This window comes from Sphaerisporangium cinnabarinum (assembly GCF_055567015.1).
This window is the reverse complement of the sequence record NZ_JBVHRG010000010.1, coordinates 57,090-172,432: the sequence shown is the minus strand read 5'-3', so window position 1 is coordinate 172,432 and position 115,343 is coordinate 57,090. Positions and strand designations below refer to the sequence as shown.

Here is a 115,343-nt window from a genome sequence, read left to right as displayed (position 1 = left end):
TCCCCGTCGCGCACGGGGAAGGACTTGACGTCCTTCGCGAGGTTCGGGAAACGGTCGCGCACGGCCGAACGGGCCGCGGTGGTGAGCTTGGTCATGTCGCCCCTCCAAGTTCGAGTCACGCGAGAGTAGACGCAGCGGCCGGCACGCACAACACACCACGCCGGTCCGCCGAGGCGGGAGAGAGGCGCAGGTGCGAGGCGTACCGGCCGCTGCCGGACTGTCGACGCAGGTGCTAGATGCCGGGAGCGAGGTCGCTCGTGCGGCTCGCCCCGCCGACGTTGCTGCGCGGCGGGAGGGCGCTGCCCCGGTTGTCCAGGTCACCCAGCAGGTTCTGCAGGTAGCTCTTGAGACGCGTGCGGTAGTCGCGCTCGAAGATCCGCAGCTCGTCGATCTTGCGCTCGAGGAGCGAACGCTCCTGCTCGAGCTGCGAGAGCGTGCGGTGCGAGGTCTCCTCGGCCTCGCGCACGATGCGCGAGCCCTCCTCCTTGGCCTCCGCGATGAGGCGGTCGCCCTCCTCCTGGCCGGAGCGCACGTAGTCGTCGTGCAGCTTCTGGGCCAGCTGGAGCATGCCGGTCGCCGACTCGGGCTCCGCCGCGTTCTTCGTGACGACGGCCTGCGAGATCGGGGCCGCGCGCACGGGCTCCGGCTCGGGCTCGGGCGCCTTCGGCGTCTCGACGACGGGGGGCTGCACCGCAGCGCTGGACGCGTCGGCCCGGCTGAGCTCGGCGAGACGACGCTCCGCCGCAGCGAGCTTCGACTTGAGGTCCTCGTTCTCCTCCTGCACGGAGTTGAGGGTCCTCACCACCTCGTCCAAGAAGTCGTCGACCTCTTCGACGTCGTAGCCCTCGCGGAACTTCGTCGCCGAGAACTTCTTGTTCAGGATGTCCTCTGCAGTGAGCAGTGCCATCGGTTCACCTCATAGCGTTTGCGTGTCGGTCCGGGCGACCTCGCGATCACCAGACTCCAAAGTAGCGGACATTGCCCTCAGGGGCGGGGGCAGCCGCGCCGTCGCGCGCCGTCGGAACCGTGCCGACGACGTGCAGCGTGCGCGGGCGTGCGGTGGGGGTCGGGGCGAACCGGACGTAGCGGCCCGGTCCGGGCCGTCCAGACACCCCGATCGGGTGACGTGCGTCTCAGAGCGAGGACACGATCTGCGCCGCGATCGTCACCGCGAAGAACAGGATGATGAACGCGAGGTCGAGGCGCACCTGCCCCAGGGAGAGCGGCGGGATGAGCCGGCGCAGGGCGCGCAGGGGCGGGTCCGTCGCCGAGTAGATCACCTCGGCGAGCACCAGCAGGACCCCCCGGGGCCTCCAGTCGCGCGCGAAGAACTGCACCCAGTCGAACACGAGCCGACCGATGAGCAGCAGCAGGTAGAGCCAGAGCAGGAATCCGACGATGCCTGTGATGAGGTCCCAGATCACGGGTCAACTGTGCCAGACGCACCGCACCCGGCCCCGCCGGGGACACGCGCTACGCCCAGGGCGGACGCGCAGGAGGGACGGGCGCGTCACCGCGTCCGTCCCTCCGTGCGTGCGGCGCGTGCTCGGCGGGTGCACCGCGCCGCGCGCACGCTCAGCTCTGGTTGTAGAAGCCCGCGCGACCGGGGGCCGGCGCGGCGGCCTGCTCCTCGCCGGTGATCTCGACGTGCTCGGGCGAGAGCAGGAACACCTTGTTGGTGACGCGCTCGATGGCCCCGTGCAGCCCGAAGATGAGGCCTGCGGAGAAGTCGACGAGGCGCTTCGCGTCCGCGTCGTCCATGTCCGAGAGGTTCATGATCACCGGGGTGCCGCCGCGGAACGCCTCGCCGATCACGCGCGCGTCGTTGTACGACCGCGGGTGCACCGTCGTGATCCGCCGCAGCTCGGCCGCCGACATGCTCGTCTGCGGCACCTCGCGCGGCCCGAGCGCGCGGTGCAGCGGCGTCACCGGTGCCTGGTAGTCGTGCGCCACGTCCGCCCCCGTCTCGTCGAGCTCGTCGACGTACTCGTCCTGCTCGTCCTCGCCGCGATCATCAGCGAGGCCCAGATACAGCATGGTCTTGCGCAGCGCTCCCGCCATGGGCCTTGCTCCGTCCTCGATCGATCCTCGGTCCACCGGCCGTCGGACCGGTGCGTTCACGCTAACCGAGGGTGCGCGGCGAGCCCCGGACGACACGCCCGGCGTGCGCAACCTCGTGCGGAGGTCGGACCGAGCCCGCTCAGGTACCGGTGAGCGCCACGAGACCGGCGAACCGGCCGGTCGTCGTCCCGTGGCGCGTGGCGCGACGGTGCGAGAAGAACCGCTCGTCCTCGATCGTGCACGCCGGGACGCGGACGACGTCCGCCACGCCCGCGGCGACCAGGTCGGCGACCACCCCGGCCGGCAGGTCCAGCGCGGGCGTCCCCCAGGACGTCGTCGACCACGTGGCCGGACGCGCGAGCGCGACGTCGTCCCGCATCGTCGCGGGGACCTCGTAGCAGCGCCCGCACGCGCTCGGCCCGACGGCGGCCCGCACCCGGTCGATCCGCGCGCCGGCGGCGACCAGGGCGTCCAGTGCCGCCGCGACCACCCCGTGCGCGAGCCCGCGGCGTCCCGCGTGCGCGACGCCGACCACGCCGGCCTCGGCGTCCGCGAGGAGGACGGGCACGCAGTCGGCCACGAGGACGCCCAGGCCTGCGCCGCGGGACGCGGCGACGAGGGCGTCCGCCTCCCCCACCGTGTCGGCCGGGTCCGCACCGCGCGGCGCAGGCTCCACCGTCGCGACGCGGGTGCCGTGCACCTGCGTCGCGAAGGACGCCGGGACGCCGAGCCACGCGGCCGCGCACACACGGTTCGCGCGCACCCGGTCGGCGTCGTCGGTCACGTTCAGCCCGAGGTTGAGCGTGTCCCACGGCGCCGGCGAGACGCCGCCGGCGCGGGTCGTGAAGCCGGCGCGCACGCCCGGCCCGAGGTCCACCTCGAGCACGACGGGAGGGGCGGCGCCGTCGGCGCCGCCCCTCCCGTCCTGCACGGGCACGGCGCTCACGGCGTCCCGCGCCGCGTCGCGCGGCCGCGCCGCGTCACTTGAGGAAGTCGGGCACGTCGAGCTCCTCGACCTTGCGGCGCGGAGGCTCCTCGTCGAAGATCCGCGGCGGCACGTCGACGCCCTCGTTCTGCCCGCCCGGGACGGCCTCCGCGTTGTGGTTCCCGGCGTCGCCGGAACCGACCACCGTGAAGGGCGCGGGCGCCACGGGCTGCACCGGCACCGGGCCGTGCCCGCCGTCGAGCGTGACGGGGACGTCGTCGGCCTCCGGCTGGATCGGGACGACCGGGCGCGGCAGCGTGTGCGCGCCCGTCGTCGGTGCCGGCGGCACGGCGCGCGCGGCGGGCACGACCGGGATCGCGCTCGTCGCGGGACGCTGGGCACCGGCCACCTGGCCGAGCGCGCGCGCGTCGCCCCGCGCCTGCGGGGCACCGCCGTCGAAGCCGGCCGCGATGACGGTGACGCGGACCTCGTCGCCCAGCGCGTCGTCGATCACGGCACCGAAGATGATGTTCGCCTCGGTGTGCGCGGCCTCGTGGACGAGGCGGGCGGCCTCGTTGATCTCGAACAGGCCGAGGTCGGAGCCACCCTGGATGGAGAGCAGCACGCCGTGGGCGCCGTCGATGCTCGCCTCGAGGAGCGGCGACGAGATCGCCATCTCGGCCGCCTGCACCGCGCGGTCGTCGCCCCGCGCGTTGCCGATGCCCATGAGTGCGCTGCCCGCGCCCTGCATGACGGACTTGACGTCCGCGAAGTCGAGGTTGATCAGACCGGGGGTGGTGATGAGGTCGGTGATGCCCTGGACACCGGACAGCAGCACCTGGTCGGCCTGGTGGAAAGCCTGGAGCGCGCTGACGTTGCGGTCCGACATCGACAGGAGGCGGTCGTTCGGGATGACGATGAGGGTGTCGACCTCGTTGCGGAGGTTCTCGATGCCCTGGTCCGCCTGGACCGAGCGACGGCGACCCTCGAACGTGAAGGGCCGGGTCACGACGCCCACGGTCAGCGCGCCGAGCGAGCGTGCGATGCGCGCCACGACCGGGGCACCGCCCGTGCCGGTGCCGCCACCCTCGCCCGCCGTGACGAAGACCATGTCCGCGCCGCGCAGCACGTCCTCGATCTCCTCGGCGTGGTCCTCGGCCGCCTTCTTGCCGACCTCCGGGTCGGCCCCGGCGCCGAGGCCGCGCGTGAGCTCACGACCGACGTCGAGCTTGACGTCCGCGTCGGACATGAGGAGCGCCTGCGCGTCCGTGTTGATGGCGATGAACTCGACACCCTTGAGGCCGACCTCGATCATCCGGTTGACGGCGTTCACGCCCCCACCGCCGATGCCGACCACCTTGATCACTGCTAGGTAGTTCTGCGGAGTTGCCACGTCAATGCCTCTCGATCGGTCAGCCCTGAACCTTCACCCTCAAGTAGAGGGTTATAGTTATGTCAGGTCGTTCATGGGTCGACCGTAGGTGTCGACGTGCCCATCATCAACGACCGTCTCGCGCGTGTCGGAGATCGCCACGCGCCCTTTCATCGCGTCACCGGGAGCCGCGGGGCCGAGACGTCGTACACGGTGACCCCCGCGTTCTCCGGGACGGCCCGGAGCGTCTGCAGGACGCGCACCTTCAGGGCCGCCTCCTCGGAGCTCCCCCACTCGACGACGACCCCGTCCCGCAGCGTCATGCTGACCGCGTCGCGCGTGGGCGCCGAGACCTCCGCGACCTGCGCGTGGAGGTCTGCCGGGAGCGCGTTGAGCAGCACGAGCGCGGCGTCGAGCGCGCGCGCCCCCTGGTCGTCGAGCGGCGCGTCGATCTCCGGCAGCCCCTCGGGCACCGCCGGGTCGGTGCGCACGTGGACGCCGTCCGCGTCCAGCAGCGCGAAGCCGTCGTCCACGGGCACCGCCACGACGGGCTCGCGCGACTCGAGGAGCACGGCCAGCCCCGTAGGCCACGCACGCCGGATCTCGACGTCGCGCACGCCGTTGAGGTCGAGCACCTGCTCGCGCAGCGCGACCGTGTCGAGCCGCGGCAGCGGCACGCCGTCCGCCGCGGCGACCACGTCGCGGACCTGCTGCGGGTCGATCACGGTGCCCTCGCCGGAGACGGTGACCCTGTCGAGGTCGAGGCCGAGCACGGGCGAGAAGAACGCGACCCAGGCCAGGCCGGCCACGACGAGGAGCCCCGCGACCCAGCCGAGGATGCGCGTGCGCACGCGGTGGCGGCGCATCGCGTCGCGCTCGGCGAGCCGCTCGGCCATGCCGTGCGAGACGACCCCGATCGGGGCGGCCGAAGCGCCGCGCGGGACCGACGTCGTCGTGCCCGCGCCGCGGCCCCCGCTGCGCGCAGCAGGAGGACGCCCGGCGGCGGGGCGGCCGCCCGACGAGCGCACGAGGTCGGAGCCCGGCGCCGCGACGCGGCGCACCGGCCGCGTCGGCGTGTCCTCGACCGGCGCGCGGCGCGCGCTCGCGGACGGGGCCGGCTTCGCGGGGCCCGGGTCCGCGGGCCGTCCGGCCCGCTCGCCCGCGCCCGACCGGCCCGACCGCGGCGCGGCGGGACGAGGCTTGGGCGGCGGACGCATCAGGCCTCGCCCCCTCCGGGCGCCGGGGCGCCGTCGCGACGCGCGCGGATGCGCTCGAGGACGACGGTGCCCAGCTCCGTGACGTCCCCCGCCCCGACGGTGAGCACGAGGTCTCCCGGGCGGGCGGCGTCCGCGACGCGGTGCGCGGCCTCGACGCGGTCCTCGACCGCCGCGACGACCACGCCGGGGGCGTCGACCAGGTCGGTGATCGTGCGCGCGCTCACCGCCGGGTCCGGCTCCTCGCGCGCCGCGTAGACGCCCGTGACCACGACCTCGTCCGCACCGGCGAGCGCCTGCGCGAACTCGCGGGCGAACGTCGCGGTGCGCGAGAACAGGTGCGGCTGGAACAGCACGAGCACCCGGCCGCCGGCCGCGACGGGTCGGGCGGCGGCGAGCAGCGCGGCCACCTCGGTCGGGTGGTGCGCGTAGTCGTCGACGACGCGTACGCCGCCCGCCTCGCCGCGGGCCTCGAAGCGCCGGCCGGTGCCGAGGAAGCCGTGCGCGGCGGCGACCGCCGCCGCCGGGTCGACGCCGAGCACGACCGCCGTCACGACGGCCGCGGTCGCGTTGAGCGCGTTGTGGTGGCCCGGCACGCGCAGCCGCAGCTCGAGCTCGTCGACGCGCGCCGCACCGACCGTGCCCGTGAGCGACGCCCGCACCCCGGGTCGGCCCGCGTCCTCGGTGGGCGCCACGCCCGCGACACGCACGTCCGCGTCCGCGGACGTGCCGTACGTGACCACCGCTCCCCCGTCGCGCGCGTGCGCCACGGCGAGCGCACGCGCCCCCGCGTCGTCGGCGCACGCGACGAGCGTCCCGCCCGGGACGATCCGCGCGGCGAAGTCGACGAACGCCTGCTCGAACGCGGCCCGCGACCCGTAGTGGTCGAGGTGGTCGGGCTCGACGTTGGTGACGACGGCGACGTCCGGGGCGTAGTTGAGGAACGACCCGTCCGACTCGTCGGCCTCGGCGACCAGGACGTCCGACCCGAGATGGCCGCCCGCGACGGGGCCGTCCTCGGTGAGCACCGTGCCGCCGATCGCGAACGACGGGTCGAGGCCCGCACCGCGCAGGACGGTCGCGATCATCGCGGACGTGGTCGTCTTGCCGTGCGCGCCCGCCACCGCGACGGACCGGCCGCGCGCCATGAGCGCGGCCAGCGCCTGCGAGCGGTGCAGCACGCGCAGCCCGGCCGCCCGCGCCGCGGCGAGCTCGGGGTTCGTCTCGCGCACCGCGCTCGACACGACGACGGTGTCCGCGCCGGCGACGTGCGCGGCGTCGTGCCCCACCCACACCCGGACGCCGTCGGCGCGCAGGGCGGCGAGCGCGTCGCCGTCGCGCGCGTCGGAACCCTGGACCGGGACGCCGTGCGCGGCGAGGAGGCGGGCTACGACGGACATCCCCGCGCCGCCGACGCCGACGAGGTGGACCGTGCCGAGGGCCTCGAGCACGAACGGGATCCCGCCCGACGGCGCGGTCACGGTCGCGCCCCCGGAGCACCGGCGACCGCCTCGGCGACGAGGTCCGCGACGCGCGCGGCGCCGTCGCGCACACCCGCCCCCGCGGCGGCCGCGGCCATCGCGTCGAGCCGGCCCGTGTCGCCGAGCAGCGCCGGGACCTCGCGCGCGACCCACGCCGCGTCGAGCTGCGCGTCGTCGACGAGCAGGCCACCGCCCGCGGCGACGACGGGACCGGCGTTGAGCCGCTGCTCCCCGTTGCCGATGGGCAGCGGCACGTAGACGGCCGGGATGCCCAGCGCGGCGAGCTCGCCCACCGTGCCCGCGCCCGCGCGGCACACGACGAGGTCCGCGACCGCGAGCGCGAGCTGCATCTCGGCGAGGTACTCGCGCACGTCGTAGCGCGCCCCAGGACGGGCCGCGACGGCCGCGTGCGCGGCCTCGCGCACCGCGCCGTCCTTGCCCTTGCCGGTCAGGTGGAGGATCTGCGTGCCCGTCCCGAGGAGCGCGCCGGCGGCCCCCGAGACCGCCTCGTTGAGGCTCTGCGCCCCGAGCGAGCCGCCGGTGACGACGAGCGTGCGCGCGCGGGGGTCGAGGCCGAGGCGCGCCGCGGCGTCCGCGCGCACCGCCGCGGCGTCCGCCGTCCGCGCGGCCACGAGGTCCTGGATCTCGCGGCGCAGCGGCAGCCCGGTGACGACGCCGCCCTTGAGCGGCGTGCCCTCGAACGTCACGCCGACGCGCGCGGCCCAGCGGGCGCCGAGGCGGTTCGCCAGGCCGGGGCGCGCGTTCTGCTCGTGGATCACGACGGGGACGTCGCGACGGCGCGCGGCGAGGTACGCGGGCGTCGAGACGTAGCCCCCGAAGCCGACGACGACGCGCGCGCCGGTCTCGTCGATGACGGCGCCCGCCGCGTCCACGGCGGACTTGAGGCGTCCCGGGAGGTTGACCCACTCCGCGCTCGGACGGCGCGGGAGCGGGACGCGCGGCACGTGCCGCAAGGGGTATCCCCGGGCGGGGACGAGGTCGTCCTCCAGACCGCCCGCGACCCCGAGCGCGGTCACCACCACTCCGGGCTCACGCGCCCGCAGCTCGTCCGCCACCGCGAGGAGCGGGTTCACGTGCCCCGCCGTCCCGCCGCCTGCGAGCACCACCGAACCGATCGTCGTCACGTACCTCGTCGTCCTTCCCTGCGGCGGGTGCCGCGTCCTGTCCGTCGTGCGGAGGTCTGTCGTGCGGAGCGCGGGGCGCCCCACGGGTCCGGGGTCACGGCCCGAGCGGCCACGACCTCCGGGGAGGTCATCGCGCGGCCCGACGCCCCGGGCGAGCGGCCCGGCCGACGACGGCGAGCGAGCGCCGCACGACGCTCCCCCGCGCGGCGAGCGCCTCGGCAGCGCCCGGTTCCGAGCGCGCGAACGAGATGAGCACGCCGAGCGCCGCCATCGTCATGATGAGCGCGGAGCCGCCCGCGGAGACGAGCGGCAGCGGGACGCCGATCACGGGCAGGAGCCCGATGACGACGCCGATGTTGATGAAGGCCTGGCCGACGATCCAGCACGCGATCCCGGCCGTCGTGATCTTCACGAAGGGGTCGGGGTGACGGCGCACGATCCGGCTCGTGGCGACGCCGACGATGACGAACAGCCCCAGCACCAGGAGCGTGCCGAGCAGCCCGAGCTCTTCGCCGATCACGGCGAAGATGAAGTCGTTGTGCGCCTCCGGCAGGTACGACCACTTCTCGCGGCTCGCCCCGAGGCCGACGCCCGTGAGCCCGCCCGTGCCGAGCGCGTAGAGGCCGTGCATCGACTGGTAGCACTCGCCGAGGGTGTCGGTGCACTCGCGGTACGTCGCCATGATGCGCGAGAGCCGGTCGCCGCCCGACTGGTTGAGGATGAAGACGTACCCGACGACGAACGCGGCGCCGCCCGCCCCGAGCGCGAGCAGGCGCCCGTCGGCGCCCGAGACGAAGAACGCCCCGGCGATGATCGCCATGACGACGAGCGCCGTGCCGAGGTCGTGCCCCGCGAGGACGAGCCCGACGACCGCGACCGCGACCGGCACGGCAGGGATCAGGACGTGGCGCCACTGCCCGAGCATCCGCTGCTTGCGCCCCAGGACGACGCCGAGCCACAGCGCGAGCGCGAGCTTCGCGACCTCGGCCGGCTGGAACGTGAAGAGCCCCAGGTCGATCCAGCCGGTGTTGCCGTTGACGTTCTTCGCGAGCGGCGTGAACACGAGCATCTGCAGCCCGAGCGCCACGAAGAGCGCGGGCCACGCGAGCCGCTTGTACCACTCGACCGGCACGCGCGTGGCGACGAGCAGGACGGGCAGGCCCATGAGGGCGAACTTCGCCTGCTCGAAGAACGCCCCGAACGGCGACTGGCCCGCGGCGATCTGCGTGACCGCCGAGCTGGAGAACACCATGACCAGACCGATGATCGCGAGCAGCGCCGTCGCACCGACGAGGAGGTAGTAGCTCGTCACCGTGCTGTTCCACTGGCCGAGCCACGGCCGCTCGGCGGGCGCGGGCCGCGGGCGTCGCGGCTCGCGCGTCGTCGTGCGGCCCCGCGGCACCGTCCGGCTCGTGCCGGCGCGGGGGACGGTGCGCGTCGAGGGCGCGCCTCGTCCGTTCGCGGTCTGGGTCATGGGCGGCCCGGCCTACCCGTGGTCGGGGCGCAGGGCGCGCGCCGCCTCGGCGAACGCCTCGCCGCGCGCGGCGTACGAGCGGAACTGGTCCATCGACGCGCCGGCGGGCGCGAGCAGCACCGTGTCGCCGGCCTGTGCGAGGCGGCGGGCGGAGTCGACGGCGCGGGGCATCACGGTCCCAGTGTCGCCAGGATCCACGCGCACGACGGGGATATCGGGCGCGTGTCGGGCGAGCGCACCGGCGAACGGCTCCGCGTCGAGGCCGATGAGCACGACGGCGCGCAGCCGGTCGGCGCGCGCGGCGACGAGCTCGTCGAACGACGCCCCCTTCGCGAGGCCCCCCGCGACCCACACGACCGTCCCCGGTGCGAACGCCGCGAGCGACGCGGACGCGGCGTGCGCGTTCGTCGCCTTGGAGTCGTCGACGTAGGCCACCCCGTCGACCGACGCGACCTGCTCGATGCGGTGCGACCCCGTGCGGAACGCGCGCAGCCCGTCTCTCACCGCGACGGCCGGGACGCCGTGCGCCCGCGCGAGGGCGGCCGCGGCGAGCGCGTTCGCCACGACGTGGGCGGGCACGACGCCGTCGGCGCCCGCGAGGTGCGACAGGTCGCCGAGCGTCGCGAGCTCGGCGGCGTGCGTGTGCCGGTCCGGCGCGTCCGCGGGCGCGTGGAACGCGCGGTCGACGAGCACGTCCTCGATGACGCCGAGCTGTCCGCGCGCCGGGGCGCCGAGCGTGAAGCCGACGGCACGCGCCCCCTCGACGACGTCCGCCTCGCGCACGAGCGCCTCGGTGCGGGGGTCCGCGACGTTGTAGACGCACGCGACCCGGGCGCCTTCGAAGACACGGCCCTTGTCGGCCGCGTAGGCGTCGATCCCGCCGTGCCAGTCGAGGTGGTCCGGGGCGACGTTGAGGACCGCCCCCGCCTCGGGGGACGTCGTGTGCGTGAAGTGGAGCTGGAAGCTCGAGAGCTCGACCGCGAGCACCTCGAGCGTCGGGTCGAGCACGGCCTCGACGACGGGCGTCCCCACGTTGCCGACCGCCGCCGTCCGCAGGCCCGCGGTGCGCAGGATCGTCTCGAGCATCTCGACGGTCGTCGTCTTGCCGTTCGTCCCGGTGACGGCGAGCCAGGGCGCGGGCCGCCCCGACGGCCCGGCGACGCGCAGGCGCCACGCGAGCTCGACCTCGCTCCACACGGGCACGCCCCGCTCCGCGGCGGCGACGAGCAGCGGGTGGCTCGGGCGCCAGCCCGGCGAGACGACGACGAGGTCCGTCGCCGTGAGGTCCACGTCCGCCGCGTCGTGCAGGTCGGCGTCGGCGGCCCCGTCGTCGAGCGTGACGACCGACGCCGCGCGCGGGCGGAGCGCCGCCGCGGCGGCGCGCCCGGACACCCCGAGGCCGGCGACGACGACGCGCGCACGCTCGAGCGGGACGGCGAGGTCGTGGGGGTCGCGTGCCACTAGCCGACCACCCACTCGGCGTAGAAGATCCCGATGCCCAGGGCCGCGAACAGTCCGGCGATGAGCCAGAAGCGGATGACGATCGTGACCTCGCCCCACCCCGACAGCTCGAAGTGGTGGTGCAGCGGCGCCATCTTGAACACGCGCCGCCCGGTCATCTTGAAGAACCCGATCTGGATGACGTCGGAGAGCACGATGATGACGAAGAGCCCGCCGATGATGAGCGCGAGGAACTCGGTGCGCGTGAGGATCGACAGGCCCGCGAGCGCGCCGCCGAGCGCGAGGGAGCCCGTGTCGCCCATGAAGATCTTCGCAGGGCTCGCGTTCCACCACAGGAACCCGAAGCACGCCCCCACGATCGCGGCGGCCACGATCGCGAGGTCCTGCGGGTCGCGCGTCTCGTAGCAGCTCGGCCCCGCCGACGCGAGGCGCTGGCAGGTCTGGTTGAGCTGCCAGATGCCCACGAGCACGTACGAGCCGAACACGATGAGCGAGACGCCCGTCGCGAGGCCGTCGAGACCGTCGGTGAGGTTGACCGCGTTCGACCACGCGGTGATGAGGAAGTTGGCCCAGAGCACGAACAGGATCAGCCCGACGGTGACCCCCGCGAACGCGAGGTCGAGGTTCGTGTCGCGCAGGAACGAGATGCGCGTGGACGCGGGCGTGCGGCCGTGCTCGTTCGGGAACTGCAGCGCCAGCACCGCGAACGCGATGCCGACCGCACCCTGGCCGATGATCTTCGCGCGGGCCGTGAGCCCGAGGCTGCGCTGCTTGCGGATCTTCGTGAAGTCGTCGAGGAAGCCGACGATCCCGAGACCCGTCATGAGGAAGAGGACGAGCAGCGCGGACACGCTCGGGAACCGCCCCGAGACGACGTACGACATCGCCCAGCCGAGCAGCGTCGCGCCGATGATGACGACCCCGCCCATGGTGGGCGTGCCGCGCTTGGTGAAGTGCGCCGTCGGGCCGTCCTGGCGGACGAACTGCCCGTAGTTGCGGTGCACGAGGAACCGGATGAACAGCGGCGTCCCGAAGAGCGCGACGAGCAGGGAGACGCCCGCCGCGACGATGATCGCGATCACGCGCGTTCACCCCCCGCCGCATCGGCGCCCGCGGCCGCCAGCTCGTCGCCGAGCCGCCACAGCCCGGACCCGTTCGAGGCCTTCACGAGCACGACGTCCCCCTCCTGCAGCTCGTCGCGCAGCAGCGCCGACGCCGTCTCCACGTCGGGGACGAAGCGCGTCTCGTCGCCCCACGACCCTTCCTGGGTCGCGCCGTCGTGGATCCCGCCGGCACCCTCACCGACCACGACGAGCAGCTTGACGTTCAATCGGACCACGAGCCGGCCGATGTCGTCGTGCGCGACGCGCGAGTCCTCGCCGAGCTCCAGCATCTCGCCGAGCACGGCCACGGACCGCCGGTCGCGCCCGGCCATGACGGCGAGCGCCTTGAGCGCGGCGCGCATCGAGTCGGGGTTGGCGTTGTAGGAGTCGTCGATCACCGTGATGCCGTCGGGCCGCTCGGTGACCTGCATCCGGTGCGGGCTCAGGGCGCGCGCGTCGGACAGCCGCGCGACGACGTCGGGCAGCGCGACGCCGAGGCGCAGCGCCGCCGTCGCGGCGGCGAGGGCGTTGGTCACGTGGTGCTCGCCGACGAGGCCGAGCGTCGCTCGCGCGCTCGTGGCGGCGTCGCCCGCCGCGCCGAGGCGCACGCGCAGCGTGAAGGACGCCCGGCCCGTGCGGTCGATGCCCAGGTCCTCCGCGCGCACGTCGGCGGCGGGGATCGTCCCGAACGTCACGACCTCTCCCGGCGCGACGTCGGCCATCGCGGCGACCCGCAGGTCGTCCGCGTTGAGCACCGCGACGCCGCCGGGCGCGAGGCCCGTGACGATCTCGGACTTGGCGCGCGCCACGGCCTCGATCCCGCCGAACTCGCCCAGGTGGGCGCTGCCCACGACGAGCACGACCGAGACGTCCGGGGGCGCGATGCGCGTGAGGTAGGTGAGGTGACCGACGCCGCTCGCGCCCATCTCCAGCACGAGGAAGCGCGTGGACTCGTCGGCCTCGAGGACCGTGAGCGGCAGGCCGATCTCGTTGTTGAACGAGCCGCGCGGCACCACGGTGGGGCCCTCGGGGCGCAGGAGCTGGCCGAGCAGGTCCTTCGTCGTGGTCTTGCCGACGGAGCCGGTGACGCCGACCACGCGCAGGTCGCCGCGCTCGCGCAGCGTCGCGAGCACGTGGCGGGCCAGCTCGCCCAGCGCGGCCTGGACGTCGTCCACGACGACGCACGGCACGTCGAGCTCGCGCGCGGCGAGGACGAGCGTCGCGCCCGCGGCGACCGCGCCGGCGGCGTAGTCGTGGCCGTCGACGTGCTCGCCCGGCAGCGCCACGAAGAGCGACCCCGGTGCGACCCTGCGCGAGTCGACGACCACGGGCCCCCCGACCCGTACCTCCGGGTCGGCGGACAGGCGTCCGCCGGTCGCTGCGGCCACCTGCGCCGCAGTGAGCTCGATCATGCGTGGTGCTCCTTCAGGTCGGGGGTGTCGTGAGGCGTCGGCGTCGCGGGGCGCTCCTCGAGCGCGGCCCGCGCCTCGACGCGGTCGTCCAGGGGGTGGTCGACGCCGGCGATCTCCTGCCACACCTCGTGGCCGCGACCGGCGACCAGCACCGTGTCGTCCGGGCCCGCGGCGAGGATCGCCTCGCGGATCGCCCGGGCGCGCGGTGCGACCTCGAGCACGACGACGTCGCGCGGCTCGGGCGCGGCGGCCGCCGCCTCGCGCGCGGCCTGGGCGCCCGGGAGCACCTCCGCGCGGATCGCGGCCGGGTCCTCGCCGTGCGGGTCGTCGTCGGTCACGACGACGACGTCGGCGCCCTCGACCGCGACGCCGCCCATCGTGGGGCGCTTGCCGCGGTCGCGGTCGCCGGTCGCGCCGAACACGACGACGAGCCGGCCGGGGGTCGTGGGGCGCAGCGCGTCGAGCGCGAGCGCGAGCGCGTCCGGGTTGTGCGCGAAGTCGACGACGACGCGTGGGCGGTGCGGCGGCTCGGAGACGACCTCCATGCGGCCCGGGACCGCAGGGGCGAGCCCGCCCGCCGCCGCGAGCGCCGTCTCGAGGTCGCGCGCGTCCGTGCCCGCCTCGAGCACGAGGGCGAGGGCGAGGGCCGCGTTGGCGACGTTGAAGTGACCGGGCAGGGACGTCGTCGTGCGCACGCTCCGGCCGTCGCGGTGGCGCAGCGTGAACGCCGAGCCACCCGCCTCCGACGGCTCGACGTCGTGCACGGTCCAGTCCGCCGCGAGCTGCTCGGCGCCCACGGCGGCCGGGCTCACGCGCAGCGTCGCGACCGGGACGCGCGCGGCGGAGACCATGCGCTCGCCCCACGCGTCGTCGACCACGACGACACCGCGGCGCGCGTGCTCGGGCGTGAAGAGCAGGGCCTTGGCCTCGAAGTACTCCTGGAGGTCGCCGTGGAAGTCCAGGTGGTCCTGGCTGAGGTTCGTGAACCCGACGACGTCGTACACGAGCCCGTCCACGCGGTGGAGCGCGAGCGCGTGCGACGAGACCTCCATCGCGAGCGTGCGGACGCCGTCCTCGCGCATCGCCGCGAGCAGCGCCTGGAGGTCGGCGGCCTCGGGCGTCGTGAGGCGGCTCGGCAGGACGCGGTCGCCCGAGCGCATCTCCACCGTCCCGATGAGGCCGCCCGTCCAGCCGAGCGCGCGCAGCGCGTGGTCGACGAGGTAGGTCGTCGTGGTCTTGCCGTTCGTGCCCGTCACACCGAACGTCGTGAGGTCCTGCGCGGGGGCGCCGTACACCCACGCCGCGACGGGACCGAGCAGCGCGCGGGGGTCCGGGGCGACGAGCACCGGCACGTCGAGGCCGGCGTCCGCGAGCAGGTCGGCGCCCTGCTCGTCCGTGAGGACGGCGCAGGCGCCGCGGCTCACCGCGGCGGGCGCGAACCGCGCACCGTGCGCCCGGGCGCCGGGCAGCGCGACGAAGAGGTCGCCCGCGTCGGCGGTGCGGTCGTCCGACGCCACCGACCACACCTCGACGGAGCCCGGTGCGGCGGGCGCGCCACCTGCGCGGACGTCGAGCCCGAACCGTGCCGCCAGGTCCGCCACCGACCGACGGGTGGTCGTGGCAGGGCGAAGACGGTCGATCGGGGATGTCACGTGTAGAACCTACCGTGCCGGGACGGGCGGCCCCGCAAGCCCGCGGGCCGCTGCGCCCGCCCGGGGGCGCGCTTCACGGGACCTTCACCGGCGACCGGGAGAGGGGCGGTGAGGTTCACCACGTCGTCGGGAGCGGCACATAGGGCTCGGTGCTCGGCTGGACGCCCTCGTGCTCGAGGGTGAAGCCCATGATCTCGCTGAACACCGGGGCCGCGACGACGCCGCCGAAGATGGACGAGTGCGGGTTCTTGAGGAACACCGACACGGTGTACCGGGGGTCGTCCGCGGGCGCGACACCGATGAACGACGCCATGATCCCGGACAGGCGCCCGTCCTCGCCGGCCGCCTCCGCGGTGCCGGTCTTGCCCGCGACGCGGTAGCCCGGCACCGACGCGCTCGAGCCGGTGCCCTCCTCCACGACGGACTCCATCATGTGCAGCACCGTGTCCGCGGTCTCCTGGGAGACGACGCGCTCCGGTGCCGGCCGCTCCGCGGGCACGAGCTCGCCGCGCTCGTCCGTCGTCCCGGCGACGATGCTCGGCGTCGTCCGGACCCCGCCGTTCGCGATCGTCGAGAAGACGCTCGTCGCCTGGATCGCGTTCACCGACACGCTCTGGCCGAAGAGCACGGCGTACTCGGTGCGGCCGTCCCACGAGTCCGCCGGGTGCAGGATGCCCGCCGACTCGCCCGGCAGCCCGAGACCCGACTTCTGGCCGAAGCCGAACTTCCGCAGGTAGTCGTAGCGGACCTGCTTGGGGATCTTCTCGCCGACCTGGACCGTGCCCGTGTTCGACGACTGCGCGAGGATGCCCGCGAGCGTGAGGCGCTCGACCGGGTGGTCGTGCGAGTCCTGGAAGGTCTGGCCGTTCGGCGTCGTGTAGCGGTCGGGCACCTCGAACCGCGACCCGGCGTCCGCGTGGCCGCCCTCGATGGCCGCGGCCATCGTGATGACCTTGCCCGTCGACCCGGGGTCGAACACGTTCGCGACGGCACGGCTCGGGCGCGCGACCGCGTCCGTCGAGCGGTCGTTCGGGTTCACCGTGCCCGAGTCCGCGAGCGCGAGCACCTCGCCCGTCCGGACGTCCTGCACGACGGCGATCGCGTACTCCGCGCCCGTCTCGCTCACGGCCCGGTCGATCGAGTCCTGCGCCTTCCACTGCACGTCGCGCACGGTCGTGAGCCGGACGTTCCGGCCCGGCACCGCGTCGACGACGTCGCACCGGCCGGTGGGGATGAGCTGTCCGCCGAGGCCTGCCTCGCACCGGCGCGAACCGGGCGTGCCGGCGAGCACGTCGTCGTACGACGCCTCGATCCCTCCCCCACCGGTCTGCTCGTCGTTGACGAAGCCCACGAGGTTGCCGGCGACAGTGCCCGCCGGGTAGGTGCGCTCGCTCGTCATGGTCGTGCTCACGTACGCGGACAGCCGCAGGTCGGCGATCTGGCGCTGCACCTCGGGCGTGACGTCCTTCTCGAGGATGAGGTACCGCGAGGTGCCGACGAGGTCGGCCGCCAGCTCGACCGCGGACCGGTCGAGGATCGGCGCGAGCAGCTTCGCGACGCCGACCGCGCCGCCCTCCTCGAGCGGCTCGCCGGAGACGAGGTCGCCGGAGCGGGGTTCGAAGCGTGCGATCGCCTGGAGGTCGGCCGCGACGGTGTACCGGTCCACCGACGTCGCGAGCACCACGCCGTCGGCGTCCGTGATGTCGCCGCGGTGCGCAAGCGTCGTCGAGCTGCGCGTGCGGTCGTTCTGGGCCTCGGCCGCGAGCGCGGGCCCGCGGAGCACCTGGACGTTCACGAGCTGCGCGACGAACACCGCCGTGATCACGCCCGCCACGACGATGAGCCAGCGCTGCCGCCGCTCGGGTCGACCTGGCTCGCGCGTGCCCCGGGCCGGACGGGTCGGCGGACCGCCTGCGCCGCGCGGCGCGCGCGACGCCGGGGCACGCCCCGACGTGCTGCGCGTCGTCGACGTACGACCCGACGTCGTGCGCGCCGAGGTGGTGCGCGCGGTGACGGGTCGGCCCGCCGACGCCGGACCGTCGGGTGCCCGCCGGGCACCGGACGCAGGACGGCCCCCCGAGGAGGCCCGGGAGGCCGTGGTGGCGGGACGGGGGCGCGGGGTGCCCGCGGCCGGTCGTGACCGGCCGGTGCGCCCGGCGCCCGTACCCTGCGTCACTCCCCCGCCCCCTCCTGCGCGACGCCGAGGACGGTGCCGTCGGACAGCCGGACCATCGCCGGGTCCTGCGCATCGACCATGCCGAGGCCGCGCGCGGTCTCGGGCAGCGCCGTCGTCCGCTCGGCGACCTGCAGCTGCAGGCTCTGCGTGTCCTGGGCCACGCGGCTCACCTCCCGGCGCAGCTCCGACATCTCGTAGGAGTTGCGCGCCATCGTCGTGTTCACCAGGAGAGCACACAGGAGCGCGGCACCGAGGATCGACATGCAGACCACGAGGAACGGGACCTTGGAGCGCGCCTGCAGCGGCGCCCGGACGAGCTCGAGGCGCGAGCGCAGCGCCCGCTCGGACGCGCCGCCCGGCAGGGCGGTCAGCGACGGGCGCGGTGCGGGCGCCGGCCGGGCCGGGCGCGGGAGCGGGCGGGCGGCGGTCGACCTCTGTGCGCTCATCGTGTCGTCTCCCCCGGGTCGTGCGGTCGGTCGGTCGGTCGGTGGCCGGGCGCCGGCGAGCGGCGGCCGGCGGACGGGCGGCGGTGCGGCGGTGTCGGGCGGGTGCGCTCGGCGGCTCGCAGGCGCACGGACGCGGACCGCGGGTTCGTCTCGCGCTCCCCGGCCGGCGCTTCCTCGGCCCCCCGGGTCAGCAGGCGCAGGTAGGGCTCGTCCTGCTCGGGTACGACCGGCAGCCCGGCGGGCGCGCTGATCGTCGCGCCGGCGGCGAGCACGCGCTTGACGATGCGGTCCTCGAGCGAGTGGTACGACTCGACGACGATCCGCCCGCCCACGGCGAGCACGTCGACCGCGGCGGGGACCGCGCGCTCGAGCACCTCGAGCTCGCCGTTCACCTCGATGCGCAGCGCCTGGAACGTGCGCTTGGCAGGGTTGCCGCCCGTCGTGCGGGTGGCCGCCGGGATCGACGCGCGGACCAGGTCGACGAGGTCCGCGCTGCGCTCCCACGGCTGCTCATCGCGCCGGCGCACCACGGCCCGCGCGATCCGCTGGGCGAACCGCTCCTCGCCGTAGTCGCGCAGGATCCGGGTGAGCGCGCGCTCGTCGTACGTGTTGAGGACGTCCGCGGCCGTGAGGCCGACGGTGGGGTCCATGCGCATGTCGAGCGGGGCGTCGTGGGCGTAGGAGAACCCGCGCTCCGTCTCGTCGATCTGGAGCGAGGAGACGCCGAGGTCCATGAGCACGCCCTGGACCGGTGCCCCGACCACGTCCGCCACGACGGCGTCGATCTCGTCGTACACGGCGTGCACGGCGCGGAAGCGGTCGCCGAAGCGCGCGAGGCGGCGCGACGCGCGGTCGATCGCCTCGGGGTCGCGGTCGATGCCGACCACGCGCGCCGTCGGCACCTGCTCCAGGACGGCCTCCGTGTGGCCACCCATGCCGAGCGTGCAGTCGACGAGCACGGAGCCCGGCTCGCCGAGCGCGGGCGCGAGCAGGTCGACGCAGCGCTGGAGGAGGACCGGGACGTGCCGCTCGGCGGCGTCGTCGGGGGTGCTCGTCACGTCCTCCTCCTCTCTCTGCTGGTCGTCGTGCCGGTCGCCGGCTGGTCGTCGTGCTCGGGTGCTGCTGGTCGTGCCGCGCTGGGGACCCGTACGGTCAGGTCTCCCTCCGCGTCCTTTCTGGCGCCGGGGAAGTGCGCCAGACCGGGCGGGAGGAGGCCTCACCGTGCGGAGCCGGGGGTGCTCGGCCCTAGAAGCGCAGGTCCGGGAACACCTCCTCCGCGGTGTCGGAGTACGCCGACTCCTGCTCCGCGAGGTACGTCTCCCACGCCTGCGCGTCCCAGATCTCGACGCGCGTACCGGCGCCGATCACGGCGACGTCGCGGTCGAGCCCCGCGTACGCCCGCAGGGGCGCGGGGATCGAGACACGTCCCTGCTTGTCCGGGATCTCGTCGCTCGCCCCCGAGAGGAAGACGCGCAGGTAGTCCCGGGCCTGCTTGCTCGTCACCGGCGCCTGCCGGATCTGGTCGTACATGCGCCGGAACTCGTCCATCGGCAGCAGGAACAGACAGCGCTCCTGCCCCCGCGTCATGACGAGACCCGGAGCGAGCCGTGACCGGAACTTCGCGGGGAGGATGAGCCTCCCCTTGTCGTCCAGACGCGGCGTGAAGGTGCCCAGGAGCAGGCCGGAGGAACCACCGAGCACGTCGTCCACGAAGCCGGACATGCACCAGGCACCTCCCCTCCTTCTCCCTTCTGCTCCACGGTACTCCACTTCCCTCCACCGCTCTCGGTGAAACTCGCGAGTTTCACCCGTCTTCGCAGGATCTCCGCAGGTCAGCAGGGGTGGAGAACGGTGGAGGGGAGCACTCCCCAGGGCGCGTCGCGGACGCCGCCCCGAGGCTCCGCCGTCGTGCGGCGGGCGGATCCCGGGCGCGCCGGACGTTCGCAGGCGGGCCGAGGGCGGGCGCGCTCGGCTGCCGTGGAGGGAGAGGGAGGGCCCGGGGCGGGACAGCCCGGCGCGACGGCCCCCGGGCACGGGTCGGCGGACCCTCCCCCGTCAACTAGGCTCTTCCCACCCGCGGTCTCGCCGGTCCGCGGCCCCTGCGCCACCGACGACGGAGGTCCCCGTGCTCCCCGACATCGCCCCTGTCGCGCCCTCCGACGAGCCCGGCGCAGGACACCTCGCCGGTCTCGACGAGCTGGTCGAGACGACCGGACGGATCCGCTCCGGCATCGAGTCCGTGGTCACCGGGCGGCCCGACCTCGTGACCGTCACCGTCGCCGTCCTCCTGGCGCAGGGGCACCTCCTCGTCGAGGACGTCCCCGGTGTCGGCAAGACCACGCTCGCCAAGGCCCTGGCTCGCACGATCGACTGCAAGGTCGGCCGCATCCAGTTCACGCCCGACCTCCTGCCGAGCGACCTCACCGGCGTCAACATCTACCGCGCGGCGAACCACGAGTTCGAGTTCCGCCCGGGCCCCGTCTTCTCCAACATCGTCATCGGCGACGAGATCAACCGCGCCTCCCCCAAGACCCAGTCGGCGCTCCTGGAGTGCATGGAGGAGGGCCAGACGACGGTCGACGGCACGACCCACATGCTCCCGAGCCCGTTCCTCGTCGTCGCGACCCAGAACCCGGTCGAGATGGAGGGCACCTACCCCCTCCCGGAGGCCCAGCGCGACCGCTTCATGGCACGCCTCACCGTGGGGTACCCGGACGTCGACGCCGAGCTGCGCATGCTCGACCGCCAGGAGACGGACAACCCGCTCGCGCACCTGCGGCCCGTGACCACCGGTGCGGACGTGCTGCGGTTCGCCCAGGTCGCGCGCTCGGTCCACGCGTCCACGGCCGTCAAGCGCTACGTCCTCGCGCTCGTCACCGCGACGCGCGAGCACCCGGGCCTGCGCCTCGGCGCCTCCCCCCGCACGACGCTCCAGCTCCTGCGCGCGGCGAAGTCGCTGGCCGCGATGGCAGGGCGCGACCACGTGCTCCCCGACGACGTGCAGTACCTCGCGGTGCCCGTGCTCGCGCACCGGCTCGTCGTCACCACCGAGGCACGACTCTCGGGCCAGGACGCCGAGGCCGTCGTCGCGTCCCTCGTGGCGCAGACGCCGATCCCCGCGCTGGACGCGACCGAGCGACGCTGACGTGCGCGGCCCGTCGTTCCTCGCGCGGCTCCGGCGCAGGACCCGGAGCCTCGCCAGCGCCCGCCCCACGCGACGGGGCACCGTGGTGCTCGGCGCGGGCGCGGCGCTCGTGGTGCTCGGCGTCACGCTCGGCCTGCCGGACCTCGTCGGGCTCGGTGCCGCCGGGATCCTCACCGTCGGCGCCGCGTGGTGCTGGATGGCGGTCCGACGCATCGACCGGGGACGCGGCGCGCTGCACGTGACGCGCCGCGTCCAGCCCAACCCGGCCGTGCGCGGCCAGTTCACGACCGCGCGCCTGGCCGTCGCGGCGGCGCGCACGACGTCGTCGACGGCGTCCACGCTCGCGCGCCTGCGGATCAGCGAGCAGGCCGCGCACGAGCTGTGCGACCAGGGCTCGCTGCGCGCGCAGGTCGCCACGGTCGGCGACCACATCGCCGTGCGGTACCGGCTGCGACCGCTGCGGCGCGGCCGGTGGCCGCTCGGTCCGCTCCTCACGACGCGGACCGACCTCTTCGGGCTCGTCAGCGCGACGCAGGAGCTCGGCGACCCGACCGCGGTGGCCGTCTGGCCGCGCACCGTCGAGCTGCCCGTGCGCGGGACGCGGGCGTTCGGCGAGCACGAGCGCTCGGCCTCCGGCGCGAGGCTCGCGTCGAGCGACGACTCGATCCTGCGCGACTACGTCACCGGTGACGACCCCCGCCGCGTGCACTGGGTCAGCGCCGCGCGCCGCGGCCAGCTCATGGTGCGCTCCGACGAGAGCGCGGGGCTGCCGCCCGTCACGGTGCTCCTCGACCGGGGCCTCCTGCCGCACCCCGAGCTCGCCGCGTCGAGCCCGCGTGCGCTGGCCGACGGCGAGTGGGCCGTCGAGTGCGCGGCGTCGATCGGGGTCTCGCTGCTCCAGGCGGGGCACCCCGTCCGCCTCGTCCCTACGTCGCTCGCCGCGGTGGTCTCCGGCACGGGCTTCCGGGTCAACCGGTCCGGCGAGGGCCCGGCCGACCTGCTCGACGCCACGGTCGACCTGCACGGGCACCAGGTCGTCGCGGACGCCGACCGCTCGGTCGTCACGACGTCCGAGGCGCTGCGCCGCGACCGTCGTCCCGGCGAGATCACCGTCGCCGTCCTCGGGCCGCTCGGCTCCGTCGCCCGGCACACCGTCGCCGCGATGGCCGGCGACGGCGTCCACCGCGCCCTCGTGGTGAGCACCCGGCCGTGGGCGCCCGAGCACGCCGACGCCGTCGAGACCGTCGCCGCGCTCCGCTCGACGGGGTGGCACGCTGCTCTCGTCGACCCGTCCGTGTCGATCGAGCACGCCTGGACCCTGCTCGTGGAGGGCTCACGATGACCGCACCCCGACGACCGGACACCTCGGCCTCCGCGGGCCTGCGCGTGCTCGCGACGAGCGCGCTCGTCGCCACCGCGGTCGTCGCGTCGGCGTACGCGCTGGGGAGCGTCGTCGGACCCGGGGGCTGGACGGGCACGGCGGTCCGCGTGGTCGCCGTGCTCGCCCTCGTCACCGGCCTCAGCCGGTGGGCGCTCGAACGGAGCCACGCGGCGCGCGGCGAGGTGCTCGCCCCGCCGGCGGCGCTCCTCCCCTCGCTCGCGGGGCTCGTCGTGGGGCTGTGGGCCCTGCTCGGGCTGTACGGCGGGCCGACGGACCGGTTCTCGCTCCTCATCGGCCTGTCCAACGTGGACCGCGTGCTGTCCCGCCTCGCCACCGCGCGCGACCTCACGCTCGCGGAGGTCGCCCCGATCGACCCCAGCCTGCCGATCGCCCTCCTGGCGGTCGGCGGCGCGGTCGTGGTGTTCGTCGTCGCCGACCTCATGGCCGGCGGGCTGCGGCTCGGCGCGGGCGTCGCACTGCCGCTCCTCGCCCTGTGGGTGCCCGGGCTCGTCATCGTCGGCGAGATCCCACCGCTCGCGTTCGTCGTGACGGTGGCCGCCCTCGTGCTCCTCCTCGCCGTGGACAACCCGCACCGCGCAGTGCGGCGCGGGGCGACCGCGCGGCGCCCGGAGGACCGCGCCGCCGGCGGCCTGCGCGCCGCGGGCGCGCTCGTCGTCGCCGTCGCCGTGGCGGTCACCGCGCTCGGGCTCGGGGCCGCGAGCGCCTCGCTCCCCGCGGTCGCGTCGGCGTCGTGGTCGCGCCTCTTCTCCTCGACCGGCCAGACCGTCCGGCTCTCCGACGACCTGGACATGCGGCGCGACCTCGCCGAGCGGTCCGGCGAGGTCGTCCTGCGCTACCGGACCGACGGCGAGAACGTCGGTCCCCTGCGCGTCTTCACGCTCACCGGGTTCGACGGCACGAACTGGCGACGCGGCGCCGACCGCGACGGCACGCCCGTGGACGGCGGCGACCAGCTCCTGTGGCCCGACGACCCGGGCGCCGTCGAGGACCCCACGTCGTTGCGCGTCACGCTCGAGTCGCTGCGCGACACCAAGCTGCCCGTCCCGACCGAGCCGCGCACCGTCGGGATCGACGGCGACTGGGCGTACGACGACGTGCGTGACGAGGTCCTGGGCGAGCAGCCGACGAGTGCGGGCACGTCCTACGAGCTCACGGTCTTCCCGCGGCCGCTCGACGCCGACGCGTTGCGCGGCGCCAGCGGCGCGGACCCGGACGACCCGAACTACCTCGACGTGCCCGCGACGGAGCACGAGCAGGACATCCGCGACCTCGCGACGACCGTCGTCGACGGCGCGACGACACGCTACGACCAGGCGCTCGCGCTGCAGACCTACTTCCGCGACATCTCGCAGTTCACGTACTCCACGGAGGTCCCGCCGGGCGACTCCGGCGACGCCGTCTGGGACTTCCTCCAGGACCGGACGGGCTATTGCGTCCAGTTCGCGACGTCGATGACGATGATGGCCCGCACGCTCGGCATCCCGGCGCGCCTGGGCGTCGGCTTCCTCCCCGGGGAGCGCGTCGACGACTCGAGCTGGCAGGTCACGGGGCGGGACTCCCACGCGTGGCCCGAGCTGTACTTCCCGGGCCAGGGCTGGGTGCGGTTCGAGCCGACGCCCGCACAGCAGACCGGCCCGACGCCGCGGTGGGCGACCCCGGTCGCCGTCACCCCCGGCGGTCCGGCCGACCCGGGGAACGTCCCGACGCCCGGCGCCACCACCGCCGCGCCGTCGGCGGCGCCGACGCCGGCACCCACCGACCCCGGGAGCGGCGGCACGACGGGTGGTTCGCGGGAGGACTCCACCTCGTGGCCGCTCGTCGGGGGTGTGGCGCTGCTCGTCGCGGCCGTGCTCGCCGCGGGACTCTGGTTCGTGCTGCGCCGACGCAGCGAGACGGAGACCCTGCGGGACGCGGAGGACGCGTGGGACGAGCTCGTGGCACGGCTCGGTGCGCTGGACGTGCGGTGGCCGTCGTCCACGACGCCGCGCCGCGTGCCCGTCGTCGTCGTCGCGACCCTGCAGGAGCGGCGTGGGGTCGACGCCGGGGACGAGGACGTCGCCGAGGCGCTCACGGCCCTCGCGTCGGCGCTCGAGTCGGAGCGCTACGCCCCGCGCCCGCGCGAGACGGTCGCCCCGGAGCGCCTCCAGGCGCTCGTCGACGTCGCCGTCGAGGGGATCGAGAGGTCGCTCAGCGACCGTCCTGCTCGCGCCGACGGTCCCAGCGCTCTTCGAGTCGGCTGAGGAACGGCTTCCGCGACGACCTGCTCGCCGTCGCCGGACGGACGGTGCCGTCGGGGTCGACGGTGCCGACCGGTCCCTTGCGGGACGCGCGGGGTGCCTGGAAGACCAGCACGACGCCGGCGAACATCAGGACGAAGCCGATGACGCCGAGCCAGGTCTGCGAGAGCGCGGCGCCCAGCACCAGCAGGAGCAGCCCTCCCACGACGCCGACACCGGCCAGGACGTAGCGCAGCGCAGAGCGACGTCGAGGGGCCTGGAGCGTGTTCGCCAACCGCGGATCGTCCGAGGTGAGCGCGCGCTCCATCTGCTCCAAGACCCGCTGCTCGTACTCAGACAGAGGCATGAGCACCCCGATTCTCCACGGTGGTCGTGTGACACCCTCAGGATAGATCGACATCCGCGGGGGTGGTAGTCGAGCGGGCCCGGGCAGGCCCCATCGCGATGGATCTCACCCCGAAACGGCCGCGGACCGCGTCGACGGCCTCCTCCGCGCGCCGTCGGACGGCGTTCGTCTCCACCACGGCCTCCTCGAGCGTGGGCTGGACGACGGCCTCCGCGCGCGGCTCGAGACCTTCCGCGCGCACCCCCACGAGCCGGACCGCGAGCCCGCGCAGGTCCACCCCCGCGACGAGCTCGCGCGCGACGAGGTAGATCTCGCGCGCGACGTCCGTCGGGGCGCCGAGCGTGCGGGCCCGCGTGACGGTCCGGAAGTCGCTCGTGCGGACCTTGACGCTCACCGTGCGGGCCACGAGGCCCTGGTGCCGGAGCCGGCCGGCGCACCGGTCGGCGAGCTCGAGCACGCGCGCCTGCACGGCGGTGAGGTCGCGCAGGTCGTGCTCGAAGGTCGTCTCCGCCCCGATGCTCCGCTCCGAGCGCTCGGGCTGGACGGGCCGCGGGTCACGACCCCATGCGAGGTCGTGCAGGTGGGCGCCCGAGACCTTGCCGACGGCCGTCTGCAGGGACGCCACGTCGGTGTCGGCGAGCTCGGCGACCGTCCGGATGCCCCACTGCGCGAGGACGGCCTCCGTGCGCTCCCCCACGCCCCACAGCGCCCCGACCGGCAGGGTGCGCAGGAACGGCACCGTCGCCGCAGCGGGCACGAGCAGCATGCCGTCGGGCTTGGCGTGCGTGGACGCGAGCTTCGCGACGAACTTCGTCGTCGCGATCCCGACCGAGCACGTGATCCCGTGGTCCGCCTGGACCCGCCGCCGCAGCGCGGCGGCGATCCGCGTGGGCGGACCGAGACGGCGCCGGGCACCGCTGACGTCGAGGAACGCCTCGTCGACGCTCACCTGCTCCACGAGCGCGGTGATCTCGCCGAGCGCGGCCATGACCGACCGCGAGACCTCGTGGTAGCGCGCGTGGTCCGGCGGCACGACGACGGCCTGCGGGCACAGCCGGCGCGCGGTGGTCATGGGCATCGCCGAGTGGACGCCGAGCGCGCGCGCCTCGTAGGTGGCGGCGAGGACGACGCCCCGCTCGGCGCCGCCGACGATCACCGGTCGACCCACCAGCTGGGGACGCCGCGCGAGCTCGACCGAGGCGAAGAACGCGTCCATGTCGACGTGGAGGATCGAGCAACCGCTCTCGTCGTCCCCCCAGTCCCGGCGGACGACCGCGCGCGGGCCCCGGCTCATCGCGTGCTCACCGAGCCCGCGGACCGGACGGCCGGGCCGTCACGACGCCACCGTCCGCAGCCCGGGCAGCCGCACGAAGCCGGCGTCCGGGTCGACGAGCATCGCGACCTCGTCGCGGAAGTCCTCGGCGCACGCCACGAGCTCGTCGGCGCGGCGGGGGTCGACCTCGTCGAACCGCCCCGCGTCCACGGCGGCACGCACGCGCGCGCCGCTCGCGAAGTACACGGACCACGCGGCGAGCGCGGGCTCGGCGTCCGCGAGCTGCTCCCAGACCGTGCGGGCGCGCCCACGGCGCGGGGGGCGCGCACGGAGCGCGACGACCGCGGCCGCGGCCCGCAGCGCACCGAGGTGGGCGTGGACGAACCGCTCCCCCGCGTCCTGCGCGAGCGCCGCGGCGACGAGCTCCGCGTCGGCGCGGGCGAGCAGCCGCCGCACCTCGGCGGGAACCACGACCTGCGCCCTCGCGCCTGCTTCGTTCGACATCGCGCACCTCCTGCTCCACTATCGAACACCTGTTCGATCCTGTCAACGTGCCGGGTGCCCGCGGCCCGTACGGTGAGCACATGGCTCGCCGCACCTCCCGACGTCCTCCAGCGTCCTCCGCACCACCCACACCGCCCCGGCGACGAGGATCCGCACGCGGCGGTCCCGCGGCGTCCGACCTCCCGGACGAGCCGGTCGCGACCACGACGGGCACCGCCCGCGTCGAGCGCGACCCCGACCGCCCGTCCGCGGTCACCCTCTACGTCAACGGCGTCCCGAGCTCGTACCTCGACCTGGACGACCCGGGGATGCTCGCGTTCGAGTACATGCAGCAGATGGCCGCCGTCGTCGACGCGCTGCACCCCGGACCCGTACGGGCGCTGCACCTCGGGGCCGCGGGGTGCAGCCTGCCGCGCTGGGTGGAGCACACCCGCCCCGGCTCGACGCAGCTCGGGGTCGACCTCGACGCGCGCCTCCTCGAGCTCGTCCGCGCCTGGTTCGACCTGCCGCGCTCCCCGCGGCTGCGGCTGCGGCCCGACGACGCCCGGCACGCGGTCGAGGGGCTCTCCGACGCGTCGTTCGACGTCGCGGTCCGGGACGTCTTCCACGGCGACCGCACGCCCGACCACCTCGTGACCCGCGGCATGGCCGACGAGGTACGGCGCGTCCTGCGGCCGGGGGGCGTCTACCTGGTCAACTGCGCGGACCGGCCGCCGCTCGCCGCGGTGCGGCGCGAGCTCGCGACGCTCGTCGCCGCCTTCGGCGAGGACGCCTGGGACGACGGCCGCGTCGCGGCGATCGCCGAGCCGGCGCAGCTCAAGGGGCGCCGGTACGGCAACGTCGTCCTCGCTGCGGTCGCGCCGGGCGGCGGCGCACCCGGCCTCGCCGGCCCGGGGCTCGCACGCGCGGTGCGGTCGCTCGCCGTACCGGCGCGCGTCCTCGTGGGCGGCGAGCTGCGGACCTTCGTCGGCCCCGCGACGCCGCTCGTCGACCCCGCACCCGAGCGCCCTTCCCCCGAGGCTCCCGCGCCTGCGCGGTCGACACCCGACGCGCAGGCCGGCGAGCAGGCCGACCACCAGGCCGGTCGACGGGCCGATGAACGGGCCGCCGAACGGGCCGACGAACGGGCCGACGAACGGGCACGGCCGACGAGCGAGGGCTGACATGCCAGGAGCCGCGCCCCCGGGCGGGGACGCGGCTCCTGCGCTGCTGCTACGACCGGGCGACCCGACCGCAGGACGTCGTGGACGTCAGAGCGGGCGGACCTTCTCCGCCTGCGGGCCCTTCGGCCCCTGGGTGATCTCGAACTCGACCCGCTGCGCCTCGTCGAGCGTGCGGTACCCGTTCGACTCGATCGCCGAGTAGTGCACGAAGACGTCGGCACCGCCGCCGTCCTGCGCGATGAAGCCGTAGCCCTTCTCGGCGTTGAACCACTTCACAGAACCCTGCGCCATGCTGTTCCTCTGACCTTCTGTCCATCCGGGGACATCAGCAGGCGGACCCTTCGTCCACCCCCGTGCGCCGCAATGCCATGTCCCACGTCCTTCGCCGGCGCCCGGCCGTGTGCGGCCGGCAGGACCGACGCCGGACCACCCCGCCGGGCGGACCCACGTACCGGCCCTGCACCGGGTCGTGCGCAAGTACGTCACTGCAACGGGTCACAGTGTGGCATGGACCACGTCAGGTCCGCCACGGAGAACAGACCCTCTCGTGCCGATTTTTCGGCACATACTCCCCGACGGGAGCGAGCGCGCCGTCACTCCCCCGACTGCTGCGCGAGGAAGCGCTCGAACTCGGCTCCGAGCTCCTCGGCCGTGGGGATCGGTGCCGACTCGGCGAGCAGGCTCGTGCGCCCGACCGAACGGGCGAACGCGTCGTACTGCTCCTCGAGGGCCCGGACCACCGCCGCGACCTCCTCGGAGTCGCGCACCTGACGCTCGACCTCGGTCTTCGCGTCCTGGACCGCCTCCGCGAGGCCGCTCGTGGCGAGGTCGAGTCCCGTCACGCGCTGGACGTGCTCGAGCGCGACGACCGCCGCCGGCGGGTACGACGACTGGGCGAGGTAGTGGGGCACGTGCACGGTGTAGCCGACGGCGTCGTGGCCGGCGCGGCCGAGCCGCAGCTCGAGGAGCGCCGCGAGGCTCGCCGGGACCTTGACCGTCCCGAACCACGACGTGTGCTCACCGAGCAGCTCGGGGCGCGTCGCGTGCGCCGTCACGGAGAGCGGCCGCGTGTGCGGGATGCCCATCGGGATGCCGTGGAAGCCCACGACGAGCGAGACGCCCAGGCGCTCGACGACGTCGCGCACCGCGGCGACCACGCGCTCCCACTGGACGTCGGGCTCGGCGCCGTGCAGGAGCAGGAAGCCCGTGCCCTCGGCGTCGCGCACGTGGTCGACGACGAGGTACGGCTCGTCGTAGTCGGACCAGCGGTCCGTGCTGAAGGTCATCGTGGCCCGCTTCGAGCGGTAGTCGATGAGCTGGTCGGCGTCGAACGTCACCAGGCGGGTGACCTCACCGATCTCCAGCAGGTGGTCGACGGCCACCTCTCCCGCGCTGCCCGCGTCGACGAACCCCGCCACCGCGTGCAGCAGCACCGGCCCGGAGCCCGCCTCGGGCGGCGTGGGCCACAGGCGCGCCACGGCCTGCTCGTCGAGCTCGTAGATCCCGCGAGGGTCCAGCATGCATCCTCCTCGTCACGTCCTTCGCCCGTGCGCCGCCGGTGGCGCGCTGCGGGCCTGACGAGGTAACGCGACCCGGGCCGGGGATCATTCCCGGCCGGTCGGTGCCGGCGGTCAGCGACCGGGGAGCCGCACCACGGAGACGAAGAAGTCGTCGATCTGCCGCACCACGTCGATGAACCGGTCGAAGTCGACCGGCTTGGTGACGTAGGCGTTGGCGTGCAGCGAGTAGCTGCGCACCACGTCCTCCTCGGCCTCCGACGTCGTGAGCACCACGACGGGGATCTTGCGCAGCGCGTCGTCGGCCTTGAGCTCGGCCAGGACCTCCCGCCCGTCCATCCGGGGCAGGTTGAGGTCGAGGAGGATGAGGTCCGGCGTCGGCGCGCCCGCGTGCTCGCCCTCCTTGCGCAGGAACTGCAGCGCGCTCACGCCGTCGGACACCACCGAGAGGCGGTTGGTGACCTTGTGGTCCTCGAACGCCTCGCGCGTCATGAGCACGTCGCCCGGGTCGTCCTCCACCAGGAGGACGTCGATCGGCTTGCTGCCGTGGCTCATGCGGTGCTCTCCTCGTCGTCGGGGCGCGCGGGGGCCGGAGCGTCCGGACCGGCGCCGCCGGGGTCGGAGCGAGCGTAGCCGACCTGCGCCTGCACGTAGGCGTGGGCGAGCGTGAAGCGGATGGTCGTCCCGCCCTCGCGCGGCTCGATCCAGATGCGCCCGCCGTGGTACTCGACGATGCGCTTGCACAGCGCGAGGCCGATGCCCGTGCCCTCGTAGACGTCCTTGGCGTGCAGCCGCTGGAAGATGACGAACACGCGGTCGGCGTACTGCGGGTCGATGCCGATCCCGTTGTCCTCGACCGACAGCTCCCAGTGGGTGTCGCGCGCGAGCACGCCCACGTGCACGACGGGCGGCCGGTCGGGGTGACGGAACTTCAGCGCGTTGCCGACCAGGTTCGCGAGCAGCTGGTGCAGGAGCGCCTGCTCCCCCACGACGACGGGGAGGGGGTCGTGCGTGACGCGCGCCCCGGACTCCGCGATCTTCTCGGAGAAGTCCTCGAGCACGCCCCGGAGCTCGTGCTCGAGGTCGACGTCGACCCGCTCGGTGCCCGTCCGGCCGACGCGGGAGAACCCGAGCAGGTCCTGGATGAGGCGCTGCATGCGCTTCGCGCCGTCGACCGCGAAGTCGATGTACTGGTCGGCGCGGTCGTCGAGCTCGCCCCCGTAGCGCTTCTTGAGGAGCTGCGTGAAGCTCGCGACCTTGCGCAACGGCTCCTGGAGGTCGTGCGAGGCGACGTACGCGAACTGCTCCAGGTCCCGGTTCGAGCGCTCCAGCTCGCGCGCCTGCTCGGCGAGGAGCTCGTGCGAGCGCGCCGCGTCCTCGTGCGACGCCTTGATCTCCGCGACCTGGTTCACGAGCTCGACGCGCATGTGCTCGACGTCCTGCGCGAGGTCCGCGATCTCGGCGGGCCCGGACGTGACGACCGGCTCGTCGAGGCTCCCGGAGCTCACGAGCCGCACGCGGTGCGCGAGCTCCGCCATCGGCTCGGTCACCCAGCGCTTGAGGCAGACCCACAGGATGATGCCCACCGCGAGCGCCGAGCCGACGAGGACGAGCACGCTCCCGAACAGGGCGCGGCTCCACCGGTCGAGCGCGTCGAGACGCTCGACGCGCTCGGCGCGGAGCGCGTCGTCGTAGCGCGCGGTGTCCGCGCGCGCCGCCCCGAAGAGCTCGCTCCCGCGCGCCTGGTCGACGGCGCGGACCCGCCCCGGGCCGTCCTGCTCGGTCGTCGCGATCGCCCGCTCGGCGTACTCGGAGACCCAGGCGCGCACGGAGGACTCGGCCTGCGCCCGTGCGGCGGCGAGCTCGTCGTCGAGGTCGAGGCGGTCGACCGGCCCGGCGTCCGGGACGACGCCGGCGGCGTCGACCTCCACGGCGCGCGTGTAGGCCTCGAGCGCCGTGTCGTCGCCCGTGGCGACGTACGCGCGCACGGCGACCTCGGCGTCGAGCAGGCCCACGTACGCGCCGTCCGCCTGCGTGACGGCGTCGAAGAAGGGCCCCGTCACGTCCGTCTGGATCGTCAGGACGCGCGAGAGGGCGATCGCGGACGTCGCGAGGACACCCAGGAGGATCACGCCGGCGACGACGAGCGCCCAGCCGAGCCGCCGCCGCAGCGTCGGGGCACGACGCTCGCCCGCGCGCCTGCGGTCTCCTGCCGCGCTCACCGGGACCACTCGTCGGAGTCCGCGAGGGTCGCCGACCGCTCGCCCGGGGAGGTGCCGTCGCCGCCCCACCCGAGGACGAGGAGGGCCGCGTCGTCGGCGAGCGGGCCGCCGTGGAGGTCGCGCACGCGACGGAAGACCCGCTCGACGACGCCCTCGACGCCCTGCTCCAGGGCGCTGTCCACGGCGCGGCGCAGGCCGTCGACGCCGACGCGCTCGGGGCGGGTGCGCGCGTCGCCCGTCCCGGCGCCCGCGACGGTCGCCTCGACGAGGCCGTCGGTGTAGAGCATGAGCGCCCAGCGCTCGCCGAGCTCGACCGGCTGCGACGTCCACCCGCCCGCGACCGGGATCCCCAGGGCGCGGCCGCGGGCGGTCGGCGTGATCTCCGACGCCGTGTCGCGCAGGAGCAGCGGCGCGAGGTGTCCCGCCAGGTACACCTCCGCGCTGCGACGGTCCGCGGAGACGACGACCTGGCACAGCGTGACGAACACCTCCGACCGCGCGCGCTCGGGCACGAGCACGCGCTCGAGCAGCGGCAGGATCGCCTCCGGCTGGGTGTCGCTGAGGACGATGGTGCGCCATGCCGTGCGCAGCGTCGCACCGAGCGCGGCCTCGTCCGGGCCGTGCCCTGCGACGTCCCCGATGACGCACAGGACGGTCCCGTCCGGGCGTTCGACCGCGTCGAAGAAGTCGCCGCCGAGCAGGCCGTTGCCGCCGGGCACGTAGCCCACCATGATGTCGAGCCGGTCGTCCTGCACGAGCGGGGTCGGCAGGAGCGCGCGCTCGAGGCGCGCCGTCTCGGCTGCGCGGACCTCGCTGCGGTACAGCGCGCGCTGCTGCTCGACGGACATGCGCCGCTGGATCGCGTAGCGCACCGACCGCCCGAGCAGGTCGCCGTCGACCTCGCCCTTGACGAGGTAGTCGTCGGCGCCCGCGGCGACCGCCTGCACCCCGAGGTCGATGCCCGAGTGGCCGGTCAGGACGACGAGCGCCGGCGGCCGCGACCCGGCACGCACGCGCTCGACGGCGGACAGGCCCACCGAGTCGGGCAGGCCCAGGTCCAGCAGGACGCAGTCGACGTCGTGGGACACGACCATCTCGAGGGCGGCGTCCAGGGTCGTCGCACGATGCAGCTCGACCTTGAGGTCGCCGTCCGCCAGCAGCTCCTCGACGAGGACCGCGTCGCCGTCGTCGTCCTCCACGAGCAGGATCCGGAGCTCGTCGGTCGGGGCGAGCACGGCGCGCCCGGAGAGCGCCTGGTCCGGTCCGGCGGCGTCGTCGCCCCGTGCGGAGGGTCGGCCCGGGGCTCGATGCTCGCTCCCGGTCACGACGCCCGCTCCCCTCTGGTCGCCATGGGCCACGATCCTAGCCGCAGGCGCGCGTCCGGCCCGGTCGGTGCACCGGGACGCGCCGGGCGGCGGCCCCCGGGAGGGCGGTCGTACGCCATAATGGACGGCCGCGCGGGCGGCGCGCCGCAGGTCGAGGAAGGGACAGCGTGGGACGCAACGACGAGCTCCGGCTCGAGCAGGAGGTCGTGGACACCCTCTACGCGCGCCTCGACGAGCTGCGGGCGGCCGCCCGAGCACGCCTCGACGAGGTCCGGCGGTCCGGCCCGTCGGGCTCGCCGCAGAACCGCAGCGAGCGGGACGCGTTCGCGACGCTGTACGAGGACCGCGTCGCGCAGCTCGACGCCGTCGAGGACCGGCTCGCGTTCGGCCGGCTCGACCTCGACGACGGCACCCTGCGCTACGTCGGGCGCATCGGCCTCACCGACGCCGAGCACTCGAGCCTCCTCACGGACTGGCGCGCGCCCGCCGCCCAGGCGTTCTACCGCGCGACGGCGGCCCACCCGGACGGCGTCGTGCGCCGGCGGCACCTCGTGACGCGCGGTCGTGCCGTGACGGGGCTCGAGGACGAGCTCCTCGACCTCGACGCGCCGGAGGCCGTGACCGGCACGACGCTCTCGGGCGAGGGCGCGCTCCTCGCCGCGATGGCCGCGGGCCGCACGGGACGCATGGGCGACATCGTCGCCACCATCCAGTCGGAGCAGGACGCGATCATCCGCTCCGAGCTCGCGGGGGCGCTCGTCGTCCAGGGCGGACCGGGCACGGGCAAGACGGCGGTCGCGCTGCACCGCGCGGCCTACCTGCTGTACGCGCACCGGCGGCTGCTGGAGCGCTCGGGCGTGCTGCTCGTGGGCCCGAGCCTCTCCTTCTTGCGCTACATCGACCAGGTGCTGCCGTCGCTCGGCGAGACCGGCGTCGTGAGCACCACGATCGCCGACCTCCTGCCGGGCGTCGTCGCCGACGGCGAGGAGGACCCGCGCGTCGCGCGCGTCAAGGGCCGGGCGGTCATGGCCCGGGCGGTACGTCGCGCGGTGCGCGCGCGCGAGCGCGTGCCCGCGGCCGACGTGCCGGTCCGGCTCGACGGCCACGACCTCGTCATCCGCCGCCGCGACGTGCGCGACGCCATCGCGAAGGCGCGGCGCACCCACAAGCCGCACAACCTCGCGCGCGTCACGTTCGTCCGCGAGATGCTCTCGCGCCTCGTCGAGCAGTACGGGCGCCAGCTCGGCGAGCCGCTCGTGGGCGAGGACCGCGCGCTCGCGCTGGAAGACCTGCGCTCCCACCGCGACGTGCGCGTCGCGCTCAACCTGGCCTGGCTGCCGCTCACGCCCGAGCGCCTCGTCGAGGACCTGTGGACCAAGCCCCACCGGCTCGCCGAGGCCGCGCCCGAGCTCTCGCCCGAGGACCGGAGGCTGCTCGAGCGACCGAAGGGTGCGCCCTGGACGCCCGCGGACGTCCCGCTGCTCGACGAGGCGGCGGAGCTGCTCGGCGAGGACGACCAGGCGGAACGGGCCGAGGCCGCCGCGCGCGCGGCGCAGCGCGCGCAGGACCTCGAGTACGCGCGGCAGGTGCTCGAGTCGTCCGGTGCGGGCGGCGGTATCGTCGGGGCCGACGTCCTCGCCGAGCGGTTCGCCGCGAGCGGCCCGCGCCTGACCACCGCCGAGCGCGCCGCGCAGGACCGCACGTGGACCTACGGCCACGTGGTGGTCGACGAGGCCCAGGAGCTGTCCGCCATGGCGTGGCGCATGCTCGTGCGCCGGTGCCCGACGCGGTCGTTCACGGTGGTGGGCGACGTCGCCCAGACGTCGTCGCTCGCGGGCGCACGGTCGTGGAAGGGCATGCTCGACCCGGTCTTCCGCGACGCGTGGCGGCTCGCGGAGCTCACCGTCAACTACCGCACCCCGGCCTCCGTCGCGGACGCGGCCCGACGCGCGGCCGTCGCGGCCGGCCTCCCGGTCTCGCCGCTGACGTCCGCGCGCGACGTGGAGGACGCCCTGCGCGTGGTCTCGGTGGCACCGGGCGCGCTCGAGGCACGGGTGCGAGCGGAGGCCGAGGCAGCGCGCGCGGAGTTCGTCGCCGCGGAGTCCGGCCGGGTCGCCGTCGTCGCGGCCGCGCCCGCGGTCCCCGCCCTGCGGGCCGCGCTCGGGCTCGCCGACGCGGGCGGGGAGGACCCGGTCGTCGTGCTCGACCCGGTGCAGGTCAAGGGCCTGGAGTTCGACGCCGTCGTGCTCGTCGAGCCCGCCGAGGTCGCGACCGGGCCGTCGGGTGCGTCCGACCTGTACGTCGCCATGACGCGACCGACGCAGCGCCTCGTCGTCGTGCACGCGCTCCCGCTGCCCGCCGGCATCGCGCCCGCGCCGTCCGACGACGCACGAGTCGCCGCACGGGGCGCCGCACCGGGGGCCGAGGCCTGACGGAGGTCCCGTCCGGGCGCGGGTTCACCTCGTCCCGAGGGTCAAGACCCGTTTGGTCCGGACCGCGGACCGGGCGCACCATGGGGGCGTGCTACGCGCCCTCCTCCTCGAAAACCTGCACCCCCTCGCCGCCTCGAACCTCGAGGCCGCGGGCATCGACGTCACCGTCCGCACCGGGGCCCTCGACGAGTCCGAGCTGATCGAGGCGCTCGACGGCGTCCACCTGCTCGGCATCCGGTCCAAGACGAACGTCACGGCGAACGTGCTCGAGAACGCCCCCGACCTGGTGGCGCTCGGCGCGTTCTGCATCGGCACGAACCAGATCGACCTGCGCTCCGCCGCGACGCAGGGCGTCGCCGTGTTCAACGCGCCGTTCCAGAACACGCGCTCCGTCGTCGAGCTCGCGCTCGCGGAGATCATCGCGCTCACACGCCGCCTCACCGAGCGCGACCGCGCGCTGCACGAGGGTCGCTGGGACAAGTCGGCGGAGGGTGCGCACGAGGTCCGCGGCCGCACGCTCGGCATCGTCGGCTACGGCAACATCGGCACGCAGCTCTCGGTCGTCGCCGAGAACCTCGGCATGTCGGTCGTCTTCTACGACACGGCGGAGAAGCTCGCGCTCGGCAACGCGCGCCGCATGGACACGCTCGACGAGCTGCTCGAGCAGGCCGACGTCGTCACGCTCCACGTCGACGGGCGTCAGGGCAACGCCGGGCTGTTCGGCGCCAAGCAGTTCGCCCGCATGCGCCAGGGCTCGATCTTCCTCAACCTGTCGCGCGGGTTCGTCGTGGACTACGGCGCACTGCGCGAGGCGATCGTCGAGGGCCGCGTGGCCGGCGCGGCGGTCGACGTCTTCCCGCACGAGCCCAAGCGCAAGGGCGACGCGTTCGACTCCGAGCTGCGCGGCCTGCCGAACGTCATCCTCACGCCGCACATCGGCGGCTCGACGGAGGAGGCGCAGGAGGCGATCGGGCAGTTCGTGTCCGCCAAGCTGCGCGACTACCTCACCACCGGCTCGACGACGCTCAGCGTCAACGTGCCCAACCTCGCGCTCGAGCAGACGACGGGCATCACGCGCATCACGCACCTGCACCGCAACACCCCCGGCGTCCTCGCCGCCGTCAACGCGACCCTCGCCGAGCACGGGACGAACATCGAGGGCCAGCTCCTCGCCACGCGCGGCGAGATCGGCTACGTCGTCACCGACGTCGGCTCGCGCGTGGAGCCGGCCGTCATCGAGGCGCTGGCCGCGATGGAGCAGACGATCGCCCTGCGCATCCTCGACTGACACAGCCCGGAAGACCTTCGCCGCGCGCGGTCCGTCCGCACGCGGCGAAGGTCCCCGGTGGCCGTGACCTTCGCCGCTGAGCGCCTCTCGCGCGCCGGTGCCACGATGAGGCATGACCGGATACATGCACGACGGGCCGCAGATCCTCGACGCCGACGCGTCGTGGGACCTCGTGGAGGGGACCCACGTCGCACGCCTCGCCGTGAGCGTGCGGGGCGAGCCGGACATCTACCCCGTCACCGTGCTGGTGCACGAGCGCACGCTCGGGTTCCGCACCGTGCCGGGGACCAAGCTCGCGACGCTCGCGACCAACGAGCGGGTCGCGCTCGAGTGGGACCACGTCGACGACGACGGCGCGTGGAGCGTGGTCGTGCGCGGGACCGCCCACCGGAGCCGGACCGAGCACGAGGTGGAGGCCGTCCAGGACGGCGCGGACCCGCTCGTCCCCACCGTCGACGTCCCGACCGAGGAGTGGGTCGTGGTCGAGGCCCGCGAGATCACTGGACGGCGCTTCGCGCGCGCGGAGCCGTAAGGCCGCGCGTGGCCGGACGCGCGACGTCCGGCCGCCCCGCGAGGGACGACCGGACGTGGGGCTCGGGCTCAGCCGGACTTGCGGCGGAACGTGCGCTGGACCGGGCCGACGGTCTCGGAGCCGTGCACGGAGCCCGTGTTCGACTCGCCGTCCGCCGTGCGGTGGCGTGCGGCGTTCTTCCGGTCGAGCGCCTCCCGGAACTTCGCCTTGGCCTCCTCGGTCGGTGCGGTCTCTGCAGCGGGTCGCTGCTGGTCGGACGCCATGGCGGTCTCCTCGTCGACGGGGAACTCGGTGGGGGCACTGCGTTCGGCCCGACGCGTCGGGCACCCCGTCAGCCTCCCCCACCGCGCCGCCCGACGCCACCTGATTTGTCCGCTCGGCCCACCGGCTCGGTCCGTGCGCGGGCTGCCTCCGCCACCGCGCCGCACGAGCCGTCGGGTAGCGTCGGGGCGTGTCGCCCGACCCCACGCCGCAGCCCGCCCCTGCCCGCACCGACGACGCCGACGACGCCGGCCGCCCTGCGCCGGCACCGGCCGTGCTCCCGCACCGCGCGCTCGGCCGCAGCGGCCTGCGCCTGCCCGAGATCGCACTCGGCCTCTGGCAGAACTTCGGGGTCGCCGACCCGTTCTCGACGCAGCGCGAGATCGTCCTGCACGCCGTCGACCGTGGCGTGACGCACCTCGACCTCGCCAACAACTACGGGCCGCCCGGGGGCGCCGCGGAGGAGTCGTTGGGTCGGCTGCTCGCGCGCGAGCTGCGCCCCGTGCGCGACGAGCTCGTCGTGACGACCAAGGCGGGATACCGCATGGGTCCCGGCCCGTACGGCGAGGGGGGCTCCCGGAAGTACCTGCTCTCGTCACTCGACGCGTCACTGCGCCGGCTCGGCCTCGACCACGTCGACATCTTCTACTCGCACCGCTACGACCCGTCGACCCCGCTCGAGGAGACCATCGGCGCGCTGGCGACGGCCGTGCGGTCGGGGCGCGCCCGCTACGCCGGGATCTCGTCGTACTCCGCCCGGCGCACCCGCGAGGCCCTGCGGGTCGCGGGCGACGTCGGGGTCGAGCTCGTCGTCACCCAGGTCTCCTACTCGATGCTCAACCGGTGGGTCGAGGCGCCCGACCCGCACGACGAGGCGGGGGCCGGCGTGCTCGACGTCGCGGGTGCGGAAGGGCTCGGCGTCGTCGCGTTCTCCCCGCTCGCCCAGGGCATGCTCACGGACCGCTACCTCCACGGGGTCCCGGAGGGGTCGCGCGCGGCGCGCGGAGGTCCGCTGCGCCCGGCGTTCCTCTCCGAGGAGAACCTCGACCGCGTGCGCCACCTGGACGAGCTCGCGCGCGCCCACGGGCGCACCCTCGCGTCCACGGCGATCCGCTGGGCGCTGCGCGACGAGCGCGTGACGTCGGTCCTGCTGGGCGCGAGCTCGACCCGGCAGCTCGACGAGAACCTCGCGGCCCTCGACGCCCCCGACCTCTCCCCGGAGGAGCTCGCGGCCGTCGACGCCCTCCCCGTGGACACGGGCATCAACATCTGGGCGTCGCGCTCGAGCGACCTGTAGCACGCGTGCCGCGTGCGCCCGCCTGCCGCGTGCGCCCGTCTGCCCAGCGCGGCGTCGCGGGGTCCGCGTCGGGGCGCCTCGACGACCCGAGGCGCGAGCCCCGGGGCGGGTGGCGCGGACACGGGGCGCGGGCAGGAGGCGCGGTACGCCGTCCGGCTGTCAGGCCTGGGGTGCCGCCTCACGCTCGGTAGCGCCGTCGTCGGTGGCCTCGGCCGCCGCACGCCCGGCCGCCGCCTCGCGTTCCTCCCGGTCCACGCGCAGCGACGTGATGGCGCTCTCGAAGTCCTCGAGCGAGTCGAACGCCTGGTAGACGCTCGCGAAGCGGAGGTAGGCGACCTCGTCGAGCTCACGCAGCGGTCCGAGGATCGCGAGGCCGATCTCGTAGGCGTCGAGCTCGGCGCTGCCGCTCGCGCGGATCGTCTCCTCGACACGCTGCGCGAGGACGGCGAGGTCGTCCTCGTTGACCGGCCGCCCCTGACAGGCCTTGCGGACGCCGTTGACGATCTTCTCGCGCGAGAAGGGCTCCGTCACGCCGGACCGCTTGACCACGGACAGGCTCGCGGTCTCGATGGTGGTGAAGCGGCGGTTGCACTCGGGGCACTGACGCCGACGCCGGATCGAGGCGCCGTCGTCGGACGTGCGGGAGTCGACGACGCGGGAGTCCGCGTGACGGCAGAACGGGCAGTGCATGGCGGGCTCCTCCGCGGGTCGCGCCGACGGGTCGGCGCGACGAACGTATGCCGTCCCGGGCGGACGGTGCAACACGCCGGACGCCCCGCCCGACCACGGACAGCAGAACGGGGGCGGTCGTGGTCGACCGCCCCCGTCGGGACGCCCCCGTCCCCATCTCGCGCGCGACTCGCCTCGCGCGCGGCGACGTGCACAGGAGTCGCGGTGGTCCGCGCACCCCTCGCCTCGTCCGCCCAGCCCCCCAGCCGGCGTGTGAGGTGACACTAACTTAGGCAGACCTAACGGCTGGGCGCAACCCTCCGCCGGGCCCGATCGCCCGTCCGCGCCGTGCGCTACGTCACACCGCGAGGGCTCGCGCGCCGTGCCCCGTCACCGCTCGGCGACGGGAAGGAGGATCGCCTGACCGGCCTCCACACCGGACGACGACAGGCCGTTCAGCTCCACGAGCCCGCTGACCACCTCGCGCAGGTCTTCACCGGGGTTCGCGACGCCCTGCGCGAGCTCCCACAGCGTCTCCCCCGAGCTCACGACGTGGACGCGCACCTCGACCGGCTCGCCCGGCCCGCCGGCGACCGCCAGGCCGACGCGCGCGGCGAGCACGAGCACGACCGCCACGAGCAGGACGAGAACCACCCGACCGCGTCGCGTGATGCGCAGCGGAGCCTCCGCCCGCGCACCCCGCGCCGATCCGCCACGCGCGAACCCGGTCGGCGTCGCCATCGCCATCGTCTCCATGTCCCCTCCGTCCCGGCCCGCGGGCCCGATCGCCTTCCCCGGTCGATCGGACCCGCGCACCCGTCTCGCTCCCGCCCGACCGCTGCGGTCGAACACCTGTACGTAGAACATCTGTACGAAGGTCTATCACGAACGACCGACAGAGTCGAGACATGCTCGAACAGGTGTTTGATTCGTGTCGCATCCTCCCCTAACCTGGGGTCAGGTCGGTTCGCCGGACATGTCCGCTCGGACCCGGAGAGGCGACCGAGGTCCCGGGGTGCACGCCCCGGGAGGGGAAGCCGCAGGCCCGGCCGGGGCCGGTGGCACGCGACGGACGAGGGCGGAGCGACCATGGCGGGACGAGGCACGGACAGGGCACGGGGGCTCGCCGAGGTGCGCGAGCTGCCGGACGGGTCGGCAGGGGGTGACGGGCTCACCCCGCGCCAGCGGCTCGTGCTCGAGACCATCCGCGCGTGCGTCGAGCAGCGCGGCTACCCGCCGAGCATGCGCGAGATCGGCGAGGCCGTCGGGCTCACCAGCCCGTCCTCCGTCAAGCACCAGCTCACGACGCTCGAGCGCAAGGGCTTCCTGCGCCGCGACCCGAACCGCCCGCGCGCGATCGAGGTCGTCCAGCCCGACGACTCTCGCCGTGCCACCCCCCTCGCGCCCGCCGGGGCAGCACCCGAGCCCACGTACGACGAGGCCCACCCCGCGCCGTCGTACGTCCCCGTCGTGGGCCGCATCGCCGCCGGTGGTCCCATCCTCGCGGAGCAGGTCGTGGAGGACGTCTTCCCGCTCCCGCGCCAGCTCGTCGGCGAGGGCGAGCTCTTCCTCCTGCGCGTGCAGGGCGACTCGATGATCGACGCGGCGATCTGCGACGGCGACTGGGTCGTCGTGCGCCGTCAGCCGGTCGCGGAGAACGGCGAGATCGTGGCCGCCATGATCGACGGCGAGGCGACCGTCAAGAGCCTGCGACGCGCGGACGGCCACGTGTGGCTGATGCCGCACAACGCCGCGTACGAGCCGATCCCCGGGGACGACGCCCAGGTGCTGGGGCGCGTCGTCTCCGTCCTGCGCAGCCTCTGAACCGTCCCCGCGCAGTCTGCGCGCGAACCGCGAGCAGGGTCCGGACAGCACGAGAGCCGGGTGGTCCCTCGACCACCCGGCTCTCGTCGTGCAGGGCCCGCCGGGCCCGCGGGCTCAGAGCCCGAAGCGCCGCGCGACCGCGCGCAGCGACTCCGCGGACGAGCGCAGGCCCGCCAGCTCGTCGTCCGCCAGCGGGACCTCGACACGCTCCGTGGCTCCACGACGGTCGACGAGCGTCGGGAGCGAGAGGCACACGTCCTCGAGCCCGTAGATGCCGTCGAGGAGGGTGGACACGGGGAGCACCCGGTGCTCGTCGGCGAGCACCGCCTCGATGATCCGGGTGCCCGCGAGCCCGACGGCGTAGTTCGTCGCGCCCTTGCCCTCGATGATCCGGTAGGCCGACTGCACGACCTCGCGCGCGATCTCGTCGCGCACGTCGCCCGTGAGCGGCCCCCGGCCGCCGATGCCCTGCCACTCGAGCAGCGGTGCGCCGCCGATCGTCGCGGAGCTCCAGAGCGGGATCTCGCTGTCGCCGTGCTCCCCGGCGATGTATGCGTGCACGTTCTGCACCGCGACGCCGCAGTGCTGCGCGACGAGGAACCGCAGCCGCGAGGAGTCGAGCACGGTGCCGCTGCCGAAGAGCTGCGTCGGGGGCAGCCCCGAGAACTTGAGCGCCGCGTACGTGACGATGTCGACGGGGTTGGTCACCATGACGTAGACGGCGTCCGGAGCGACCTCCACGAGGCCCGGGAGGATCGTCCGCATGAGACCGATCGTGCCCTCGGCGAGGTCGAGACGCGTCTGGCCCGGCTTCTGCTTGGCGCCGGCCGTCACCACGACCACGTCGGCCCCCGCGCACACCGCGACGTCGTCGGACCCCTCGACGCGCGCCATGGGCATGAACTGGATGCCGTGCTGGAGGTCGAGGACCTCGGCCTCGACCTTCGCGCGGTTGACGTCGAGGAGCGCCACCGTGCGCGCCGCGCCGCGCATGAGCGCGGCGTACGCCAGCGTCGAACCGACGGCCCCGGCACCGACGATCGCGAGCTTCGTGGTCCGCGCTCCCCCTCCCGGACCGCCCGTGGTCGCGTCGCCGGTGCCCTGCGGTGACGTGCTCGTCATGTCGCCTCCGTGAAGTCGCTGGAATGGGCTCAGCCTAGGGCGGCGAGGCGACGGAGCGCAGCGGTGGCCACGTCGCGGTCGGTCGTCTGCCAGAACCCCGGCATGGACCGCGTGAGGAACGACCCGTAGCGCGCCGTCACGAGCCGCGGGTCCAGGACCGCGACGACGCCGCGGTCGGCCGTGGACCGGACGAGCCGTCCGGCGCCCTGCGCGAGCAGGAGGGCCGCGTGCGTCGCGGAGACCTGCATGAACCCGTTGCCGCCCGCGGCCTCGACCGCGCGAGCGCGGGCCGACTTCACCGGGTCGTCCGGGCGCGGGAACGGGATGCGGTCGATGAGCACGAGCTGGCACGACGGCCCGGGCACGTCCACGCCCTGCCACAGCGACAGCGTGCCGAACAGGCACGTCGCCGGGTCCTCCGCGAACTCCCGGACGAGCGTCGGCAGCTGGTCGTCGCCCTGGCACAGGATCGGCACGTCCAGCCGCTCGCGCATCGCCTCCGCCGCGGCCACCGCGGCGCGCCGCGAGGAGAACAGGCCGAGGGTTCGACCGCCTGCCGCCTCGACGAGCGCCGCGATCTCGTCGAGCTGGTGCTCCGTGGACGCCTCCCGGCCGGGCGTCGGCAGACGCTTCGCGACGTAGAGGATGCCCTGGCGCGGGTAGTCGAACGGGCTCCCGACGTCGAGCCCGCGCCACCGCGGCGCGTCTCCGTCGGCCGCGTCCGCGGCGCCGCCCGCCGCCCCGGGGCCGAGCCCGAACGTGCGCGCGACGGCGTCGAAGCTCCCGCCGAGCGCGAGCGTCGCGGACGTGAAGACGCCGGTGCGCTCCGTGAGCAGGTGGGTGCGGATGAGGCCCGCCACGCCGAGCGGGGCGGCGTGCAGGCGGCTCGCGCCGTCGCCGAAACGGTCGCCGGACCAGCCGCCCTCCCCGGGCCGCGAGCACCACAGCACGTCGTGGCCCGTGGGGTCGGCCGCCATGCGCTCCGCGACCTCGAAGAGCTGCAGCATCGTCGACTGCGCCATCTTCAACCCCGTGTCCGGCTGGGCCGGCTTCGTGACGCCGGTCTCGGGCTTGAGCGTCGAGAGCACCTCGCGCGCCGCGTCCCGCACCGCCGCGACCGCCGACCGCGCGGCGTCCGGCAGGCCGTCGGGGAAGCGCTCGGCGGGCAACGACCCGACGACCGTGCCGAACGCGGCGGAGGCGGCGTCGAGCGCGTCCGTCGTGACCCCGCCGTGGCGGCGCGCGAGGCGCGCCGCGCTCTCGATCGCCGGGACCGAGAGATCGACCGTCGCGGCCGCCGTGACACGGTCCGCGAGCTCGTGCGCCTCGTCGACGACGAGCACGTCGTGCTCGGGCAGCACCCCGGGTGACCCCATGGCCGCGATGCCGAGCATCGCGTGGTTCGTCACGACGACGTCCGCCTCGCGCGCCGTGGCGCGCGCCCGCTCCGGGAAGCACTCGGCCAGCAGGGGGCAGCGCTGGCCCAGGCACTCGAGCGCCGTGACGGAGACCTGCCGCCACGCCTTGTCGCTCACGCCGGGGACGAGGTCGTCGCGGTCGCCCGTGGGCGTCTCGTCGGCCCACTCGCGCAGGCGCACGACCTGCTCGCCGAGGGCCGCCATGCTCGTCCCGCCGCGCGCCGCGGGGTGGTCGGCAGCGCCCGCCGCCTCGCCGGGGAGGTCGAAGAGCGTGGGCTCGTCCGCGGGGTAGCCGCCCGCGATCTTGTGCACGCACAGGTAGTTGTGCCAACCCTTGAGCAGCGCGATCGACGCGGGCCGCGGGAGGCGGTCCGCGACGGCGTCCGCCACGAGCGGGAGGTCCCGCGTGATGACCTGGCGCTGGAGGGCGAGGGTCGCCGTCGAGACGACGACGCGCTCGTCGGTCGCGACCGCGTGGCGCACCGCCGGGACGAGGTAGCCGAGCGACTTGCCCGTCCCGGTCCCGGCCTGGACGACGAGGTGCTCGGAGCCCTCGATGGCGTCCGTGACGGCCCGCGCCATGGTCCGCTGGCCGTCGCGCCGCGCGCCGCCCAGTCGCGTGACCGCGAGGTCGAGGAGCTCCTCGACGGCGGGCACGTCGCCTGACGCCGACGCAGCCGCGTCCGCCCCGGCCCGGCCCGTCGCCTCCGTGTCCGGACGGTCGGGCACGGGTGCGGTTCGGGTGGAGGGGGGCACGCGACGAGTCTACGGTCGGGCGCCCACGCCGCGGGCGAGGGCTGTGGACGCGGCGGAGACGGGAGACCCCGCGCGGCGCAGGCCGCACGGGGTCGTCCACGAGGTCGGACGGCGGGCCCGCACGAGGTCGGGCCGCTCGGTCCGCCGGCAGTCCCGGCGGGAGGAGCTCAGCTCGCCGCGGACGCTCCGACGAGCTCCGTCGCGAGCGCCTGGGCGACGCGACCGCGCAGGAGCGTGCCCTCGGGCGTGTGCTCCTCGTGGTCGATCTCGCCCTCGGTGTGCACGCGGTGCACGAGGTCGCCCCGGTGGTACGGCACGACGACGTCGATCTCCACGTCCGGGCGCGGCAGCTCGTGGGCGATGAGCTCGCGCAGGTGCTCGATCCCCTCGCCGGTGTACGCCGACACCACGACCGTGCGGCGCTCGCGCAGCCGGATGCGCGCGATCGTCTCCGGGTCGGCGAGGTCCGCCTTGTTGAGCACGATCACCTCGGGCACGTTCTCCACGCCCGGGATGTCGGCCAGGACGTGGCGCACCGCCGCGATCTGTCCCTCCGGGTCCGGGTGCGAGGCGTCCACCACGTGCAGCAGCAGGTCGGCGTCGCCGACCTCCTCGAGCGTCGAGCGGAACGCCTCGACGAGCTGGTGCGGCAGCGCCCGCACGAACCCGACGGTGTCGGCGAGCGTGTAGACCCGGCCGTCCTCGGTGCGCGTGCGGCGCACCGTGGGGTCGAGCGTCGCGAACAGCGCGTTCTCGACGAGCACGCCCGCGCCGGTGATGGCGTTGAGGAGGCTCGACTTGCCCGCGTTCGTGTAGCCCACGATCGCGACGGACGGGACGGCGTGCCGCTTGCGCGACGCGCGCTTGGTCTCCCGACCCGGGGCCATCGCCTGGATCTCGCGGCGCAGCTTGGCCATCCGGTTGCGGATGCGTCGCCGGTCCAGCTCGATCTTCGTCTCACCGGGACCGCGCGACCCCATGCCCGCGCCGGCGCCGCCGACCTGGCCACCGGCCTGACGCGACATCGACTCGCCCCAGCCGCGCAGGCGTGGCAGGAGGTACTCGAGCTGGGCGAGCTCGACCTGGGCCTTGCCCTCCCGCGACTTGGCGTGCTGGGCGAAGATGTCGAGGATCAGCGCGGTCCGGTCGATCACCTTGACCTTGACGATGTCCTCGAGCGCGCGCCGCTGGGAGGGCGCGAGCTCGCCGTCGATCACGACCGTGTCCGCCCCGCTGGTGGCGACGACGTCCGCGAGCTGCGCGGCCTTGCCGGAGCCCAGGTACGTGCCCGGGTCGGGCTTCGCACGGCGCTGGATCACGCCGTCGAGCACCTGGGAGCCCGCGGTCTCCGCGAGGGCGGCGAGCTCGCGCAGCGAGATCTCGGCCTCCTCGGCAGACGTGGGCGCGCCGTCCTCGCGCGGGTCGGAGCCGGGGCTCCACAGCCCGACGAGCACGACCTTCTCGAGGCGCAGCTGCCGGTACTCGACCTCGGTGACGTCCTCGAGCTCGGTCGACAGGCCGACCACGCGGCGCAGCGCGCTGCGCTCCTCGAGCTCGAGCTGCTCGCCGTCGTGCTCCGCATGGACCGTGCCGCCCTCGGCGCGTGCCGTCCCGGCCCGAGCGAGCACCCGCGCCACGACGTCGCTCGCGATGTCCCGCGTCGCGCCGGTCGGCTCGTCCTGAGCCGAGGTGGGGTTCGGAGTGTTCGCAGGGGTTGGGCTCATGTGCCGCCTTCCGTCGGTGGTGGGCGCTCGTGCGCCCGGGTGTGACAACAAGCGTGGCACGCGAAATCGTCCCGAGGCCAGCGGTTAAGCGCACGACGAGCGGTCCGGCGCCCGCTGCGGCGAGCGCGCCCGCGTAGGATCGGCCGACGTGACCGAGGACCAGGACCCCGCCGTCGACCCCGCGCCGGACCACTACTTCACCGCGCAGCCCGCGTCCGCCGCCGAGCGCCGCACGATCTCGGTGCGGCTCGCCGGCCGCGACGTGGAGGTCGAGGTCGCCTCGGGCGTCTTCTCCCCCGGCCGCCTGGACCTCGGCACGCAGGTGCTGCTGCGCACCACGCCGCCGCTCGACGACGTCCTCGCGGCCCGGCCCGACGACGGCCCCGCCCACGTCCTCGACCTCGGCTGCGGCTGGGGTCCGGTGGCCCTGACGATGGCCCTCGAGGCGCCGGACGCGACCGTGTGGGCGGTCGACGTCAACGAGCGCGCGCTCGACCTCGTGCGTCGCAACGCGCAGCGCCTCGGTCTGGACAACGTCCGCGCCGTCTTCCCGGACGAGGTGCCCGACGACGTCCGGCTCGCCGCGCTGTGGTCGAACCCGCCGATCCGGGTCGGCAAGGACGTCCTGCACGGCATGCTGCTGCACTGGCTGCCGCGGCTCGCGCCGGGTGCGAGCGCGCACCTCGTGGTCCAGCGCAACCTGGGCTCGGACTCGCTCCAGCGCTGGCTCGCCGAGGCGCTGCCCCCGCTCCTGCCGGGCGCGGTCGTCGGGCGCGCCGCGAGCGCGAAGGGGTTCCGCGTGCTCGAGGTCGTCGCGCCGCGCTGAGGGCCCGTTCGTCAGACCGGCGCGCGGTCGTCCTCGGGCGTGGAGCCGACCGGTTCGGCGGCCGGGCCCGCCGCGGGGTCGTCGTCCGCGCCGGCGCGCGCGGCGTCGTCCGGCGAGCCCGGGACGAGCGCGGCGAGGTCGATCTCGCCCGAGTGGACGAGCACCGCGGGACCCGCGAGCTCGACGCGGCCGCCCGGGAGCGCCCGCACGCGCACCGTGCCGCCCGGGACGTCGACGAGGTAGGTGTCCGGCGCGTCGGGCCCGCCCCACACGCGGACCGCGAGCGCCGCCGCGCACGCGCCCGTCCCGCACGACGGCGTCTCCCCGACGCCGCGCTCGTGCACGCGCATGCGCACGTGCCCGACGACGGTGCCGTCCTCCGCCGTCGTCTCGCCGAGGGGCACCACGAGCTCGACGTTCGTCCCGTGGGACGGAGTCGGCTCGACGACGGGTGCCTCGGTGAGGTCGGCGCGCTCGAGCACGTCCTCGCGCGCGACGGCGAGGACGGTGTGGGGGTTGCCGAGGTCGACGCTGAGCGCCGGGCGCGGGACCTCCCAGCCCCGGACGACGACGGTCGCGTCGTACCCGTCCTGGAGCGCGGGGCGGCCGCCGGGGAGGAACCACGGGCCCATGTCGACGGCGAACCAGCCGTCGTCCTCCTTGCGCACGCGCTTGACGCCCGCGCGCGTGCCGACCGGGACCTCCGTGCCGCCCGCGAAGCTCACGAGCCCGAGCCGCTCGGCGAACGCCGCGAAGACGCGGACCCCGTTGCCGCACATCTCGGCGACCGAGCCGTCGGCGTTGCGGTAGTCCATGAACCAGATGGCGTGCGGGTCCTCCGCGAGCACGTCGCGCGACTCGGGCACGAGCGCGGTGGGCACGAGGCGGATGACTCCGTCTCCCCCGATGCCGCCGCGGCGGTCGGCGAGGGCGCGCACGAGCTCGGGCGAGAGGTCGAGCTCCCCCTTCGTGTCGGCGATGAGCACGAAGTCGTTGCGGGTCCCGTGGCCCTTGGTGAAGCGGGTGCGCGTCATGAGCCCAGACTACGGCGCACGGGCGCGCCGCCGTCCGCTTCGTCCGGCCCGCCGGCGGGGCCCGGCGCAGCCCCGGGCCCGTGCCCGTCCGTGCCCTGCGAGGCCGCGCGCTCGTCCGCCGCGGCGACGAGCGCGAGAGCGTCCTCCACGCGCGTCGGCGACTGCGCGTCGAGCCAGCCGACGCGCGGGTCCCGGCCGAACCAGCCCATCTGCTTGCGCGCGAGGCGCCGCGTGTTGGCGGTGACGGCCTCGCGCGCGGCGTCCTCCGTGATCTCGCCGTGCAGCGCGGCGAGCACCTCCGCGTAGCCGACGGCGCGCCGGGCCGTGCGGCCCATGCCGTGCGCCTCCACGCGACGCACCTCCGCCACGAGGCCCTGCTCCCACATGCGCTCGACGCGGCCGGCGACCCGCGCGTCGAGCACGGCCCGGTCGCAGTCGAGGCCGATCTGGACCGTCGGACGGACGTAGACTTGGCGCGGGAGGTTCGCCGTGAACGGCTCACCGGTGAGCTCCATGACCTCGAGCGCCCGGACGAGCCGGCGGGTGTTGGCCGGGCCGATGCTCGCGGCCGCCGCGGGGTCGCGCCGGGCGAGCTCGTCGTGCAGCGCGCGCGGACCCTGCTCCTCCGCACGCGCCTCGAGCGCCGCCCGTACCGAGGGGTCCGTACCCGGGAAGCGCATGTCGTCGAGGAGCGCGCGGACGTACAGCCCGCTGCCGCCCACGACGACGGCGCGCGCGCCCCGCGCGGCGATCTCGTCGAGCACGCGGCGCGCCTCGGTCTGGTAGCGGGCCACCGAGGCGTCCTCGGCGGGGTCGAGCACGTCGAGGAGGTGGTGGCGCACGCCACGGCGCTCGGCGACGGGGACCTTCGCGGTCCCGACGTCCATGCCGCGGTAGAGCTGGTAGGCGTCGGCGTTGACGATCTCCGCGGGCGCCCCGGGGACGGACAGGCGCTCGGCGAGGTCGAGGGCGAGGTCCGACTTCCCCGTGGCCGTCGGGCCGACGACGGCGACGACGACACCTCGTGCGGACGCGGGCGCTCCGGCGGGGTCGTGCTCGGTTTTCACCCGCGCAACGGTACCGTCCGGGCGGCTGGCGGCCGGAAGCGTGTGGGCGGGGATGCGTAGTGTGTCCGTGGTCGGTCCGCCCGCGCGACCACCGACTCGCACGACTCACGACGATCTCTCAGACGACAAGGACTCGAGAACATGGGTTTCTTCACCAAGCCGGACGCCGCACCGACGAGCCAGAACGCGCCGCTGACGCGCGAGCGGGTCGAGGCGTTCCTCACGAGCCGCGACTGGCGGTACTTCGTCGACTCGGACGGGGACCTGGGCGGCAACTGGGACGGCAAGGTGTTCTTCTTCTTCCTCATGGGCGAGAAGCAGGAGATCCTGCAGGTGCGCGGCCGGTGGAACCGGACGCTGCCGGCGTCGGCCGAGGCGCAGGTCGCGCTCGTCGCCAACGAGTTCAACCGCGACAAGATCTGGCCGAAGGTCTACGCGCGCGTCGAGGACGACCAGCTCGCGGTCTACACGGAGGTGGCGACGGACCTCGAGTTCGGCGTCGCGGACGACCAGCTCGGCCAGCTCCTCGAGTGCGGCCTGTTCACGGGCCTGCAGTTCTTCGACGCGCTCGACGCCCGCTTCCCCGACACGGCCGCGCAGACCGTGGCCGAGGGCGGCGCCGACGTCGACGCGCGGTGACCGGCACGCACGAGAGCACCGCGGGCCGCACCGCGCCGGACGGGGGCGCCCCGGGCGAGGAGACGACGGCCTTCCAGGTCGACCTGCGGGGCGTCGTCGACCTCCTGGCCCGGCACCTCTACTCGAGCCCGCGCGTCTACCTGCGCGAGCTGCTGCAGAACGGCGTCGACGCGATCACCGCGCGCGCCGGGCTCGAGGGGCCGCAGGCACCGGCGCGGATCCTGCTCCGCCCGCTGCCCGACGGCGGCCTGGAGGTGCACGACTCGGGCGTGGGGCTGACCCGGGACGAGGCGCGGGAGCTCCTCGCGACCATCGGGCGCAGCTCCAAGCGCGACGTCGAGCTCGGGACGGGGCGCGAGGAGTTCCTGGGCCAGTTCGGCATCGGGCTCCTGTCCGCGTTCATGGTCGCCGACGAGATCGAGCTCGTCTCGCGCTCCGCACGCCGCACGGCGTCGGGCGACGCGCCCGCCCCCGTGCGCTGGCGCGGCCGCGCCGACGGCACGTACGAGCTCGTCGAGCTCTCCCCGGACGACCCGGCGGCACCCGCCGAGCCCGGGAGCCTCGTCCGGCTGCACCCGCGGCGGGACACCGAGCACTGGCTGGCCCCGGAGTCCGTGGTCGCGCTCGCCCAGGACTTCGGCTCGCTCCTGCCGGTCGAGCTGCTCGTCGAGACACGTCTCGACGACGTCACCGGCGTCGGCGGGGCGACCGGCGACGCCCCGGTCGCGGTGCGCCGGCTCAGCGGGGAGGAGCTGCCGTGGCGCGCTCCGCACCCGACGCCCGCGGCCCGCGACGCCGCGCTCGCCACGTACGCCGAGCGCACCCTCGGCTTCACCCCGCTGGCCCGGATCGACCTCGACCTGCCGCTCGCCGGCCTGACGGGCGTCGCGTACGTGCTCCCGGCCGCGGTCGCGCCGACCACGACGTCGCGGCACCGGGTCTACCTCAAGCGCATGCTCCTGGGCAGCGCGGTCGACGACCTGCTGCCCCCGTGGGCGTTCTTCGTGCGGTGCGTCCTCGACGCGTCCGTGCTGCGCCCGACGGCGTCGCGCGAGGGGCTGTACGAGGACGAGGTCCTGCTCGCGACCCGCGACGCGCTCGGGGCGCAGGTGCGGCGATGGCTGCTGGAGACGCTCGCGACGGACTCCGTCCTGGCGCGGCGCTTCGTCGAGACGCACCACCTCGCCGTGCGTGCGCTCGCGCTCACCGACGACGAGATGCTCGACGTCGCCGCGCGCGTGCTGCCCTTCGAGACGACGGCCGGGTCCACGACGCTCGCCGGCCTCGCGGCGGACCACCCCGACGGGCGCCTGCTGTACACGGCGAGCGTCGAGGAGTTCCGGCGCATCGCACCCGTCGCGGCGGCGCAGGGGCTCGCGGTCGTCAACGGCGGCTACGTCTACGACGCCGACCTGCTGGAGCGCGTCGCGGCGCGGTTCCCGCGGTGGCGGCTGTCGCCCGTCTCGGCCGCGGACGTCGCGCACGTCCTCACGGAGGTCGAGCCGTTGCGCGAGCTCGAGGTCGCCGACGCGCTCGCGTCGCTCGACGACGCGCTCGCCGAGCAGGACTGCGACGTCGTGCTGCGCCGGTACGAGCCCGACGCCCTCCCGGCCATGCTCCTGCACGACCGCGAGGGCGACCATGCGCGCGAGGCCGCCCGCGTCGCGGAGACCGAGGACCTGTGGGGCGAGATCCTCGCGGGCCTCAGCGCCCCGGCCCGCCCCCGCCGCCTGGTCCTCAACGACGCCAACACCACCGTGCGCGACCTGCTCGCGAGCCCCGACGCGCAGGTGCGCGCCGCGGGCGCCCGCTCCCTCTACGTCACGGCGGTGCTCGCGTCCGGCAAGGCGCTCCAGCCCGCCGAGGCGACCCTCATGAACGACTCCCTGTCGCTCCTGCTCGCCCGCGCCCTCGCGGCCGGGCAGGACGCCGCCACGGAACCCGACCCCCCTGCCGACGAGGAGAACCGATGACCCGGTCCGTGGACCAGGTGAACGCCGCCCTGTACGACGTCCGCCGCATGCCCTACGGCCTCGCGCGCTCCACGGCCGCAGCGGCCGAGCTCGAGCGCGTCGAGGCCGAGGGCCCCGACGCGGCGCGCGCCTACGCGCTGTTCGTCCTCGTCGAGTCGTACGTGTGGGGCGGCGAGGTGACCAAGGCGTACCTGCCGTTCACCAAGATGCTGCGCTGGTGGGACGAGCACCCCGAGCACTTCGACGCCGAGGACGCGCACTCGCTGTTCTGGTCGTTCAAGTGGATGGTCGGGCACCTCATGGAGTTCCCCGACGTCCCCGCCGCGCAGATCGAGCGCACTCTCGACGACATGGCGCGCCGGTACGCGCTCGCGGGCAACGGCACGAACGCCGTCGCCCTGGAGCGCTTCGAGTGGGCACGCGAGCGGGGCGCGACGGACGTCGAGGACGCGTACCGCGCGTGGGTCGCGACCCCGCGCGACGACTACTCGCAGTGCGAGGCGTGCGAGCCCGGCGACCGCGCGGCGTACCTCTTCGAGACGGGCCGGCACGACGAGGGCGTCCGGCTGCTCGAGGGCGTGCTCCAGGGGTCGCCGTCGTGCGCCACCGAGCCCGGCGACATGCTGTCCCACCTCCAGCTGGCGTACGTGGAGGTCGGCGACGCCGAGGCCGCGGCGCGCACGCACCGCCGCGGGCTGCGCCACCTCGACACCGGGGTGACGATGACGGGCCCGAAGGGTCGTCACGTGGAGTTCCTCGCGCGGACGGGCAACGCGTCGCGCGCGCTGCGAATGCTCGTGGAGCACCAGGCCTTCCTCATGGAGGCGGACTCGCCGGGCGACCGGCTCGGCTTCCTCACGAGCGTGAGCGTCGCCACAGGCGTCCTGCGGGCCGACCACGGCGACGCCCCGCTCGCGCTGCGGGACGTGCCGGCCAGGACGGTCGCCGAGCTCGACGCGTGGGTGCGCGGCGAGGCGGCCGCGCTCGCGCAGTCCTTCGACGCGCGCAACGGCACGACGGCGGCGTCCGAGCGGCTGCGCGCGGCGTGGGAGCGGGGCGCGCGCACGCTCCCCGTCGACCTGGCCGTGCTCTCCGTGGACGCCCCGGTGGTGACACCGCAGCCCGCCGCCGGGGCCGAAGGCACCGCGGGTGGCCCGTCGGACCTCCCGGCCGGGCTCGCGCACGAGGCGTCCGCGGTCGCCGACGGCACCCCGGCCGAGACCGCCGACGAGCCCACCGACGCCGACGGCCTGCTCGCGCTCGCCGACGACGTGGCAGGCGACGACCCGGTCCGGGCCGCACGCCTCCTGCGTCGCGCGTCGTCGCTCCTGGAGTCCTCCGGTCACCTGGACCGCGCCGGGTTCGCGCTCGCCGAGGCGGCGCAGCTCGCCGCGCTGGAGGGCGACGACGAGGGTGCCGCGCCCGCGTTCCTGCACGCCCTCGCGCTCCTGCGAGCCGGTGGTGTCGCGCCCCGGTTCGTCGGGCAGGTCGTGCGCGCGTACGCGCGGCTCGAGGCCGGGCGTGGCGACGTGACCGCCGCCCTGGGGCAGGTCGAGCGCACGCTCGACGACCTCGCCGCGGCGAGCGAGGGCACGGGCGACGGGTCCGGGCCACGGGCCGCAGAGCTCGTCGAGCGTGACGAGGCAGCCGACGCGCGCGAGCGTCGCGACCTCGACGACACGCGCGCCCGCCTCCTCGCGACCGCGGGCGACCTCGACGCGGCAGCGACGCTCGCGGAGTCCGTCGCCGAGGAGTTCGCCCGCGCCGGCGACGTCCGGGACGCGGCGCACGCCTTCTGGCTCGCCGGCCGCTCGCGCTGCGAGGCGGGGAAGGACACGGACGCGGTGGAGCTGCTCGAGTCGGCCATGGAGGGCTTCGCCATCGTCCACGACGCCGAGTCGCGCGCGATGGTCGGCAACGAGATGGTCGCGGCGCTGCGCCGCCTCGGGCGCGACGACGAGGCGGCCGCCGTCGGGACGGGCCTCAGCGGCTGACGACGGGCCCTGCCGGGCGGCTGCCGGCTGCGGGGGTGCCGACCTCGTACCGCCGGACCGCCACGGCGGGGCCCGGTTCGTCGTCCGTCGCGACCGGCGCGGCCTCGGCGCCCGCCGCGGCGACGAACCCGTCGAGCGCGGCCTCGGGCAGAGTCGATCGCGGGTCGTGCACGACGACGAGCCGCGCACCCTCGCGGGCGAGCTCCGCACCGACCGCCCGGGCGGCGCCGAGAGCCGCGCTCGCCTCCGTCGCCGTCGCCGTCTCCGTGCCCGTGTCGGTGTACGTCTCGGTGCCCGTCCCCGGGCCACCGAGCTCGACGACGTCCACGTCCCCCGACCAGCCCGCTCCGGCGAGCGCGAGGAGCGCCACGGAGGCAGCCGTCCCGGCCACGGGTCGGTCGAGCGGTCGCGTGGCGGCGGCCCATGCCGGGTCGATCCACCGGTGCGCGATGCCCGCCGCGGCGAGCGACGCCCTGGCGGCGCCGCGGGCACGCGCCGTCCCGGGGGCGACCACGACGACGGCCGACTCGCCTCCGTCTGCAGGCAGGTCCGCCACGAGGTCCGCGAGCGCCGCGAGCGCGGCCTCGCGCACCGGCTCGAGGACCGAGGCGGCACCGGCCGCTCCCGGGACGAGCAGGGCGGTTCCGGGGAGCACGACGGCGCGGACGGTCACCGTCCCACCGTAGTGGTGCCCGCTCCCCCGCCGTCGCGGCGGCCTTCCTGGACGGCCCGCGATGCGGCGTCCACGGTCGGGCGCGAGTACGGTAGGGAGGTGAGGTTCTTCGGGGCGCGGGACGACGACGACCGGCGGGACGGGAATCCCGGTGGGGCAGAGGACGGGGGTCGGCCCGGCGCGGCCCGGCCGGCGGACGACCTGCAGTCGCAGGTCGAGGACCTGCTGGCGCGCGAGCTGGGCCAGGTCGCGACCGACGTCCTGCAGCCTCCCACGCCGCTCACGCTCTCGCGGGTCGTCGAGTGGATCACGGACAGCGGGTACAGCTACTTCGTCGACTCCGACGGCGACGTCGGCGGGCTGTGGCACGGCCGCCTGTTCTACTTCCTGCTCTTCGGCAACAACGACGAGATCCTCCAGGTGCGTGGCCAGTGGAACCGCGACCTCGCGCTCGAGCGTCTCGAAGAGATCCTCGAGTTCTGCAACGAGTGGAACGCCGACCGCATCTGGCCCAAGACGTACACGCGCGTCCGCGACAACGGGATGGTCCAGGTCTTCACGGAGGTGACGGTCGACCTCGAGCACGGCGTGACGGACGACCAGCTCGACCAGCTCCTCCAGTGCGGGCTGAGCACGGGGTCGATGTTCTTCGACGCGCTCGACGAGTTCTACCCCGACCCCGCGAGGCAGGCGCCATGACGCAGGCCCGCACCAACTGGTTCACGCGCCTGTTCGGCAACCGCCGGCCCAAGGCGCCGGACTCGTTCCCGCGCGAGGAGGAGCTGCCGCGGGCGCTGTCGATGGCGCGCATCGGCGACCACCTGACCCGCCGCGGCTACCACTTCCGCGTGGACGACGACGGCGACATCACGGGCACGTGGGACGGTCACCGCTTCTGGTTCCTGCTGCTCGGCGACCGGTCGGAGATCCTCCAGGTCCGCGGCCGCTGGTCCACGACGCTCCCCGTCGAGTCGCGCCTCGTCACGCTCCAGGCCGTCAACGACTGGAACCGCGAGCGCATCTGGCCCAAGGTCTACGTGCGCGAGGAGGGGGGACGGCTCGCGCTCTACGCCGAGGTCTCGGTCGACCTCGAGCACGGCGCGACCGACGACCAGCTCGCGCAGACCGTCTCGTGCGGGCTCGGCACCGCCGTGCAGCTCTTCCACGCCATCGGCGCCCAGCTCCCGCCGGGGACCCTGGACGACTGACGCACGGGGGCACCTGTCGTCGTGTCCGCCCACGGGGCTCGCTCGGTCCGGCGTCTGCTCCTCGTTCCTCGAACCCGCGCTCAGGAGCGGAGCGTGGGGAGGCCCAGGACGACGGGGCCCGACGGCGCGCCGCCGCCGTGCCCGTGACCGTGGTCGTCGTCGCCACCGCCCAGGCGAGCGCGCTCGCGCTTCGCCCACGCGTCGCCGGAGCGGGTCCGGCGCACGGCGAACGTGCCGCCCGCGAGCGCCGAGTCGGCGAGGAGGTGGTGCGGCGCGGACCGGGTGACCTCGACCGTGACGACGTCGCCGGGACGCGGCAGGCGGGCGTCGAGGTCGTCCGCGAGGCGCGGGTCGACGGAGCCGGGCGCCCCGGTCCGGTCGGACGGGGCGTCGTCGGGCACCGAGACGACGTCCGCCGGGAGCGCGAGGTGCACGAGGCGGTTGTCGGGGGCGCGGCCGGTCACGCGGTGCGTCGCGCCGTCCTTGCGCCCTGCGCCCTCACCGACGAGGACGTCGATCGTCCGGCCGACCTGGCGTGCCGACTCCTCGCCGGCGACCCGCTCCTGGAGCGCCTGGAGCCGCTCGAAGCGCTCCTGGACGACCTCCTTGGGGAGCTGCCCGTCCATCGTCGCGGCGGGCGTCCCGGGGCGCGGCGAGTACTGGAAGATGAACGCGGAGGAGAAGCGCGACGCCTCGACGACCCGCATCGTCTCCGCGAAGTCCTCCTCGGTCTCGCCCGGGAAGCCCACGATGATGTCGGTGGTGATCGCGGCATCGGGCATGACGGCTCGGACGCGGTCGAGGATCCCGAGGAACCGCTCGGAGCGGTAGGAGCGGCGCATCGCGCGCAGTACGCGATCGGAGCCCGACTGGAGCGGCATGTGGAGCTGGGGCATGACGTTCGGCGTCTCGGCCATGGCCGCGATGACGTCGTCGGTGAACGCGGCCGGGTGCGGCGACGTGAACCGCACGCGCTCGAGCCCGTCGATCGTCCCGCACGCGCGCAGGAGCTTGGCGAACGCGCCGCGGTCGCCGAACTCGACGCCGTAGCTGTTGACGTTCTGGCCGAGCAGCGTCACCTCGATGGCGCCCGCCTCGACCAGCGCGCCGACCTCGGCGAGCACCTCGCCCGGGCGACGGTCGCGCTCCTTGCCGCGCAGGTGCGGCACGATGCAGAACGTGCACGTGTTGTTGCACCCGACGCTGATGGAGACCCACCCGGCGTAGACCGACTCGCGCTTCGTCGGCAGCGTGGAGGGGAACACCTGCAGCGACTCGGCGATCTCCACCTGCGCCGCCTCGTTGTGCCGCGCGCGCTCGAGCAGGACGGGCAGGGCGTCGAGGTTGTGGGTGCCGAAGACGACGTCGACCCAGGGGGCCTTCTCGACGATGGTGCCGCGATCCTTCTGGGCGAGGCAGCCGCCGACGGCGATCTGCATGCCGGGACGCGCGGCCTTGACCGAGGCGAGCTGACCGAGGTTGCCGTAGAGACGCGTCGCGGCGTTCTCGCGCACGGCGCACGTGTTGATGACGACGACGTCGGCGCGGTTCGCCGCCTCGTCCTGTGCGCTCGCGCGCGTGTAGCCCGCCTGCTCGAGCATCCCCGCCATGTGCTCGGAGTCGTGGACGTTCATCTGGCACCCGAGCGTGCGCACGACGTAGGTGCGGGGGTGCGCGTCGTCGGCCGGCGCAGCGGCGCTGGAGCGGGGTGCGGGGGCAGCCGGGACGGGGGCGGGGGCGATCGTGGACATCACCGTCCAGGGTACGGCTCCGGGTGCCGTGTTACTGAACTGTTGCCCGGTTGTTGCCGGATGAGGTGGCACCGTGCAACAGAAGGGACATAGTGTCCAGGAATGGCCGACGAAACCCCTTCGCCGTCCGACGCGCAGCGCAGCGCGCAGGACGCTCAGCCCCTCCCCGCCGAGCAGGTCCTCGGTGAGCCGCTCGTCGAGCTGCGCGACGTGAACAAGCACTTCGGCGAGCTCCACGTGCTGCGCGACATCAACCTCACGGTCCGGCGCGGCGAGGTGCTCGTCGTCATCGGACCGTCCGGCTCGGGCAAGTCGACCCTGTGCCGGGCGATCAACCGGCTGGAGACGATCGACTCGGGCGAGATCCTCGTGGACGGGGAGCCGTTGCCCGAAGAGGGGAAGGCGCTCGCACGCCTGCGCTCCGACGTCGGCATGGTCTTCCAGTCCTTCAACCTGTTCGCGCACAAGACGATCCTCGACAACGTGACGCTCGGGCCCGTCAAGGTGCGCCGTGAGCGGGGCAAGGACGCCAAGGAGCGCGCGCTGGCCCTCCTCGACCGGGTCGGCGTGAAGAACCAGGCGCAGAAGATGCCCGCGCAGCTCTCGGGCGGCCAGCAGCAGCGCGTGGCCATCGCCCGGGCCCTCGCGATGAAGCCCAAGGTCATGCTGTTCGACGAGCCCACGTCGGCGCTCGACCCCGAGATGATCAACGAGGTCCTCGACGTCATGGTCTCGCTCGCCAAGGAGGGCATGACCATGATCGTCGTCACCCACGAGATGGGCTTCGCCCGGAAGGCCGCCAACCGCGTCGTCTTCATGGCGGACGGCCAGATCGTCGAGGAGGCCCACCCCGAGGAGTTCTTCACCGCGCCGAAGAGCGAGCGCGCCCAGGACTTCCTCTCCAAGATCCTCACGCACTGAGCCCCGGACCGGGGACCTGACCACCGGAGACGCACCGGGCGGAGCAGCGAGGCGCCGCAACCGGACCGGTCCGGAGGACCCGACACCACGACCACGCACCGACCACCACGGACCGGGCCACCCGGCCCCCCACACCCGGCCGACCGACGCGGCACACCGTCGTCGGACGGCCACCACTCACGAAGGGTAGGAACGATGCGCACACGACACGCAGGTGCTGCCACGCTGGCCGCTCTCACCGCGCTCACGCTCGCAGCGTGCGGCGGCGGCGACGTCGGCGGCGAGAGCACGACCACGGACTCCGAGCAGACCGCCGGCGGCGGCGAGACGGTCAAGATCGGCATCAAGTTCGACCAGCCCGGTCTGGGGTACCAGGACGGGTCGACCTACACGGGGTTCGACGTCGACGTCGCGACCTACGTGGCGGGCGAGCTCGGCTTCTCCGAGGACCAGATCGAGTGGGTCGAGGCTCCGTCCGCGCAGCGCGAGACGATGCTGCAGACCGGTCAGGTCGACATGATCTTCGCGACGTACTCCATCACGGACACGCGCAAGGAGACGGTCGCGTTCGCCGGCCCGTACTTCGTCGCCGGGCAGGACCTGCTCGTCGCCGAGGACAACACCGACATCACCGGCCCCGAGTCGCTCGAGGGCAAGAACCTCTGCTCCGTCTCGGGCTCGACGTCCGCGCAGCGGATCAAGGACGAGTACGCCGCGGGCGTGCAGCTCCTCGAGCGCCCCGGGTACGCGGAGTGCGTCACGGCGCTCACCGCCGGCCAGGTCGACGCGGTCACGACCGACGACATCATCCTCGCGGGCCTCGCGGCGCAGCCGCAGAACAAGGGCAAGGTGAAGGTGGTCGGCGCCCCGTTCTCGACCGAGCGCTACGGCGTCGGCCTCCCCCAGGACAACGACGTCTGCGAGGACGTCAACGCCGCGATCGAGAAGATGATCGAGGACGGCTCCTGGGAGGAGTTCGTGAGCAAGAACACCGAGGGCACCGGGTACACGCCGAACGCGAGCGAGAACCCGCCGACGGTCGACGCCTGCGCCTGACCGTCCACGTCACGGGGGAGCGGCGCACCGCTGCGCCGCTCCCCCGGCCGTCGGGTCCCTCGAGGACCCGGCACGACCCCACCCGGAGGACAACGAACCGTGGGTGACTACCTCTCCCAGACCTGGGCGCTCGCCCAGGAGTACGACGTGCTCGGAGCGTTCTGGGTCAACATCCAGCTGACGTTCTGGGCAGCGATCCTGTCGCTCGTGCTCGGCACCGCGCTCGCGCTCATGCGCATCTCCCCCGTGCCGAGCCTGCGCTGGGCCGGCGCGACGTACGTGAACCTCCTGCGGAACACGCCGCTGACGATCATCATGACGTTCATGGTCCTCGCGGTGTGGACCCAGCTGCAGATCAGCCTGTCCACGGACTTCGCCTCGAACTTCTTCCGGTTCGCGGTCATCGGCCTCGCCGTCTACCACGCCGCGTTCGTCTGCGAGGCGATCCGCTCGGGGGTGAACACCGTGCCGATCGGTCAGGCCGAGGCCGCGCGCGCCATCGGTCTGTCGTTCCTGCCGGCCGCGCGCCTGGTCATCCTGCCTCAGGCGTTCCGCGGCGCGATCGCCCCGCTCGGCAACACCCTCATCGCGCTGCTGAAGAACTCCACCGTGGCGGCGGCCGCGAGCGTCACGACCGAGACGTCGACGCTCATGAGGACCATGATCGAGTTCAACTCGAACTACATCTACGGGATCTTCCTCACGTTCGCGATCGGCTACGTCGTGCTGGTCATCCCCATCGGCCTGCTCACCACGTCCCTCTCCCAACGACTGGCGGTCCGCCGATGAGAACCCAGCAGTCCGTCCTCTTCGACGCCCCCGGCCCCCGCGCCCGGCGCGCCATCGCCGTCGGGAACGTGATCGGTGCCGTGGTCGTGCTCGGGATAGCGGCGCTCGTGCTGCTGGAGCTCGGGCGCAAGGGCCAGCTCTCGTGGGAGCAGTGGGGCCCCGTCTTCACGGCCAACGCGTGGGAGAACTACTTCCTCCCGGGCCTGCAGAACACGCTGCGTGCCGCCGGGTTCGCGATCGTCGGTGCCGTCGTCTTCGGGCTGGTCTTCGGCTCCGGCAGGCTCTCGCACGTGCGGGTCGTGCGCTGGGGGTGCGGTGTCGTGGTCGAGTTCTTCCGCGCCGTTCCGGTGCTGCTCATGATGATCTTCTTCTGGCTCCTGCTGGGCCTGCAGAAGGTCCCGGACGCCCCGTTCCTCGCGGTCGTGATCTCGCTCGTGCTCTACAACGGCTCGGTGATCGCCGAGCTCGTCCGGTCCGGCGTCGGCAACCTGCCGAAGGGGCAGGGGGAGGCCGGTCTGGCCATCGGGCTGACGCGTGGTCAGACGCTGCGGTCGATCCAGCTGCCGCAGGCGCTCATCGCCATGCTGCCCGCGCTCGTGTCGCAGCTCGTCGTCGTGCTCAAGGACACGGCGCTCGGCCAGATCATCACGTACCCCGAGCTGCTGCGGGCCGCGCAGATCCTCGGCGTCGGGTTCGGGAACACCCTGCAGACGCTCACGGTCGCCGCGGTCATCTTCATCGTCATCAACTACGCACTGACCACCCTGGCCCAGTGGCTCTCGCGCTTCCTCAGCGGGCGCACCGCGGGCGCCACGGCTGCCGGCCCGGGGATCGGCAACCCGACAGCCGTCGCGGGCGGTCCCGCGGACGAGGCGCCGGCCGTGTCCACGGCGCGCTGACGCACCCGTCGCCCGCCCGGTCACGGGCGGGCGACGGGCCGCTGCGGCCGGGCGGCCCGCCGGTCCGCGACCGGGTCCGCGGGGCGGTCATTCCTCCGCGTCGAGCTCGCGCTGCACGATCTCGAAGGCCAGCCCGGGGCTGTATCCCTTGCGGGCGAGCGCGCCGACCGTCCGCCGCACGCGGACGTCGCGGTCGAGGCCGCGCGTCCTGGCGAGGCGCGTCCGCGCGAGGGCCAGGGCGGCGTCCGCCTCGGAGTCGTCGTCGACCTGCTCGAGCGCGGCCGCGCCGACCTCGCCGTCGATCCCCCGCCGGCGCAGCTCGGTCGAGATCGCGCGACGGGACAGCCCACGCTCCGCGTGGCGCGTGCGGACGATCATCTCCGCGTATTGCGCGTCGTCGACGAGCCCGACCTCCTCGAAACGGTCGAGGATCGGGAGCACGACGTGCTCCGGGTAGCCCTTGCGCGCGAGCGACTGCGTGAGCTCCGCACGGCTCTTCGGCGCTGCGGTGAGGATGCGCAGGACGGTCTCGCGGGCACGCTCGGCGAGGTCGGCGTCGCTGATCTCGCCGCGCTCCACGAGCTCGTGCAGCGACGGGCGCGGGCGCCGCCCGGCCTTGCGGCCCGTGCGGCGCCCGTCGTCCTCCTCGGGCGGGTCGAGAGGCTCGACGCCCTCGCTCCCGTCCTGCTCGCCGATCAGAACGGCGACTTCTTCCCCTTGGCGGCCGCGGCCGGTGCCTTCGCCGCGGCAGGCGCGGCGTCGGTCGCGACGGTCACGCCGGCGGCCGGGTCGGCCGGTGCGTCGACCTTGGCCCCGACGCCGAGCTTCTCCTTGATCTTCTTCTCGAGCTCGTTCGCGAGGTCGGGGTTGTCGCGCAGGAACGAGCGCGCGTTCTCCTTGCCCTGACCGAGCTGGTCGCCGCCGTAGGTGAACCACGACCCGGACTTGCGCACGAACCCGTGCTCCACGCCCATGTCGATGAGGCCACCCTCGCGAGAGATGCCGACCCCGTAGAGGATGTCGAACTCGGCCTGCTTGAACGGCGGGGCCATCTTGTTCTTGACGACCTTCACGCGGGTCCGGTTGCCGACCGCGTCGGTGCCCTCCTTGAGGGTCTCGATGCGGCGGATGTCGAGGCGGACCGAGGCGTAGAACTTCAGCGCCTTGCCACCGGTCGTCGTCTCCGGAGAGCCGAAGAACACGCCGATCTTCTCGCGGAGCTGGTTGATGAAGATCGCGGTGGTGCCGGACGCGCTGAGCGCACCGGTGATCTTGCGCAGCGCCTGCGACATGAGGCGGGCCTGGAGACCGACGTGGCTGTCGCCCATCTCGCCCTCGATCTCCGCCTTGGGCACGAGAGCCGCGACGGAGTCGATGACGATGATGTCGAGCGCGCCCGAGCGGATCAGCATGTCCGTGATCTCGAGCGCCTGCTCCCCCGTGTCCGGCTGGGAGACGAGCAGGGCGTCGGTGTCGACGCCGAGCTTCTTCGCGTACTCCGGGTCGAGGGCGTGCTCGGCGTCGATGAACGCCGCGATGCCCCCGGCGCGCTGGGCGCTGGCCACGGCGTGCAGCGCGACGGTCGTCTTTCCGGAGGACTCCGGGCCGTACACCTCGATGACGCGGCCGCGCGGCAGGCCGCCGATGCCGAGCGCGATGTCAAGCGCGATGGAGCCCGTGGGGATGACCTCGACGGGGGCGCGGCCCTCCTCGCCGAGGCGCATGACGGAGCCCTTGCCGAAGCTCCGGTCGATCTGGGCGAGGGCTGCCTCGAGCGCCTTCTCGCGGTCTGCGGGTGCGGGCATGTCAGTCCACCTTCGGTTCGACGTCCATCAGTTCGTTGTGGCCCGACGTTACGGGCAGCCACCGACACGCGGTGCCGACGAGCCCCGGACCTGGGGACCGTCGTGCCGGACCGGCGTCCTGGGCCCGCCGGAGCGCGCCCTGTGCACAACTCTAGCCGAACACGTGTTCGATCACGGAACGCGCCCCGGCGTGTCCGCGACCTCGCGGCTCACCCGGCGTCGTCCGCGGACCACGACCCGCCGGGCTTCAGCACGACGACCCGCGTCCCGGGGGACTCGCGCTGCACGGCGGCCTCGAACGCCGCGCCCGCGTGGTCCATCCAGCCGCGCGGCAGGTGCTGCCCCCCGGGCGCGTGCAGCGTGCCCCAGTGCACGGGGACCGCGACACGCACCCCGACCTCGGCGCACACCCGCGCGGCCTGCGCCGGACCGAGGTGCCCGCCCGAGAGCCGCGGCCCCCACCCGCCGACCGGAACGAGGGCCACGTCCACCGGACCGCCCGCGAGCGCCGGGAGGTGCACCATCCCGGGGTGGTGCTCGGTGTCGCCCGCCACCCACACGCGCAGGCCGTCGGGGCCGGTCGTCCGCACGAGGTGGCCGTTCGCCGCGTTGGGCCGGTGCGGCATCGGCCGGTGCCCGTGCACCGCGGTGACGAGCCGCGTCTCCACCCCGGCCCCCGGCGGCCCCACGGCGTGCCACGCCTCGCCCAGGCCGACGCCGCGCAGCCCCTTGCTGCGCAGCCACCGCGCGTTGGCGGGCGCCGTGAGGACGGGCACGTCGCCGAGGAGCCGCAGCGACCGCAGCTCGGCGTGGTCGTGGTGGAGGTGGGACAGCAGGACGGCGTCGCTGCCGCGCCACACCGGGGCAGGCTGCGCGCCGCGCCGTCGGAGCATCCCGGCGTGCCGGTGCAGGAGCGGGTCCGTCACGAGCCGGGCCGTCGGCCCGCCGGTGGTCGCGGCGAGGTCGAGCACCGCGCTCGAGTGCCCGAGCCACGTGACGGTGACGCTCACGCGACGCTCCCCCGGCCCGGCGCCTCCTCGGCGACCGGCGGTCGCACCCCGAGGTCCCTGAGCCACGCGACGAGCCGGCGGTGCACCGCCTCGGCCCCGACGAGCATCGGCGTGCCGTCCACGTCCTCGAGCTCGTCGTCGGGCACCGCGAGGTGCGCCGGGTGCAGCAGCACCGCCTGGTTCTGCGCCCCGCCGAGACCGCCGTGCGACCCGACGAGGCCCTCGAACGCGTGCACCATCCCGACCTCGTCGACGCTCGAGACGAGCACGAGGTCCCCGGCGTCCTCCAGCCCGGCGACGCGCACGAGGTCCGCCGCCGCCCGCGACCCGAACGGCGCGAGCGGGTCCGCGCCCACGACCTCGCCCGTCAGCAGGTCGCGCGAGCCGCCCCGCCCGTGCGCCCGGACCTCCCCGCGCGGGCCGCGCTCCACGACGACGCCGACCGCGGGGTTCGCGACGAGCCCCGGGAGGAGCGCGGGCCACCGGGCGCGGACCTCGTCGCCCGTGAGGCGACGCGGCGCGCGCGGGAACCACACCATCCCGAGGTTGCCCGACCCGACGACCGCGACCTCGGGCAGCTCGGGCAGGGCGGGTGCGGTGTCCGCGCGGCGCTCGGAGCGGTCCGGGCCCACGAGCATGCGGCCCGCCTCCGCGTCCCGGGCGCCCGGCTGCCCCGGGCGCAGCGCGTTGAGGGCCGTGTTCGCGGGGCCCCACGCCTCGCTGTCCGGGGCCGTCGCCCGACGCCGCCCCTCGCCCCGGGCGGACGCGTCGCCGTCCCGCGCGCGGCCGTCGTCGTCCGGGCGAGCCCCGTCGCCGGGCGGGTCGAGCGCCATGAGGCGTCGCACCTCGTCGAGGAACGAGCGGCCGGTCACCTGCTCGAACGTCGCGCCGAGCGACTGCCCGTGGTCCGAGAGCACGACGACGTCGTAGCGCCGGGGCGCGACGGCCGCGACCTGCTCCCAGAGCCCGACGACGCGGTCCAGGCCCTCGAGCGCACGCAGCGACTCGGGCCGCAGCGGTCCGGCGTGGTGCGCGATCTCGTCGTAGTCCACGAGGTCGACGCACACGACGGGCGCCCCGCGCACGAGCTGCTCCGCGACGAGCGTCGTGTTGAGGTCGCGGAGCACGACGTTCGTCACGGCGCGCAGCACCGGGTACCAGCCGAGGCGCGACACGCGCGGCTCTACGCCGCGCACCGCCTGCTGCCAGCCCTGGTACAGCTCCTTGAGCAGCTCACCGAGCGCGACGACCACGGCGCGCACGAGGACGAACGGGCTCGCGAAGAAGTGCACGAACATCTGCCCGGGCCCCAGGCCCTCGCGCGCCCGGCTCATGACGAGCAGGCTCGTCGCCGCGTCGCCGGAGAACATCGTCGAGACGGCGACCCCGCCGCCCGCGAGCAGCCCGGCGCCGTCGCTCGTGCGCGCCTCGACCGCCGCCGCGTCCGCGGGCCGGTTCGTCACGACGAGCCGCCCCAGCGCGCGCGACCACCACCGGAAGGCGGGCACGTGCTCGGTCGACCCGTGCAGGAGGCCGACGGTCGAGGCGGGCGTCGTCGCGGGCACGCGGGCCCACCACGTCGTGAGGTGGTGGGTGCCGTCGCCGACCCACCGCGCGAGCGTCGGGGCGAGCCCTGCCTGGAGGGCGTAGTCGAGCGTGGGGCGCGCGACGCCGTCGAGCAGGACGACGAGCAGGCCCGCCGGGCGCTCTGCCGCGGCGCCCGCGGCGCCTCCCCGGGGCACCCCGGCCTGGCGCCGCGCGCGCCGGAGCAGGTCCCCGATCACGTACTCGTTGTCGCTCGCCCCGACGACCCAGCGCCCGAGCGCCATGAGCACGCCCGCGAGGACGAGGACGGCGAGGACGTCGGTCCACGTCCCGCTCCGGAACCCCGGGAGGTAGGTGAGCGCCGCCCACGCGACCGCGACCTGGGCGGCCACGCCCGAGACGAGCGCGCCGACGACGCCGGACCGGCGCGCGACCCCGCGCAGCACCGGGCGCAGCAGCGCGTCACCCAGCGCCACCGCGAGCGCCGCCAGGACGAGCGACCAGGGGTTCGTCACCTCGACGCCGGGGACGACCCAGATCGCGAGCCCCAGCCCGGCCGCCGTCGAGACGAGCGACCAGGCCGCGCCGCGCACGTCGGCGGCGGTGAGGCGCAGCGTGGCGCGGCGGCCGCGGGCGGGAACGCTCATGCCGCCATCATCGCGGGGCACGACGGGGTGCGCTCCTCGACCGGCCCGGGCGCGGCGCCGGCACCGGCACCGGCCCGGTCAGGGGCAGCTCCGGTCAGGGCAGCTCCGGTCAGGGCAGGTCCGGTCAGGGGCAGGTCCGGTCAGCGGCGCGGCGGCGCCTGGCGGTGGTCGTCGTTCCCCCACCGCCGCGCGTCGGGCACGTCGAGCGCGTCGCACAGCGCGTGCCAGACGACGCGCGGCTCGACCCCGTCCTCGAGCGCCTGGGCGGCGGTCCGGTCGTCGAGCGCGGACAGCACCTGCTCCCGCACGTAGGCGCGGCCGAGGGCCGCACCGAACACCTCGTCGACCAGCTCGGAGAACTCGCGGTAGCGCACGGGCCAAGCCTTGCACGGATCTGCGGCCGCCCGGTCGCGCACCCGAGCGGGCGGGCGCGTGTGGGTGGGTACCCCCAGAATGGGCGCGTGACCTCGGACCCGCTCGCCCGCTTCGCCGCGCCCACGCGCGCGTGGTTCTCGGGCGCGTTCGACGCCCCGACCGCCGCGCAGGCCGGTGCGTGGGAGGCGGTGTCGAGCGACCGGCACGCGCTCGTGGTCGCCCCGACCGGCTCGGGCAAGACGCTCGCCGCGTTCCTCTGGTCGCTCGACCGGATCCTCGCCGCGCCCCCGGAGGAGGCCCCGGCACGCGAGGCGCGCTGTCGCGTCGTCTACGTCTCGCCGCTCAAGGCGCTCGCCGCGGACGTCGAGCGGAACCTGCGCTCGCCGCTCGCGGGCATCCGCCAGGCCGCGGTGCGGCTCGGGCTCGAGGTGCCGGACGTCGTCGTCGGCACGCGCACCGGGGACACCCCCACGAGCGAGCGCCGCCGGCTCGCCACGCACCCGCCGGACATCCTCATCACGACGCCCGAGTCGCTGTTCCTCGTGCTGACGTCGCAGGCGCGCGCGGGGCTCGTGGGCGTCGAGACGGTGATCGTCGACGAGATCCACGCGGTGGCCGGGACCAAGCGGGGCGCCCACCTCGCCGTGTCGCTCGAGCGCCTGGACGCCCTGCTCGAGGCGCACGAGCGGCCACCCGCGCAGCGCGTCGGCCTGTCGGCCACGGTCCGCCCTGTCGAGGCGGTCGCCACCTTCCTCGGCGGGCACCGGCCCGAGGCCGAGGGCGGGCGCGAGGTCGTCGTCGTGCAGCCGCCGTCGAGCAAGCGCATCGAGGTCGACGTCGTCGTGCCCGTCCCCGACCTCTCGGACCTCGGGACGGCGACGCTCGTGCCCGACGCCGGCTCGCGGTCCGACGGCGGTCTGCCGCCCCTGCCACCCGGCGAGCGCGACCTCACGGGCCCGGCCACGTCCCGCCCGACGGGCGCTCCCGACGTCCGCCCGCCGCGCCCGTCCGTCTGGCCGCACGTCGAGGAGCGCGTCGTCGACCTCGTCACCGACCACCGCTCGACGCTCGTCTTCACGAACTCGCGCCGCGGCGCGGAACGGCTCACCGCGCGCATGAACGAGCTGTGGGCCGAGCGGCAGGGCGAGGACGTGCTCGACCCGGGCACGGTCACCGCGGCGCAGGTGCAGGCGCAGTCGGGCGCGAGCTCGGGCGTCGAGCCGGTCATCGCCCGCGCGCACCACGGGTCGATGAGCCGGGCCGAGCGCACGCGCACGGAGACCGAGCTCAAGGACGGCCGCCTGCCCGCGGTCGTCGCGACGTCGAGCCTCGAGCTCGGCATCGACATGGGCGCGGTGGACCTCGTGGTGCAGGTCGGCGCGCCCCCCTCGGTCGCGTCGGGCCTGCAGCGGATCGGGCGGGCGGGCCACCAGGTGGGGGCGGTGTCGCACGGCGTCGTGTTCCCCACGCACCGGGGCGACCTCGTGCCGTCGGCGGTCGTCGCCGAGCGCATGCGCTCCGGCGGCATCGAGGAGCTCCACGTGCTCGCGAACCCGCTCGACGTCCTCGCCCAGCAGGTCGTGGCGATGGTCGCGGTCGACGAGTGGACGGTCGCGGAGCTCGCGGCGCTCGTGCGGCGCAGCGAGCCCTACGCCCACCTCGGTGACGCGTCGCTGCACGCCGTCCTCGACATGCTCGCGGGCCGCTACCCGAGCGAGGACTTCGGCGAGCTGCGCGCACGGATCGTGTGGGACCGCGCGACGGGCCGGCTGACGGGTCGGCCGGGCGCGCTGCGGCTCGCCGCGACGAGCGGCGGCACGATCCCCGACCGCGGGATGTACGGCGTGTTCCTCGCGACGGACGCGGGGACGGGGACCGTCGCGGGCGACCCGGACACCGCGGGCGGACGCGCCCCGCGCGGCGGCAAGCGCGTCGGCGAGCTCGACGAGGAGATGGTCTACGAGTCGCGCGTCGGCGACACGTTCACGCTCGGGTCGAGCACGTGGCGCATCGAGGACATCACGCCCGACCGCGTGCTCGTCACGCCCGCGCCGGGCATCCCCGGGCGGCTGCCGTTCTGGAAGGGCGACTCCCCCGGCCGCCCCGCCGAGCTCGGTCGGGCGCTCGGCGCGTGGGTGCGCGAGACGGACGCGCTCGCGGCCACCGACCCCGACGCGGCGGCCGACCGCCTGCGCACCGCCGGGCTCGACGCGTGGGCGAGCGACAACCTGCTGGCCTACCTGCGCGAGCAGCGCGACGCCACCGGGCGCGTCCCCGACGACCGTACGGTCGTCGTCGAGCGCTTCCGCGACGAGCTCGGCGACTGGCGCGTCGTGGTGCACTCGCCGTACGGAGCGAAGGTGCACGCGCCGTGGGCGCTCGTCCTCGCCGCGCGCCTGCGCGAGCGCTACGGGGTCGACGCCGCCGCGATGCACGCCGACGACGGCATCGTGCTGCGTCTCCCGGACACCGGGGACTCGTGGCTCGAGGGAGCGACCGACGGCTCGGGCGGGCTCGGCGGGGACGCGCCCGTCGTCGGCGTGGAGGACCTGCTCCTCGACCCGGACGACGTGCTCGACGCGGTGCGCGACGAGCTCGGCGGGTCGGTGATGTTCGCGTCGCGGTTCCGCGAGGCCGCCGCCCGCGCGCTCCTGCTGCCCCGACGCCGTCCGGACCGCCGCCAGCCGCTGTGGCAGCAGCGCCAGCGCTCGGCCCAGCTCCTGTCGGTGGCGTCGGAGTACCCGGAGTTCCCGATCGTCCTCGAGGCCGCGCGCGAGTGCCTGCAGGACGACTTCGACGTCGCGGCGCTCACGGACCTCATGCGCGACCTCGCCGCCGGGCGCGTGCGTCTCGTCGAGGTGACGACCCCGACGCCGTCGCCCTTCGCGCAGTCCCTGCTGTTCGGGTACACGGCGCAGTTCCTGTACGACGGCGACGCCCCGCTCGCGGAGCGCCGCGCCGCCGCGCTGTCGCTCGACCCCACGCTCCTCGCCGAGCTGCTCGGCGGCGACGGCGTCGCTGCCCAGCTCGCCGACCTGCTCGACCCCGCCCAGATCGAGCGGACCGAGGCCGAGCTCGGCGCGCTCGCGCCCGAGCGGCAGGCGCGCCACGCCGAGGACGTGTGGGACGTGCTGCGCCGGCTGGGCCCGCTCACCGAGGCCGAGGTCGCGGCGCGCACCCGCGAGGACGTGCGCGCCGACGTCGCGGCCTGGCTGCGCGAGCTCGAGGCCGCGCGCCGCATCATGCCCGTGCGGCTGGCGGGGGTCGCGCCCGAGCGCGCGCAGCAGTGGGCGGTCGTGGAGGACGCCGGCCGCCTGCGCGACGCGCTCGGCGTCGCGCTGCCCGTCGGCATCCCCGAGGTGTTCACGGAGCCCGTCCCCGACCCGCTGGGCGACCTCGTGCGCCGCCACGCGCGCACGCACGGCCCGTTCACCGCCGCCGACCTCGCCGCACGCCTCGGGCTGGGCGTCGCCGTCGTCGTGCAGACGCTCGAGCGGCTCGAGGCGGCCCGGCTCGTCGTGCGCGGCCGGCTGCGGCCCGAGGCGATCGGCGGCACGGGCGACGACTGGTGCGACGCCGAGGTGCTGCGCGTCCTGCGCCGTCGCTCGCTCGCCGCGCTGCGCGCCGAGGTGGAGCCCGTCCCCGCCGAGACGCTGGGCGTGTTCCTCCCGCGCTGGCAGGGCCTCGGGGCTCTGCGCGGCGTCGACGGGCTGCTGCGCGTCGTCGAGCAGCTCTCCGGCGCGGCCGTCCCCGCGTCGGCGCTCGAGACCCTCGTGCTCCCGGCGCGCGTGAGCGACTACACCCCGACGATGCTCGACGAGCTGACGACGACCGGCGAGGTCGTCTGGTGCGGGCACGCTCCGCTGCCCGGGTCGGGCGGGGGCGACGGTCTCGTCAGCCTGCACCTCGCGGAGTGGGCGCCGCTCACGCTGCCCGACCCGGGCCCGGCGCCCGAGACCGGCCTCCACGCCACGCTGCTCGACCTGCTCGAGGGCTCGGGCGGCTACTTCCTCCCGCGGCTGGCCGAGCGCGCCGGCGCGGAGACCGTCCCGACGCTCGAGGCGCTGTGGGACCTCGTGTGGTCGGGCCACGTGACGAACGACGGCCTCGGGTCGCTGCGCGCACGGCTGGGCGCTGCCGGGGGGGCCCACCGCGCGCCGCGCGCCCGGGCCCGGGCCCGACCGCTCGCGCGCGGCCGGTTCGCGGGCCTGCGCCCACCGACGTCACCCGAGACGGTGCTGCGCGGCGGCGCCGGGCGCTGGTCGGCGCTGCCGCTGCGCGAACCCGACCCGACACGTCGGGCGCACGCGCTCGCCCGGGTGCTGCTCGACCGCCACGGCGTGCTCACCCGCGCCGTCGCGCCCGCCGAGGGCGTCGCCGGGTCGTTCCGCGCGGTGTACCGCGTGCTGAGCGAGCTGGAGGCCACGGGCGCGGCGCGGCGCGGGTACTTCGTCGAGCACCTCGGCGGCTCGCAGTTCGCGCTGCCGGGCGCGGTCGACCAGCTCCGGACCGACGCGCAGGACCGTGAGCGTGCGCTCGAGGCCGACGCCGCGGCGGGCGCGACCGACCCGTTCGCCCCGCTCCCCGACGCGCGGACGTCGCGCGGCGGTCCGCGTCCCGGCGCCGTGCTGCTCGCCGCGACGGACCCGGCGAACCCCTACGGTGCGGCGCTCCCCTGGCCCGCCCGGCCGGCGAACGGACCGGCGGCACCCGGCGCCGAGGGCGCGACCGGCGAGGGCTCGCGCGGCCACCGCCCCGGCCGCAAGGCCGGTGCCGTCGTCGTGCTGAGCGACGGCGACCTCGCCCTCTACGTCGAGCGCGGCGGACGGTCGGTCCTGTCCTTCGTGGACGGTCCGCGCCTCGCCGAGGCGAGCGCCGCGCTGGTCCGCGCGGTGCGGGCGGGCACGCTCGGGAAGATCGTGGTCCAGCGGGTCGACGGCGTGGAGGCGCTCGCCGGTGCGGGCACCACGGCGACCCCGGCGGACGACGCGGTGCGCGCGCTGCTCGACGCCGGCTTCCGCGCGACGCCGCGCGGCCTGCGGGCGGCCTGACGTGCGCCGGTCGTCGCACGCCTGCGGCCACGGAGGGCGGTCGCGTGCCCGAGGGTGACATCCTGCGCCTCGTCTCAGCCCGCCTCGACGAGGCGCTCAAGGACCGGGTGCTCGTCCGCTCGGACCTGCGGTGGCCGAGCGCGGCGGAGATCGACCTCGCCGGCCGGGTGGTCGTCGGGAACGCGGCCTACGGCAAGCACCTGTTCACGCGGTTCGACGACGGCCGGTCCCTGCACACGCACCTGCGCATGGAGGGGTCGTGGCGGCTCGCGCGGACGGGCACCCACGACGCGCGCGGAGCGGAGCCGAACGTGCGCGTGGTCCTCGCGAACGAGTGGTGGACGGCGGTCGGGAACCGGATCGGCATGCTGCACGTCCTGCGCACCGCGGACGAGCGCGTGATCGTCGGGCCCCTCGGCCCCGACGTGCTCGGCGACGACTTCCCGGAGACCGGCCTGCCGGAGGCGGTCGCCCGGATGCGGGCCGACGACGCGGCGGGCGGGAGCGGCCCCCGGCACCGGCCGGAGCGGGCAACGACCGGCGTCCCCGTCGCGGAGGCCCTGCTCGACCAGCACCTCGTCGCCGGCATCGGCACGATCTACACGGCCGAGTCGCTCTTCGCCGAGCACGTCTACCCGTGGACGCCCGTCCGCGACGTCGAGGACCTCGAGGGCCTCCTGCTCACGGCGCGCGCGCTCATGCAGCGCACCGTCCGGCACGGGTTCGACCCGCGCGCGGGCGTCGTGCGGCACGTGCACGGGCGCACACGAAAGGCGTGCCACGTGTGCGGCACGCCTGTCGCGGAAGGTACGGCGAACGAGCCCCCGTACGACCGTCCGATCTTCTGGTGTCCGACCTGCCAGGCACCGCCCGCAGCAGGATGACGGCGGGCGTCGCTGCCCCCGCTCCCGGTGCGGCCGGTCCCGGCCCGACCGTCAGCCGACGGGCTGCAGGTCCTCGCGGCGTGCCGTGCCTTCGGGATGCTGGCGACCCAGCACGGCCGTCGCGAAGTCGGCCGGGATGGTGTCGGGGATCAGCAGACCCTCGGCGACGGCGACCCGGTCGCTGACCTCGCGCAGCACCAACGACATCGGGATGTCGAGCGCCTCGCAGATCGAGCCGAGGAGCTCCGACGACGCTTCCTTCTGACCGCGCTCGACCTCGCTGAGGTAGCCCAGCGAGACCCGTGCGGCGGAGGACACCTCTCGCAGGGTGCGCCCCTGTCGCTGGCGAGCGTCTCGCAGCACGTCCCCGATCTCTCGTCGAAGAACAATCATCTGGCGACCCCCTTCCGTGTCCCGTGCGCCCCCGGGAGCCGGAGAGGCCCCCACCTGGGTGCGCGAACTGCTCGTGCCGGTCTTCCTGTTCACTGCCCCGCGTGACGGGGTCGTCCTACCGTACCCCGCCCGCGGTCCGCTCACGTCGCCGGTGCCCCGTGCGGGACGGGCCGCAGGGGCGTTGTCCGTGCGTCCCACCGGTCGGTTGACGGTCCTGTTGGCGATCACGTGCTGTGCAACGTCCCGACGTGGGGCGTTGTTCCCGCGCCGGGGCTCGCGCCCGGTCCCCCGCGGCACGTTCACGACCTCTCCACGACGCGTCCGACCGGGCTCGCGCAGCTCCCCGCCCGACGCCCGTCCAGGATTTCACCCGACGGCGGGCGCCTCTCCGCCGCCGGTCGTCGGCGGCCCGACGGCGGAGCGCGCGAGCGCCACCGCGGCGGCCACCGTCGCGGCGCGGACGGTCGCACGGTCGCCGTCGACGTGCAGCTCCCGCACGTCGGTGCCGCCCGGTCCGCTCACGGCGACGAAGACGGTGCCCGGAGCCCGGCCGTCCTGCGGGTCGGGACCCGCGACGCCCGTGGTCGCGACCCCGACGTCGGCCCCGAGCACGCCGCGCACACGCTCGGCCATCTGGCGCGCGACCTCGGGGTGCACGGCTCCGTGCGCGGCGAGCAGGTCGCCGTCGACGCCGAGGACCGCCTCCTTGACGTCGGTCGCGTACGCGACGACGGCGCCCCGCAGCACGCGTGAGGCGCCGGGCACGTCGACGATCGTCGCGCTGAGCAGGCCGCCCGTGAGGGACTCGGCGGTCCCGAGAGTCCACCCGCGGGCCTCCAGCGCGTCGAGCAGGTCCACGACGTCGGGCCGGACGTCCGGCCCGGTGGCCGACGACGTCCCCGCCGGGACCGCGGCGGCGGTCATGAGACGGAGGCGCCGTCCGCGCTCGGACCGCGCTCGACGACCCGGGCCGCGCGCACCGCGTCGCGGCGCAGGCGCCAGCCCTGGTACGCGTACTCCAGCCCGGTCACGACGGTGACCAGGATGGCCGCGGCGAGCACGACCCACGCGACGACGCCGACGAACGCCGGCAGGTGCGCCAGCGGGAGCACGAAGAGCGTGATCGCGACGGTCTGGAGCACGGTCTTGAGCTTCCCGCCGCGCGACGCGGGCATGACCGCGTACTTGAGGACGGCGAACCGCAGGAGCGTGACGCCCAGCTCGCGCGCGAGCACGACCACGGGGACCCACCAGGGCAGCTCGCCGAGCGGCCACGCGAGCAGCACGAGCGCGGTGCCCACGAGCAGCTTGTCCGCGATCGGGTCGAGGAGCTTGCCCAGGTCCGTGACGAGGTCGTAGCGCCGCGCGAGGTAGCCGTCGAGGCGGTCCGACGTCGCGGCGAGGACGAAGATGCCCGTCGCGACGAGGCGCCACGTGACGGACTCCCCGCCGTCGACGAGGAGCGCCCACGCGAAGAACGGGACGAGCAGGATCCTCGCCATGGTGACGAGGTTCGCGGAGTTCCACGGCGAGGGGACGGCGTTGACCACGTCACCAGCCTAGGGGGTCGTCCGGGGTGCGCCGACCGTCGACGGCGCCACCGGCCCCCCGGGTCACCGCCAGCCCGACTCCACGTCGGCGCCGTCGTGGTACTCCGTCGCGACCGGGGGCGTGTGCCCGTCGGTGCCCTCGCCGTAGTCGTGGCCGCCGCTCGCGGGCGCGGGAGCCGCGGCGGGCGCCTGGCCGTCGAAGACGTCCTGCGCGGGCTCGCCCCGGATGAGCGCGAGCGCCGACGGCAGCTCCTCGGGCGTGACGAGCACGTCCCGGGCCTTGGACCCCTCGGACGGCCCGACGATCTCGCGCGACTCCAGGAGGTCCATGAGGCGCCCCGCCTTGGCGAAGCCGACGCGCAGCTTGCGCTGGAGCATCGACGTGGAGCCGAACTGCGACGTCACCACGAGCTCGGCCGCCTGGAGCAGCAGGTCGAGGTCGTCCCCGATGTCCTCGTCGATCTGCTTCTTCGTGGCCGCCTGCGTGACGTCCTCGCGGTAGACGGGCTTGAGCTGGCTCTTCACGTGCTCGACGACGGCGTGCACCTCGGACTCCGAGACCCACGCGCCCTGCACGCGCATGGGCTTGGCGGCACCCATGGGCAGGAACAGCGCGTCACCCTGGCCGATGAGCTTCTCCGCGCCGGGCTGGTCGAGCACGACACGCGAGTCCGCGAGGGACGACGTCGCGAAGGCGAGCCGCGAGGGCACGTTCGCCTTGATGAGGCCGGTGACGACGTCGACCGACGGGCGCTGCGTCGCGAGCACCAGGTGGATGCCCGCCGCACGCGCGAGCTGCGTGATGCGCTGGATCGACGCCTCGACGTCGCGCGGCGCGACCATCATGAGGTCCGCGAGCTCGTCGACGACGACCAGCAGGTACGGGTACGTGGCGATCTTGCGCTCGGAGCCGGGCAACGGCTTGACCTTGCCGGCCCGGACGGCGGCGTTGAAGTCGTCGATGTGCTTGAACCCGAACGCGGCCAGGTCGTCGTAGCGGGCGTCCATCTCGCGGACGACCCAGTCGAGCGCCTCCGCGGCCTTCTTCGGGTTCGTGATGATGGGCGTGATGAGGTGCGGGATGCCCTCGTAGATCGTCAGCTCGACGCGCTTGGGGTCCACGAGCACGAGCCGCACCTGCTCCGGCGTCGAGCGCATGAGGATCGACGTGATCATGGAGTTGATGAAGCTCGACTTGCCCGCGCCCGTCGCGCCCGCGACGAGGATGTGCGGCATCTTCGCGAGGTTCGCGACGACGTAGCCGCCCTCGACGTCCTTGCCCACGCCCATGACCATGGGGTGCTCGGTGCGCCGCGCGGCCGACGACCGCAGCACGTCGCCGAGCACGACCGTCTCGCGGTCCGTGTTGGGGATCTCGATGCCGATCGCGGACTTGCCGGGGATCGGCGCGAGGATGCGCACGTCGGCGCTCGCGACCGCGTACGCGATGTTGTTGGACAGCGACGTGATGCGCTCGACCTTGACCTTGGGCCCGACCTCGACCTCGTAGCGCGTGACCGTGGGCCCGCGGGTGAACCCGGTGACCTTCGCGTCGACCTCGAACTGCTCGAACGTCTGGGTGAGCGCCTCGACCACGCGGTCGTTCGCGGCCGAGCGCACCTTGTGCGGCGCACCCTTGACGAGCGCGTCCTCGTCCGGGAGCAGGTAGACCGTGTCCCCCTCGAGCATGGGCTGCACGCCCCGCGGCATGGGGCCGGGCGGGGGCGGCGGCACGCTGCCGGCGCCGTCCTCCGGGGAGGGCGCGACGGCGCCCATCGCGGCCGCCGCCGTGTCCTGCGCGGTCCCCTGCCCGACGGCGGGGACCACCTCCGTCGCGGCGGTGCCGGCGGCCGGTTCCTCGGCGCGACGCTTCTTCCCCCGGCCGCGCGGCGCGTCGTCCTCGTAGTCGAGGAACGCGGCCGTCTCGAACGCCTCGTCGCCGGAGAAGCCGCCCTCGGGCTTCTCGATCTCCGCCGCCTCCGCCGCGCGCTGCGCCTTGGTGCGCCGCGGCTTGCGGGGTCGGCGACCCGCCGGGGGCTCGCTGCCGTCGTGGCGCGAGACGCCCTCCGCGAGCGGGAGCCCGTCGGCGTCGAGCCCGTCGTCCTCGGCGCGGTGGTTGCCGGTGAGCACGTCGTAGAGGCCGCGCAGCCGGCTCGGGATGCGGTGCACGGGCGTCGCGGTGACGACGAGCAGCCCGAAGAACCCGAGGAGCAGGAAGATGGGGACGGCGAACCACGGCGTCAGACCGGCGGTGACGGGCGTGGCCGCCAGGTAGCCGACGATGCCGCCCGCGTCCTGCACCGCCGCGAAACCGTCCCGCGGCGCGGGCAGGTCCTCCGAGATGTGCACGAGGGAGCACACGGACACGACGATGAGCGTGAGCCCGATCGCGACGCGGGAGTTCGCCTGGGCGCGCTCGGGGTGCCGCATGATGCGCACCGCGAGCCAGAGCAGCAGGACGGGGACCGCGACGCCCGCGAGGCCGAACGTCCCCGCGACGACGCCGTGGACGACCTTGCCGAACGTGCCCTGGATGCCCCACCACTCGCGCGCCGCGACGACGACCGCGAGGGCGATGAGGGTGAACGCGACGCCGTCGCGCCGGTGTGCCGGGTCCAGGTCTCTTGCTCCTCTTCCGATGGTGCGCACGAGCGATCCCACGCCGTGCGCGGCGCCGAGCCAGACCCCCCGCACCGCGCGGACGGGCCACGGCGGCCCTGCCGCCGGCCGACGCGCCGGGCGGCGCGCGCTGGAGGAGGAGGACCGTCCGCGACCGGTGCCGGCGCGCGACGTGCCGCGGGCCGAGGACGAACCGCCGCGCGCCGCGGTGCGGGGCGCTGGTGTGCGGTTGCTCGCGGTCCGACGTGCCTGCGGGGACGTGCGGGTCGCCATAGTGGTCCTAACCTACCTGCGAGGGACGACGGCGCCGGGGACCCCGGGGCGCGTGTCCCCGCGGGACCGGGGCCCGGTCAGGTCTCACCGCCCCGGCCCCACGAGGACGAGCGGAGGACCGATGGACGAGCCCGCAGGGTCGCAGCGCGCGGACGACGACGCGACGACGGACGCCGCTTTCCCGCACCCCCGCGACCTCGTCGAGGTCCGCCCGGGGGTCTGGGTGGCCACCGCGACGATCTGGACGACGACGTCGACGGTCGTGGTCGCGCCCGACGGCGAAGCGCTCGTCGTCGACCCCGCGGTCACGGTCGAGGAGGTCGAGGCGCTGGCCAGGGCCGTGCACGGCCAGGGCTGGCGCGTGACCGCCGGGTTCGCGACGCACCCGCACTGGGACCACGTGCTGTGGTCCCGTTCCCTGGGCGACGCACCGCGCTACGCCACGGCCCGCGGGACCGACGCGACCCGGTCGCGGGGAGCGGACCTGGTCGCCGCGGCCGACGCCGCCGCACCGGGCCACGACCCGACGCTGGTGGGCGCGCTCACCCCGCTCCCCCGCGGCACACGACGGCTGCCCTGGCCGACCGGCAGGACGGCCGACGGAGGACCCGCCGCGCAGACCGACGAGCAGCCCCGCGAGCAGACCGGCGCCGTCGTGGTCGAGCACGACGCCCACGCGCCGGGGCACGCGGCGCTCGTCGTGCAGGGTGTGCTGCTCGCCGGCGACATGCTCTCGGACGTGGAGGTGCCGCTCGTCGACACCGGGTCGCGCGACCCGGTGCGCACGTACCGCGGCGCGCTCGACGCGCTCGAGCTCGCGGCGCGCGACGTCGACGCCCTCGTCCCGGGCCACGGGAGCCCGGCGGTCGGTCGGGACGCCGTCGCCGCGCGCTTCGCGGCCGACCGCGCCTACCTCGACGCGCTGGAGCACGCGGTCGCGCACACGGACGCCGTGGTGGCCGACGACCGGCTCACCGGCTACGTCGCGACGTGGCACGACGAGCAGCTCGCCGCGCTGCGCGCGCGCTGAGGCCGCCTGGGCGGCCGTGCCCGGATCGCGGAGCGGCGGTCCGACGACACGAGGCCTCCCGGACCCGCCGCGCTCCGGGCTCAGTCGTCGAGCCCGAGCTCGACCGACCGGGCGAGCGCCGCGTCGAGGGCCTGCTCGTCGGTGACGAGGCGGTGCAGGTGCCGCGCCGCGACGTGCAGGGCGTCGAGGTCGGGGCCGTAGACGCTCACCATGCCACCCTCGGGGTCGAACCCGACGGCGTCCAGCGCGTCCGGCTCGTGGTCGGTCAGCGTGGCCTGGAGCGCGCCGGAGAAGTCGTAGCCCGAACCCTCGACGCCGCGCCTCTCGAGCGCACCCTTGTGGTGGTGCCACTCCGGCCCGCCGGGCGAGTAGATGATGCTCCACCCCGCGGCCAGCGTGACGAGACGGACGGGGTCGAGCGGGACGAAGTCCTCGGCGGTGGTCATGCCGGAACCGTAGCGAGAGCCACCCACGTCAGGCTCCCGGGGTCGGTCAGCCGAGGAAGAGGCCGACGGCGAGGGTCACGACGCCCGCCGCGAGGACGACGGCCCCCGCGGGCAGCAGCGCGACGGCCCGGTTCGGCGTCTCGCGACCGGGGCCGACGGCCGACAGGAAGAAGCCGGCCGGGAGCAGGATCGCCGCGACGAGCACGCCGGTCGCCGCGAGCCACCGCCAGACGCCGACGAGGCCCGTGGCCTCCGTGAGCAGCAGGCACACGAGGCCGAGGATGACGAGCACCCCCGCGTGCGCGTGCCCGGCGCGGAAGAACGACGTCTGGAACGCGGTGGCGGGGACCCGCCGCGTGACGACTCTGACGAGGAAGGCCCCGCCGGACTCGATGCCGACGACGGTGAGGAGGACGATGCCGGCGGTGAGCCGGGCGGCGTCGGTGAGCTCGAGCACGGGACCTCCAGGGGGCGGCGCGAGAGCTCGCGCAATGGTTTGCGAACACTGTTATAGAACAATGTTCGCACCCACTCGTCAAGAGCCCTAGACTCGGCGCGTGGCACGACCCCGACTGCACGACGACGCCCTGCGCGACCGCCTCCTCGACGTGGCGTCGCGCGCCGTCTCCACGCACGGGGAGGCTGCGGTGACGGTTCGGTCGGTCGCGGCCGAGGCCGGGACGAGCGCGTCGGCGGTGTACGCGCTCTTCGGCAGCCGCGACGAGCTCGTCGCCGCCGTCTCCGCGGAGGGCTTCCGACGCTTCGCCGCACGCCTCGCGACGGTCCCCCGTACCGACGACCCTGCCTCCGACCTCGCCGCCCTCGGTCGCGCGTACCGCGACTTCGCGCTCGCGGACCCGCACTTCTACGCCGTGATGTTCGCGCGCGGCGTCCGCCCCGGGCCCGACCGGCCCGAGGCGCTCGAGGAGCCCACGTTCCGCGTGCTGCGCGACGCCGTCGCGCGCCTCGAGCCCGACGGCACCCGTGCCGACGACGTCGCGCTCGGCCTGTGGGGGCTCGTGCACGGCCTGGTCTCGCTCGAGCTCGCGGGCCTCGTGCCCGGAGGGGACGACGCCCGGGCGGCGCGCTACAGCGCGACGCTCGCCGCCGTCGGCCCGGGGCTCGTGCGGCGCGGCGCGGCGACGTAGCCCCGGGGAAGCCGGACCCACCGTCCGCCCCCGGCGAGCGCACGCGTGGTCACCGGGCGCCGGCACCCACCGCGGCCCGCTGGCCCGCGGTGATCTCCCGGACGGTGCGCACCCACAGGACGAGCGCGACGACGAGGCCCGCGGTGCCCACCGTCTCCGCGACGGGCAGCAGCGCGAACGTCCCCGCCGCACCGGTCGAGGAGAGCGTGGTCAGCTGGGTGGCGACGTTCGTGGCGACGCTCCACAGCAGCCACCCGGCCCACCACCATCCGAGGCCGCGTCGCGGGACGACGACGGTCGCGGCGCGCACGTCGCGCACGACCTGGTAGGGGAACCAGAACGCGACGACCGGCACGATCCAGCCGAGCCAGACCCACACCCGGCTGCGCGCGTGCCCGCGGCCGGGCGACACCGCCTCGGCCAGCACGCGGCTCTGCCAGAGCCACAGGCACGTCACGACCGCCGCCGCGAGCTGCACGGGAAGGAGCAGCAGGCCGACGGCGTCGTACCCGGTGAGGACCTCGGCGCTCGGGGTGCCGGCGCGCGCGGCGCGCTCGAACTCCTCGGCCGCGCCGAACGACGTGAGCCAGGCCAGCACCTGCACGGCGGTGACCGCGACCGCGAGCGCGATCGTGGCCGTCGCGAGGCCCCCGGGGACGGGCGGTCGCGGGACGGATCCGTACCCGCCGCCGTACGCGCCGAAGACCGGCGGCATCGGCTGCCCGTGCACGGGCGCGGAGGGCGGCATCTGGCCGGACGCGCCGGAGTGCGGAGGCGCCGCCCGCCCGTACGCGGGGACGGGCGCGGTGCCGTACGCGCCGTGCCGCGGTACCGGCCGGCCCGGCGCCGGAGGCTGTCCGGGGACGGGGCCGCCGGGCTGTCCGTAGGGCGGGACCCCGGAGGGGTCGTGGTGCGTCAAGGGTGCCTCCTGCGCTGGTCGGGGCGCCAGCATACTGGCGCCCCGACCTGGGCGGAGGCCGGCCCGACGCCGGTCGCGGAGGCTACGCCTCGACGACGACCGGGACGATCATCGGACGACGGCGCAGGCGGTTCGAGACCCACCGGCCGATGACGCGGCGCATGACCTGCTGGAGCTGGTGCGTGTCCGTCGCGCCACCGGCGATCGCGTCCTCGAGCGCCTGGACGACCTCGGGCTGGATGTCCTGGAACACCTTGTCGTCCTCGGCGAACCCGCGCGCGAGGATCTGCGGCCCCGCGAGGACCTTGCCCGTCGCGGAGTCGACGACGGCGAACACGGAGACGAAGCCCTCCTCGCCGAGGATGCGGCGGTCCTTGAGCTCGGCGTCCGTGATCTCGCCGACGCTCGACCCGTCGACGTACACGTACCCGCACGGCACGGCACCCACGACGGACGCGCGCCCGTCGACGAGGTCGACGACGACGCCGTCCTCGGCGAGCACGACGCGGTCGGCCGGCACGCCCGTGCGGACCGCGAGCGCCCCGTTGGCGACGAGGTGACGAACCTCGCCGTGCACCGGCATGACGTTCTTGGGCTTGAGCACGTTGTAGCAGTAGAGGAGCTCGCCCGCGCTCGCGTGGCCGGACACGTGCACCTTGGCGTTGCCGCCGTGGACGACGCGCGCGCCGAGGCGCGTGAGGCCGTTGATGATGCGGAAGACGGCGTTCTCGTTGCCCGGGATGAGCGACGACGCGAGGATGACGGTGTCGCCGTGACCGACCTGGACCTTGTGGTCGCCGTTCGCCATGCGCGACAGGGCGGCCATCGGCTCGCCCTGCGACCCGGTGCACATGAGCACGATCTCGTCGTCGCGCAGCGAGTCGACCTTCTTGAGGTCGATGAGCACGCCCTCGGGCACGTGGAGGTACCCGAGCTCGGACGCGATCGTCATGTTGCGGACCATCGAGCGCCCGACGAGCGCGACACGGCGGCCGTGGTGGTGCGCGGCGTTGAGGACCTGCTGCACGCGGTGCACGTGCGACGAGAACGACGCGACGATGATGCGCTTCTCGGAAGCCGCGAAGACGTTGTCGAGCACCGGGCCGATCTCGACCTCGGGCGTGACGAAGCCCGGGACCTCGGCGTTGGTCGAGTCCACCATGAACAGGTCGACGCCCTGCTCGCCGAGGCGCGCGAACGCCCGCAGGTCGGTGATGCGCCCGTCGAGCGGGAGCTGGTCCATCTTGAAGTCGCCCGTGTGCAGCACGGTCCCGGCGCCGGTCGTCACCGCGACCGCGAGCGCGTCGGGGATCGAGTGGTTCACGGCGACGAACTCGCAGCGGAACACGCCGAGCTGCTCGACCTGCCCCTCCTTGACCGCGAGGGTCACGGGCGAGATGCGGTGCTCCTTGAGCTTCGCCTCGACGAACGCGAGCGTGAGCTGCGACCCGACGAGCGGGATGTCGCGGCGCAGGCGCAGCAGGTACGGCACGGCGCCGATGTGGTCCTCGTGACCGTGCGTGAGGACGATCGCCTCGATGTCGTCCAGCCGGTCCGCGATGTAGTCGAAGTCCGGGAGGATGAGGTCGACGCCGGGCTGGTTGTCCTCGGGGAAGAGGACGCCGCAGTCGATGACGAGCAGACGCCCGTCGTACTCGAGGACGGCCATGTTGCGGCCGACCTCACCGAGACCGCCGAGGGCGACGATGCGCAGCCCTCCGGCGGGGAGCTCGGGAGGCAGGGAGAGTTCGGGGTGGGGATGGCTCACGGGGCCTCCTGTCGTGGCTGAGCCTGGGGGGTTTCGAGGGCTCCTGCCCTCGCTAGCTCGTGGGTGCGGCAGCGCCTGCCGCGGTGGGCACGCCGGCGAGCACGCCCGCGGCGGCGAGGGCGTCGCGCACGAGCGCGACGTCGTCCTCGGTCGCCGCGACGTTCGGCAGGCGCAGGAAACGGTTGTCGGTGACGCCGAGCAGCTCGACGGCGGCCTTGGCCATGACGGCCTGGAAGCCGGCACCGTTGAGCGCGTCGATGACGGGCGTCGTGGTGAGGAACACCTCGAGCGCGCCCGCCGGGTCGCCGGCGTCGAAGCGGCGCACGACCTCCGCGAACTGCGGCGCGACGGCGTGCGCCGACACGGAGACGATACCCGCAGCCCCGTGCGCGAGGAACGGCAGCAGCAGGCCGTCGTCGCCGCTGTAGAACGCGAGGTCGGTCGAGGCGGCGAGCTTCGCGGCGGCGTACACGTCGCCCGTCGCGTCCTTGCTCGCCACGACGCGCTCGTGCGCCGCGAGGCGCGCGTACGTGTCGGGGGCGACGCGCACGCCGGTGCGGCCGGGCACGTCGTACAGCATGACGGGGAGGTCGGCCGCCTCGGCGATCGCCACGACGTGGCGGTAGACGCCCTCCTGGCTGGGGCGCGAGTAGTACGGGGTGACGACGAGGAGCCCGTCCGCCCCGGCCTCGGCGGCCTGCTCGGCCATGCGCAGCGCGTGGTCGGTGTCGTTGGACCCGGCGCCCGCGAGGACGGCTGCGCGGTCGCCGACCGCCTCGACGACGGCGCGCACGAGGTCCTGCTTCTCGGGGGCGTGGGTCGTGGGCGACTCGCCCGTGGTGCCGCTCAGCACGAGGCCGTCGTTCCCGTCGTCCACCAGGCGCTTCGCGAGCCGGGCTGCCGCCTCGAGGTCGACGGCGCCGGCGGGCGTCATCGGGGTGACCATGGCCGTGAGGACGGCACCGAACGGGCGCGCGGGGGTGGCGGGAAGGACCATGTGCACAAACTACCGTGCGGCGGGTCGTCGTACCGCGCCCGTCCGGCAGCGACCGGGCGGCGTCCGGGGCACAGGCCCGGCGCTCCGTGCCGCTCGCCCGCGTGCGTCCCCGCGACCCCCAGGGCGATACTCGGAGCATGTCCCGTCCCGCCTCGACGTCGAACCTCTCCCCCGCGCTCGTCGCCCACGTGCCCACCGGGCTGCTCGTGGACGGCCACTGGGGTCCTGCCGAGGGCGGGCGGACCTTCGAGGTCGAGGACCCGGCGACCGAGGAGTCGCTGTTCGACGTCGCGGACGCGAGCCCGGCGGACGCGCTGCGCGCGCTCGACGCCGCGCACCGGGCGGCGCCCGCGTGGCGCGCGACGCCCCCGCGGGAGCGGGGCGAGGTGCTGCGCGCCGTCTACGACCGGGTCGTCGCGCGGGCCGACGACGTGGCCGCGCTCATCACGGCCGAGTGCGGCAAGCCGCTCGCGGAGGCGCGCGCCGAGGTGCTCTACGGCGCCGACTTCCTGCGCTGGTACGCGGAGCAGGCGGTGCGCGCCGAGGGGCTCGCGCGGACCGCGCCCGCGGGCGGCAACCGCCAGCTCGTCTTCCGCCGGCCCGTCGGGCCCGCGCTGCTCGTCACGCCCTGGAACTTCCCCATCGCCATGGCCACGCGCAAGATCGGCCCGGCGCTGGCCGCCGGGTGCACGGTCGTCGTCAAGCCCGCGCGGCTCACCCCGCTCACGACGGCGCTCGTGGCCGAGGTGATCCGCTCCGAGCTCGCCGACCGCGGGCTGCCCACGGGCGTCGTCAACGTCGTCCCCTCGTCGCGCGCCGCCGACGTCACCGAGCCGCTCCTCGCGGACGAGCGCCTGCGCAAGCTGTCGTTCACCGGCTCGACGCCCGTCGGGCGCACGCTGCTCGAGAAGGCGTCCGCGCAGGTGCTGCGCACCTCGATGGAGCTCGGCGGCAACGCCCCGTTCCTCGTCTTCGCGGACGCCGACCTCGACGCGGCGGTCGAGGGCGCCGTCGTCGCCAAGCTCCGCAACGCGGGGCAGTCGTGCGTGGCGGCGAACCGCTTCCTCGTGCACGACACCGTCGCGCGCGAGTTCGCCCAGCGCCTCGCCGCCGCGTTCGCCGACCTGCGGGTCGGGCCGGGCGCCCAGGACGGGACGCAGGTCGGGCCGCTCATCGAGGCGAAGGCCGTCGACAAGGTCGCCGAGCTCGTCGACGCGGCGGCCGACGGCGGGGCCCAGGTGCTCACCGGCGCGGAGCGGCCCCGCTCCCCCGGGTACTTCTACTCCCCCACCGTCCTGTCGGGCGTCGACCCGGACGCGCGCGTCGTCACCGAGGAGATCTTCGGTCCGGTGGCGCCCGTCGTCGCGTTCGGCGACGACGACGAGGGCATCGCGCTCGCGAACGCGACCGAGTACGGGCTCGCGGCCTACGCGTACACGAGGTCGCTCGACCGGGCGGTGCGCGTCTCCGAGGAGGTCGAGGCCGGGATGATCGGCGTCAACCGCGGCCTCGTCTCCGACGCGAGCGCCCCGTTCGGCGGGCTCAAGCAGTCCGGCCTCGGCCGCGAGGGCGGCGAGGCCGGTCTCGAGGAGTACCTGGAGACGGTCTACGTCGCCCTCTGACGTCGCCTCCTTCTCCCCCTCCCCCCGGTCGCCGCGCACGGGGTCACGGACCGGGATCCGACGATCCCGGTCGCCGTCCCCGTGCTCGACGGGCGGCTGGGCCGTCCTCGTCACCGACGGTGCGGGCGGGCCTGCGGGGCCCTCACGCGGCGTTGGTACCCTGACGCCCCGGTGACGACCGGTGACCGGTGCCGCGCGCGCCGAGCCGTCGTCGCCGTCCGCCGTCACCGACTCCCGGAGAGCCCACGCCCGTGCCCTCGACGCCCGCGTTGACCACCAGCCCGACCGTCCCCTCGCCCAGCGCCCGCGTCACCACCGTCGGGTACATGATCTTCGCGTCGCGCTGGCTCCAGGCGCCGCTCTACTTCGGCCTCATCGTGGCCCAGGTCGTCTACGTGTGGCAGTTCCTCAAGGAGCTGTGGCTGCTCGTCGTAGGCGGTTTCACCGGCCGCGCGACGGACCACGCGACGCACGAGGTGGTCGACTTCGGCGCCGAGGAGATCATGCTCGCGGTGCTCGGGCTCGTGGACGTCGTCATGATCTCCAACCTGCTCATCATGGTCATCGTGGGCGGCTACGAGACGTTCGTCTCGCGCATCCGGCTCGAGGGTCACCCCGACCAGCCCGAGTGGCTGAGCCACGTCAACGCGAACGTGCTCAAGACGAAGCTCGCGATGTCCATCGTCGGGATCTCCTCGATCCACCTGCTGCGCACCTTCATCGACAGCAGCCGGTACACGCCGACGCAGCTCATGTGGCAGACGCTCATCCACCTCGCCTTCGTCCTCTCGGCGCTCGCCCTCGCGCTCATCGACCGCATGTCCCTCACCGCGCACCAGCGCGCGGCGAACGCCGCCGCCGCGGGCGAGGGCCCGGCCGACCCGCACGCATGAGCCGGCCCGACGACGTCCCGCGCCCCGGCGCCGACCCCGCGCCCGGTGCTCCGCGCGCGGACGGCGCCGAGGTGCCGGACGTCGTCGTGGTGCCGGACGTCGTCGAGCACGTGGCCGAGCAGGCCGTCGAGGACGAGGTCCGCGCCGCGGTCCGCCAGGCCGTGTCGGTCTCCGTCGCGACGGGTCTGTACGGCATCTCCTTCGGCGCGCTCTCGGTCGTCGCAGGTCTCGACGTGGCGCAGACCATGGCGCTGAGCCTGCTCATGTTCTCGGGCGGCTCGCAGTTCGCGCTCATCGGCGTGGTGGGCGCCGGGGGCGCGCCGGTCGCGGCGATCACCACCGCGGGCTTCCTGGGCGTCCGCAACGCGCTCTACGGCGCGCAGCTCGGCCCGCTGCTCGCGCTGCGCTCGTGGCACAAGGTCGTCGCGGCGCAGTTCACGATCGACGAGTCGACCGCCGTCGCGACCGCGCAACGGTCCCGGCGCGCCGTCCGGGCCGGGTTCTGGTGGACGGGCGTCGGCATCTTCGTCCTCTGGAACGCGATGACGCTCGTCGGGGCGCTCGCGGGCGACGCGCTCGGCGACCCGCGCGCGTGGGGGCTCGACGCCGCCGCCGCGGCCGCGTTCCTCGGCCTCCTGTGGCCTCGTCTCGCGACGCGGGCGATGCAGCTCACCGCGGCCGCGGCCGTCGTCGTGGCGGCGGTGCTCGTCCCGGTCGCGCCGGGCGGCGTGCCGGTGCTCGCGGCGGCCGCCGTCGCCGTCGTCATCGGTCAGGTCGACGCGCGGCGCCGACGGGCGGCCGACCGTGCGGGGACCGTGCCCGGTCCCCCGGGAGAGGAGCCCTCATGACCTCGGCCACCGTCTGGGTCGTCGTGCTCACCGCGTCCGCGGTGTGCTTCGCGCTCAAGCTGGCGGGCCACCTCGTGCCCGAGCACTGGCTCGCCGACGAGCGCGTCGCGCGCACCGCCGCGCTCGTGACCGCCGCGCTCCTCGCGGCGCTCGTCACGGTGCAGACCGTCGGCGACGGGCAGGCCCTCGTCGTCGACGCGCGGCTGCCCGCGCTGGGCGTCGCGGCCGTCGCGCTCGCGCTGCGCGCGCCGTTCATCGTCGTCGTGGTCCTCGCCGCGGTCACGGCCGCGGGCCTGCGCGCGCTCGGCTGGGGCTGAGACCGTCCCGGCGCCCGGCCGGGTCTCGTAGGGTGAACCCGTGAGCCTCTTCCGCGAGACCGCCGACGTCTCCGTCCGCCCTGCCGTGCCCGGCGACGACGTCGCGATGACTGCGATCCAGGTCGGGGCGTGGCGCTCCTCGCACGCCGACGTGCTCGGCGACGACGTGCTCGACGCGCTCGACACCGTGCGGATGCGCGAGCAGTGGGCCGCCGCGATCTCCTCCCCGCCCGGCCCCGGCTTCGCGGTGCTCGTCGCGTGCGCGGGGGCCGACGTCGTGGGTTTCGCCGCGGTCGCGCCCGGCCAGGTCCTCGCGCTCGAGGTCGAGCCGCGTCACCAGCGCGGCGGGCACGGGTCGCGTCTGCTGGCGGCGGCCGTCGACCGGCTGCGGCGCGACGGCGCGGACGAGGTCGTCACGTGGGTCCTCGACGGCGACGCCGCGCGCGAGGCCTTCCTCTCCGGGTCGGGGCTCGGCCCCGACGGGCGCACCCGGACGCTCGCGACCGGGCTGCGGGACGTCGTCGAGCGGCGCTGGACCGCCGAGATCTGAGGACCACGGAGCCCCGCGTCACGCAGCCGTGACACCCCCGTGACCCGTTCGTCCCCGTGACCTGCGAGGATCGTCCGCCATGGGCATCCTCACCGACTACTTCGCCGCACCGGACGACGCACGGGCCGCGCTCGCCGCGCAGGCCGGACCGGCCTCCCCCGACCCGCTGACCACGCAGCCGGGCTTCGCGACCGTGGAGCTCAAGGGCATCGACCCGTTCGTGGTCCTCGGCACCCTGACGAGCCTGCTCACCGACCGCCCGTACGCCGAGGTCACCGCGGACGCGCGCCACGGCTCGCTCGTCGCGACCGGCGGGGACGAAGGGCCCTGGGTGGTCTCCGTGACCGACGTGCTCGTGGAGGCGCTCGCCTCCGCGACGCCCGCCGCGCTCGACGAGGTCGCCGTGCGGTGGGCGGGGACGGAGGAGCTCGAGGGGTCGGACCCCACGGATCTCGCCGACGCGCTGCACCGGCTCGCGGCGCTGTGCGTCCGCGCCGACGACGCGGGGCACCGGCTCTACTGCTGGACGAGCCTCTGACACCCGCGCCCGGGAGCCGTCAGGCCCGACGACGCGCGCGGTAGAGCGCCGCGGCCTTGCGCAGCGCCTCCCGGGCGCGGCGGCGGTCGCGCGCCGCGTCGTACGCGAACGCGAGGTGGTACCACGCCTCCCAGCTCGTGGGGTCGGCGTCGACCGCGTCGCGGTACGGGCCGAAGGCCGCGTCCGCGGCCTCGCGGTCGATCCGGCCGCCCGGCGAGCGCGGCAGGTCGTCGACCGGCAGGCGGCCGCGGCCCGCGAGGTCGTCGGCCATGCGCTGCACGGTGCCGGCGAGCAGGAACTCGCGCCCGACCAGGCCGACGACGAGCAGCGGCAGCACGAGCACGCCGGCCCCGATCGCCATGGCGACGGGCTCGCCCGTGCCGATGAGGGCCGCGGAGCGTCCCGCGACCTGCCACACGTACAGCGCGAGCAGGAGGGTGACGAGGACCGCGCCGACGATCGCCTTCCACGGGCGCCCGGAACGCGACGGCACGCGCGACCCGCCGTCCCCGGGTCCGGGGGCGTCCGGGCCGGCGGGTCCGCCGGGCACGCTCATGCGAGGTCCAGCACGTTCTCGAGGCCGACGGTCAGCCCGGGCCGGCCCACGACCTCGCGGACGGCGAGCAGGACGCCCGGCATGAACGAGACCCGGTCGAACGAGTCCTGCCGGATCACGAGCTGCTCGCCCGCGTTGCCGAAGAGGATCTCCTCGTGCGCGACGAGCCCGCGCAGCCGGACCGCGTGCACGCGCACGCCGTCGACGTCGGCACCGCGCGCCTCCCAGCCCGCCTCGGTCGCGTCCGGGCTCGCCGCGAGACCGGCGTCGGCCCGCGCGGCGGCGATCGCCGCGGCGGTGTGCCGGGCAGTGCCCGACGGTGCGTCGACCTTGTCCGGGTGGTGGAGCTCGATCACCTCGGCCGACTCGAAGTACCGTGCGGCCTTGGCGGCGAACGTCATCGCGAGGACGGCGGAGAGCCCGAAGTTGGGCGCGATGAGCACGCCGAGCCCCGGTGCGCCGGCCGCGGCGGCGCGCCCGAGGTGCGCGACGACGCGCCCGCGGCTCTCCTCCGTCCAGCCCGTGGTCCCGACGACCGCGTGCACGCCCGCGTCGATCAGCGCGTGGACGTTCGCCTCGGTCGCGGACGGGACGGTGAAGTCGACGGCGACGTCCGCGCCGCCGAGCGTCGCGGTGGCGACCTCGTCGCCCGCGTCGAGGCGCGCGACGAGCTCGAGGTCCGCGGCGCCCTCGACGGCGGCGCAGACGGTCGCGCCCATGCGCCCGGCGGCGCCCAGGACGGCGACCCGCAGCGGGCGGCCGGGCTCCCTGCCGGGGGCGGTCGGGGCGGGATCGGGCGCGGGGGTGCTCTGCTCGCTCACGCCCGTCACCCTATCGCCGGAGCACGGGCCGACCGGCGCCTCGTCCACCGCACCGGGCAGTGGGTCTGCCCACAGCACGACGGCGGCCGCCCTCCGCGAGGAGGACGGCCGCCGCGAGACGCCGTGGGAGGCGAGGTGTCAGTCGCCGAACGGACCGACGCGCACCACGGAGCGCGGCCGCGACGCGAGGTCGTCGGCGAGCTTCTGCACGTCGTCGGTCGTGACGGAGCGGATCGCGTCGAGCGACTCCTCGACGCTCAGGAGCTCCCCGTAGACGAGCTCGGCCTTGCCGAGCCGGCTCATGCGCGAGCCGGAGTCCTCGAGGCCGAGGACCATGCCGCCCGAGAGCTGGCCGATGCTGCGGTCGAGCTCGGCGCCCGTGATGCCGTCGGCCGCGAGGCGGTCGAGCTCGCTGTGCAGGAGCGCGGTCACCTCGTCCACCTTCGACGGCGCGCACCCGGCGTAGAGGCCGAACGTGCCGATGCCGCCGTGGCCGGACGCGAACGAGTAGGTCGAGTACGCGAGGCCGCGCCGCTCGCGGATCTCCTGGAAGAGGCGCGAGCTCATGCCGCCGCCGAGGACGGCGCTCAGCACGGAGAGCGTGAAGCGGCGGTCGTCCGTCGCGGCCAGGCCGGTGCCGCCGATGACGACGTTCGCCTGCTCGACGGCCCGGCGGACCGACAGCTCGACGCTCGCCGATCCGAGGCCCGCCAGGGCCGGGTCCACGGGGTCGCGGCGTGCCCGGGGCGCGCCCGACGCGTCGAGCGCCCAGCCACCGTCGTGCAGCGCCCGGCCCACCTGGTCGACGAGCGTGTCGTGGTCGACGCCGCCCGCCGCCGCGACGACGAGCGTCTCGGGGCGGTAGTGCCAGCGGTAGTGCTCCCACACGGCGTCCCGGGGCACGGCGTTGATCGTGTCCGGGGTGCCGCCGATCGGCCGACCCAACGGGTGCCCGGCGAGGACCGCCGCGGCGAACTCCTCGTGCACGACGTCCGAGGGGTCGTCGTCGTTCATCGCGAGCTCTTCGAGGATCACGCCGCGCTCGGTCTCGAGCTCGTCGGGGTCCAGGCGCGCGGAGGTCACCATGTCGGTGATGACGTCGACCGCCATGGGGAGGTCGGCGTCGAGCACGCGCGCGTAGTAGCACGTGTGCTCCTTGCCGGTCGCCGCGTTGGCCTCGCCGCCGACGGCGTCGAACGCCTCGGCGATGTCCATCGCGGAGCGGCGGGCCGTGCCCTTGAACAGCAGGTGCTCGAGGAAGTGCGTCGACCCGAAGTGGCCGTCGGTCTCGTCGCGCGAGCCGACGCCGACCCACGCGCCCACCGTCGCCGAGCGCAGGCCCGGCATCGACTCGGTGAGCACGCGGACCCCGCCGGGCAGGACGGAGCGACGGATCGTCGCGCCGTCCTGCCCGGCGGTCAGCTCGGCCCCGGCGTCACCCGCCGGGACGAGCGGAAGGTCCCACGGCACGTCAGGCGTCCGCGTCCTCGGTCGCGGGAGCGTCGGCCGGAGCCTCGTCCTCGACCACGGCGTGCAGCGAGAGCTTGCCGCGCGGGTCGATCTCGCCGATCTCGACCTGGACCTTCTGGCCGATGGACAGCACGTCCTCGACGTTCTCGACGCGCTTGCCGCCCACGAGCTTGCGGATCTGGCTGATGTGCAGCAGACCGTCCTTGCCCGGGGAGAGCGAGATGAACGCGCCGAACGACGTCGTCTTGACGACCGTGCCGACGAAGCGCTCGCCGATCTCCGGGACGTGCGGGTTGGCGATCGCGTTGATCGCCGCGCGGGCGGCCTCGGCCGACGGGCCGTCGACGGCGCCGATGTACACGGTGCCGTCGTCCTCGATGGAGATGTCCGCGCCCGTCTCCTCCTGGATCTGGTTGATCATCTTGCCCTTGGGGCCGATGACCTCGCCGATCTTGTCGACCGGCACCTTCACGGAGATGACACGCGGGGCGTTCGGGGACATCTCGTCGGGCACGTCGATGGCCTCGGCGAGCACGTCGAGGATCGTCAGGCGCGCGTCGCGCGCCTGGGTCAGCGCACCGGCGAGCACCGAGGCGGGGATGCCGTCGAGCTTGGTGTCGAGCTGGATGGCCGTGACGAACTCGCGCGTGCCGGCGACCTTGAAGTCCATGTCGCCGAACGCGTCCTCGGCCCCGAGGATGTCGGTGAGCGCCGCGTAGCGGGTCTCACCGTCCACCGTGTCGGAGATGAGGCCCATCGCGATGCCCGCGACGGGGGCGCGCAGCGGCACGCCCGCGTTGAGGAGCGAGAGGGTCGAGGCGCACACGGAGCCCATCGACGTCGAGCCGTTGGAGCCGAGGGCCTCGGACACCTGGCGGATCGCGTAGGGGAACTCCTCGCGGCTCGGCAGCACCGGCACGAGCGCACGCTCGGCGAGCGCGCCGTGACCGATCTCGCGGCGCTTCGGGCTGCCGACGCGGCCGGTCTCGCCGGTCGAGTACGGCGGGAAGTTGTAGTTGTGCATGTAGCGCTTGCGCGTCTCCGGACCGAGCGAGTCGATCTGCTGCTCCATGCGGAGCATGTTCAGCGTGGTGACGCCCATGATCTGCGTCTCGCCACGCTCGAAGAGCGCGGAGCCGTGCACGCGCGGCAGCACCTCGACCTCGGCCGACAGGGTGCGGATGTCCGCGAGCCCACGGCCGTCGATCCGCACGCCGTCGGTGAGCACGCGCTGGCGCACGAGCTTCTTCTGGAGCGAGCGGTACGCGGCGGAGAGCTCCTTCTCGCGGCCGTCGAACCCGGCCTGGAGCTTGCCCACCATCTCGTTCTTGATCTCGTCGAGACGGTTCTCCCGGTCCTGCTTGTCCGCGATGGCGAGCGCCTCGCGCAGGTCCGTCGCGACCTCGGCCTCGACCGCGGCGAACGCGTCGTCCTGGTAGTCCAGGAAGACCGGGTACTCCTTGACGGGCTTCGCGGCCTGCGCCGCGAGCGCCGACTGCGCGTCGCACAGCGCCTTGATGAACGGCTTGGCCGCCTCGATGCCCTCGGCGACGACCTCCTCGGTCGGCGCGGCCACGCCCTCGTCCTTGACGAGGCCCCAGGCGCCGTCGGTCGCCTCGGCCTCGATCATCGCGATCGCGACGTCGTCGCCGACGACGCGGCCGGCCACGACCATGTCGAAGACCGCGCGCTCCTTGTCGGAGTACTTGGGGAACGCGACCCACTGGCCGTCGACCAGCGCGATGCGGACCGCGCCGACCGGGCCGGAGAACGGCAGGCCGGAGATCTGGGTCGACGCCGACGCGGCGTTGATCGCGAGCGTGTCGTACGCGTCGTCCGGGTGGAGCGCGAGGACCGTGATGACGACCTGGACCTCGTTGCGCAGGCCCTTGACGAAGAGCGGGCGCAGCGGGCGGTCGATGAGGCGGCACGCGAGGATCGCGTCCGTCGAGGGACGACCCTCGCGGCGGAAGAACGAGCCGGGGATGCGGCCCGCGGCGTACATGCGCTCCTCGACGTCCACCGTCAGGGGGAAGAAGTCGAACTGCTCCTTCGGGTGCTTGCCGGCCGTCGTGGCCGACAGGAGCATCGTCTCGTCGTCGAGGTACGCGGCGACGGAGCCGGCGGCCTGACGGGCGAGGCGCCCGGTCTCGAACCGGACGGTGCGGGTGCCGAAGCGACCGTTGTCGATCGTGGCCTCGGCGAACTGGATCTCGGGACCCTCCACGGGTGCCCTCCCTTTCTCGAAGCGCCGCCCGGGTAGCCCTGTCGAGGGTTCCGGTCCGTGCCCCGGCGCGTGGCGCAGGGGCTCCGGTCGCACTCGACGCTCGGCGGTCTTCGATCGAGGTCCACGGCGGTTCCCGCACCGGCGCCGTCCGAGGACGGTGCCGAGGGGGTCCGTGAGCCACTACCGAGGACCGAACGAGAGGCCGGCGGCGCGGTGGGTGGTGTGCGGCTGGTGGTGCTCAGCCGGGGTGTGACGGGTACATCACACCAGACCAGCCCGGTCCCCGCAGGGACCGGGCTGGCGGTGTCGTGTCAGCGACGCAGACCGAGGCGCTCGATGAGGCTCCGGTAGCGGTTGATGTCGACCTTCTGCAGGTAGCCGAGCAGGCGACGGCGCTGGCCGACGAGGAGGAGCAGACCACGACGGCTGTGGTGGTCGTGCTTGTGCTCCTTGAGGTGCTCGGTGAGGTCCTTGATGCGCTGCGTGAGGAGCGCGACCTGGACCTCGGGCGAACCGGTGTCGCCCTCGCTCGTCGCGTACTCGGTCATGATGCGCTGCTTCGTGGCAGTGTCGAGCGGCACGGTTCTCCTTCGGGTTCGTTGCGCGGTGCACCGGGACGGATCTCCCGGGCTCTCTCTGTCCGCGGCCGGTCAGACGGCGCATCCACCCTACCAAACGGACGCGCCGTCGTCGGCCGCGACCCCGGCCCGCCCGGCCGGAGCGCGCGACCCGCCTCAGGGGGCGCCGTCGTGCCCGGCCGTGCCGTCACCGCGGAACCGGCCCGTGGCGTCGGGCAGCACCCCGGCGAACCGGAGCAGGTCCGGCAGCGTGAGGACGAGCGACCCGTCCTCGAAGTGCACGCCCTGCGCGGGCGTCCAGTGGTTGCTCGTGCGCACGTACGACGTGTCGTCCTGCCGCAGCAGGTACACGAACGTCTCCGCGAGCACGCGGCTGCCGACCTCGCCGAGGAAGCTGCCGTCGCCCTGGAGCTCGGCCTCCTTGAGGACGTAGTACCACAGCGGGGTGCCGCCGTGGTCGCCGTCCCGCAGGGCCGCGAGCGCCTGCTTCACGTCGTCCCCCGCCCGGTCCTCGAGCTGGGCCGGGGTGAGCGGGATGACGCCGAACGCCGCGGCGACGGCCTCGCCCGTGGGCAGGGCGAGCATGTACCCGCGCAGCAGGTTGCGCTGCGCGAGCTGCTTCTGGAGCGCGCTCGCGACGAGCTGGGCCGGCGTGTGCGCCGGCGCCTCGGGCGGCAGGTTCCCCTCCTTGACCATGGTGCCCAGGCTGGGTGCGAGGAACGTGTCGATCTTCTCGGCCGCACGGAACGTGCGCGGGTCGCCCTTGTCGACGAACCGCGCCCACTCGATCGGCCAGTTCGACGGCAGGACAGGCGTGCCCTGCGGTCCCGGGCGCAGGCTGCCGCCGTTCCCCGTGAACTGGAAGAGCTGGGTCAGGCTCGCGTTCGCGGGCGGCGGGCCCGTGAAGTTGACGTTGAAGTCGTAGGAGTCGCGGATCATCGAGTGCCCGAACCGGAACGCCGCGACCGCGAACTCGAGCGGCATGGAGATCGGGTACCGGGGCCGGAAGAACGACGTGTCGCGCAGGAGCGTCGCGTCGAGCACGCCCGGCGTGGTGAGGGTACGCAGGTAGTCGTTGACCACGAGCCACTGGTAGTGCCACCGCACGAGCTGGCTCGCGCGCTCGAACACGCCGCGCTCCCCGCCCGTGTGCCGGGTCCAGGGCTCGACGTCGTCCACCCAGTCCACGACGGCGTTGTGGAACCGGATCATCGCGAGGTGGAGCTGGGCGACCACGAGGTTCTCGTCGTTGCGCCCGTCCGGGATCAGCGGTGCGCCGCCGTCGTCGCGCGGCAGGTCGCGCTGCGCGTCGTCGCCGGGTGCCACGAGCGAGAACGAGGGGCCGCCCGGTATGACGAGCGGCTCGGTCGAGATGCGGCCGAGCCGCAGCTTCGCCGAGCCCGGCACGTACGACGCCTCGCTGCGCGTCGTGCGGTAGCCTCGCTCGCCCTCGAACCGCGGCCCGCTGCCGTACAGGGAGTCGAGGTTGAGCGCCGGGTGGCGACCGTTGTGGAGCGAGCGGACCACGACCCACGGCGCGAACACCTGGAAGGGCACCGCGTCGACGTCGCCGAGCGCCTGGTCCCCGTCCCGGCCCGCCGTCGTGTCGGGTCCGTTGGTGTTGAGCGTGATGTCGTGGTCGATGAACTGGCCCCAGTACGTGTACACGGCCGGCACGTGCGAGTCGAGGCTGCGCGGCGGCTGCCCGGGCGGGGTGACCGGCCGGGCGACCATCGCGGCCCCGAGCGTCTTCAGCGCGGCGACGGTCGCGGTCGTCGCGCCGTTCCCGACCGGGAGGTGGAACCACGGGAAGCGCTCGGCGAGCTGCGGGAACAGGTAGTCGAACGCGGTCGTGGAGTCGTACCGGTGGTGCTCGAGGTCCCGTGCCACGGCGGCCTCGGCCGCGGGCAGGAGCGGTGCGTCCGACTCCGCCGGGTCGACGTCCGCGTCGGTCGCGACCTCGTCGGGGACGACGGCCGACCCGTGCCCGACGCTGCGGACGGTCCGGCCGACCGGGGTGGACGCCTGGTCGACGGCGTCGGGGGCGACGTCGTCGACGACGGTCTCGGCGACGGGTGTCGCCGCGTGCTGCTGAGCCTCCATGGCTCTGCCCTCTCTGTCGGAGGTCTTCGTGCGGCCCGCGCGGCGAGCCGCCGGCGTCCCCGCGGGCGTGCGCGCGCGGGGACGGGTGCGACCGCCCCCGGGCCGCAGCCCGGGGACCGCGCGGCCGCCTGGGCGCCGTGCACGACGGCGCCGCTCACCCGGAGGGAGGGCCCGGCGCGGGTGTCGTGACACGGCCGGGCAGCGCCCGGAGGACGGCGCGGTGACGGGCTCGAGGACCGTCTCGACGACGCCCGCACGGCGCGCCGGGCGAGGACCCCGCGGACGCGCCGCGGCGGCTCGGCGGGCTCAGCCCCGCAGGAGCCCGCGGCGCCGGGCCTCGGCGACGGCCGCCGTGCGCGACGGCGCACCGAGCTTGTCGTAGACGTGCACGAGGTGCGTCTTCACGGTCGCGCGCGAGAGGAACAGCTCGTGCGCGATCTCGTCGTTCGTGCGCCCCTCGGCGACGAGCGCGAGCACCTCGAGCTCGCGCGCGGTGAGCGCGGTGCCCGGGCTGCGCAGCCGGCCGAGCAGCCGGCGCTGCACCGCGGGCCCGAGGGCGACCTCGCCCGCCGCGGCAGCGCGCACGGCCGCGACGAGCTCGTGGGTCGGCGCGTCCTTGAGCAGGTAGCCGCGAGCGCCCGCCTCGACCGCGGCGAGGATGTCGGCGTCCGCGTCGTAGGTCGTGACGACGAGCACGGGCGGACCGTCCGTCGCGACGATCTCGCGGACCGCGTCCACGCCCCCGAGGCGCCCGGGGCCGAACTGCAGGTCGAGCAGCACGACGTCGGCCCGCAGCCCGGCGCGCAGCCGCGCGAGCAGCTCCTCGGCCGAGCCGACCTCGGCGACGACCCGCACGTCCGGCTCGGCCTCCAGCACGGCGCGCAGGCCGGTCCGCACGACGGGGTGGTCGTCCGCGAGGACGACGTCCACCGCAGGGCCGGTCATCGATCCTCCTCGGTGCTGGTCGGGTCGTCGGTCGTCGCCGCGAGGGGCACCCACGCGACCACCGCCGTGCCGGCGCCCGGGGCGGACTCCACGGACAGCGTGCCCCCGAGGTCCGCGACCCGCGCGCGCATGGCGCCCAGCCCGAAGCCGCCCGGCCGGTCCGCCGTCGGCGCGGGGACGGCGTCCGGGTCGAAGCCGCGCCCGTCGTCGACCACGTCGAGCGCGACCGCGTCGTCCCCCGGCCCGCTGCCCGCGAGGAAGCTCACGGTGACGGCGGCGCGCGTCGCACCGGCGTGCCGCTCGACGTTGGCGAGCGCGGACTGCGCGACGCGCAGCAGCGCGGCCTCGACCTCCGTCGGCAGCGGGACGGGCTCGCCGCTGACCCGCACGACGACGAGCGGGCCGCCCTCGGCGGCCCGGGCGGACGCACGGTCCGCGACGCGGCGCAGGGCCCCGACGAGGTTCGACGACGCGAGGTCGGCGGGAGCCAGCGCCCGGACCACGCGGCGCGCCTCGGCGAGGTTGTGCCGCGCGACCTCGCGCGTCTGCTCGACGTACCCGCGCGCCGTCGCCGGGTCGCCCGCGTCGAGCGCGGTCCGCGCCGCGCGCAGGAGCAGCTCGGCGGACGAGAAGCCCTGGGCGAGCGTGTCGTGGATCTCGCGCGCGAGGCGCTCGCGCTCGGCCGCCACGGCCCGCTCCCGCTCCGACACCGCGAGCTCGTCGCGGGTGCGCACGAGCTCGTCGAGCGTGCGCTGGCGCTCCTGCGACTCCCGGACGACGGCCTCGAGCGCGAGCACGACGACCACCGCCACGGCCCCGCCGATGGCCGGCCCGAGCACGAACGGCAGCGCGACGCGCGCGGTCCACACGGCCATGACGCCCACGACGAGCACGACGACCACCACGACCGCGACGGGGCCCCGGCGCGGGCCGAGGACGTGCATCGCGACGAACATCAGAGGGAACGCGACCCAGACGGCGGTCGTCGAGACGAGCGACAGCCCGACCCAGAGGGCCACGAGGCCGGTCACCCACGCCCCCGCGGGCCACCACGCACCGCGCGGCGCGCGCACGTCGACGGGCACGGGGACGCGCCGTCGGCCCAGGACGTACAGGGCGAGCAGCGACGCGCCCAGCAGCACGGCGCCCACGCCCCGCGCCGTCGACGTGACGAGCGCGCCCGCGACCGCGAGCGCGACCAGCCCGACGAGCAGCACGTCCAGGCCCCGCCGCAGCCACCGCGTCGCGGCCGGCACGACCGGCGCGGCACGCCCCGCCGGCACCGAGCGGTCCGCCGGTACCGCGTCGCCTGCCGGCGCCGTGCGGCCGACGGGCGCGGCAGGCACGGCGGGCTCGGGTCCGGGCGAGGTCACGCCGTCACCCTAGCCACGGCGACGCGGCCCGGCATCGTCCGAACGGTCGATCCGAGGCTCGTCCCTGCGGCGCCGCAGGACCGGTCGCACCGGTGATCCGCAGGACGCCGTCGCGCGGGACGGTGGACGGGACGTCGGGACGGGTCCTGCCGCGCACGACCGCTCGTGCTCGCGGGGTCGTCCCGCCCCCTGCCCCTCGGACCCCGGAGGTCTCCCCGTGTTCCTCGCCCTGCGCGACCTGCGCCACGCGCGCGGTCGCTTCGCGCTCATGACGGTCGTCGTCGCGCTCATCACGTTCCTCGTCGCGTTCCTCGCGGCGCTCACCGCGGGCCTCGGCCGCGCGAGCACCTCGGCGGTCACCGACCTGCCGGTCGACCGCGTGGTCTTCTCGCCCCCGGAGGAGGGCGCGTCCCCCTCCTTCACCGAGTCCGAGGTGACCGCCGCGCAGACGGACGCCTGGGCCGCCGTCCCCGGCGTCGACGCCGCGGACCCGCTCGGTGTCGCGACCGTGCGCGCGTCGGGTGCGAGCACGGCCGCCGTCACGGCGTTCGGCGTGCACCCCGGTTCCGGGCTCGTCCCCGCCGCCGAGGGCGCCGACGTCGCACCCGGCGCCGTCGTGCTCTCGCGCGGCGCGGCCGACGCGCTCGGCGCGGACGTGGGCGACCAGGTCGACGCCGGGCCGCTCGAGCTGACGGTCTCGGCCGTCGCGGACGTCGAGGCGGACTACTCGCACACCCCGGTCGTCTGGGTGGCCCTCGACGACTGGCAGGCCGTCGGTGCGCGCGGCGGCGCGTCGTCCGACGGGACCGCGACCGACGGCACGGGCGGCGAGGTGGCCACCGTCGTCACCCTGCGGTTCGGCGACGACCCCCCGACCGCGGACGCGCTCGCCGCCACGGACGCGCGCGTCGGGACCGTCACCGCGACGCCGCGCGAGGCGCGCTCGGCCATCTCGTCGTTCACCGCCGAGAACCTCTCGCTGACCCTCATGCAGGTCTTCCTCCTCGCGATCTCCGCGCTCGTCGTCGGCGCCTTCTTCACCGTCTGGACCATCCAGCGGGCGGGAGACGTCGCCGTGCTGCGCGCGCTCGGCGCCTCGACCCGGTACCTGCTGCGCGACGCGATCGGCCAGGCCGGTGTCGTGCTGGGCGTGGGCGTCGGGGTCGGCACCGCGCTCGCGGCCGGCGCGGGACTGCTCGCGTCCCGCGTCATGCCGGTCGTCGTCGACCTCTCGACGACCCTCGTGCCCGCCGTCGTCCTCGTCGTGCTCGGCGGCCTCGGTGGGGTCCTCGCCGTGACGCGCGTGGCGCGCGTCGACCCGCACGCGGCGCTCGCGGCCCGCTGACCTCGCCCTCTCTCGCCCGTACCGACCCTCAGGAGCTCCCCGTGGACCTCGTCCTCGACCGTGTCCGTCTCACCTACCCCGACGGCGACGGCGTCCTCGTCGCCGTCGACGACGTCTCCCTCACCGTGCCCTCGGGCACCACGACGGCGCTGCTCGGCCCGTCCGGCGCCGGCAAGTCCAGCCTGCTCGCCGTCGCGGCGACGCTCACGCCGCCGACGTCGGGCGTCGTGCGGGTGGGGCCCGACGTCGTCAGCGCACCGCTCGACGCCGATCCCGACGCCGCGCCCGGGAACGCGTCCGGACCGCGCGGTCGTCGGCGCGCGCGCCGCGCGGCGGACCGGGCGGCGGCGCTGCGCCGCGAGCGCATCGGGCTCGTGTTCCAGCAGCCGCAGCTCGTCGCGTCGCTCACCGTGCTCGAGCAGCTCGAGCTCATGAGCCACCTGCGGGGCCGCTCCCCCGCGTCACGCCGGGCGCACGCGCTGGAGCTGCTCGACGCCGTCGGGGTCGCCGACCGCGCGGACCGCCGACCCGAGCACCTCTCGGGCGGGCAGCGCCAGCGCGTCGCGGTCGCCCGCGCGCTCATGAACGACCCCGAGGTGCTCCTCGTGGACGAGCCGACGTCGGCGCTCGACCACGAGCGGGGTGTGCAGGTGGTGGAGCTGGTCGTGCGGCTCGCGCGCGACCTCGACGCCGCGACGCTGCTCGTCTCGCACGACGAGGCGACGCTCGACCCGGTCGACGCCCGGGTCCACCTCGCGGACGGCCGCCTCGTCCCGGCGCCCGCGACGGCCTGACGGCGCACCCACGCTCGGGTCAGCGCACCGCGCGCACCCGGGTCGCGACCGCGACCCCCACGACGGCGGCCAGCGCCTGGGCCGCCACGACGCCCCACCCGGCGGTGCCGACGAGCAGGGCGACCCCCAGCGGGACCGCGCCGAGCACCGCGACGTCGGGTCCTTTGCGCAGCACGGCCGCGGCGCCCGTCGGCAGGCCGCCGGAGGGCGTCGCGAGCAGTGGCCCGCCCCAGTCCGGCGGCTCGCGGTAGGCGCTGCGCACCGCTGCGGCGCCCTGCACGACCGCCGTGAGCACCGCGACCGCGAGCCACCGTGCGTCGCCCGTCGCCACCGCGAGCGGCGCCGTGCCGGCGGCGAGGCACGCCGTCGCGGTGAGCGTCGGGACGACGCCGCGCGCGAGCCGCGTCCACCGCGCGCGGAGCGGCACGAGCGCGTCGACGACGGGAGCCATCTCCGCCGTGCGCGCCCCTTCCGCACCGAGCACCGCCGCACCGAGGCCCGCGGCGACGAGCAGGACGAAGAGACCGAAGCCCGAGCCCAGGCCGGGCACCTGCTGCGCGACGACCGAGAGGGCGGCGAGACCGACGAGCTGCGCGAGCGCCGACGGGCTGCGGCCCAGCAGCACGAGGTCGGCCGCGACCACCGCGCCGACAGGACCCCGCACGGCCGCGAACCGGCGCGGCCGACGGACGCGGAACCGCGCGGCGCCGGCCCGGCGCAGGGCCCGGCCGAGGTCGCGCGTGTCGAAGGACAGCACGGCCCCGCCCACCTGGTCCGCGACCGCGCTCTGCGCGCGCAGCACCGTCGCGCCGAGGGACTCCAGCCCGCGCCACCACCGCAGCACGAGCAGCGCCGCGACGACGAGCAGGCCGAGCACGACGACGAGCGGCGCGTCGAGCGACGGGAGACCGGAGCGCCCGGCAACGACGAGCGCGAGGCCTGCGACCGGGACGGCCGCGACCGCGACGTCGCTCGCCCGCGCGAGCAGCCCGGCGGCGCGGGCCGACGGCTGGGCGAGCCCCGCGACGGCGACGAGGAGCAGGCCCAGGGCGCCGCCGGTCGCGCCGGCCCGCAGCGCGGGCAGCGCGTCCAGCCCGGCGGCGACCGCGACGACGGCGCTCCCCAGCGTGCCGAGCACGGCCCCCAGCACGACGGCGCGCCCGAACGACGGCGACAGGAGCCCCCGACGGTCGGCGGGCGTCGGCACCCACCAGCGCACCCCGCCCCCGCCTGCGCCGACCGGGCCCAGGCGCACGGCGGTGCCCGTGAGGAACGCGAGCAGCGCCGTCGTCCCGAGCGCCTGGAGGGCCCCCGGCCCCAGCACGGGCGGCCCGCCGGTCGGCACGGTGGTCGGCACGGTGGTCGCGAGCGTCGAGCGCAGCATCGAGGCGAGGCCGACGACCCAACCCGTCGCGAGCGCGACGGACACCACGGCGTAGGCGACGTCGACGACGATCTCGCCCGGCCCGGCGTCGGCCCGCGCGGCTGCGGCCCGGGCCGTGAGACGGCGCAGCTCGCGGCCGGTCAGCAGCTCGTCCGGGTCGGAGCGCAGCGCGCTCGGTCCGTGCGCCACGGTCAGCGCACCGCCAGGAGCGCCGCGCGGGTGTCGGCCGGGGCGAGCTGGACGCAGCGGTCGTCGCCGACGAGCAGCCCTCGCGCGCCCGTGCGCTCGACGAGCTCCGGGTCGTGCGTGGCGAGGACCACGGCCACGCCGCTGCGCGCGTCCTCGACGAGCAGCGCCGCGAGACGCTCCCGCATCCCCGGGTCGAGCCGCTGCTCCGGCTCGTCGAGCACGAGCAGCTCGCGGGGCCGCACGAAGCCGGAGGCGAGCAGGAACCGTCGTCGCTGCCCGGAGGAGAGCGCCGACGGGAGCGACCTGCCCTGCTCGGCGATCCCGAACCGGTCGAGGAGCTCGTCCACGACCGCCCCGGCTCCCGGCACGCCGTGCCCCCGCGCGACGAGGACGAGGTGCTCGCGGACCGTGAGCGCCGGGAAGAACGCGTCGTCGTCGAGCACGCCCGCGACGCGCGCCCGGAAGTCGCGCTCGCGCTCGTCCACGTCGCGCCCGAACGCGCGCACCGCACCGCCCAGCGGCGCCTGGAGGCCGAGCAGCGTGCGCAGGAGGGTCGACTTGCCGCTGCCGTTGGCGCCGATCACCACGACCAGCTCGCCCGGGCCCACGGAGAGGTCGACGGGCGCGCACACCGCGACGTCCGCGTAGCCGACGCGCAGCGCGCGCGCCTCGAGCACGGGCGCCTGGGCGGCCACGGTCAGGCGCCCGGGGTCGTCGCGCCCGGCTCCCCATCCGGGGCCGCGAGGATCTCCCGGGCGCGCGCGACGTCGTCGTGCATCTGCGCCACGAGCGGCTCGATGCCGTCGAAGCGCAGCGTCGGGCGCAGCCGCTCGACCAGCTCCAGGACCACGTCCTCGTCGTACAGGTCGAGGTCCGCGCGGTCGAGGACATACGCCTCGACCCGGCGCTCGACGCCGTCGAACGTCGGGTTCGTCCCGATCGAGATCGCCGCCGGCAGGCGCACGTCCGCGTGGCGGGGGTCGGCGCCCGCGAGCTGCGGGCGCTCGAGCCAGCCCGCGTAGACGCCGTCGGCCGGGACCATGCCGCTGATCGACCCGAGGTTGGCCGTCGGGAAGCCGAGCTCGCGCCCCCGCGCGTCCCCGTGCACGACGGTGCCGCGCACCCGGTGGGACCGTCCGAGGATGCGGGCCGCCTCGCGCACGTCGCCCGCCGCGAGCAGCGCGCGCACGCCCGTCGACGACCAGCGCACCTGCGAGTCGCCCGGCGTCTCCTCGTCCGTCACCGGCACGCCCTGGTGCTGGCCGACGTCGTCGATCGCCACCACGTCGAAGCCGTAGCGCGTGCCGAGCGCGACCATCGTCTCCATGGTGCCCGCGTTGTCGCGGCCGAAGCGGACGTCGTGCCCGACCACGACCGCGCCCGCGTGCAGGCCGTCGACGAGGTAGGCGCGCACGAACTCCTCCGGCGTCTGCCGTGCGAACTCGAGCGTGTACTCCACGAGCAGGACCGCGTCCAGGCCCGTCGCGGCCAGCAGCTCGACCCGGTCCGCGATGCCCGTGATGAGCTCGGGCGCGCTCTCCGGACGGTGCACGGCCGCGGGGTGCGGGTGGAACGTCACCGCCACGGCGCGCGCGTCGCGCTCGCGCGCGAGGTCGACGATGCGTCCGAGCACCTGGGCGTGCCCGCGGTGGACGCCGTCGAAGTTGCCGATCGTCACGACCGACGGGCCGAAACCCGGGGGAACCTGGCTCAGGTCCGTCCACAGGTGCACGCGAGAACTCCTCAGGTGAGCAGGAAGGCCGCGGGCGCCGCCCGGGGCGGCCACCCGTGCCGACGGGGGGGCGGCGGCGGACCGGACGGGGAGGCACCGGGACCGCGCTGGACAAGACTGCCACGCCCCGGGCACGACGCCGAACCGGACGCGTCAGGCGGGGGCGAGCACGAGGACCGGCCGGGCGAGGTCCTTGCCGCCGCGGCGGGTGTCCTCCACGAGCGCCACGAGCTCGCCCTCCGGGGACATCGCCGCCGTCGTGCCGGGCGTCCCGCTCGCGTCGATCCACTGCCCGTAGGACAGCGCGGTCGCCTGCTCAGGGGTCAGCTCGCGCACGGGGAACGTCGCACGGGCCGCCTGCGCGAGCGGCAGGGTCGCGAGCACGCCGTCGCGGTCCGCCTGGGCCTCGAGCTCCTCGAGCGTCGAGGCGACGTCGAGCCCGTACCCGCCCACCCGCGTGCGCCGCAGCGCCGTCAGGTGGCCGCCGACGCCGAGCGCCGACCCCAGGTCGCGCGCGAGCGCCCGCACGTACGTCCCCGAGGACACGGTCACCCGGACGTCGACGTCGAGCGCGGGCGGCGCGTCGTCGAGGACGCCCTGCTCCCCCGGCGCCACCGGCCGCACGGCGAGCACGTCGAAGCGCGAGACGACGACGGGCCGCGCCGCCAGCGCGACCTCCTCGCCCGCGCGCGCGCGGGCATAGGCGCGCTGCCCGTCGACCTTGATCGCGCTGACCGTGCTCGGCACCTGGAGGATCTCACCGGTGAGGTCCACGACCCCCGCGTCGAGGTCGGCCCGCCCGACGGCGGACGCGTCCGCTCGCGAGAGCACCTCCCCCTCCGCGTCGTCCGTCGTGGTCGCGGCACCGAGCCGGATCGTCGCGTCGTAGTCCTTGTCGGCACCGACGACGTACGTCAGCAGCTTCGTCGCGCGCCCGACCCCGAGCACGAGCACGCCCGTGGCCATGGGGTCGAGCGTGCCCGCGTGGCCGACCTTGCGCGTGCCGGCGAGGCGTCGCCCGCGGCCGACGACGTCGTGGCTCGTCCAGCCGGCGGGCTTGTCGACGACGACGAGACCGTCGGGAGCGACGGGGCGTCGCTCCCGACGGTCCGTCGCGGGCGGGCGTTCGCCCACGCGGTCAGGCCCGCTCGTCGTCGGCGACGGCGTCCGCGTCCTCCGCCGAGCGGTACGGGTCGGCGTCCCCGGCGAACGGCTTGCCCTCGCGCAGGGCGGCGAGCTCGGCGTCGCGCCGGCGGGCCTCGACGAGCGCGGCGTCGAGGTGCGCCGCGGTCTCGGGCACCGAGTCGAGGTGGAACTCGATCGCCGGCGTGAGGCGGATGCCGGTCTGCTTGCCGACCTCCGACCGGATGAGGCCCTTCGCGCTCTCCAGCGCGGCGGCCGTCCCGGCCCGCTCCTCGTCCGTGCCGTAGACGGTGTAGAACACCGAGGCGTTCTGCAGGTCACCCGTGACGCGGACGTCCGTCACCGTGACGAACCCGAGGCGCGGGTCCTTGATCCGGGTGTCGAGCATCTGCGCGACGATCTCCTTGATGCGGTCGGCGAGCTTCCTCGCCCGGGGGTGGTCGACCATGTCTTCTTCCTTTCGTGCCGAGCCTTCCGGCGACGGTCCCGACGACCGTACGTCGAACGGGGCCCACCGGCCGGGTGGGTGGCCGCGGTGGGGTGCTGACGGGTGCGGGTGGTGACGACCGCGGGGTGACGAACGCCCGGGGGCGGCCACGGTGACCGTGACCGCCCCCGGGCGTGACGAGCGTCAGGAGCGCGGCTTCTCGCGCATCTCGAACGTCTCGATGGTGTCGCCGACCTGGAGGTCGTTGAACGAGCCCAGACCGATACCGCACTCGAAGCCCTCGCGGACCTCGGTGGCGTCGTCCTTGAACCGCTTGAGCGACTCGACCGTGAGGTTGTCCCCCACGACCTTGCCGTCGCGCAGGACGCGCGCCTTGGCGTTGCGGCGGATCTCGCCCGACCGGACGATCGAGCCGGCGATGTTGCCGAACTTGGAGGAGCGGAAGATCTCGCGGATCTCCGCCGTGCCCAGCTGGGCCTCCTCGTACTCCGGCTTGAGCATGCCCTTGAGCGCGGCCTCCACGTCCTCGATCGCCTGGTAGATGATCGAGTAGAAGCGGACGTCGACGCCCTCGCGCTCGGCCAGGTCCTCGACGCGCTCGCCGTACTTCACGTTGAAGCCGATGATGATCGCGTTGTCGACCGTCGCGAGGTTGACGTCGTTCTGCGTGATCGCGCCGACACCGCGGTGGATGACGCGCAGCTCGACCTCGTCGCCCACGTCGATCTTGAGCAGCGCGTCCTCGAGCGCCTCGACGGCACCGGACACGTCGCCCTTGAGGACGAGGTTGAGGGTCTCGACCTTGCCCTGCTGGAGGGCCTGCGTGAAGTCCTCGAGGCTGATGCGCTTGCGGCGCTTGGCCAGGAGGGCGGCGCGCTCGGCGGCCTCGCGCTTCTCGGCGATCTGGCGGGCCGTGCGCTCGTCGGGCGCCACGAGGAACGTGTCGCCCGCGCTCGGCACGGACGCGAGACCCAGCACGAGGACCGGACGGGCGGGGCCCGCCTCGGTCACGGCGTTGCCGTGCTCGTCGAACATCGCGCGGACGCGGCCGTGGGCCGTGCCGGCGACGATCGCGTCACCGACGTGCAGCGTGCCGGACTGGACGAGGACGGTCGCGACGGCGCCGCGGCCCTTGTCCAGGTTCGCCTCGATGGCGACGCCGCGTGCGTCCTTGTCGGGGTTCGCACGCAGGTCGAGCGAGGCGTCCGCCGTGAGCAGGACGGCCTCGAGGAGGTCGTCGATGCCCATGTTCTGCTTCGCGGAGACGTCGACGAACATCGTGTCGCCGCCGTACTCCTCGGCCACCAGGTTGTACTCGGTGAGCTGCTGGCGGATCTTGGCCGGGTTGGCCGACTCCTTGTCCACCTTGTTCACCGCGACCACGATCGGGACGTTCGCCGCCTGGGCGTGGTTGAGCGCCTCGATGGTCTGCGGCATCACGCCGTCGTCCGCGGCCACGACGAGGATCGCGATGTCCGTCACCTGGGCACCGCGGGCACGCATGGCGGTGAACGCCTCGTGACCCGGGGTGTCGATGAAGGTGATGGCGCGGTCGACGCCCTCGTGCTCGTGGCGCACCTGGTACGCACCGATGTGCTGGGTGATGCCGCCGGCCTCGCCCGCGACGACGTCCGTCTGGCGGATGGCGTCGAGGAGCTTGGTCTTTCCGTGGTCGACGTGACCCATGACCGTGACGACCGGCGGACGGGCGGCGAGCTCGTCGTCGCCCTCGGCCTCGAGCTCCGCGTCCAGGTCGATGTCGAACGACCCGAGCAGCTCGCGGTCCTCCTCCTCGGCCGAGACCATCTCGATGACGTAGCCGAGCTCGGACGCGAGGGCACCGAACGTGTCCTCGTCGAGCGACTGCGTCGCCGTGGCCATCTCACCGAGGTGGAACAGCACGGTGACGAGGCTCGCGGGGTTCGCGTCGATCTTGTCGGCGAAGTCGTTCAGCGACGAGCCGTGACGCAGCCGCACGACGGTCGAGCCGTTCCCGCGGGGAACCTGCACGCCGCCGAGCGACGGCGCCTGCATCTGCTCGAACTCCTGGCGCTTGGCGCGCTTCGACTTCCGCCCACGGACCGGGCGACCGCCGGCGCGCCCGAAGGCACCCTGCGTGGAGCCACGACCGGCGCCACCGCGGCCACCGCCACCGGGACGGCCGGCGAAGCCGCCGCCACCACCGGGAGCGCCGCCACCGCCGGGACGACCGCCGAAGCCGCCACCACGACCGCCGCCACCGCCACCGGGACGACCACCGGGAGCAGGACGCTCACCGGGACGGCCGATCGAGGTGCGGCCGGGCATCATGCCCGGGTTGGGGCGCGGGCCGCCGGGACGCGGCGCGGGGCGCGGACCGCCCGGACGGGGACCGCCCGAGCGCTCGCCGGACGCGGCCGCCGCACCCTCGGTGCGCTCGGGGCGCGACCCGGGCCGGGGCATGCCCTGGCTCGGGGCGAACGGGTTGTTGCCCGGGCGCGGTGCACCCGGACGCGGGCCACCCTGTCGGGGCATGCCCTGGCTGGTCGCGAACGGGTTGTTCCCCGGACGCGGTGCACCGGGACGTCCGCCCGAGCCACCGGGGCGCGGGGCGGACGCGTTCGTGCCGCCGCCCGGCTTGGGCGAGGCGGTGGGCTTCTGCGCGGGCGCGGGCGTCGGACGCTGCGCCGCGGGAGCCTGGGGTGCCGGCGCCTTCGGGGCCGGAGCCGCGGGCGTGGCGGGTGCCGGAGCCTTCGGGGCCGGCGCAGCCGGCTCGGCGGGGGCCGCGGCCTGCTGGGCCTGCGGAGCCGGCGCGGCCGGCTCGGCCTTGACCTCCGGCTTCGGGGCCGGCTTCGGCGCTGCCGGACGCGCGGCGGGTGCCGCCGCGGGCTTGCTCGCGCCGCCGCCCCCGGCGGGGAAGGCGTCGCGCAGCTTGCGGACCACCGGTGGCTCGATGGTCGAGGATGCCGAGCGGACGAACTCACCGAGCTCCGTCAGCTTGGTCATGATGGTCTTGCTTTCCACCCCGAGCTCCTTCGCGAGCTCGTAGACGCGGACCTTTGCCACAACTCTCCTGTCTCGGCCCGCCCCGGACAGGGAGGACCGTCGTTAGTGCTGGGTGCTCATCGCTGGGTACTCATCGGGTGCCCATCGGCTTCTAACCCGCTTCCTTGTCGACGTGTCGTGCCTGCGGCCCCGTACGGACGGGGCCGTGACGCATGGCTCAGAGGTGCTCTCCCGAACGGGCCTCGATCGCGGCGCGGACCGCGGCGAGGTCGAGGGGCCCGGCGACACGCAGGGCCCGCGGGACGGCCCGCCGGCGTTCCGCCGTCTCGAGGCACCGGGCCGACGCGTGGAGCCACGCACCGCGACCCGGCAGCGACCGCCCGACGTCCACCACGAGCCGTGGCTCGTCGGTGCCCGCGCCGGACCGGTCGAGGACCAGACGGAGAAGAGCTGACCGCAGGTCGCGCTGCCTGCACCCGACGCACGTGCGGACCGGACCCGATCCCGTGGCAACGGGGCGGGTCGTGGAGTCCGGGGGCATGGTCGAGGTGCGGGCTCGCGGCCCGGTCGATGACAGTCTACCGCGCCGGTCCGTCATCCGTGACCGTCCCACGCCCCGCGGCTACCGGTCGGCAGCGCGGGGACCTGCGGGAGCGGCACCGTCGGGCCCCTCGGCCGCGGCTCCGCCCTCGTCCGAGCGGATGTCGATGCGCCACCCCGTCAGCTTCGCGGCCAGGCGGGCGTTCTGCCCTTCCTTGCCGATCGCGAGGGAGAGCTGGAAGTCCGGGACGACGACGCGCGCGGCGCGTGCCACCTCGTCGACCACCGTGACCGACGACACACGCGCCGGGGACAGCGCGTTGGCCACGAACTGGGCCGGGTCGTCGCTGTGGTCCACGATGTCGATCTTCTCGCCGTGGAGCTCCGCCATGACGGCGCGCACGCGCGAGCCCATCGGCCCGATGCACGCGCCCTTCGCGCCGAGCCCCGGGACGCGCGAGCGGACGGCGACCTTGGTGCGGTGGCCCGCCTCGCGCGCGATGGCCGTGATCTCCACGGAGCCGTCGGCCACCTCCGGGACCTCGAGCTCGAAGAGCTTGCGGACCAGGTTGGGGTGCGTGCGGCTCAACGTGATCTGCGCGCCCTTCATTCCCCGGGCGACCTCGAGCACGTAGGCGCGCAGGCGCTCGCCGTGCACGTACTCCTCCGTGGGGACCTGCTCGTGCGGCGGGAGCACGGCCTCCGTGCCGCCCACGTCCACGAGCACGACGCGCGGGTCGCGGCCCTGCTGGATGACGCCCGCGAGGACCTCGCCCTCCTTGCCGCGGAACGTGCCGAGGATCTGGTCGTCCTCCGCGTCACGCAGTCGCTGGACGATGACCTGGCGTGCGGTCGAGGTCGCGATGCGCCCGAAGTCGGCGGGCGTGTGGTCGAACTCGGGACCGTACTCGACGGGGCCGCGCGGGGCGTCCTCGTCGTCGGTCTCGGGAGCGGGCAGCTCCTCGCGCGCCCACACCGTCACGTGCCCCGTCTTGCGGTCGAGCTCGACGCGCGCCCGGGTGTACGCGTCGGGGGTGCGGTGGTACGCCGAGAGCAGGGCCTGCTCGATCGCCGCGACGAGCACGTCGAGGCTGATGTCCCGCTCGCGCTCCAGCAGGCGCAGCGCGCTCATGTCCACGTCCATCGTCAGGCCTCCTCGTCGTGGTCGGTCGTCTCGTCGGCGGAGCCGTCGAGCTCGGGCAGGTCCGCCTCGAGCGCGCGCTTGAGCTCGACCTGCACCTCGCCGCGCACGACGTCGGCGAGCGGCACCACGCGCTCCGTCACCACGCCGCGCGCGCCGGGGACGTCGAGCAGCAGCTCGGTCTCGACCGCGGAACCGGGGCGCAGACGGCCCTCGAGCGTGCCGCCGTCGGACAGGACGAGCCGCACGAGACGGCCCCGGGCGCGCCGGAAGTGGCGCGGCTCGGTGAGCGGACGGTCCGTGCCGGGCGTGGAGACCTCGAGCGTGTACGCGCCGTGGAGCGGGTCCACCGTGTCCAGCGCCGCGGAGATCGGGCGCGTGGCCTCGGCCACCGCGTCCAGGTCGAGGCTGCCCTCGACGTCGTCGGGGAGGTCCAGCACGACGCGCACCACCGAACGGGCACCCGCGCGCGACACCGTGACGTCCTCGAGGTGGAGCCCGGCGTCACGGACCGCGGGCTCGACCGCCTCGCGGACGCTCTCCCGGAGCGCGTGCGCCGCCGCGTCGCCTCCGGACCCTCTGCCGGACTGACCGCCCGCCTGCCCTGCCATGACTCAGCTCCTGTCCGTGTCCCACGCCGGGTACGCCAGACGACCGGTGTGTTGTTGTCTCGGGTGCTCCGACCCCCGGCTCGCGGGACGTCGGAACGGGGACCAGCCTAACGACTCGCGAGCCCCGGACGTGACATCATCGCCCCCGATGACTCCCCACGCGACCGCGGCCGACGCCGCCCCCCGAGCCCGGCGGACCCGTCCCGCGGCCCGTGCCGGCCGTCTGCTCGCGGCCGTGACGGTGCTCGCGACGAGCGTCCTGGCGGCCGGGTGCGGCGTCCGGCTGGACACGCCGCCGCCCACGGAGCCCTCCCCCGACACGGTCGAGGTGCTCCGTTCCGGGGCCGTCGACGACGCGCTCGGGGTCGCCGCGCTGGTGGCGGACGTCACGCCCCGGGTGACCGACCCGGCCGCGCTCGCCGTGCTGGGCGAGGCCGCCGCGTTCGCCGACCGGCACGTCGACGCGCTCGGCGGCGTCTACGACTCGGGCCTGGAGCACCCCGCGGAGCCCGAGAGCGGCGCCGGCTCCGGCACCACCGAGACCGGCACCCCGGGGGCGGGCACCACCACGCCCGGCACGGACGGGACGGCGTCGGACCCCGGCGCTGCGGGAACCGGCACCGACGCGGCCGGCACGGACGCGGCGGGCACGCCCGCTCCTGGCACCGCGACGACGGACGACGTCGTCACCGCTCTCGTGGGCGCGGCCGAGCGCACGGGCGCGGCGGCCGACGCCTCGCCGGACGCCCGGCTCGCGCGGCTTCTCGCGTCGGTCGCCGCCTCGGAGCACGTCTCGGCGCAGCGGCTCGCCGCAGCCACGGGCTCGACGGTCGCGGCAGGGCCCGACGAGCCGCCGCCCGTCGACGAGGCGCCCGGCGGGGTCGGCGCCGCCGACCTCGCGACGCTCGTCGAGTCGGAGGACGCCGCCGGATACGGCTACGAGGTGCGCGCCGCGCAGTCGGAGGGCGACGTGCGCACCGCCGCGGTCGCGCGCGCCGCCCAGCACCGCGCCCGCGCGCAGGGCTGGGCCCTCGCCGCGGGCACCGACGGGACGCCGCAGGACCCGCGTCGTGTCGCCTACGCGCTGCCCGACGACACGGACCCGGCAGCCTTCGCGCGCCACGTCGAGTCAGGGCTCGCGCGCACGTACGCGAGCCTCGTCGCCGCGGCGGCCCTGACGTCCCGGGCCGAGGCCGTCGCGCTGCTCGCGGACGCCTGGGCGAACGCTGTCGCGTGGGGCGAGCCGCCCGTGGCGTTCCCGGGCCTGCCGGAGCAGACGGCAGGCTGAGCGCGCACGCCCGGCGCACCGGCCCAGCCGCCGCACCTGCCCGACGCACCGCCCCGCCCACTCTCTCCGCGCGGCTCCGGCGCGCCGTGCGCCGCTTCGGTGGCACACCGCGCCCGCGAGCTGCCGTGGGCGCAGCAGGACGCCCCGGCCCGGGAGACCGGACCGGGGCGCCGTGACGTGGTGGGTCAGCCGAGGAGCTCGGCGACCCGGCCGGCGACGTGCTCGACGGCGTCCGCGACCGCGACCTGCGCCGCCTCGCCCGCGCGCGGGCGGACCTCGACGACGCCGTCGGCCAGGCCGCGGCCCACGACGAGCAGCAGCGGCACGCCGAGGAGCTCGGCGTCCTTGAACTTCACGCCGGGCGAGACCTTGGGCCGGTCGTCGTAGATCACCTCGACGCCGCGGCCGGCGAGCTCGGTCGCGAGACGCTCGGCCTCCTCGAACACGCTCGCGTCCTTGCCCGTGGCGACGACATGCACGTGCGCGGGCGCGACGTGCGCAGGCCACGCGAGCCCGGCGTCGTCGTGGTTCGCCTCCGCGAGCGCCGCGAGGACGCGCGTGACGCCGATCCCGTAGGAGCCCATCGTCACGACGACCTGCTTGCCGTTCTCGTCGAGCACCGTGAGGCCGAGGGCCTGGGCGTACTTGCGGCCGAGCGCGAAGATGTGGCCGATCTCGATGCCGCGCGCGAGCTCGAGCGGGCCCGAGCCGTCGGGCGCGAGGTCGCCCGCGCGCACCTCCGCGGCCTCGACCGTGCCGTCGGCGGCGAAGTCGCGCTCGGCGACGAGGTCGAACACGTGCCGGCCGGGCGCGTTCGCGCCGGTGATCCAGCGCGTCCCGGCGACGACGCGCGGGTCCAGGAGGTAGCGCACCGAGTGCCGCTCCGGCGTCTCCCCCGCCGACTCGTCGGACGCGTCGCCGTCCGCGGGGCCCTCGCGGCGCGCGTTCGGGCCGAGGACCTGCGGACCGATGTAGCCCTTGACGAGCTCGGGGTGGGCGGCGAAGTCGGCGTCGGTGGCCGGCTCGACCTCGGCGGGCTCGAACGCCGCGCCGACGCGCTTGAGGTCGACCTCGCGGTCGCCCGGCAGCCCGACGACGACGACCTCGCGGCGGCCGTCCGGGTGCGTGAGCGCGAGCACGACGTTCTTCAGCGTGTCGGCCGCCGTCCACGCGCGGTCCGCGCGGGGGTAGCGCGCGTTCGCGAGCTCGACGAGCGAGGCGATGGTCGGGGTGTCGGGCGTGTCCTCGACGTGCGCGGCCGGGGCGTCGGCGTAGTCGACCGCCTCGGGCACCGGCGTGACGACGGCCTCGACGTTCGCGGCGTACCCCCCGGGCGAGCGCACGAACGTGTCCTCGCCGATCGCGGTCGGGGTGAGGAACTCCTCGGAGCGCGAGCCCCCCATGGCGCCGGACGTCGCCGCGACGATGACGTACTCGAGCCCGAGCCGGTCGAAGATGCGCCGGTAGGCCGCACGCTGCGCCTCGTACGAGCGCTCGAGGCCCTCGTCCGTCGTGTCGAACGAGTACGCGTCCTTCATGACGAACTCGCGGCCGCGGATGAGGCCCGCGCGGGGGCGCGCCTCGTCGCGGTACTTCGTCTGGATCTGGTAGATCGTCAGCGGCAGGTCCTTGTACGACGAGTACAGGTCCTTGACGAGGAGCGTGAACATCTCCTCGTGGGTGGGCGCGAGGAGGTAGTCGCCGTCCTTGCGGTCCTTGAGGCGGAAGATGTTCGGCCCGTACTCCGTCCAGCGGCCCGTCGCCTCGTAGGGCTCCTTGGGCAGCAGCGCCGGGAAGTGCACCTCCTGCGCGCCCGCGGCCGCCATCTCCTCGCGGACCACGTCCTCGACCTTGCGCAGGACGCGCAGGCCGAGCGGGAGCCAGGTGTAGATGCCGGGGGCGGCGCGACGGATGTAGCCCGCCCGCACGAGGAGCCGGTGGCTCGCGACCTCGGCGTCGGCCGGGTCCTCGCGCAGCGTCCGGACGAACAGGGTGGACAGGCGCAGGAGGTCGGCGCCCCGGACGCGGGTGGAGGCCGCGGCGGGCGCGCCGGACGTGACGGAAGACATGCGTCCCACCCTACCGGCGGGGAGGATGTCCCCATGCCCGAGCTGCCCGAGGTCGAGGCCCTCGTCCGGTTCCTCGACGACCGCGCGACCGGCCGCACCGTCGTGGCTGCGGACGTCGCGCAGATCGCCGCTCTCAAGACGTTCGACCCGCCCGTCACGGCGCTCGTGGGACGGGTCGTCACGGGCGCCCGCCGGCACGGCAAGTGGCTCGACCTCGTGCTCGCCGACGCCGACGACGGCGCCGGCGCGCCCGGGCCCGACGCCGAGGTCCACCTCGTGTTCCACCTCGCCCGGGGCGGGTGGCTGCGCTGGTCCGAGAAGGCGCCGACGACGCCCGTCCGCCCGCGCCTCGGCGGCAGCGGCGGCGGGAAGGCCGCGGTGCTCGCGCTGCGCGTGCGGTTCGACGACGGCTCCGGCTTCGACCTCACGGAGGCCGGCACGCGCAAGCGGCTCGCGGTGCACGTCGTGCGGCACCCGGAGGAGGTCCGGGCGATCGAGACCCTGGGCGTCGAGCCGCTCGACCCGGCCTTCACCCCCGCGGCGCTGGGCGAGCTCATGGCGGCGCGCAACCAGCAGGTCAAGGGGCTGCTGCGCGACCAGTCGTCGATCGCGGGGATCGGGAACGCCTACTCCGACGACATCCTGCACGCGGCGCGCACGAGCCCGTTCAAGCTCACGCGCTCGTTCACGCCCGACGAGGTCGCCCGCGTGCACGCCGCCGTGGGCGAGGTGCTCGCGGAGGCCGTGGCGGCGGCGTCGGGCAAGCCGGCCGCCGAGCTCAAGGACGCCAAGCGCGCGGGGATGCGCGTGCACGGGCGCACGGGTCTGCCCTGCCCCGTGTGCGGCGACACCGTGCGCGAGGTGAGCTTCGCCGACCGCAGCCTCCAGTACTGCCCGACGTGCCAGACCGGGGGCCAGGTCCTCGCCGACCGGCGGATGTCGCGCCTGCTCAAGTGAGCGACGGAGGGCAGGCCGCGCCGTCCGGGGCGGGCGCGGTCAGAACAGCACGGTCGCGTAGGTCCCGACCTGCTCGAACCCGACGCGGCGGTAGGTCGCGAGCGCGGGCGCGTTGTAGTCGTTGACGTACAGCGACACCACGGGAGGTGCCGCACCGCGCGCCGCGTCCGCGGGCCCGAGCTCGCGTGCGAGGCGCACCACGGCGGC

At 75.2% G+C, this 115,343-nt stretch carries 101 protein-coding genes and 1 pseudogene (2 of these 102 cut by a window edge); 33 read left to right on the top strand and 69 right to left on the bottom strand.

All coding sequences use genetic code 11. From position 1 onward, the window contains the following. From ACZ4MO_RS15255 to mraZ, 18 genes are all read right to left on the bottom strand, one after another. On the bottom strand, positions 1-95 hold the beginning of the coding sequence (locus tag ACZ4MO_RS15255) for a TraR/DksA family transcriptional regulator (protein WP_021482712.1). The gene continues 367 nt to the left of window position 1, outside the view; 95 of the gene's 462 nt are visible here — the first part of the coding sequence; the start codon lies at positions 93-95; the stop codon falls past the left edge of the window. 137 nt (positions 96-232) lie between these two features. Further along, complete coding sequence (locus ACZ4MO_RS15250; protein ID WP_074810057.1) at positions 233-907, bottom strand: DivIVA domain-containing protein; 675 nt, start codon at positions 905-907, stop codon at positions 233-235. Positions 908-1,133: 226 nt separating this feature from the next. Further along, positions 1,134-1,424, bottom strand: coding sequence for a YggT family protein (locus tag ACZ4MO_RS15245; RefSeq protein WP_021482710.1), 291 nt, complete (start codon positions 1,422-1,424; stop codon positions 1,134-1,136). 151 nt (positions 1,425-1,575) lie between these two features. Beyond that, positions 1,576-2,061 (bottom strand): cell division protein SepF, encoded by a 486-nt coding sequence (locus ACZ4MO_RS15240; protein ID WP_034652914.1) that lies wholly within the window; start codon positions 2,059-2,061, stop codon positions 1,576-1,578. Between the two features lie 139 nt (positions 2,062-2,200). Further along, positions 2,201-3,007: a peptidoglycan editing factor PgeF gene (gene pgeF, locus ACZ4MO_RS15235; RefSeq protein ID WP_342779601.1), complete on the bottom strand. Its 807-nt coding sequence runs from the start codon at positions 3,005-3,007 to the stop codon at positions 2,201-2,203. Between the two features lie 34 nt (positions 3,008-3,041). Continuing rightward, positions 3,042-4,379 (bottom strand): cell division protein FtsZ, encoded by a 1,338-nt coding sequence (gene ftsZ / locus ACZ4MO_RS15230; protein ID WP_175009533.1) that lies wholly within the window; start codon positions 4,377-4,379, stop codon positions 3,042-3,044. Positions 4,380-4,528: 149 nt separating this feature from the next. Further along, positions 4,529-5,575 (bottom strand): cell division protein FtsQ/DivIB, encoded by a 1,047-nt coding sequence (locus tag ACZ4MO_RS15225; RefSeq protein ID WP_499279172.1) that lies wholly within the window; start codon positions 5,573-5,575, stop codon positions 4,529-4,531. Then, entirely contained in the window at positions 5,575-7,053 is a 1,479-nt protein-coding gene (gene murC / locus ACZ4MO_RS15220) for a UDP-N-acetylmuramate--L-alanine ligase (protein WP_342779602.1), read from the bottom strand. The genes ACZ4MO_RS15225 and murC overlap by 1 nt, the downstream gene beginning before the upstream one ends. Then, positions 7,050-8,198, bottom strand: a complete 1,149-nt coding sequence (gene murG / locus ACZ4MO_RS15215) for an undecaprenyldiphospho-muramoylpentapeptide beta-N-acetylglucosaminyltransferase (RefSeq protein WP_175009535.1) — start codon at positions 8,196-8,198, stop codon at positions 7,050-7,052. The genes murC and murG overlap by 4 nt, the downstream gene beginning before the upstream one ends. A 127-nt stretch (positions 8,199-8,325) precedes the next feature. Next, entirely contained in the window at positions 8,326-9,672 is a 1,347-nt protein-coding gene (gene ftsW / locus ACZ4MO_RS15210; RefSeq protein WP_175009536.1) for a putative lipid II flippase FtsW, read from the bottom strand. A 12-nt stretch (positions 9,673-9,684) separates the two neighbouring features. Further along, entirely contained in the window at positions 9,685-11,133 is a 1,449-nt protein-coding gene (gene murD, locus ACZ4MO_RS15205) for a UDP-N-acetylmuramoyl-L-alanine--D-glutamate ligase (RefSeq protein WP_175009537.1), read from the bottom strand. Beyond that, positions 11,133-12,215: a phospho-N-acetylmuramoyl-pentapeptide-transferase gene (gene mraY / locus ACZ4MO_RS15200; RefSeq protein ID WP_021483305.1), complete on the bottom strand. Its 1,083-nt coding sequence runs from the start codon at positions 12,213-12,215 to the stop codon at positions 11,133-11,135. Before mraY ends, murD begins: the two co-directional genes overlap by 1 nt. Then, the gene (locus tag ACZ4MO_RS15195; RefSeq protein ID WP_175009538.1) at positions 12,212-13,648 is read right to left on the bottom strand and encodes a UDP-N-acetylmuramoyl-tripeptide--D-alanyl-D-alanine ligase; all 1,437 of its coding nucleotides are present in this window, start codon (positions 13,646-13,648) and stop codon (positions 12,212-12,214) included. Before ACZ4MO_RS15195 ends, mraY begins: the two co-directional genes overlap by 4 nt. After that, entirely contained in the window at positions 13,645-15,300 is a 1,656-nt protein-coding gene (locus tag ACZ4MO_RS15190) for a UDP-N-acetylmuramoyl-L-alanyl-D-glutamate--2,6-diaminopimelate ligase (RefSeq protein ID WP_175009539.1), read from the bottom strand. The genes ACZ4MO_RS15195 and ACZ4MO_RS15190 overlap by 4 nt, the downstream gene beginning before the upstream one ends. A gap of 115 nt (positions 15,301-15,415) precedes the next feature. Further along, a complete protein-coding gene (locus ACZ4MO_RS15185) occupies positions 15,416-17,134 on the bottom strand; it encodes a peptidoglycan D,D-transpeptidase FtsI family protein (RefSeq protein WP_255437325.1) in 1,719 nt (572 codons plus the stop codon). A 338-nt stretch (positions 17,135-17,472) separates the two neighbouring features. Then, positions 17,473-17,922, bottom strand: a complete 450-nt coding sequence (ftsL, locus tag ACZ4MO_RS15180; protein ID WP_175009541.1) for a cell division protein FtsL — start codon at positions 17,920-17,922, stop codon at positions 17,473-17,475. Beyond that, entirely contained in the window at positions 17,919-18,980 is a 1,062-nt protein-coding gene (gene rsmH / locus ACZ4MO_RS15175; protein WP_175009542.1) for a 16S rRNA (cytosine(1402)-N(4))-methyltransferase RsmH, read from the bottom strand. Before rsmH ends, ftsL begins: the two co-directional genes overlap by 4 nt. Positions 18,981-19,167: 187 nt before the next feature. Continuing rightward, positions 19,168-19,602: a division/cell wall cluster transcriptional repressor MraZ gene (gene mraZ, locus ACZ4MO_RS15170; protein ID WP_031316739.1), complete on the bottom strand. Its 435-nt coding sequence runs from the start codon at positions 19,600-19,602 to the stop codon at positions 19,168-19,170. Positions 19,603-20,059: 457 nt separating this feature from the next. Here mraZ and ACZ4MO_RS15165 point away from each other — a divergent pair, with 457 nt between their 5' ends. From ACZ4MO_RS15165 to ACZ4MO_RS15155, 3 genes are all read left to right on the top strand, one after another. Continuing rightward, positions 20,060-21,067, top strand: coding sequence for an AAA family ATPase (locus ACZ4MO_RS15165; protein WP_222592415.1), 1,008 nt, complete (start codon positions 20,060-20,062; stop codon positions 21,065-21,067). Positions 21,068-21,149: 82 nt separating this feature from the next. Then, a complete protein-coding gene (locus tag ACZ4MO_RS15160) occupies positions 21,150-22,409 on the top strand; it encodes a DUF58 domain-containing protein (protein ID WP_186810468.1) in 1,260 nt (419 codons plus the stop codon). Then, entirely contained in the window at positions 22,406-24,709 is a 2,304-nt protein-coding gene (locus ACZ4MO_RS15155; protein ID WP_175009545.1) for a transglutaminaseTgpA domain-containing protein, read from the top strand. Before ACZ4MO_RS15160 ends, ACZ4MO_RS15155 begins: the two co-directional genes overlap by 4 nt. On the opposite strand, the gene ACZ4MO_RS15150 is transcribed toward ACZ4MO_RS15155, so the two are convergent. Genes ACZ4MO_RS15150 through ACZ4MO_RS15140 form a run of 3 tightly spaced genes read right to left on the bottom strand, consistent with a single transcriptional unit; the run spans position 24,657 to position 26,829 of the window. Continuing rightward, the gene (locus tag ACZ4MO_RS15150) at positions 24,657-25,052 is read right to left on the bottom strand and encodes an SCO2097 family morphological protein (RefSeq protein WP_175009546.1); all 396 of its coding nucleotides are present in this window, start codon (positions 25,050-25,052) and stop codon (positions 24,657-24,659) included. The two genes, ACZ4MO_RS15155 and ACZ4MO_RS15150, sit on opposite strands and share 53 nt — an antisense overlap. 37 nt (positions 25,053-25,089) lie before the next feature. Further along, complete coding sequence (locus ACZ4MO_RS15145) at positions 25,090-26,346, bottom strand: DNA polymerase IV (RefSeq protein WP_175009547.1); 1,257 nt, start codon at positions 26,344-26,346, stop codon at positions 25,090-25,092. Between the two features lie 39 nt (positions 26,347-26,385). Beyond that, entirely contained in the window at positions 26,386-26,829 is a 444-nt protein-coding gene (locus ACZ4MO_RS15140; RefSeq protein WP_175009548.1) for an SAV_6107 family HEPN domain-containing protein, read from the bottom strand. An 80-nt stretch (positions 26,830-26,909) separates the two neighbouring features. On the opposite strand from ACZ4MO_RS15140, the gene ACZ4MO_RS15135 reads away from it, so the two are divergent. Beyond that, positions 26,910-27,992, top strand: a complete 1,083-nt coding sequence (locus ACZ4MO_RS15135) for a fused MFS/spermidine synthase (RefSeq protein ID WP_175009549.1) — start codon at positions 26,910-26,912, stop codon at positions 27,990-27,992. A gap of 87 nt (positions 27,993-28,079) precedes the next feature. Here ACZ4MO_RS15135 and ACZ4MO_RS15130 read toward each other — a convergent pair whose 3' ends face one another. The 5 genes from ACZ4MO_RS15130 to ACZ4MO_RS15110 all read right to left on the bottom strand — a co-directional run bounded on the left by ACZ4MO_RS15130 (position 28,080) and on the right by ACZ4MO_RS15110 (position 33,056). After that, the gene (locus tag ACZ4MO_RS15130) at positions 28,080-28,283 is read right to left on the bottom strand and encodes a cold-shock protein (protein ID WP_034655075.1); all 204 of its coding nucleotides are present in this window, start codon (positions 28,281-28,283) and stop codon (positions 28,080-28,082) included. 302 nt (positions 28,284-28,585) lie between these two features. Continuing rightward, positions 28,586-29,512 carry a PAC2 family protein gene (locus ACZ4MO_RS15125; RefSeq protein ID WP_175009550.1) on the bottom strand — a complete coding sequence of 309 codons (927 nt, stop codon included), beginning with the start codon at positions 29,510-29,512 and terminating at the stop codon, positions 28,586-28,588. Positions 29,513-29,623: 111 nt separating this feature from the next. Next, positions 29,624-30,064, bottom strand: coding sequence for a response regulator (locus tag ACZ4MO_RS15120; RefSeq protein WP_021482350.1), 441 nt, complete (start codon positions 30,062-30,064; stop codon positions 29,624-29,626). Next, the gene (locus ACZ4MO_RS15115; protein WP_175009551.1) at positions 30,061-31,731 is read right to left on the bottom strand and encodes an ATP-binding protein; all 1,671 of its coding nucleotides are present in this window, start codon (positions 31,729-31,731) and stop codon (positions 30,061-30,063) included. The genes ACZ4MO_RS15120 and ACZ4MO_RS15115 overlap by 4 nt, the downstream gene beginning before the upstream one ends. Then, positions 31,728-33,056 (bottom strand): PP2C family protein-serine/threonine phosphatase, encoded by a 1,329-nt coding sequence (locus ACZ4MO_RS15110; RefSeq protein WP_342779603.1) that lies wholly within the window; start codon positions 33,054-33,056, stop codon positions 31,728-31,730. Before ACZ4MO_RS15110 ends, ACZ4MO_RS15115 begins: the two co-directional genes overlap by 4 nt. A gap of 167 nt (positions 33,057-33,223) precedes the next feature. Between ACZ4MO_RS15110 and ACZ4MO_RS15105 the strand changes: the two genes are divergently transcribed. The 3 genes from ACZ4MO_RS15105 to ACZ4MO_RS15095 all read left to right on the top strand — a co-directional run bounded on the left by ACZ4MO_RS15105 (position 33,224) and on the right by ACZ4MO_RS15095 (position 37,308). Further along, complete coding sequence (locus tag ACZ4MO_RS15105) at positions 33,224-35,488, top strand: AAA family ATPase (protein ID WP_175009552.1); 2,265 nt, start codon at positions 33,224-33,226, stop codon at positions 35,486-35,488. An 88-nt stretch (positions 35,489-35,576) separates the two neighbouring features. Next, the gene (gene serA / locus ACZ4MO_RS15100) at positions 35,577-36,776 is read left to right on the top strand and encodes a phosphoglycerate dehydrogenase (protein WP_108050173.1); all 1,200 of its coding nucleotides are present in this window, start codon (positions 35,577-35,579) and stop codon (positions 36,774-36,776) included. A gap of 112 nt (positions 36,777-36,888) precedes the next feature. Further along, entirely contained in the window at positions 36,889-37,308 is a 420-nt protein-coding gene (locus ACZ4MO_RS15095; protein WP_074810039.1) for a pyridoxamine 5'-phosphate oxidase family protein, read from the top strand. Positions 37,309-37,376: 68 nt separating this feature from the next. Here the strand turns inward: ACZ4MO_RS15095 and ACZ4MO_RS15090 are convergent, their stop codons facing one another. Further along, a complete protein-coding gene (locus tag ACZ4MO_RS15090; protein ID WP_031316400.1) occupies positions 37,377-37,571 on the bottom strand; it encodes a DUF5302 domain-containing protein in 195 nt (64 codons plus the stop codon). Positions 37,572-37,843: 272 nt separating this feature from the next. Here ACZ4MO_RS15090 and ACZ4MO_RS15085 point away from each other — a divergent pair, with 272 nt between their 5' ends. Further along, complete coding sequence (locus ACZ4MO_RS15085; RefSeq protein WP_175009638.1) at positions 37,844-38,866, top strand: aldo/keto reductase; 1,023 nt, start codon at positions 37,844-37,846, stop codon at positions 38,864-38,866. 159 nt (positions 38,867-39,025) lie between these two features. On the opposite strand, the gene nrdR is transcribed toward ACZ4MO_RS15085, so the two are convergent. Then, on the bottom strand, positions 39,026-39,556 hold the full coding sequence (gene nrdR, locus ACZ4MO_RS15080; RefSeq protein ID WP_175009553.1) for a transcriptional regulator NrdR: 531 nt from the start codon (positions 39,554-39,556) through the stop codon (positions 39,026-39,028). Positions 39,557-39,925: 369 nt separating this feature from the next. Next, entirely contained in the window at positions 39,926-40,189 is a 264-nt protein-coding gene (locus ACZ4MO_RS15075) for a LysM peptidoglycan-binding domain-containing protein (protein ID WP_186810469.1), read from the bottom strand. 435 nt (positions 40,190-40,624) lie between these two features. Here ACZ4MO_RS15075 and lexA point away from each other — a divergent pair, with 435 nt between their 5' ends. Continuing rightward, the gene (gene lexA / locus ACZ4MO_RS15070; protein ID WP_074810036.1) at positions 40,625-41,359 is read left to right on the top strand and encodes a transcriptional repressor LexA; all 735 of its coding nucleotides are present in this window, start codon (positions 40,625-40,627) and stop codon (positions 41,357-41,359) included. 114 nt (positions 41,360-41,473) lie between these two features. Here the strand turns inward: lexA and ACZ4MO_RS15065 are convergent, their stop codons facing one another. The 3 genes from ACZ4MO_RS15065 to hflX form a co-directional block, all read right to left on the bottom strand. Next, positions 41,474-42,481 carry an L-lactate dehydrogenase gene (locus tag ACZ4MO_RS15065; protein ID WP_021479748.1) on the bottom strand — a complete coding sequence of 336 codons (1,008 nt, stop codon included), beginning with the start codon at positions 42,479-42,481 and terminating at the stop codon, positions 41,474-41,476. 29 nt (positions 42,482-42,510) lie between these two features. Then, positions 42,511-44,556: an ATP-dependent DNA helicase gene (locus tag ACZ4MO_RS15060; protein WP_255437336.1), complete on the bottom strand. Its 2,046-nt coding sequence runs from the start codon at positions 44,554-44,556 to the stop codon at positions 42,511-42,513. A 266-nt stretch (positions 44,557-44,822) separates the two neighbouring features. Continuing rightward, positions 44,823-46,379, bottom strand: coding sequence for a GTPase HflX (gene hflX / locus ACZ4MO_RS15055; protein WP_175009555.1), 1,557 nt, complete (start codon positions 46,377-46,379; stop codon positions 44,823-44,825). A gap of 148 nt (positions 46,380-46,527) precedes the next feature. Between hflX and ACZ4MO_RS15050 the strand changes: the two genes are divergently transcribed. Then, the gene (locus tag ACZ4MO_RS15050) at positions 46,528-47,205 is read left to right on the top strand and encodes a methyltransferase (protein ID WP_175009556.1); all 678 of its coding nucleotides are present in this window, start codon (positions 46,528-46,530) and stop codon (positions 47,203-47,205) included. Positions 47,206-47,216: 11 nt separating this feature from the next. Here the strand turns inward: ACZ4MO_RS15050 and dapF are convergent, their stop codons facing one another. Both dapF and miaA read right to left on the bottom strand, forming a co-directional pair. Further along, on the bottom strand, positions 47,217-48,239 hold the full coding sequence (gene dapF, locus ACZ4MO_RS15045; RefSeq protein WP_175009557.1) for a diaminopimelate epimerase: 1,023 nt from the start codon (positions 48,237-48,239) through the stop codon (positions 47,217-47,219). Beyond that, entirely contained in the window at positions 48,236-49,306 is a 1,071-nt protein-coding gene (gene miaA, locus ACZ4MO_RS15040; protein WP_175009558.1) for a tRNA (adenosine(37)-N6)-dimethylallyltransferase MiaA, read from the bottom strand. Before miaA ends, dapF begins: the two co-directional genes overlap by 4 nt. A gap of 141 nt (positions 49,307-49,447) precedes the next feature. Between miaA and ACZ4MO_RS15035 the strand changes: the two genes are divergently transcribed. From ACZ4MO_RS15035 to ACZ4MO_RS15025, 3 genes are read left to right on the top strand one after another with little or no spacing between them, the layout of a single operon-like run. Continuing rightward, the gene (locus ACZ4MO_RS15035) at positions 49,448-49,945 is read left to right on the top strand and encodes a YbjN domain-containing protein (RefSeq protein WP_175009559.1); all 498 of its coding nucleotides are present in this window, start codon (positions 49,448-49,450) and stop codon (positions 49,943-49,945) included. Beyond that, positions 49,942-51,918 carry an HSP90 family protein gene (locus ACZ4MO_RS15030; RefSeq protein ID WP_175009560.1) on the top strand — a complete coding sequence of 659 codons (1,977 nt, stop codon included), beginning with the start codon at positions 49,942-49,944 and terminating at the stop codon, positions 51,916-51,918. Before ACZ4MO_RS15035 ends, ACZ4MO_RS15030 begins: the two co-directional genes overlap by 4 nt. Next, positions 51,915-53,912, top strand: a complete 1,998-nt coding sequence (locus ACZ4MO_RS15025) for a hypothetical protein (protein WP_175009561.1) — start codon at positions 51,915-51,917, stop codon at positions 53,910-53,912. Before ACZ4MO_RS15030 ends, ACZ4MO_RS15025 begins: the two co-directional genes overlap by 4 nt. Here ACZ4MO_RS15025 and ACZ4MO_RS15020 read toward each other — a convergent pair. Continuing rightward, complete coding sequence (locus ACZ4MO_RS15020; RefSeq protein ID WP_175009562.1) at positions 53,902-54,585, bottom strand: hypothetical protein; 684 nt, start codon at positions 54,583-54,585, stop codon at positions 53,902-53,904. The genes ACZ4MO_RS15025 and ACZ4MO_RS15020 overlap by 11 nt on opposite strands. Positions 54,586-54,684: 99 nt before the next feature. Here ACZ4MO_RS15020 and ACZ4MO_RS15015 point away from each other — a divergent pair, with 99 nt between their 5' ends. After that, positions 54,685-55,284 carry a type III secretion system chaperone family protein gene (locus ACZ4MO_RS15015; RefSeq protein ID WP_175009563.1) on the top strand — a complete coding sequence of 200 codons (600 nt, stop codon included), beginning with the start codon at positions 54,685-54,687 and terminating at the stop codon, positions 55,282-55,284. Then, positions 55,281-55,793 (top strand): type III secretion system chaperone family protein, encoded by a 513-nt coding sequence (locus ACZ4MO_RS15010; protein WP_175009564.1) that lies wholly within the window; start codon positions 55,281-55,283, stop codon positions 55,791-55,793. The genes ACZ4MO_RS15015 and ACZ4MO_RS15010 overlap by 4 nt, the downstream gene beginning before the upstream one ends. Positions 55,794-55,873: 80 nt before the next feature. Here the strand turns inward: ACZ4MO_RS15010 and miaB are convergent, their stop codons facing one another. Beyond that, complete coding sequence (miaB, locus tag ACZ4MO_RS15005) at positions 55,874-57,427, bottom strand: tRNA (N6-isopentenyl adenosine(37)-C2)-methylthiotransferase MiaB (RefSeq protein WP_499279196.1); 1,554 nt, start codon at positions 57,425-57,427, stop codon at positions 55,874-55,876. A gap of 219 nt (positions 57,428-57,646) precedes the next feature. Between miaB and ACZ4MO_RS15000 the strand changes: the two genes are divergently transcribed. The 4 genes from ACZ4MO_RS15000 (at position 57,647) to ACZ4MO_RS14985 (ending at position 61,209) form a co-directional block, all read left to right on the top strand. Beyond that, positions 57,647-58,465: an amino acid ABC transporter ATP-binding protein gene (locus tag ACZ4MO_RS15000; RefSeq protein ID WP_083385403.1), complete on the top strand. Its 819-nt coding sequence runs from the start codon at positions 57,647-57,649 to the stop codon at positions 58,463-58,465. Positions 58,466-58,660: 195 nt separating this feature from the next. Then, positions 58,661-59,521: a transporter substrate-binding domain-containing protein gene (locus tag ACZ4MO_RS14995; RefSeq protein ID WP_175009566.1), complete on the top strand. Its 861-nt coding sequence runs from the start codon at positions 58,661-58,663 to the stop codon at positions 59,519-59,521. 99 nt (positions 59,522-59,620) lie between these two features. After that, complete coding sequence (locus ACZ4MO_RS14990; protein ID WP_074810025.1) at positions 59,621-60,310, top strand: amino acid ABC transporter permease; 690 nt, start codon at positions 59,621-59,623, stop codon at positions 60,308-60,310. Beyond that, the gene (locus ACZ4MO_RS14985; RefSeq protein ID WP_175009567.1) at positions 60,307-61,209 is read left to right on the top strand and encodes an ABC transporter permease subunit; all 903 of its coding nucleotides are present in this window, start codon (positions 60,307-60,309) and stop codon (positions 61,207-61,209) included. Before ACZ4MO_RS14990 ends, ACZ4MO_RS14985 begins: the two co-directional genes overlap by 4 nt. A gap of 87 nt (positions 61,210-61,296) precedes the next feature. Here the strand turns inward: ACZ4MO_RS14985 and ACZ4MO_RS14980 are convergent, their stop codons facing one another. The 5 genes from ACZ4MO_RS14980 to ACZ4MO_RS14960 all read right to left on the bottom strand — a co-directional run bounded on the left by ACZ4MO_RS14980 (position 61,297) and on the right by ACZ4MO_RS14960 (position 66,590). Continuing rightward, positions 61,297-61,788 (bottom strand): regulatory protein RecX, encoded by a 492-nt coding sequence (locus ACZ4MO_RS14980; RefSeq protein WP_255434854.1) that lies wholly within the window; start codon positions 61,786-61,788, stop codon positions 61,297-61,299. Between the two features lie 116 nt (positions 61,789-61,904). Continuing rightward, positions 61,905-63,014 carry a recombinase RecA gene (gene recA, locus ACZ4MO_RS14975; RefSeq protein WP_175009568.1) on the bottom strand — a complete coding sequence of 370 codons (1,110 nt, stop codon included), beginning with the start codon at positions 63,012-63,014 and terminating at the stop codon, positions 61,905-61,907. A gap of 209 nt (positions 63,015-63,223) precedes the next feature. Continuing rightward, positions 63,224-64,024: an MBL fold metallo-hydrolase gene (locus tag ACZ4MO_RS14970; RefSeq protein ID WP_175009569.1), complete on the bottom strand. Its 801-nt coding sequence runs from the start codon at positions 64,022-64,024 to the stop codon at positions 63,224-63,226. Beyond that, positions 64,021-66,216 carry an alkaline phosphatase family protein gene (locus tag ACZ4MO_RS14965; protein ID WP_175009570.1) on the bottom strand — a complete coding sequence of 732 codons (2,196 nt, stop codon included), beginning with the start codon at positions 66,214-66,216 and terminating at the stop codon, positions 64,021-64,023. Before ACZ4MO_RS14965 ends, ACZ4MO_RS14970 begins: the two co-directional genes overlap by 4 nt. Positions 66,217-66,356: 140 nt before the next feature. Continuing rightward, positions 66,357-66,590: a DUF3046 domain-containing protein gene (locus ACZ4MO_RS14960; RefSeq protein WP_034655650.1), complete on the bottom strand. Its 234-nt coding sequence runs from the start codon at positions 66,588-66,590 to the stop codon at positions 66,357-66,359. A gap of 87 nt (positions 66,591-66,677) precedes the next feature. On the opposite strand from ACZ4MO_RS14960, the gene ACZ4MO_RS14955 reads away from it, so the two are divergent. Together ACZ4MO_RS14955 and ACZ4MO_RS14950 are read left to right on the top strand one after the other, a co-directional pair. Continuing rightward, positions 66,678-71,642, top strand: a complete 4,965-nt coding sequence (locus ACZ4MO_RS14955) for an Lhr family helicase (RefSeq protein ID WP_175009571.1) — start codon at positions 66,678-66,680, stop codon at positions 71,640-71,642. 44 nt (positions 71,643-71,686) lie between these two features. Beyond that, positions 71,687-72,526: a DNA-formamidopyrimidine glycosylase family protein gene (locus ACZ4MO_RS14950; protein WP_175009572.1), complete on the top strand. Its 840-nt coding sequence runs from the start codon at positions 71,687-71,689 to the stop codon at positions 72,524-72,526. A gap of 159 nt (positions 72,527-72,685) precedes the next feature. Here ACZ4MO_RS14950 and ACZ4MO_RS14945 read toward each other — a convergent pair. The 4 genes and pseudogenes from ACZ4MO_RS14945 to ACZ4MO_RS14930 form a co-directional block, all read right to left on the bottom strand. Further along, positions 72,686-72,919: pseudogene (locus ACZ4MO_RS14945) on the bottom strand (helix-turn-helix domain-containing protein); the annotation flags it as partial. A gap of 366 nt (positions 72,920-73,285) precedes the next feature. Then, a complete protein-coding gene (locus ACZ4MO_RS14940) occupies positions 73,286-73,843 on the bottom strand; it encodes a nicotinamide-nucleotide amidohydrolase family protein (protein ID WP_175009573.1) in 558 nt (185 codons plus the stop codon). Further along, positions 73,840-74,469, bottom strand: a complete 630-nt coding sequence (gene pgsA, locus ACZ4MO_RS14935; RefSeq protein WP_074810018.1) for a CDP-diacylglycerol--glycerol-3-phosphate 3-phosphatidyltransferase — start codon at positions 74,467-74,469, stop codon at positions 73,840-73,842. Before pgsA ends, ACZ4MO_RS14940 begins: the two co-directional genes overlap by 4 nt. 63 nt (positions 74,470-74,532) lie before the next feature. After that, on the bottom strand, positions 74,533-77,118 hold the full coding sequence (locus tag ACZ4MO_RS14930; protein WP_499279158.1) for an FtsK/SpoIIIE family DNA translocase: 2,586 nt from the start codon (positions 77,116-77,118) through the stop codon (positions 74,533-74,535). A gap of 364 nt (positions 77,119-77,482) precedes the next feature. Here ACZ4MO_RS14930 and ACZ4MO_RS14925 point away from each other — a divergent pair, with 364 nt between their 5' ends. Then, positions 77,483-78,391, top strand: coding sequence for an MBL fold metallo-hydrolase (locus ACZ4MO_RS14925; protein ID WP_499279156.1), 909 nt, complete (start codon positions 77,483-77,485; stop codon positions 78,389-78,391). A gap of 80 nt (positions 78,392-78,471) precedes the next feature. Here the strand turns inward: ACZ4MO_RS14925 and ACZ4MO_RS14920 are convergent, their stop codons facing one another. Together ACZ4MO_RS14920 and ACZ4MO_RS14915 are read right to left on the bottom strand one after the other, a co-directional pair. Continuing rightward, positions 78,472-78,837, bottom strand: a complete 366-nt coding sequence (locus ACZ4MO_RS14920) for an Imm51 family immunity protein (RefSeq protein WP_175009576.1) — start codon at positions 78,835-78,837, stop codon at positions 78,472-78,474. Positions 78,838-78,883: 46 nt separating this feature from the next. Further along, positions 78,884-79,294: a hypothetical protein gene (locus ACZ4MO_RS14915; protein WP_175009577.1), complete on the bottom strand. Its 411-nt coding sequence runs from the start codon at positions 79,292-79,294 to the stop codon at positions 78,884-78,886. Between the two features lie 100 nt (positions 79,295-79,394). Here ACZ4MO_RS14915 and ACZ4MO_RS14910 point away from each other — a divergent pair, with 100 nt between their 5' ends. Beyond that, entirely contained in the window at positions 79,395-79,985 is a 591-nt protein-coding gene (locus ACZ4MO_RS14910; RefSeq protein WP_175009578.1) for a WHG domain-containing protein, read from the top strand. A 49-nt stretch (positions 79,986-80,034) separates the two neighbouring features. Here ACZ4MO_RS14910 and ACZ4MO_RS14905 read toward each other — a convergent pair whose 3' ends face one another. From ACZ4MO_RS14905 to dapA, 3 genes are all read right to left on the bottom strand, one after another. Next, complete coding sequence (locus tag ACZ4MO_RS14905; RefSeq protein WP_175009579.1) at positions 80,035-80,904, bottom strand: DUF4328 domain-containing protein; 870 nt, start codon at positions 80,902-80,904, stop codon at positions 80,035-80,037. Positions 80,905-80,986: 82 nt separating this feature from the next. Further along, positions 80,987-82,672 carry an RNase J family beta-CASP ribonuclease gene (locus tag ACZ4MO_RS14900; protein WP_175009580.1) on the bottom strand — a complete coding sequence of 562 codons (1,686 nt, stop codon included), beginning with the start codon at positions 82,670-82,672 and terminating at the stop codon, positions 80,987-80,989. A gap of 52 nt (positions 82,673-82,724) precedes the next feature. Further along, positions 82,725-83,669: a 4-hydroxy-tetrahydrodipicolinate synthase gene (gene dapA, locus ACZ4MO_RS14895; protein ID WP_175009581.1), complete on the bottom strand. Its 945-nt coding sequence runs from the start codon at positions 83,667-83,669 to the stop codon at positions 82,725-82,727. Positions 83,670-83,806: 137 nt separating this feature from the next. Here dapA and ACZ4MO_RS14890 point away from each other — a divergent pair, with 137 nt between their 5' ends. The 6 genes from ACZ4MO_RS14890 to ACZ4MO_RS14865 all read left to right on the top strand — a co-directional run bounded on the left by ACZ4MO_RS14890 (position 83,807) and on the right by ACZ4MO_RS14865 (position 88,437). Further along, positions 83,807-85,291, top strand: coding sequence for an aldehyde dehydrogenase family protein (locus tag ACZ4MO_RS14890; RefSeq protein ID WP_175009582.1), 1,485 nt, complete (start codon positions 83,807-83,809; stop codon positions 85,289-85,291). Between the two features lie 251 nt (positions 85,292-85,542). After that, a complete protein-coding gene (locus ACZ4MO_RS14885) occupies positions 85,543-86,184 on the top strand; it encodes a TIGR00645 family protein (RefSeq protein ID WP_255437327.1) in 642 nt (213 codons plus the stop codon). Next, a complete protein-coding gene (locus ACZ4MO_RS14880) occupies positions 86,181-87,032 on the top strand; it encodes an AzlC family ABC transporter permease (protein ID WP_175009583.1) in 852 nt (283 codons plus the stop codon). Before ACZ4MO_RS14885 ends, ACZ4MO_RS14880 begins: the two co-directional genes overlap by 4 nt. Next, positions 87,029-87,349, top strand: coding sequence for an AzlD domain-containing protein (locus tag ACZ4MO_RS14875; RefSeq protein WP_043658086.1), 321 nt, complete (start codon positions 87,029-87,031; stop codon positions 87,347-87,349). Before ACZ4MO_RS14880 ends, ACZ4MO_RS14875 begins: the two co-directional genes overlap by 4 nt. 40 nt (positions 87,350-87,389) lie before the next feature. Continuing rightward, positions 87,390-87,899: a GNAT family N-acetyltransferase gene (locus tag ACZ4MO_RS14870; protein ID WP_034656108.1), complete on the top strand. Its 510-nt coding sequence runs from the start codon at positions 87,390-87,392 to the stop codon at positions 87,897-87,899. A gap of 79 nt (positions 87,900-87,978) precedes the next feature. Then, positions 87,979-88,437: a hypothetical protein gene (locus ACZ4MO_RS14865; RefSeq protein ID WP_175009584.1), complete on the top strand. Its 459-nt coding sequence runs from the start codon at positions 87,979-87,981 to the stop codon at positions 88,435-88,437. A 19-nt stretch (positions 88,438-88,456) separates the two neighbouring features. On the opposite strand, the gene ACZ4MO_RS14860 is transcribed toward ACZ4MO_RS14865, so the two are convergent. The 8 genes from ACZ4MO_RS14860 to ACZ4MO_RS14825 all read right to left on the bottom strand — a co-directional run bounded on the left by ACZ4MO_RS14860 (position 88,457) and on the right by ACZ4MO_RS14825 (position 98,510). Beyond that, positions 88,457-88,993: a hypothetical protein gene (locus ACZ4MO_RS14860; protein WP_255437328.1), complete on the bottom strand. Its 537-nt coding sequence runs from the start codon at positions 88,991-88,993 to the stop codon at positions 88,457-88,459. Next, the gene (dapB, locus tag ACZ4MO_RS14855) at positions 88,990-89,745 is read right to left on the bottom strand and encodes a 4-hydroxy-tetrahydrodipicolinate reductase (RefSeq protein WP_255437338.1); all 756 of its coding nucleotides are present in this window, start codon (positions 89,743-89,745) and stop codon (positions 88,990-88,992) included. Before dapB ends, ACZ4MO_RS14860 begins: the two co-directional genes overlap by 4 nt. A gap of 207 nt (positions 89,746-89,952) precedes the next feature. Continuing rightward, positions 89,953-91,284: an insulinase family protein gene (locus ACZ4MO_RS14850; RefSeq protein WP_175009585.1), complete on the bottom strand. Its 1,332-nt coding sequence runs from the start codon at positions 91,282-91,284 to the stop codon at positions 89,953-89,955. A gap of 1 nt (position 91,285) precedes the next feature. Further along, positions 91,286-93,511 (bottom strand): polyribonucleotide nucleotidyltransferase, encoded by a 2,226-nt coding sequence (locus tag ACZ4MO_RS14845; RefSeq protein WP_074810005.1) that lies wholly within the window; start codon positions 93,509-93,511, stop codon positions 91,286-91,288. A 311-nt stretch (positions 93,512-93,822) separates the two neighbouring features. Beyond that, positions 93,823-94,092 (bottom strand): 30S ribosomal protein S15, encoded by a 270-nt coding sequence (gene rpsO / locus ACZ4MO_RS14840; RefSeq protein ID WP_021479897.1) that lies wholly within the window; start codon positions 94,090-94,092, stop codon positions 93,823-93,825. Between the two features lie 153 nt (positions 94,093-94,245). Next, positions 94,246-96,192: a peroxidase family protein gene (locus tag ACZ4MO_RS14835; RefSeq protein ID WP_175009586.1), complete on the bottom strand. Its 1,947-nt coding sequence runs from the start codon at positions 96,190-96,192 to the stop codon at positions 94,246-94,248. Positions 96,193-96,498: 306 nt separating this feature from the next. Continuing rightward, positions 96,499-97,137, bottom strand: a complete 639-nt coding sequence (locus tag ACZ4MO_RS14830) for a response regulator transcription factor (protein ID WP_074810003.1) — start codon at positions 97,135-97,137, stop codon at positions 96,499-96,501. Continuing rightward, positions 97,134-98,510 (bottom strand): sensor histidine kinase, encoded by a 1,377-nt coding sequence (locus ACZ4MO_RS14825; protein ID WP_255437329.1) that lies wholly within the window; start codon positions 98,508-98,510, stop codon positions 97,134-97,136. Before ACZ4MO_RS14825 ends, ACZ4MO_RS14830 begins: the two co-directional genes overlap by 4 nt. Before the next feature lie 217 nt (positions 98,511-98,727). On the opposite strand from ACZ4MO_RS14825, the gene ACZ4MO_RS14820 reads away from it, so the two are divergent. Together ACZ4MO_RS14820 and ACZ4MO_RS14815 are read left to right on the top strand one after the other, a co-directional pair. Next, positions 98,728-99,855 (top strand): ABC transporter permease, encoded by a 1,128-nt coding sequence (locus ACZ4MO_RS14820; protein ID WP_175009587.1) that lies wholly within the window; start codon positions 98,728-98,730, stop codon positions 99,853-99,855. A gap of 41 nt (positions 99,856-99,896) precedes the next feature. Next, a complete protein-coding gene (locus ACZ4MO_RS14815) occupies positions 99,897-100,649 on the top strand; it encodes an ATP-binding cassette domain-containing protein (protein ID WP_175009588.1) in 753 nt (250 codons plus the stop codon). Between the two features lie 19 nt (positions 100,650-100,668). Here ACZ4MO_RS14815 and ACZ4MO_RS14810 read toward each other — a convergent pair whose 3' ends face one another. The 9 genes from ACZ4MO_RS14810 to rimP all read right to left on the bottom strand — a co-directional run bounded on the left by ACZ4MO_RS14810 (position 100,669) and on the right by rimP (position 110,822). Continuing rightward, positions 100,669-102,222, bottom strand: a complete 1,554-nt coding sequence (locus ACZ4MO_RS14810; RefSeq protein WP_175009589.1) for a DUF6297 family protein — start codon at positions 102,220-102,222, stop codon at positions 100,669-100,671. Positions 102,223-102,224: 2 nt separating this feature from the next. Further along, on the bottom strand, positions 102,225-102,917 hold the full coding sequence (locus ACZ4MO_RS14805; protein WP_175009590.1) for an ATP-binding cassette domain-containing protein: 693 nt from the start codon (positions 102,915-102,917) through the stop codon (positions 102,225-102,227). Between the two features lie 2 nt (positions 102,918-102,919). Next, positions 102,920-103,954, bottom strand: a complete 1,035-nt coding sequence (locus ACZ4MO_RS14800) for a bifunctional riboflavin kinase/FAD synthetase (RefSeq protein ID WP_175009591.1) — start codon at positions 103,952-103,954, stop codon at positions 102,920-102,922. A gap of 153 nt (positions 103,955-104,107) precedes the next feature. Next, positions 104,108-105,088: a tRNA pseudouridine(55) synthase TruB gene (gene truB, locus ACZ4MO_RS14795; protein ID WP_175009592.1), complete on the bottom strand. Its 981-nt coding sequence runs from the start codon at positions 105,086-105,088 to the stop codon at positions 104,108-104,110. Between the two features lie 4 nt (positions 105,089-105,092). Continuing rightward, positions 105,093-105,545 carry a 30S ribosome-binding factor RbfA gene (gene rbfA / locus ACZ4MO_RS14790; protein ID WP_175009593.1) on the bottom strand — a complete coding sequence of 151 codons (453 nt, stop codon included), beginning with the start codon at positions 105,543-105,545 and terminating at the stop codon, positions 105,093-105,095. A gap of 183 nt (positions 105,546-105,728) precedes the next feature. Then, positions 105,729-108,590: a translation initiation factor IF-2 gene (gene infB / locus ACZ4MO_RS14785; protein ID WP_175009594.1), complete on the bottom strand. Its 2,862-nt coding sequence runs from the start codon at positions 108,588-108,590 to the stop codon at positions 105,729-105,731. A gap of 157 nt (positions 108,591-108,747) precedes the next feature. Then, positions 108,748-109,071 (bottom strand): YlxR family protein, encoded by a 324-nt coding sequence (locus tag ACZ4MO_RS14780; RefSeq protein WP_255437330.1) that lies wholly within the window; start codon positions 109,069-109,071, stop codon positions 108,748-108,750. Between the two features lie 81 nt (positions 109,072-109,152). Beyond that, a complete protein-coding gene (gene nusA / locus ACZ4MO_RS14775) occupies positions 109,153-110,202 on the bottom strand; it encodes a transcription termination factor NusA (RefSeq protein ID WP_499279194.1) in 1,050 nt (349 codons plus the stop codon). A gap of 14 nt (positions 110,203-110,216) precedes the next feature. After that, on the bottom strand, positions 110,217-110,822 hold the full coding sequence (rimP, locus tag ACZ4MO_RS14770) for a ribosome maturation factor RimP (RefSeq protein ID WP_175009597.1): 606 nt from the start codon (positions 110,820-110,822) through the stop codon (positions 110,217-110,219). Positions 110,823-110,970: 148 nt separating this feature from the next. Here rimP and ACZ4MO_RS14765 point away from each other — a divergent pair, with 148 nt between their 5' ends. After that, positions 110,971-112,110, top strand: a complete 1,140-nt coding sequence (locus ACZ4MO_RS14765; protein WP_175009598.1) for a DUF4439 domain-containing protein — start codon at positions 110,971-110,973, stop codon at positions 112,108-112,110. Between the two features lie 185 nt (positions 112,111-112,295). Here ACZ4MO_RS14765 and ACZ4MO_RS14760 read toward each other — a convergent pair whose 3' ends face one another. Next, positions 112,296-114,179, bottom strand: coding sequence for a proline--tRNA ligase (locus tag ACZ4MO_RS14760; RefSeq protein ID WP_175009599.1), 1,884 nt, complete (start codon positions 114,177-114,179; stop codon positions 112,296-112,298). A 33-nt stretch (positions 114,180-114,212) separates the two neighbouring features. Here ACZ4MO_RS14760 and ACZ4MO_RS14755 point away from each other — a divergent pair, with 33 nt between their 5' ends. Next, on the top strand, positions 114,213-115,136 hold the full coding sequence (locus ACZ4MO_RS14755; protein WP_175009600.1) for a DNA-formamidopyrimidine glycosylase family protein: 924 nt from the start codon (positions 114,213-114,215) through the stop codon (positions 115,134-115,136). A gap of 39 nt (positions 115,137-115,175) precedes the next feature. On the opposite strand, the gene ACZ4MO_RS14750 is transcribed toward ACZ4MO_RS14755, so the two are convergent. Then, positions 115,176-115,343 carry the end of a GNAT family N-acetyltransferase gene (locus ACZ4MO_RS14750; protein WP_255437331.1) on the bottom strand. 714 nt of this gene lie beyond the right edge of the window, so the window shows 168 of its 882 coding nt (coding positions 715-882); its start codon lies beyond the right edge, outside the window; its stop codon occupies positions 115,176-115,178.

Coding starts and splice junctions, on each gene's coding strand:
- dapA (WP_175009581.1), bottom strand. CDS start 83,669: ATGGTCCTTCCCGCCACCCCCGCGCGCCCGTTCGGTGCCGTCCTCACG.
- ACZ4MO_RS15095 (WP_074810039.1), top strand. CDS start 36,889: ATGACCGGATACATGCACGACGGGCCGCAGATCCTCGACGCCGACGCG.
- ACZ4MO_RS14925 (WP_499279156.1), top strand. CDS start 77,483: ATGGACGAGCCCGCAGGGTCGCAGCGCGCGGACGACGACGCGACGACG.
- ACZ4MO_RS15140 (WP_175009548.1), bottom strand. CDS start 26,829: ATGTCGAACGAAGCAGGCGCGAGGGCGCAGGTCGTGGTTCCCGCCGAG.
- nrdR (WP_175009553.1), bottom strand. CDS start 39,556: ATGCACTGCCCGTTCTGCCGTCACGCGGACTCCCGCGTCGTCGACTCC.
- ACZ4MO_RS14830 (WP_074810003.1), bottom strand. CDS start 97,137: ATGACCGGCCCTGCGGTGGACGTCGTCCTCGCGGACGACCACCCCGTC.
- ACZ4MO_RS14985 (WP_175009567.1), top strand. CDS start 60,307: ATGAGAACCCAGCAGTCCGTCCTCTTCGACGCCCCCGGCCCCCGCGCC.
- ACZ4MO_RS15000 (WP_083385403.1), top strand. CDS start 57,647: ATGGCCGACGAAACCCCTTCGCCGTCCGACGCGCAGCGCAGCGCGCAG.
- nusA (WP_499279194.1), bottom strand. CDS start 110,202: ATGAGCGCGCTGCGCCTGCTGGAGCGCGAGCGGGACATCAGCCTCGAC.
- ACZ4MO_RS15240 (WP_034652914.1), bottom strand. CDS start 2,061: ATGGCGGGAGCGCTGCGCAAGACCATGCTGTATCTGGGCCTCGCTGAT.
- ftsW (WP_175009536.1), bottom strand. CDS start 9,672: ATGACCCAGACCGCGAACGGACGAGGCGCGCCCTCGACGCGCACCGTC.
- ACZ4MO_RS14780 (WP_255437330.1), bottom strand. CDS start 109,071: ATGCCCCCGGACTCCACGACCCGCCCCGTTGCCACGGGATCGGGTCCG.
- ACZ4MO_RS15090 (WP_031316400.1), bottom strand. CDS start 37,571: ATGGCGTCCGACCAGCAGCGACCCGCTGCAGAGACCGCACCGACCGAG.
- lexA (WP_074810036.1), top strand. CDS start 40,625: ATGGCGGGACGAGGCACGGACAGGGCACGGGGGCTCGCCGAGGTGCGC.
- rbfA (WP_175009593.1), bottom strand. CDS start 105,545: ATGGTCGACCACCCCCGGGCGAGGAAGCTCGCCGACCGCATCAAGGAG.
- ACZ4MO_RS14760 (WP_175009599.1), bottom strand. CDS start 114,179: ATGTCTTCCGTCACGTCCGGCGCGCCCGCCGCGGCCTCCACCCGCGTC.
- ACZ4MO_RS14890 (WP_175009582.1), top strand. CDS start 83,807: ATGTCCCGTCCCGCCTCGACGTCGAACCTCTCCCCCGCGCTCGTCGCC.
- ACZ4MO_RS15145 (WP_175009547.1), bottom strand. CDS start 26,346: ATGAGCCGGGGCCCGCGCGCGGTCGTCCGCCGGGACTGGGGGGACGAC.
- ACZ4MO_RS15130 (WP_034655075.1), bottom strand. CDS start 28,283: ATGGCGCAGGGTTCTGTGAAGTGGTTCAACGCCGAGAAGGGCTACGGC.
- ACZ4MO_RS14875 (WP_043658086.1), top strand. CDS start 87,029: ATGACCTCGGCCACCGTCTGGGTCGTCGTGCTCACCGCGTCCGCGGTG.
- rimP (WP_175009597.1), bottom strand. CDS start 110,822: ATGGCAGGGCAGGCGGGCGGTCAGTCCGGCAGAGGGTCCGGAGGCGAC.
- ACZ4MO_RS14765 (WP_175009598.1), top strand. CDS start 110,971: ATGACTCCCCACGCGACCGCGGCCGACGCCGCCCCCCGAGCCCGGCGG.
- ACZ4MO_RS14920 (WP_175009576.1), bottom strand. CDS start 78,837: ATGACCACCGCCGAGGACTTCGTCCCGCTCGACCCCGTCCGTCTCGTC.
- ACZ4MO_RS14835 (WP_175009586.1), bottom strand. CDS start 96,192: ATGGAGGCTCAGCAGCACGCGGCGACACCCGTCGCCGAGACCGTCGTC.
- ACZ4MO_RS15035 (WP_175009559.1), top strand. CDS start 49,448: ATGGGTTTCTTCACCAAGCCGGACGCCGCACCGACGAGCCAGAACGCG.
- ACZ4MO_RS15120 (WP_021482350.1), bottom strand. CDS start 30,064: ATGAGCCACGGCAGCAAGCCGATCGACGTCCTCCTGGTGGAGGACGAC.
- ACZ4MO_RS15225 (WP_499279172.1), bottom strand. CDS start 5,575: ATGCGTCCGCCGCCCAAGCCTCGTCCCGCCGCGCCGCGGTCGGGCCGG.
- ACZ4MO_RS14880 (WP_175009583.1), top strand. CDS start 86,181: ATGAGCCGGCCCGACGACGTCCCGCGCCCCGGCGCCGACCCCGCGCCC.
- hflX (WP_175009555.1), bottom strand. CDS start 46,379: ATGAGCCCAACCCCTGCGAACACTCCGAACCCCACCTCGGCTCAGGAC.
- ACZ4MO_RS15250 (WP_074810057.1), bottom strand. CDS start 907: ATGGCACTGCTCACTGCAGAGGACATCCTGAACAAGAAGTTCTCGGCG.
- ACZ4MO_RS15010 (WP_175009564.1), top strand. CDS start 55,281: ATGACGCAGGCCCGCACCAACTGGTTCACGCGCCTGTTCGGCAACCGC.
- ACZ4MO_RS15125 (WP_175009550.1), bottom strand. CDS start 29,512: ATGCTGGACCCTCGCGGGATCTACGAGCTCGACGAGCAGGCCGTGGCG.
- ACZ4MO_RS15155 (WP_175009545.1), top strand. CDS start 22,406: ATGACCGCACCCCGACGACCGGACACCTCGGCCTCCGCGGGCCTGCGC.
- ACZ4MO_RS15195 (WP_175009538.1), bottom strand. CDS start 13,648: ATGATCGAGCTCACTGCGGCGCAGGTGGCCGCAGCGACCGGCGGACGC.
- ACZ4MO_RS14860 (WP_255437328.1), bottom strand. CDS start 88,993: ATGAGCGTGCCCGGCGGACCCGCCGGCCCGGACGCCCCCGGACCCGGG.
- ACZ4MO_RS14755 (WP_175009600.1), top strand. CDS start 114,213: ATGCCCGAGCTGCCCGAGGTCGAGGCCCTCGTCCGGTTCCTCGACGAC.
- ACZ4MO_RS14940 (WP_175009573.1), bottom strand. CDS start 73,843: ATGACCGCCGCCGCGGTCCCGGCGGGGACGTCGTCGGCCACCGGGCCG.
- ACZ4MO_RS15065 (WP_021479748.1), bottom strand. CDS start 42,481: ATGACGAGCACGTCACCGCAGGGCACCGGCGACGCGACCACGGGCGGT.
- ACZ4MO_RS15150 (WP_175009546.1), bottom strand. CDS start 25,052: ATGCCTCTGTCTGAGTACGAGCAGCGGGTCTTGGAGCAGATGGAGCGC.
- ACZ4MO_RS14965 (WP_175009570.1), bottom strand. CDS start 66,216: ATGAGCGTTCCCGCCCGCGGCCGCCGCGCCACGCTGCGCCTCACCGCC.
- recA (WP_175009568.1), bottom strand. CDS start 63,014: ATGCCCGCACCCGCAGACCGCGAGAAGGCGCTCGAGGCAGCCCTCGCC.
- ACZ4MO_RS15135 (WP_175009549.1), top strand. CDS start 26,910: ATGGCTCGCCGCACCTCCCGACGTCCTCCAGCGTCCTCCGCACCACCC.
- ACZ4MO_RS14865 (WP_175009584.1), top strand. CDS start 87,979: ATGGGCATCCTCACCGACTACTTCGCCGCACCGGACGACGCACGGGCC.
- miaB (WP_499279196.1), bottom strand. CDS start 57,427: ATGAACGTCCACGACTCCGAGCACATGGCGGGGATGCTCGAGCAGGCG.
- ftsL (WP_175009541.1), bottom strand. CDS start 17,922: ATGAGCGCACAGAGGTCGACCGCCGCCCGCCCGCTCCCGCGCCCGGCC.
- ACZ4MO_RS15025 (WP_175009561.1), top strand. CDS start 51,915: ATGACCCGGTCCGTGGACCAGGTGAACGCCGCCCTGTACGACGTCCGC.
- dapF (WP_175009557.1), bottom strand. CDS start 48,239: ATGACGCGCACCCGCTTCACCAAGGGCCACGGGACCCGCAACGACTTC.
- ACZ4MO_RS14995 (WP_175009566.1), top strand. CDS start 58,661: ATGCGCACACGACACGCAGGTGCTGCCACGCTGGCCGCTCTCACCGCG.